At 65.2% G+C, this 112,831-nt stretch carries 112 protein-coding genes; 59 read left to right on the top strand and 53 right to left on the bottom strand.

Features of this window, described 5'->3' with window-relative positions:
- Window positions 1-264: 264 nt before the first annotated feature.
- On the top strand, window positions 265-2,163 hold the full coding sequence (locus ASE52_RS23445; protein ID WP_057229732.1) for an ATP-binding cassette domain-containing protein: 1,899 nt from the start codon (window positions 265-267) through the stop codon (window positions 2,161-2,163).
- An 84-nt stretch (window positions 2,164-2,247) separates the two neighbouring features.
- On the opposite strand, the gene ASE52_RS23450 is transcribed toward ASE52_RS23445, so the two are convergent.
- From ASE52_RS23450 to ASE52_RS23480, 7 genes are all read right to left on the bottom strand, one after another.
- Window positions 2,248-3,354: a chemotaxis response regulator protein-glutamate methylesterase gene (locus ASE52_RS23450; RefSeq protein ID WP_010465997.1), complete on the bottom strand. Its 1,107-nt coding sequence runs from the start codon at window positions 3,352-3,354 to the stop codon at window positions 2,248-2,250.
- A gap of 15 nt (window positions 3,355-3,369) precedes the next feature.
- Complete coding sequence (gene cheD / locus ASE52_RS23455) at window positions 3,370-4,119, bottom strand: chemoreceptor glutamine deamidase CheD (RefSeq protein ID WP_198928161.1); 750 nt, start codon at window positions 4,117-4,119, stop codon at window positions 3,370-3,372.
- Between the two features lie 28 nt (window positions 4,120-4,147).
- Window positions 4,148-5,053, bottom strand: a complete 906-nt coding sequence (locus tag ASE52_RS23460; protein ID WP_082606997.1) for a CheR family methyltransferase — start codon at window positions 5,051-5,053, stop codon at window positions 4,148-4,150.
- Window positions 5,054-5,154: 101 nt separating this feature from the next.
- Window positions 5,155-5,643: a chemotaxis protein CheW gene (locus tag ASE52_RS23465; RefSeq protein ID WP_010466005.1), complete on the bottom strand. Its 489-nt coding sequence runs from the start codon at window positions 5,641-5,643 to the stop codon at window positions 5,155-5,157.
- Between the two features lie 56 nt (window positions 5,644-5,699).
- Window positions 5,700-7,844 (bottom strand): chemotaxis protein CheW, encoded by a 2,145-nt coding sequence (locus ASE52_RS23470; protein ID WP_057229734.1) that lies wholly within the window; start codon window positions 7,842-7,844, stop codon window positions 5,700-5,702.
- A 39-nt stretch (window positions 7,845-7,883) separates the two neighbouring features.
- Entirely contained in the window at window positions 7,884-8,246 is a 363-nt protein-coding gene (locus ASE52_RS23475) for a response regulator (protein WP_010466008.1), read from the bottom strand.
- A 49-nt stretch (window positions 8,247-8,295) separates the two neighbouring features.
- Complete coding sequence (locus tag ASE52_RS23480) at window positions 8,296-8,742, bottom strand: hypothetical protein (protein ID WP_010466010.1); 447 nt, start codon at window positions 8,740-8,742, stop codon at window positions 8,296-8,298.
- A gap of 182 nt (window positions 8,743-8,924) precedes the next feature.
- On the opposite strand from ASE52_RS23480, the gene ASE52_RS23485 reads away from it, so the two are divergent.
- The gene (locus ASE52_RS23485) at window positions 8,925-10,037 is read left to right on the top strand and encodes an ATP-binding protein (RefSeq protein ID WP_057229736.1); all 1,113 of its coding nucleotides are present in this window, start codon (window positions 8,925-8,927) and stop codon (window positions 10,035-10,037) included.
- A complete protein-coding gene (locus tag ASE52_RS23490; protein WP_010466014.1) occupies window positions 10,034-10,663 on the top strand; it encodes a response regulator transcription factor in 630 nt (209 codons plus the stop codon). Before ASE52_RS23485 ends, ASE52_RS23490 begins: the two co-directional genes overlap by 4 nt.
- 25 nt (window positions 10,664-10,688) lie before the next feature.
- Here the strand turns inward: ASE52_RS23490 and fliR are convergent, their stop codons facing one another.
- The 13 genes from fliR to fliF all read right to left on the bottom strand — a co-directional run bounded on the left by fliR (window position 10,689) and on the right by fliF (window position 21,985).
- A complete protein-coding gene (fliR, locus tag ASE52_RS23495; protein ID WP_010466016.1) occupies window positions 10,689-11,459 on the bottom strand; it encodes a flagellar biosynthetic protein FliR in 771 nt (256 codons plus the stop codon).
- A gap of 84 nt (window positions 11,460-11,543) precedes the next feature.
- Window positions 11,544-11,813: a flagellar biosynthesis protein FliQ gene (fliQ, locus tag ASE52_RS23500; protein ID WP_010466018.1), complete on the bottom strand. Its 270-nt coding sequence runs from the start codon at window positions 11,811-11,813 to the stop codon at window positions 11,544-11,546.
- 11 nt (window positions 11,814-11,824) lie between these two features.
- On the bottom strand, window positions 11,825-12,595 hold the full coding sequence (fliP, locus tag ASE52_RS23505) for a flagellar type III secretion system pore protein FliP (RefSeq protein WP_010466020.1): 771 nt from the start codon (window positions 12,593-12,595) through the stop codon (window positions 11,825-11,827).
- Window positions 12,588-12,944, bottom strand: coding sequence for a flagellar biosynthetic protein FliO (locus ASE52_RS25390; protein WP_081474695.1), 357 nt, complete (start codon window positions 12,942-12,944; stop codon window positions 12,588-12,590). The genes fliP and ASE52_RS25390 overlap by 8 nt, the downstream gene beginning before the upstream one ends.
- Before the next feature lie 7 nt (window positions 12,945-12,951).
- Window positions 12,952-13,389, bottom strand: coding sequence for a flagellar motor switch protein FliN (gene fliN, locus ASE52_RS23510; RefSeq protein ID WP_010466023.1), 438 nt, complete (start codon window positions 13,387-13,389; stop codon window positions 12,952-12,954).
- Window positions 13,379-14,383, bottom strand: a complete 1,005-nt coding sequence (gene fliM, locus ASE52_RS23515) for a flagellar motor switch protein FliM (protein WP_010466026.1) — start codon at window positions 14,381-14,383, stop codon at window positions 13,379-13,381. Before fliM ends, fliN begins: the two co-directional genes overlap by 11 nt.
- Window positions 14,384-14,401: 18 nt before the next feature.
- Entirely contained in the window at window positions 14,402-14,983 is a 582-nt protein-coding gene (locus tag ASE52_RS23520) for a flagellar basal body-associated FliL family protein (protein WP_029414288.1), read from the bottom strand.
- A 361-nt stretch (window positions 14,984-15,344) separates the two neighbouring features.
- A complete protein-coding gene (locus ASE52_RS26380; protein ID WP_241777092.1) occupies window positions 15,345-16,694 on the bottom strand; it encodes a flagellar hook-length control protein FliK in 1,350 nt (449 codons plus the stop codon).
- A gap of 2 nt (window positions 16,695-16,696) precedes the next feature.
- A complete protein-coding gene (gene fliJ / locus ASE52_RS23530) occupies window positions 16,697-17,161 on the bottom strand; it encodes a flagellar export protein FliJ (RefSeq protein ID WP_057229739.1) in 465 nt (154 codons plus the stop codon).
- Window positions 17,162-17,180: 19 nt separating this feature from the next.
- Window positions 17,181-18,575 (bottom strand): flagellar protein export ATPase FliI, encoded by a 1,395-nt coding sequence (gene fliI / locus ASE52_RS23535; protein ID WP_057229740.1) that lies wholly within the window; start codon window positions 18,573-18,575, stop codon window positions 17,181-17,183.
- Entirely contained in the window at window positions 18,565-19,290 is a 726-nt protein-coding gene (locus ASE52_RS23540; protein WP_029414290.1) for a flagellar assembly protein FliH, read from the bottom strand. The genes fliI and ASE52_RS23540 overlap by 11 nt, the downstream gene beginning before the upstream one ends.
- Window positions 19,274-20,269, bottom strand: a complete 996-nt coding sequence (gene fliG, locus ASE52_RS23545; protein WP_010466039.1) for a flagellar motor switch protein FliG — start codon at window positions 20,267-20,269, stop codon at window positions 19,274-19,276. The genes ASE52_RS23540 and fliG overlap by 17 nt, the downstream gene beginning before the upstream one ends.
- Window positions 20,270-20,293: 24 nt before the next feature.
- Window positions 20,294-21,985, bottom strand: a complete 1,692-nt coding sequence (gene fliF, locus ASE52_RS23550; protein WP_057229743.1) for a flagellar basal-body MS-ring/collar protein FliF — start codon at window positions 21,983-21,985, stop codon at window positions 20,294-20,296.
- A gap of 172 nt (window positions 21,986-22,157) precedes the next feature.
- Between fliF and fliE the strand changes: the two genes are divergently transcribed.
- Window positions 22,158-22,469, top strand: a complete 312-nt coding sequence (fliE, locus tag ASE52_RS23555; RefSeq protein ID WP_010466044.1) for a flagellar hook-basal body complex protein FliE — start codon at window positions 22,158-22,160, stop codon at window positions 22,467-22,469.
- Between the two features lie 370 nt (window positions 22,470-22,839).
- Here the strand turns inward: fliE and ASE52_RS23560 are convergent, their stop codons facing one another.
- From ASE52_RS23560 to ASE52_RS23575, 4 genes are all read right to left on the bottom strand, one after another.
- Window positions 22,840-23,139 (bottom strand): flagellar protein FliT, encoded by a 300-nt coding sequence (locus ASE52_RS23560; RefSeq protein ID WP_010466046.1) that lies wholly within the window; start codon window positions 23,137-23,139, stop codon window positions 22,840-22,842.
- Between the two features lie 3 nt (window positions 23,140-23,142).
- Complete coding sequence (fliS, locus tag ASE52_RS23565) at window positions 23,143-23,598, bottom strand: flagellar export chaperone FliS (RefSeq protein ID WP_010466047.1); 456 nt, start codon at window positions 23,596-23,598, stop codon at window positions 23,143-23,145.
- Window positions 23,599-23,663: 65 nt separating this feature from the next.
- On the bottom strand, window positions 23,664-25,097 hold the full coding sequence (gene fliD / locus ASE52_RS23570) for a flagellar filament capping protein FliD (RefSeq protein ID WP_010466049.1): 1,434 nt from the start codon (window positions 25,095-25,097) through the stop codon (window positions 23,664-23,666).
- A gap of 198 nt (window positions 25,098-25,295) precedes the next feature.
- On the bottom strand, window positions 25,296-26,783 hold the full coding sequence (locus tag ASE52_RS23575; protein ID WP_010466051.1) for a flagellin: 1,488 nt from the start codon (window positions 26,781-26,783) through the stop codon (window positions 25,296-25,298).
- Window positions 26,784-27,104: 321 nt separating this feature from the next.
- Between ASE52_RS23575 and ASE52_RS23580 the strand changes: the two genes are divergently transcribed.
- Window positions 27,105-28,589 carry a flagellin gene (locus tag ASE52_RS23580; RefSeq protein WP_057229745.1) on the top strand — a complete coding sequence of 495 codons (1,485 nt, stop codon included), beginning with the start codon at window positions 27,105-27,107 and terminating at the stop codon, window positions 28,587-28,589.
- A 110-nt stretch (window positions 28,590-28,699) separates the two neighbouring features.
- The gene (locus tag ASE52_RS23585; RefSeq protein ID WP_057229747.1) at window positions 28,700-30,901 is read left to right on the top strand and encodes an acetylglucosamine transferase; all 2,202 of its coding nucleotides are present in this window, start codon (window positions 28,700-28,702) and stop codon (window positions 30,899-30,901) included.
- Between the two features lie 127 nt (window positions 30,902-31,028).
- On the opposite strand, the gene ASE52_RS23590 is transcribed toward ASE52_RS23585, so the two are convergent.
- From ASE52_RS23590 to rfbF, 7 genes are read right to left on the bottom strand one after another with little or no spacing between them, the layout of a single operon-like run.
- Complete coding sequence (locus ASE52_RS23590) at window positions 31,029-31,808, bottom strand: cephalosporin hydroxylase family protein (RefSeq protein WP_140426330.1); 780 nt, start codon at window positions 31,806-31,808, stop codon at window positions 31,029-31,031.
- Entirely contained in the window at window positions 31,805-32,656 is an 852-nt protein-coding gene (locus ASE52_RS23595; protein ID WP_057229749.1) for an NAD-dependent epimerase/dehydratase family protein, read from the bottom strand. The genes ASE52_RS23590 and ASE52_RS23595 overlap by 4 nt, the downstream gene beginning before the upstream one ends.
- A complete protein-coding gene (locus ASE52_RS23600; protein WP_057229751.1) occupies window positions 32,653-33,141 on the bottom strand; it encodes an acyltransferase in 489 nt (162 codons plus the stop codon). The genes ASE52_RS23595 and ASE52_RS23600 overlap by 4 nt, the downstream gene beginning before the upstream one ends.
- The gene (locus ASE52_RS23605; protein ID WP_057229753.1) at window positions 33,142-34,383 is read right to left on the bottom strand and encodes a class I SAM-dependent methyltransferase; all 1,242 of its coding nucleotides are present in this window, start codon (window positions 34,381-34,383) and stop codon (window positions 33,142-33,144) included.
- On the bottom strand, window positions 34,380-34,940 hold the full coding sequence (locus ASE52_RS23610; RefSeq protein WP_057229755.1) for a dTDP-4-dehydrorhamnose 3,5-epimerase family protein: 561 nt from the start codon (window positions 34,938-34,940) through the stop codon (window positions 34,380-34,382). Before ASE52_RS23610 ends, ASE52_RS23605 begins: the two co-directional genes overlap by 4 nt.
- Window positions 34,937-35,995, bottom strand: a complete 1,059-nt coding sequence (gene rfbG / locus ASE52_RS23615) for a CDP-glucose 4,6-dehydratase (protein WP_057229757.1) — start codon at window positions 35,993-35,995, stop codon at window positions 34,937-34,939. The genes ASE52_RS23610 and rfbG overlap by 4 nt, the downstream gene beginning before the upstream one ends.
- Before the next feature lie 6 nt (window positions 35,996-36,001).
- Window positions 36,002-36,772 carry a glucose-1-phosphate cytidylyltransferase gene (gene rfbF / locus ASE52_RS23620; RefSeq protein ID WP_057230042.1) on the bottom strand — a complete coding sequence of 257 codons (771 nt, stop codon included), beginning with the start codon at window positions 36,770-36,772 and terminating at the stop codon, window positions 36,002-36,004.
- Window positions 36,773-37,249: 477 nt separating this feature from the next.
- Between rfbF and motA the strand changes: the two genes are divergently transcribed.
- From motA to ASE52_RS23665, 9 genes are all read left to right on the top strand, one after another.
- Window positions 37,250-38,110 (top strand): flagellar motor stator protein MotA, encoded by an 861-nt coding sequence (gene motA / locus ASE52_RS23625; RefSeq protein WP_010466072.1) that lies wholly within the window; start codon window positions 37,250-37,252, stop codon window positions 38,108-38,110.
- Window positions 38,111-38,140: 30 nt separating this feature from the next.
- Window positions 38,141-39,073, top strand: a complete 933-nt coding sequence (motB, locus tag ASE52_RS23630) for a flagellar motor protein MotB (protein ID WP_010466074.1) — start codon at window positions 38,141-38,143, stop codon at window positions 39,071-39,073.
- 72 nt (window positions 39,074-39,145) lie between these two features.
- The gene (cheY, locus tag ASE52_RS23635) at window positions 39,146-39,532 is read left to right on the top strand and encodes a chemotaxis response regulator CheY (RefSeq protein WP_010466076.1); all 387 of its coding nucleotides are present in this window, start codon (window positions 39,146-39,148) and stop codon (window positions 39,530-39,532) included.
- Between the two features lie 4 nt (window positions 39,533-39,536).
- A complete protein-coding gene (locus ASE52_RS23640; RefSeq protein WP_010466078.1) occupies window positions 39,537-40,163 on the top strand; it encodes a protein phosphatase CheZ in 627 nt (208 codons plus the stop codon).
- A 243-nt stretch (window positions 40,164-40,406) separates the two neighbouring features.
- Entirely contained in the window at window positions 40,407-41,561 is a 1,155-nt protein-coding gene (locus tag ASE52_RS23645) for an EscU/YscU/HrcU family type III secretion system export apparatus switch protein (RefSeq protein WP_010466080.1), read from the top strand.
- Window positions 41,558-43,639: a flagellar biosynthesis protein FlhA gene (flhA, locus tag ASE52_RS23650; RefSeq protein WP_010466082.1), complete on the top strand. Its 2,082-nt coding sequence runs from the start codon at window positions 41,558-41,560 to the stop codon at window positions 43,637-43,639. Before ASE52_RS23645 ends, flhA begins: the two co-directional genes overlap by 4 nt.
- Window positions 43,636-45,135, top strand: coding sequence for a flagellar biosynthesis protein FlhF (gene flhF, locus ASE52_RS23655; protein WP_057229759.1), 1,500 nt, complete (start codon window positions 43,636-43,638; stop codon window positions 45,133-45,135). Before flhA ends, flhF begins: the two co-directional genes overlap by 4 nt.
- The gene (locus ASE52_RS23660; RefSeq protein ID WP_010466086.1) at window positions 45,128-45,925 is read left to right on the top strand and encodes a hypothetical protein; all 798 of its coding nucleotides are present in this window, start codon (window positions 45,128-45,130) and stop codon (window positions 45,923-45,925) included. The genes flhF and ASE52_RS23660 overlap by 8 nt, the downstream gene beginning before the upstream one ends.
- A gap of 145 nt (window positions 45,926-46,070) precedes the next feature.
- The gene (locus ASE52_RS23665; RefSeq protein ID WP_010466088.1) at window positions 46,071-46,787 is read left to right on the top strand and encodes an RNA polymerase sigma factor FliA; all 717 of its coding nucleotides are present in this window, start codon (window positions 46,071-46,073) and stop codon (window positions 46,785-46,787) included.
- A 281-nt stretch (window positions 46,788-47,068) separates the two neighbouring features.
- On the opposite strand, the gene ASE52_RS23670 is transcribed toward ASE52_RS23665, so the two are convergent.
- From ASE52_RS23670 to flgA, 3 genes are all read right to left on the bottom strand, one after another.
- The gene (locus ASE52_RS23670) at window positions 47,069-47,443 is read right to left on the bottom strand and encodes a hypothetical protein (RefSeq protein ID WP_057229761.1); all 375 of its coding nucleotides are present in this window, start codon (window positions 47,441-47,443) and stop codon (window positions 47,069-47,071) included.
- A gap of 48 nt (window positions 47,444-47,491) precedes the next feature.
- Window positions 47,492-47,812: a flagellar biosynthesis anti-sigma factor FlgM gene (gene flgM / locus ASE52_RS23675; protein WP_057229764.1), complete on the bottom strand. Its 321-nt coding sequence runs from the start codon at window positions 47,810-47,812 to the stop codon at window positions 47,492-47,494.
- A gap of 94 nt (window positions 47,813-47,906) precedes the next feature.
- Window positions 47,907-48,710, bottom strand: a complete 804-nt coding sequence (gene flgA / locus ASE52_RS23680) for a flagellar basal body P-ring formation chaperone FlgA (RefSeq protein WP_241777093.1) — start codon at window positions 48,708-48,710, stop codon at window positions 47,907-47,909.
- Window positions 48,711-48,922: 212 nt separating this feature from the next.
- Here flgA and flgB point away from each other — a divergent pair, with 212 nt between their 5' ends.
- The 12 genes from flgB to ASE52_RS23740 all read left to right on the top strand — a co-directional run bounded on the left by flgB (window position 48,923) and on the right by ASE52_RS23740 (window position 61,479).
- Complete coding sequence (gene flgB, locus ASE52_RS23685) at window positions 48,923-49,381, top strand: flagellar basal body rod protein FlgB (RefSeq protein WP_057229766.1); 459 nt, start codon at window positions 48,923-48,925, stop codon at window positions 49,379-49,381.
- 36 nt (window positions 49,382-49,417) lie between these two features.
- Window positions 49,418-49,822, top strand: coding sequence for a flagellar basal body rod protein FlgC (gene flgC, locus ASE52_RS23690; protein WP_010466097.1), 405 nt, complete (start codon window positions 49,418-49,420; stop codon window positions 49,820-49,822).
- Between the two features lie 18 nt (window positions 49,823-49,840).
- Window positions 49,841-50,497, top strand: a complete 657-nt coding sequence (locus ASE52_RS23695) for a flagellar hook capping FlgD N-terminal domain-containing protein (RefSeq protein ID WP_057229767.1) — start codon at window positions 49,841-49,843, stop codon at window positions 50,495-50,497.
- Window positions 50,498-50,539: 42 nt separating this feature from the next.
- Entirely contained in the window at window positions 50,540-51,820 is a 1,281-nt protein-coding gene (flgE, locus tag ASE52_RS23700; RefSeq protein WP_010466101.1) for a flagellar hook protein FlgE, read from the top strand.
- A 179-nt stretch (window positions 51,821-51,999) separates the two neighbouring features.
- Entirely contained in the window at window positions 52,000-52,740 is a 741-nt protein-coding gene (gene flgF, locus ASE52_RS23705; RefSeq protein WP_057229769.1) for a flagellar basal-body rod protein FlgF, read from the top strand.
- Window positions 52,741-52,777: 37 nt separating this feature from the next.
- Window positions 52,778-53,560, top strand: a complete 783-nt coding sequence (flgG, locus tag ASE52_RS23710) for a flagellar basal-body rod protein FlgG (RefSeq protein WP_057229771.1) — start codon at window positions 52,778-52,780, stop codon at window positions 53,558-53,560.
- Window positions 53,561-53,589: 29 nt separating this feature from the next.
- Window positions 53,590-54,279: a flagellar basal body L-ring protein FlgH gene (locus ASE52_RS23715; RefSeq protein WP_057229773.1), complete on the top strand. Its 690-nt coding sequence runs from the start codon at window positions 53,590-53,592 to the stop codon at window positions 54,277-54,279.
- Between the two features lie 411 nt (window positions 54,280-54,690).
- Window positions 54,691-55,833, top strand: a complete 1,143-nt coding sequence (locus tag ASE52_RS23720; RefSeq protein WP_057229775.1) for a flagellar basal body P-ring protein FlgI — start codon at window positions 54,691-54,693, stop codon at window positions 55,831-55,833.
- Between the two features lie 140 nt (window positions 55,834-55,973).
- The gene (flgJ, locus tag ASE52_RS23725; protein ID WP_010466112.1) at window positions 55,974-56,891 is read left to right on the top strand and encodes a flagellar assembly peptidoglycan hydrolase FlgJ; all 918 of its coding nucleotides are present in this window, start codon (window positions 55,974-55,976) and stop codon (window positions 56,889-56,891) included.
- Between the two features lie 20 nt (window positions 56,892-56,911).
- Window positions 56,912-58,888 (top strand): flagellar hook-associated protein FlgK, encoded by a 1,977-nt coding sequence (gene flgK, locus ASE52_RS23730; RefSeq protein ID WP_010466114.1) that lies wholly within the window; start codon window positions 56,912-56,914, stop codon window positions 58,886-58,888.
- Between the two features lie 27 nt (window positions 58,889-58,915).
- Window positions 58,916-60,169, top strand: coding sequence for a flagellar hook-associated protein FlgL (flgL, locus tag ASE52_RS23735; protein WP_010466115.1), 1,254 nt, complete (start codon window positions 58,916-58,918; stop codon window positions 60,167-60,169).
- 74 nt (window positions 60,170-60,243) lie between these two features.
- The gene (locus ASE52_RS23740; protein WP_057229777.1) at window positions 60,244-61,479 is read left to right on the top strand and encodes an HDOD domain-containing protein; all 1,236 of its coding nucleotides are present in this window, start codon (window positions 60,244-60,246) and stop codon (window positions 61,477-61,479) included.
- Window positions 61,480-61,582: 103 nt separating this feature from the next.
- Here the strand turns inward: ASE52_RS23740 and ASE52_RS23745 are convergent, their stop codons facing one another.
- Window positions 61,583-63,073: a PLP-dependent aminotransferase family protein gene (locus tag ASE52_RS23745; protein WP_010466119.1), complete on the bottom strand. Its 1,491-nt coding sequence runs from the start codon at window positions 63,071-63,073 to the stop codon at window positions 61,583-61,585.
- A gap of 147 nt (window positions 63,074-63,220) precedes the next feature.
- Here ASE52_RS23745 and ASE52_RS23750 point away from each other — a divergent pair, with 147 nt between their 5' ends.
- From ASE52_RS23750 to ASE52_RS23805, 12 genes are all read left to right on the top strand, one after another.
- Window positions 63,221-63,835 (top strand): LysE family translocator, encoded by a 615-nt coding sequence (locus tag ASE52_RS23750; protein ID WP_010466121.1) that lies wholly within the window; start codon window positions 63,221-63,223, stop codon window positions 63,833-63,835.
- Window positions 63,832-64,746, top strand: coding sequence for a DMT family transporter (locus ASE52_RS23755; RefSeq protein WP_057229779.1), 915 nt, complete (start codon window positions 63,832-63,834; stop codon window positions 64,744-64,746). Before ASE52_RS23750 ends, ASE52_RS23755 begins: the two co-directional genes overlap by 4 nt.
- Window positions 64,743-65,213 carry a RidA family protein gene (locus ASE52_RS23760; protein ID WP_010466125.1) on the top strand — a complete coding sequence of 157 codons (471 nt, stop codon included), beginning with the start codon at window positions 64,743-64,745 and terminating at the stop codon, window positions 65,211-65,213. The genes ASE52_RS23755 and ASE52_RS23760 overlap by 4 nt, the downstream gene beginning before the upstream one ends.
- A 5-nt stretch (window positions 65,214-65,218) precedes the next feature.
- On the top strand, window positions 65,219-65,548 hold the full coding sequence (locus ASE52_RS23765; protein ID WP_010466128.1) for a DHCW motif cupin fold protein: 330 nt from the start codon (window positions 65,219-65,221) through the stop codon (window positions 65,546-65,548).
- 87 nt (window positions 65,549-65,635) lie between these two features.
- A complete protein-coding gene (locus tag ASE52_RS23770; RefSeq protein WP_010466129.1) occupies window positions 65,636-66,847 on the top strand; it encodes a PLP-dependent aminotransferase family protein in 1,212 nt (403 codons plus the stop codon).
- A 3-nt stretch (window positions 66,848-66,850) separates the two neighbouring features.
- Entirely contained in the window at window positions 66,851-67,477 is a 627-nt protein-coding gene (locus ASE52_RS23775) for a glutathione S-transferase (RefSeq protein WP_010466131.1), read from the top strand.
- A gap of 8 nt (window positions 67,478-67,485) precedes the next feature.
- Window positions 67,486-68,349, top strand: coding sequence for a PhzF family phenazine biosynthesis protein (locus ASE52_RS23780; protein WP_010466133.1), 864 nt, complete (start codon window positions 67,486-67,488; stop codon window positions 68,347-68,349).
- Window positions 68,350-68,526: 177 nt separating this feature from the next.
- Complete coding sequence (locus ASE52_RS23785; protein WP_057229781.1) at window positions 68,527-69,402, top strand: PhzF family phenazine biosynthesis protein; 876 nt, start codon at window positions 68,527-68,529, stop codon at window positions 69,400-69,402.
- 11 nt (window positions 69,403-69,413) lie between these two features.
- Window positions 69,414-70,112 carry a VOC family protein gene (locus ASE52_RS23790; protein WP_057229783.1) on the top strand — a complete coding sequence of 233 codons (699 nt, stop codon included), beginning with the start codon at window positions 69,414-69,416 and terminating at the stop codon, window positions 70,110-70,112.
- 5 nt (window positions 70,113-70,117) lie between these two features.
- A complete protein-coding gene (locus tag ASE52_RS23795) occupies window positions 70,118-70,759 on the top strand; it encodes a LysE family translocator (protein ID WP_057229786.1) in 642 nt (213 codons plus the stop codon).
- Entirely contained in the window at window positions 70,756-71,739 is a 984-nt protein-coding gene (locus tag ASE52_RS23800; protein WP_057229788.1) for a threonine dehydratase, read from the top strand. The genes ASE52_RS23795 and ASE52_RS23800 overlap by 4 nt, the downstream gene beginning before the upstream one ends.
- 96 nt (window positions 71,740-71,835) lie before the next feature.
- A complete protein-coding gene (locus ASE52_RS23805) occupies window positions 71,836-72,507 on the top strand; it encodes a histidine phosphatase family protein (RefSeq protein ID WP_057229792.1) in 672 nt (223 codons plus the stop codon).
- 176 nt (window positions 72,508-72,683) lie between these two features.
- Here the strand turns inward: ASE52_RS23805 and ASE52_RS23810 are convergent, their stop codons facing one another.
- Genes ASE52_RS23810 through ASE52_RS23820 form a run of 3 tightly spaced genes read right to left on the bottom strand, consistent with a single transcriptional unit; the run spans window position 72,684 to window position 74,434 of the window.
- Window positions 72,684-73,148 (bottom strand): GNAT family N-acetyltransferase, encoded by a 465-nt coding sequence (locus tag ASE52_RS23810; protein WP_057229794.1) that lies wholly within the window; start codon window positions 73,146-73,148, stop codon window positions 72,684-72,686.
- A gap of 34 nt (window positions 73,149-73,182) precedes the next feature.
- Window positions 73,183-74,043, bottom strand: coding sequence for a creatininase family protein (locus ASE52_RS23815; RefSeq protein ID WP_057229797.1), 861 nt, complete (start codon window positions 74,041-74,043; stop codon window positions 73,183-73,185).
- Between the two features lie 31 nt (window positions 74,044-74,074).
- Window positions 74,075-74,434 carry a hypothetical protein gene (locus ASE52_RS23820; RefSeq protein WP_057229799.1) on the bottom strand — a complete coding sequence of 120 codons (360 nt, stop codon included), beginning with the start codon at window positions 74,432-74,434 and terminating at the stop codon, window positions 74,075-74,077.
- A gap of 112 nt (window positions 74,435-74,546) precedes the next feature.
- Here ASE52_RS23820 and ASE52_RS23825 point away from each other — a divergent pair, with 112 nt between their 5' ends.
- The 4 genes from ASE52_RS23825 (at window position 74,547) to ASE52_RS23840 (ending at window position 82,511) form a co-directional block, all read left to right on the top strand.
- Window positions 74,547-75,308, top strand: a complete 762-nt coding sequence (locus ASE52_RS23825; protein WP_057229802.1) for an alanyl-tRNA editing protein — start codon at window positions 74,547-74,549, stop codon at window positions 75,306-75,308.
- 178 nt (window positions 75,309-75,486) lie between these two features.
- Entirely contained in the window at window positions 75,487-79,314 is a 3,828-nt protein-coding gene (locus ASE52_RS23830) for a DUF748 domain-containing protein (RefSeq protein WP_057229804.1), read from the top strand.
- A 292-nt stretch (window positions 79,315-79,606) separates the two neighbouring features.
- Window positions 79,607-81,850, top strand: coding sequence for a thioredoxin family protein (locus ASE52_RS23835; protein ID WP_057229807.1), 2,244 nt, complete (start codon window positions 79,607-79,609; stop codon window positions 81,848-81,850).
- A gap of 55 nt (window positions 81,851-81,905) precedes the next feature.
- The gene (locus ASE52_RS23840; protein ID WP_057229808.1) at window positions 81,906-82,511 is read left to right on the top strand and encodes a thioredoxin family protein; all 606 of its coding nucleotides are present in this window, start codon (window positions 81,906-81,908) and stop codon (window positions 82,509-82,511) included.
- 126 nt (window positions 82,512-82,637) lie between these two features.
- Here the strand turns inward: ASE52_RS23840 and ASE52_RS23845 are convergent, their stop codons facing one another.
- A complete protein-coding gene (locus tag ASE52_RS23845) occupies window positions 82,638-82,985 on the bottom strand; it encodes a hypothetical protein (protein WP_010466164.1) in 348 nt (115 codons plus the stop codon).
- Window positions 82,986-83,090: 105 nt separating this feature from the next.
- Here ASE52_RS23845 and ASE52_RS23850 point away from each other — a divergent pair, with 105 nt between their 5' ends.
- Window positions 83,091-83,606: a CoA-binding protein gene (locus ASE52_RS23850; protein WP_057229811.1), complete on the top strand. Its 516-nt coding sequence runs from the start codon at window positions 83,091-83,093 to the stop codon at window positions 83,604-83,606.
- Window positions 83,607-83,666: 60 nt separating this feature from the next.
- The gene (locus ASE52_RS23855) at window positions 83,667-84,992 is read left to right on the top strand and encodes an O-acetylhomoserine aminocarboxypropyltransferase/cysteine synthase family protein (protein ID WP_057229813.1); all 1,326 of its coding nucleotides are present in this window, start codon (window positions 83,667-83,669) and stop codon (window positions 84,990-84,992) included.
- Here ASE52_RS23855 and ASE52_RS23860 read toward each other — a convergent pair.
- Entirely contained in the window at window positions 84,989-85,444 is a 456-nt protein-coding gene (locus ASE52_RS23860) for an isoprenylcysteine carboxylmethyltransferase family protein (RefSeq protein WP_057229815.1), read from the bottom strand. The two genes, ASE52_RS23855 and ASE52_RS23860, sit on opposite strands and share 4 nt — an antisense overlap.
- Before the next feature lie 90 nt (window positions 85,445-85,534).
- On the opposite strand from ASE52_RS23860, the gene ASE52_RS23865 reads away from it, so the two are divergent.
- On the top strand, window positions 85,535-86,128 hold the full coding sequence (locus ASE52_RS23865; RefSeq protein ID WP_057229818.1) for a Crp/Fnr family transcriptional regulator: 594 nt from the start codon (window positions 85,535-85,537) through the stop codon (window positions 86,126-86,128).
- 7 nt (window positions 86,129-86,135) lie between these two features.
- Here the strand turns inward: ASE52_RS23865 and ASE52_RS23870 are convergent, their stop codons facing one another.
- Complete coding sequence (locus ASE52_RS23870; RefSeq protein ID WP_057230046.1) at window positions 86,136-86,948, bottom strand: IclR family transcriptional regulator; 813 nt, start codon at window positions 86,946-86,948, stop codon at window positions 86,136-86,138.
- Between the two features lie 142 nt (window positions 86,949-87,090).
- Between ASE52_RS23870 and ASE52_RS23875 the strand changes: the two genes are divergently transcribed.
- The 4 genes from ASE52_RS23875 (at window position 87,091) to ASE52_RS23890 (ending at window position 91,105) form a co-directional block, all read left to right on the top strand.
- Window positions 87,091-88,050: an MBL fold metallo-hydrolase gene (locus ASE52_RS23875; protein WP_057229819.1), complete on the top strand. Its 960-nt coding sequence runs from the start codon at window positions 87,091-87,093 to the stop codon at window positions 88,048-88,050.
- A gap of 28 nt (window positions 88,051-88,078) precedes the next feature.
- Window positions 88,079-89,731 carry an FAD-dependent oxidoreductase gene (locus ASE52_RS23880; protein WP_057229821.1) on the top strand — a complete coding sequence of 551 codons (1,653 nt, stop codon included), beginning with the start codon at window positions 88,079-88,081 and terminating at the stop codon, window positions 89,729-89,731.
- A gap of 24 nt (window positions 89,732-89,755) precedes the next feature.
- Window positions 89,756-90,016 (top strand): DUF2783 domain-containing protein, encoded by a 261-nt coding sequence (locus ASE52_RS23885; RefSeq protein WP_010466180.1) that lies wholly within the window; start codon window positions 89,756-89,758, stop codon window positions 90,014-90,016.
- Between the two features lie 120 nt (window positions 90,017-90,136).
- Window positions 90,137-91,105 (top strand): tripartite tricarboxylate transporter substrate binding protein, encoded by a 969-nt coding sequence (locus ASE52_RS23890; protein WP_057229824.1) that lies wholly within the window; start codon window positions 90,137-90,139, stop codon window positions 91,103-91,105.
- A gap of 105 nt (window positions 91,106-91,210) precedes the next feature.
- On the opposite strand, the gene ASE52_RS23895 is transcribed toward ASE52_RS23890, so the two are convergent.
- Genes ASE52_RS23895 through ASE52_RS23900 form a run of 3 tightly spaced genes read right to left on the bottom strand, consistent with a single transcriptional unit; the run spans window position 91,211 to window position 92,942 of the window.
- Entirely contained in the window at window positions 91,211-91,765 is a 555-nt protein-coding gene (locus tag ASE52_RS23895; protein WP_057230048.1) for a DUF2062 domain-containing protein, read from the bottom strand.
- Between the two features lie 17 nt (window positions 91,766-91,782).
- Entirely contained in the window at window positions 91,783-91,944 is a 162-nt protein-coding gene (locus ASE52_RS26080; RefSeq protein ID WP_198928163.1) for a hypothetical protein, read from the bottom strand.
- A gap of 17 nt (window positions 91,945-91,961) precedes the next feature.
- Window positions 91,962-92,942 (bottom strand): TerC family protein, encoded by a 981-nt coding sequence (locus tag ASE52_RS23900; RefSeq protein WP_029414296.1) that lies wholly within the window; start codon window positions 92,940-92,942, stop codon window positions 91,962-91,964.
- Window positions 92,943-93,106: 164 nt separating this feature from the next.
- On the opposite strand from ASE52_RS23900, the gene ASE52_RS23905 reads away from it, so the two are divergent.
- Window positions 93,107-94,009, top strand: coding sequence for a LysR family transcriptional regulator (locus tag ASE52_RS23905; RefSeq protein ID WP_010466190.1), 903 nt, complete (start codon window positions 93,107-93,109; stop codon window positions 94,007-94,009).
- 193 nt (window positions 94,010-94,202) lie between these two features.
- Here the strand turns inward: ASE52_RS23905 and ASE52_RS23910 are convergent, their stop codons facing one another.
- From ASE52_RS23910 to ASE52_RS23925, 4 genes are all read right to left on the bottom strand, one after another.
- Window positions 94,203-94,931 (bottom strand): alpha/beta hydrolase, encoded by a 729-nt coding sequence (locus ASE52_RS23910; RefSeq protein ID WP_057229829.1) that lies wholly within the window; start codon window positions 94,929-94,931, stop codon window positions 94,203-94,205.
- A gap of 142 nt (window positions 94,932-95,073) precedes the next feature.
- The gene (locus ASE52_RS23915) at window positions 95,074-96,042 is read right to left on the bottom strand and encodes a helix-turn-helix domain-containing protein (RefSeq protein ID WP_057229830.1); all 969 of its coding nucleotides are present in this window, start codon (window positions 96,040-96,042) and stop codon (window positions 95,074-95,076) included.
- 100 nt (window positions 96,043-96,142) lie between these two features.
- The gene (locus ASE52_RS23920; RefSeq protein ID WP_057229833.1) at window positions 96,143-97,471 is read right to left on the bottom strand and encodes a sulfatase-like hydrolase/transferase; all 1,329 of its coding nucleotides are present in this window, start codon (window positions 97,469-97,471) and stop codon (window positions 96,143-96,145) included.
- Window positions 97,468-98,421 (bottom strand): tripartite tricarboxylate transporter substrate-binding protein, encoded by a 954-nt coding sequence (locus ASE52_RS23925; protein ID WP_057229835.1) that lies wholly within the window; start codon window positions 98,419-98,421, stop codon window positions 97,468-97,470. Before ASE52_RS23925 ends, ASE52_RS23920 begins: the two co-directional genes overlap by 4 nt.
- 115 nt (window positions 98,422-98,536) lie before the next feature.
- Here ASE52_RS23925 and ASE52_RS23930 point away from each other — a divergent pair, with 115 nt between their 5' ends.
- Window positions 98,537-99,088, top strand: coding sequence for a MarR family transcriptional regulator (locus ASE52_RS23930; protein ID WP_082607001.1), 552 nt, complete (start codon window positions 98,537-98,539; stop codon window positions 99,086-99,088).
- Window positions 99,089-99,530: 442 nt separating this feature from the next.
- Here the strand turns inward: ASE52_RS23930 and ASE52_RS23935 are convergent, their stop codons facing one another.
- Entirely contained in the window at window positions 99,531-100,124 is a 594-nt protein-coding gene (locus tag ASE52_RS23935; RefSeq protein WP_057229837.1) for a hypothetical protein, read from the bottom strand.
- A gap of 262 nt (window positions 100,125-100,386) precedes the next feature.
- On the opposite strand from ASE52_RS23935, the gene ASE52_RS23940 reads away from it, so the two are divergent.
- Window positions 100,387-101,970 carry an MFS transporter gene (locus ASE52_RS23940; RefSeq protein ID WP_057229839.1) on the top strand — a complete coding sequence of 528 codons (1,584 nt, stop codon included), beginning with the start codon at window positions 100,387-100,389 and terminating at the stop codon, window positions 101,968-101,970.
- A gap of 42 nt (window positions 101,971-102,012) precedes the next feature.
- On the opposite strand, the gene ASE52_RS23945 is transcribed toward ASE52_RS23940, so the two are convergent.
- Window positions 102,013-102,864: a helix-turn-helix transcriptional regulator gene (locus ASE52_RS23945; RefSeq protein ID WP_082607002.1), complete on the bottom strand. Its 852-nt coding sequence runs from the start codon at window positions 102,862-102,864 to the stop codon at window positions 102,013-102,015.
- Between the two features lie 82 nt (window positions 102,865-102,946).
- Between ASE52_RS23945 and ASE52_RS23950 the strand changes: the two genes are divergently transcribed.
- From ASE52_RS23950 to priA, 3 genes are all read left to right on the top strand, one after another.
- Window positions 102,947-103,942 (top strand): MBL fold metallo-hydrolase, encoded by a 996-nt coding sequence (locus ASE52_RS23950; protein ID WP_057229840.1) that lies wholly within the window; start codon window positions 102,947-102,949, stop codon window positions 103,940-103,942.
- A gap of 69 nt (window positions 103,943-104,011) precedes the next feature.
- Complete coding sequence (gene hemE, locus ASE52_RS23955; protein ID WP_010466210.1) at window positions 104,012-105,124, top strand: uroporphyrinogen decarboxylase; 1,113 nt, start codon at window positions 104,012-104,014, stop codon at window positions 105,122-105,124.
- A gap of 651 nt (window positions 105,125-105,775) precedes the next feature.
- The gene (priA, locus tag ASE52_RS23960) at window positions 105,776-107,899 is read left to right on the top strand and encodes a primosomal protein N' (protein ID WP_057229842.1); all 2,124 of its coding nucleotides are present in this window, start codon (window positions 105,776-105,778) and stop codon (window positions 107,897-107,899) included.
- 141 nt (window positions 107,900-108,040) lie between these two features.
- On the opposite strand, the gene ASE52_RS23965 is transcribed toward priA, so the two are convergent.
- Window positions 108,041-108,913, bottom strand: a complete 873-nt coding sequence (locus ASE52_RS23965; protein ID WP_057229846.1) for an alpha/beta hydrolase-fold protein — start codon at window positions 108,911-108,913, stop codon at window positions 108,041-108,043.
- A gap of 157 nt (window positions 108,914-109,070) precedes the next feature.
- Here ASE52_RS23965 and ASE52_RS23970 point away from each other — a divergent pair, with 157 nt between their 5' ends.
- The 3 genes from ASE52_RS23970 to ASE52_RS23980 all read left to right on the top strand — a co-directional run bounded on the left by ASE52_RS23970 (window position 109,071) and on the right by ASE52_RS23980 (window position 110,797).
- Window positions 109,071-109,346 (top strand): hypothetical protein, encoded by a 276-nt coding sequence (locus tag ASE52_RS23970; RefSeq protein ID WP_010466213.1) that lies wholly within the window; start codon window positions 109,071-109,073, stop codon window positions 109,344-109,346.
- Window positions 109,347-109,579: 233 nt separating this feature from the next.
- Window positions 109,580-109,969 (top strand): hypothetical protein, encoded by a 390-nt coding sequence (locus tag ASE52_RS23975; RefSeq protein ID WP_057229847.1) that lies wholly within the window; start codon window positions 109,580-109,582, stop codon window positions 109,967-109,969.
- The gene (locus ASE52_RS23980) at window positions 109,970-110,797 is read left to right on the top strand and encodes a hypothetical protein (protein WP_140426331.1); all 828 of its coding nucleotides are present in this window, start codon (window positions 109,970-109,972) and stop codon (window positions 110,795-110,797) included.
- Window positions 110,798-110,852: 55 nt separating this feature from the next.
- Here the strand turns inward: ASE52_RS23980 and ASE52_RS23985 are convergent, their stop codons facing one another.
- Window positions 110,853-112,364, bottom strand: a complete 1,512-nt coding sequence (locus tag ASE52_RS23985) for a carotenoid oxygenase family protein (protein ID WP_057229851.1) — start codon at window positions 112,362-112,364, stop codon at window positions 110,853-110,855.
- 18 nt (window positions 112,365-112,382) lie between these two features.
- Window positions 112,383-112,793, bottom strand: a complete 411-nt coding sequence (locus ASE52_RS23990; protein ID WP_057230054.1) for a DUF2141 domain-containing protein — start codon at window positions 112,791-112,793, stop codon at window positions 112,383-112,385.
- Window positions 112,794-112,831 lie beyond the last annotated feature (38 nt).

The raw sequence follows: 112,831 nt of genomic DNA on the forward strand, positions 1-112,831 counted from the left end.
GTAGCGAAGCCCTCGACTATAGCACTAGTTTTAGGGGCGGCAAGAAAGATGGGAGGAAATTTTAGGAAGCCTCACTCGCCCCGAACACGGGTCCGCACGTCAGTCCACTACGCGCAGCAAGCTGCGACCACTTGTCGCGCAGCTGCACCGCTGTCTATATAGGACAGAAGTAGTAGCGAGTCTCGCCAACAGAGCGCGACCAAAACCAGTCCAACAGAGGCAACGGAGAGCTGCGCAGCCTCTCGCCCCGATAATCCAGCCCTTATGGCACTTATCACCCTACTGGAAGCCCAACTCGCATTTGGGCACGTTGCATTGCTGGACCACGCCGGCTTTTCCTTGGAGACTGCAGAACGCGTTGGACTGATCGGTCGTAACGGTGCAGGCAAATCCTCGCTTCTCAAAATCCTCGGCGGTCTTGCGAAGCCGGACGACGGCTCGCTACAGGTCCAACAAGGCGTGCGAATTGCCTTTGTGGCCCAGGAGCCATCGCTGGACGCTACGGCCACCATCTTCAAATCTGCTTCTGAAGGACTGCAGCGGGTTATCGCAATCCGCGATCAGTATCTGTCGGGCGCGGAAGGGCTTGACCTGGATGCACTGCAATCCGAAATCGAAGCGTACGATGCCTGGAACTGGGAGCAGCGGGTAGAGGAGACCCTGCAGCGGCTGCACCTTGATCCCGACGCTGTCATCGGGACGCTGTCGGGTGGAACCAAGAAACGTGTCGCACTGGCACAGGCGCTGGTGGCTCGCCCAGATGTACTGCTGCTCGACGAACCCACCAACCATCTGGATCTCGATTCAATCGAATGGTTGGAGGACCTTCTGCTCGATTTTCCGGGCAGCGTTGTCACCATCACCCATGATCGATCATTCCTCGATCGCGTCGCCACCCGCATCGTTGAGCTGGACCGGGGTCAATTGCGATCCTACCCCGGTAACTTCGCGCAGTATCAGCTGCAAAAGGAAGACCAGCTAGCGCAGGAGGCCGTCATTTCCGCCAAAGCCGACAAGCTTCTGGCACAGGAAGAAGTCTGGATACGCCGCGGCGTCGAAGCGCGCCGCACTCGCAGCCAGAGCCGCATCAGCCGCCTGGAGCATTTGCGTGCGCGCCGCGAAGCACGCCGCGAAGTGGTCGGCAGCGTTCGCATGGATGTGGCGACCGGTGGCTCCAACGGTTATCAGGGAAAGATCGTCGCGGAGCTGACGGGAGTCGGCAAGTCGTTCGGCGACAAGACCATCGTTCGCAATTTCACCGGAACCATCTTGCGCGGGGACAAAGTAGGACTGATTGGCCCCAATGGCGCAGGGAAGACCACGCTGCTCAAAATGATCCTGGGCGAGTTGGCACCTGACGAGGGAAGCATCCGCCAAGGGGCGAACCTGCAAGTTGCCTATTTTGATCAGATGCGCCACGCCGTCAATCTGGATGCCACCCTGGAAGACTTCATCAGCCCGGGCAGCGAATGGATCGAAATAGGCAGCCAGCGCAAGCACGTCAAAAGCTATCTGAGTGATTTTCTGTTCTCTCCTGCCCGGGCGCATTCCCCGGTCCGCTCCCTATCAGGTGGCGAACGCAATCGTCTGTTGCTGGCACGGCTGTTCGCCCGCCCCGCGAATGTCCTGGTGCTGGACGAACCCACCAACGATCTCGACATCGACACGCTGGATCTCCTGGAAGAGCTACTGGAAAACTACGAAGGTACCGTGTTCCTCGTCAGCCACGACCGGACATTTCTCGACAACGTGGTCACCAGCACGATCGCATTTGAAGGCGACGGCTTGTGGCGCGAGTACGAAGGGGGCGTGCAGGACTGGCTGGTGCAATCCAAGCGCAGCAGGGCCCTCAATGCGTCCGCGCCCACCACCAAGAAAGCTGAGAGAGAAAATTTGAATGAAAATACGGCCCAGGGCTTATTCAATAAGCCTGAGCAGCTATCAAAAAAGAAGCTAAGTTACAAAGAGCAGCGCGAGCTTGATCAACTTCCCGCGCAAATAGCGGCATTGGAATCAGAACAGCAAGAACTGCAAGCGGCCTTGGCCGATGGAAGGCTGTACAGCACCGATCCTGCAAAGGCCACAGCCATGACCGCACGGGCTGGCGAGATAGAGGAAGCGTTGATGACGGCTCTGGAGCGCTGGACAGCCCTGGCCGCATAAACCAGCCGACACCGGGGCAACACCAAGGCTGCGCAATCGCCGGAAGCATCCGGTCTGCGCATGCCAGCTATGCCAGTTACCCCATCAGATTCGATGGTGCAGCCGGTCTGTAGCACCGCGCAGGCGTGCGATCAATGCCGACGCAATTTGCCCCAGCGGCAGAACTTCGTCGGCAGCGCCATGGGCAATCGCTTCACGCGGCATACCAAAAACGATGCAGGTCGCCTCATCCTGCACATAGTTGTAGCTGCCAGCGTCCTTCATTTCCCGCATCGCAGCGGCCCCATCGTTTCCCATACCGGTGAGCATGATGCCGAACGCGTTGCGTCCGACTACAGCTGCGGCCGATTTGAACAACACTTCTACCGAAGGCTTGTGGCGGTTCACGGGTGGGCCGTCATCCACCACCGCTACATAATTGGCGCCACTGCGGGCCACATGAAACTGAGTACCACCTGGGGCAATATAGGCATGGCCAGGCAAGATGCGCTCGCCATTCACCGCCTCCTTGACCGTGATCTGGCAAAGACCATTCAGCCGAGCCGCGAAGCTGGTGGTGAACCCTGGGGGCATGTGCTGAGTGATGACGATCGCTGGCGAATCCGCAGGCATCTGCACCAACACCTCCTTGATAGCCTCCGTGCCACCCGTGGACGCACCGATGCAGATCAGCTTTTCGGTGGACAAGCGGCCCAGAAGCGCTGACGCGGTGGGCGCTGCTGCCACTCCAGCCGATCCTCCCGCACCGCCGGAAGGCGTGTTTTCACGCGCAGGCGCGCGGCGAACCTGGGCCACCGCAGCCACGCGGATCTTATCCACGATCTGAGCCGCAAGATCATTGAGGCCGCTGGCCAAGCCAACACGGGGCTTGGCTACAAAATCGACGGCACCCAGCTCCAGGGCCTTCATCGTCACCTCAGCGCCCCGCTCCGTCAGCGTGGAAATCATCACCACAGGCATCGGGCGCAAGCGCATCAAACGCCCCAGAAAGTCGATGCCATCCATGCGAGGCATCTCAACATCCAATGTGATGACATCGGGATTGAGCTCGCGGATCATCTCGCGCGCCACCAAGGGATCATTGGCGGTGCCGATGCACTCCATGTCCCGCTGCCGGTTGATGATCTCGGACAGCAGACTGCGGACCAACGCCGAATCGTCCACCACGATCACCCGGATTTTCCTGCTCATTAACTCACGCCTTCCTCAAAACAGATCAACAGAACCGCCCGAGGTAGTCTTTGCCACAGTGGCTGCATTGCCGCGCACTTCCTGGGCCACCAAGGCTTCGGGGTGTGCATGCGCCAATCGCTTCACCATGGCTTTCCCTGTGATAGGGAAAAAAACCACCTTGCGCGGATAAATATCCAGGACATCCTCGGAGACGATGGGAATACGCTCCGTATGCAGGTAGTTCAAAACAAAATTGGTGTTGCGCTCTCCGACATTCATGGTCGTGAAGTTGTGCATCACCTGCGCGCCCCCAAAAATCTTGGCCTGCATGGTTTCGCGACGGGCCCCCAGCTTGAGCATCTCGTTGATCAGCAATTCCATGGCATACGAGCCATAACGCCCTGACGCATCCGCAACATCACCGTCGGGCAGCATGAAGTGGTTCATCCCACCCACGTGCGCGCGGCTGTCCCAAAGACAGGCGGCAATACACGACCCCAACACGGTCATGATGATCATGTTCTCGTCGCCGACAAAATACTCACCAGGGAGGACTTTCACAGCGTTGTGCTGGAAATGATGGTCCAGATAGAAAAAAGATGCCTCCCCAGGCTTGCGGCTGCGTGTTTTGAGCTCCTGCAGCGAAGACTCCCGTGCAGGTCCAGTCCCTGCGGAATAGATGTCCGCACTCAATGGCGCAATGCGCGGGGCACGTCGCCGTTCGGACGAGCCTGGAGAAGCTGCGGCCGGGGGAAAAGATGATCCTGAAGGAATATTGGTCATGGGGCTAGGTGCGAGGCAACATGGCAGGTCAGCGGCGCTCGTACACGGTTTTGCCACGCAGCGTAAACAGGTCTCTGGACTCGCTAAAGTTTTCGGCATGTCCCACAAACAGCATGCCCCCAGGTTTCAAGACCCGGTGAATCCGCTCTAGCACACGCCTCTGCGTAGGAGCATCAAAGTAGATCATCACGTTGCGGCAAAAAACCACATCAAAGGGTTCTTTGAACGGCCAATCGTCCCGGATGAGATTCACGCTCATGAAATCAATCGCGCGCCGCAGCTCCGGCTTGGCCCGCACCATGCCGAGATTGCCACCCTTCCCACGCAGGAAAAACTTCTGCAACCGCTCCGGGCTCAAGCCCTTGAGGCTGTCAAGACGATAGACACCTTGCGCCGCAGTCGCCAAGACACGGGAATCAATATCACTGGCAGTGAGCTTGAACGAAGCGTTGGCCCCCAGCGCCTCGAATGCCGTCATGACAATCGAATAAGGCTCTTCTCCGGTGGACGCCGCGTTGCACCAAACCTTCCAGCCGGCAGACGGCTTGCCCCGCAGGTGTGAAGCAAAAATTTCGAAGTGATGCTGCTCGCGGAAAAATGCCGTGAGGTTGGTAGTGAGCGCATTGATGAACTCCTGCCACTCCGGGCCGTCGTGCGTCTCCAACCATCCCAGATAGTCATGAAAACTGCTGTGCCCCGTATCCCGCAAGCGGCGTGAAAGCCGGCTGTACACCATGGCATGCTTTCCGTCGTGCAAGCTGATCCCCGCCCGCTGATAGATCAATGCCTGGACCCGCGCAAAATCTGCGTTGGTCCAGACAAATTCACGCCCCTGAGCCAGCGGCCCCGACGGGGCCGCCGCAGCGGCATACGCGGGGTCCACCCTGCCGATAGTGGGCCGGGTTGCAGAAGAGGCACTGGTGGTTGGGGCCATATTGATCGTCCGACGGGAAATCCTGTTCGCTCCTAGAGATCTGCAAGCCACACCCGCAAACTGGCAGGTGACGGTTCCACCACGTTAGCGACGGAGGCGTCCTACTCGTTGGCAGTCACTAGCCCCATGTCTACACCGGACATGAGCTTTTCGATGTCCAGCAGAATCAGCATTCGCTCCCCCACCGATCCAAGTCCGAGAATGCAACTGTTGTCGATGGCGCTTTCAATATCTGGTGCCGAGCGGATACTCTCCGGCGTCAATTCCATGACGTCGCTGACGGAGTCCACCACGATTCCAACCACCCGGTTACGGAGGTTTAAGATGATGACCACCGTGAAGCTGTTGTAGTCGGCCTGCGCGCAGTTGAACTTGAGGCGCATATCGACAATGGGCACGATGGTCCCACGCAGATTGACGACCCCCTTGATGAAATTGGGAGCGTTCGCAATCCGTGTAGGCGGCTCATAGCCACGGATTTCCTGCACTTTCAGGATGTCGATGCCGTACTCTTCCTGGTCGAGGCGGAACGTCAGATATTCACGGGTGCCCGTTGGCACCGCTTCTGCAGTTTTACCCATCACACTCATGGTGCATTCTCCTTTCGTGACAGCGCCATGCCCCTCTCGGACACAGCCGCTTAAATCTAGTGGCGCGCCCGTCGCACCAAGCCACCGGTGTCCAGAATGAGCGCAACCGTGCCGTCGCCCAAGATGGTGGCCCCGGATACGTTGGGGACCTTGCGGTAGTTCGACTCAAGGTTCTTGACGACTACCTGGTGCTGGCCCAGCAACTCATCGACCAACAGCGCCACACGGCTGCCATCCGCCTCCACAACCACCATGATGTTGCTGGATTTGTTTGGGTCGAAACGCGGCACCTGGAAAATTTTCTCCAGTGCGATCACAGGCATGTACTCGTCGCGCACTTTCACCAGTTGCGAGCCCTGGGCCACGGTGCTCACATCGTCTGCGTTGACCTGGAAAGACTCCACCACCGAAGACAGCGGAAGAATGTAAACCTCATCGCTCACTCCCACGGACATGCCATCCATGATGGCCAGCGTCAGCGGCAAGCGCACAGAGACCTTCATCCCGTAACCTTCAGCGGAATCGATTTCAACCGAGCCGTTGAGCGCAGCAATGTTGCGCTTGACCACATCCATACCCACACCACGCCCCGACACGTCGGTCACCTCATCCGCGGTAGAGAAACCGGGGGCAAAGATCAACTGCCAGACTTCGGCGTCGCTCATCTGCTCGGACACTTCAATGCCACGTTCTTGTGCTTTGCTGAGGATTTTTTCGCGCGAGAGTCCACGGCCATCGTCGCGCACCTCAATCACGATCGAGCCGCCCTGGTGAGAGGCCGACAACGTGATGGTTCCATGCTCGGATTTGCCTTTGGCCAATCGGTCTGCCGGCATCTCGATCCCGTGGTCGCAACTGTTGCGCACCAGGTGGGTCAGCGGGTCCGTGATCTTCTCGACCAAACCTTTGTCCAGTTCGGTGGCTTCGCCCAGCGTCACCAGTTCAACCTTCTTGCCCAGCTTGTTGGCCAAGTCCCGCAGCATGCGGGGGAAACGGCTGAAAACAATCGACATCGGAATCATGCGGATCGACATGACCGACTCCTGAAGATCGCGAGTGTTGCGATCCAGGTCGGCCAGTCCCGCCAGCAGCTGTTGATAAGCGCCCGCATCCAACCCACGGCTGTTTTGGGCCAGCATCGCCTGGGTGATCACCAGTTCACCCACCAGATTGATCAGCTGATCGACCTTTTTCACATCGACGCGAATCGTTGTGGACTCCATTTGTGCCTGCATGGCAACCTTAGGCTCACTGGCCTTTGGCGCCACCACCGCCTTGGAGGCTTGCGCGGGGGCATGTGCAGCCGCCTGAGGTGCCTCAGCATGTGGCGCACCAGGCGCGTCACTGAAGAATCCGTAGGCTTCACCCCCTGCAGCACCGGCTGCGAGTGCAGCTTCTTCATCCTCATCAGGTGATTGGGCTGGCGCTGCACCCCCAGCATCGCGAATCAGCACTTGCTCCTTGGCCACATGAAAGGCAAACAGGTCGAGAAGGTCGTCATTGGTGGAGGTGGTTTCCACCGCGAAGAGCCGCGTATTTGCCTGTTGACTTTCTATGTCACGAATAGCCCCAAGGCCAGGGATATCCCGGAACAGCTCCTTGATGGCGTCCGCCTGCTCCAATCGGCCCAACGGGCCAATCTGAATCTCCAGCATGCGCGCTTGGCCTGCCACCGCCGGCGTAATCACCTTCGGTGCGGGCGCAGCAACCTGGGGTGCTGGTGAAGGTGCCGCAGGCGACGGCGGTGGAGCCACAGCGGGGGCATCACCGGGTACCAGCCCCGCAGCAAGCTCACTGATGCGACGGACCAGTGAAGTGGTGGACACAGCATCGCCCTGTCCCCCCGCCTGATGGCGGGCCAACAGGCTGCGGGAAGCATCGGCAGATTCCAGCAGCACGTCCACCATCTGGGGGATGGGCTGCAGTTCATGGCGGCGCAACCGATCCAAAAGAGACTCCATCTGGTGGGTCAGTTCGGCAACATCCGAGAACCCAAAAGTGGCCGAACCACCCTTGATCGAATGGGCACACCGGAAGATGCCATTGAGTTCTTCGTCGTTGGCGCTACTCAAATCCAGGTCCAGAAGCATCTGCTCCATCTGGTCCAGGTTTTCGCCCGCTTCCTCGAAAAAGATCTGATAGAACTGGCTCAGGTCGAAGTCAGCGCCTGCACCCGATCCTTCTTGGTAGGTTTCCGCCATCGTGGGCTCCTGTGTACTTGGTGATCCTGGACAACCGGCTCAGCGGATCACTTTCTGGATAACTTCGATCAGGCGATTAGGATCAAAGGGTTTGACGAGCCAGCCCGTGGCCCCTGCGGTCCGCCCCGCCTGCTTCATCTGATCGCTGGACTCGGTAGTGAGAATCAGAATCGGAATGGTCTTGAATTTTGGGTTTTCACGCAGTTTTCGCGTGAGTCCAATCCCGTCCAGCCGAGGCATGTTCTGGTCTGCCAGCACGAGATCAATGTTGTGGCTCTCGGCCTTTTCCAGGGCATCCTGCCCATCCACTGCCTCCACGACGTGATAGCCGGCACCCGTGAGAGTGAACGACACCATTTTTCGCATGGACGGTGAATCATCTACGGCAAGGATCGATTGCATGTAAGGCTCCAACTGACTTGAATATATAGGTGAACCAGTGATGTGAGGGTCAGAACAGGTCCACAGAACCCGCATCCATCTCGCTCTGCGTGACGGGATTGGGCCGGTCGGGCGCCATCTCCGCAAAGGGGGCGGCTTCTTCACCATCTTCGTTGCCCATGGCCTCGGAGGCAAGGCGGAAAGCGCATCCTTGCAGCACTTTGGTCGTGTGCCAGATCAACTGGGATGCCATGTCCTGAAACTGCAACTCGGTTACAGCACTCCGCAGTGCTGCACGGGCTGCCACCAGCTCAGGGGAATCTGCAACAGCGGCATCCGTTAGCACGGCATTCGCCTCTCCGAAGCGTTCCAGCAGATTGTCGGTTGCATGGTTAAGCAGTCCTTCCAGGCGATGCAGGTCATGCATAACGACCAGCAACGAATCCTGCAGTTCTGCCGCCACCATGACGGGAACCTGGACAGCAGGTCCTCCAGACGTTGTTAGCGTAGATTGCATCGTTTCTCCATCGCGGCACGCAGCAGCAAAGCACGCAAAAACACAGGACTACGACACCAGCACAATGGCCCAAAGCCCTTGTGCACCCTCGTGTCAGCACCCATTGGACGCTGACGCGGAAACCATCCCAATCGGACAAACACCCTTGTTTGTTCCAATTTGTATCCTATGATAGCGCTCCTATGGTCACCATAGCACCAGACCAGACCCTCAGCATCCTGCATCTTGAAGATTCACTGGCGGATCATGAGTTGACCGCATTGACCCTGCGACGGTCTGGGCTCCACTGCCACCTCCGTCAGGTGGACTCACTTCCTGATTTCCAGCGACTGACTGACACCCAGCCGTTCGACATCATCTTGGCAGATTACCGGCTGCCCGGCTTCACTGCGCTGGACGCATGGGCGCATGTGGTGCAAAAGCCGCACCACCCACCCTTTGTGCTTCTTTCGGGCGCCATCGGCGAGGCGGCGGCTGTGGACGCGATCCGCCTGGGTATTGCCGACTATCTGCTCAAGGACGACCTTCAACGCCTGCCCCACGTCATCGCACGCGCTCTGGAGGTTCACGAAGCCCGGCAGGCGCGCGAACGGGCTGTTGCGCAACTCGAAGCCTCCGAGCGCAGACTGGCGGATCTGACGGAGCATCTGCAAACATCGATCGAACAGGAGCGCGCGTCCATTGCTCGCGAAATACACGACGACATTGGCGGCGCGTTGACCGCCGTGAGGTTCGATGTGGCGTGGATTGGGCGCCACAGTGCCAACCCTGAGATGCAGGAACACGCGGCGTCTGCGACGGAAATGCTGCAGCACGCCATCGGGGCCAGCCAGCGCATCATGATGAATCTGCGCCCCCCCATTCTTGAACAAGGGCTGGTCGCAGCGGTGCAGTGGCTTGCCGCCGGATTTGAACGCCGCTCCGGCATTCCAGCCCGTGTTGTAAGCAGCAGCGAAACCATCCAGGCAGCCGCAGATATCCAGCTGGTTGCCTATCGCACGGCGCAGGAAGCGTTGACTAACATCGCCAAACACGCGCACCCCAAAACGGTACACATTGATCTCTCCGACAAGGAGGACGTGCTGACTCTGGAAGTGACCGACGACGGCCAGGGCATCGACCCAGCCATGCTGGAAAAACCCAAAGCCTTCGGGCTTAAAGGCCTGCATGAACGCGCCAAGACCGTGGGAGGGTGGCTGGATATCAGCAGCCGTCCCGGTCATGGCACCTCCGTGATCCTGTCCATACCGCTAACATCGCACCCTACACCACCAGCCTCAGGAGATGCGCAGTGATTCATGTGGTCCTGTGCGACGACCATGCCGTCTTGCGGCGGGGAATACGCGACACGCTGGCCGACGCGCCCGACATCCAGGTGACGGGCGAGGCTGGAGGATATTCCGAGCTGCGCGAGGTGCTGCGCTCCGCCCCCTGCGATGTCCTGCTGCTGGACTTGAACATGCCGGGTCGCAGCGGCCTGGAAGTGCTCACCAGCTTGCGTGAAACCCACTCCACCATCAAGGTGCTGGTGGTCTCCATGTATCCAGAAGACCAGTACGCCCTGCGCTGCCTGAAGGCTGGCGCTCAGGGCTATGCCAACAAGGCCGGAGACCCCGTCGAGTTGATTGCCGCCGTGCGGACCGTCATGCAGGGGCGCAAGTACCTCACGGCAGAAGTTGCGCAGATGCTGGCGGACAGCCTGGCCCAGCCTACGCCGGAGGCGCCGCACACGGCGCTGTCCGAGCGGGAACTGCAGACACTGGTCAAGATAGCATCCGGCCGCAGGCTGTCGGACATCGCAGAGGAATTGATGCTGAGCCCGAAGACGGTGAGCGTGTACCGTTCCCGGGTCCTGGAAAAACTCAAACTGTCCAACAACGCAGAACTCACCGTCTACGCCATCCGGAACCAGCTGGTCTGACCCCGCCCCCAGGCTCTCTAACGCTCTATCTCTGAGCGGCAAACAGATCGACTGCCTGCTGCATGAGTGCCAGTACGGGTTGCTCCAAAAGGGGCAGCGTGGCCACAATACCCAGCATCCCCACGGTCAGTGTCACGGGGAAACCCACCGCGTAAATATTCATTTGTGGCGCGACACGCGAAATGATGCCGAGCGTCAAATTGACAAACAGCAGAAGCGCAATCATGGGCAGCGCGATCCACAGCGCGCTGGAAAATAGCGAAGAGCCCAGCTCATAAAGGCGCATTTGCCCCAGCGCCTGCAGAAAGTTGCCATTGACCGGAAAGCGGTCGAAACTTTTCACCACCGCCATCAGAATCAACAGATGGCCGTTGATGACCACAAAAAGCAGCGTCGCCATATGCCCAAAAAAGCGCGCAACGGCGCTGATCTGCGCATTGGAAGACGGGTCAAAGAACGACGCGAAATTCAACCCCATCTGCAAGCCAATGATTTCACCTGCCAGTTCTACAGCGGCAAACACCAGTCGGACTGAAAATCCGATCGCAAGCCCCACTGCCACCTGCTGCGCGACGGCACCAAACGCCTCTCGGCCATTGACACTGATGACAGGTTGATCGCCCAGCACGCCCTGCGCGCAAAGGGCCACCAGAAACGCCAGTCCGATCTTGACGCGCATCGGGACTGTTCGCATGGAGAACACCGGCGCGACTGAAAATACGGCCAACACACGCAAAAAGGGCCACAGGATGGGAGACAGCCAAGCCATCAGCTGGGCTTCGGTGAAGGTGATCACGCGATCCTCAGGGGTCAGCCGTAAACGGAGACTGCGAACATCCGGCGACGGGAAACACGCCCATAGCTCGCCCCTTTCATGGAACTAGCCGATCATCGAAGGAATGGATTCGATGGTCCTCCGGATAAAGTCCACCAGGGTGCTGAGCATCCAAGGACCCGCAATGGCAAAAACGACCATGGCGGCAATCAGCTTGGGCACAAAAGCAAGCGTCGCTTCATGGATCTGGGTAACGGCCTGAAAAATGCTCACGATCAACCCCACCGCCATGACCACCCCGAGCACGGGCATGGAGATCATTAGGAGCAGTGTCAGGGCATCGCGCCCTATCGTCAGCACCATTTGCGAAGTCATTGGCAACTCCTTCAGGGCACAAAGCTGGCAGCCAGCGAACCGATCAGCAAGTTCCAGCCATCCGCCAACACAAACAGCATGAGCTTGAACGGCAGCGCCACCAGCACCGGAGACAACATCATCATGCCCAGAGACATGAGAATGCTCGACACCACCATGTCGATGACCAGAAACGGAATGAAGATCATGAACCCGATCTGAAACGCCGACTTCAGCTCACTAGTGACAAACGCCGGTACCAGCACCCTCAAGGGCGCGGTCTCCGCAGTCACACTGGAATCGAGGCGCGCCAGGCGGGAAAAGAGGGCAAAGTCGGATTGCCGAGTCTGCTTGAGCATGAAGCTGCGCATAGGCGCTTCGGCCTTCTCCAGGGCCTGTTCAAAACTGATGGTGTTGTTGGTGTAAGGGACGTAGGCATCCTGGTACACACGGTCCAGCGTAGGCCCCATCACGAAAAAAGTGAGAAACAGCGACAACCCAATGATGACCTGGTTAGGAGGCGCCGATTGGGTGCCCAGCGCCTGGCGCAGCAGCGACAAAACGATCACGATCCGAGTGAAGCCCGTCATCATGAGCAGCACTGCCGGCAAGAAAGAGAGTGCGGTAAAGAACAGCAGTGTCTGGATGGGCACAGAGTAGCTGTTGCCAGACGGCCCGCTACCCACCACCAGCGGCAAGGAGCCAGCGGACGCCTGCGCGAAGGCCGGGGCATGCACCAAGAAACTCACGGCAACCACTGCCCCCAGCAACACCACACTACGGACAGGTGACACGTCAGACATTGGCAGGACTTCCGGGAGTGTTCACTGCGGAAGCTATTTCCAGCGCAAAAGAAGGTTCCGCCTTGGAAGCTGAGTTGGGAACAGCAGAAGGGCCGACGGGAAGCACATGCAAGCAGCTCACCTGCTGTGCCGTCACGCCCAGCACCAGCCAGGTCCTCGCATGTTCCGGTCCGACCTCCACCGTGACCACGCGCTGATGGGGTCCGACTGCCACCGCAGACAACACCCGGGACGCAGCACCAACACCCGCACCACTCGCCGCGTGGCGCTGCTGCAGTCGACGGACTAGCCACGGCAACAAGGCCATGGCGCCGACAAAAAGGACAACAACAACCAGCGTCTGCGTCATGCTGCCACTATCCACGACTGACCCGCCGCAAGCGCTCGGAAGGAGTCACCACATCCGTGAGACGGATACCGAACTTGTCGTTCACCACAACGACCTCGCCCTGTGCAATGAGATAGCCATTGACCAGCACGTCCATTGGCTCACCCGCGAGGGCATCGAGTTCCACGACAGAGCCCTGGGCCAGCTGAAGGATGTACTTGATCGGCACCTTGGTGCGTCCCAGCTCCACCGACAACTGGACGGGTATGTCCAGCACCATGTTGATATCGTTGACCGTACCATCGCCGCCGCCTGAAAAAGGACGGACCGGCTCACCGGACAACGGACCACCCTGCTCCACGTCGCCGGGCTTGTCGTCGGTGCGTTTTTGCTCTTCAAGTGCCTCCGCCCAACCCGCAAATGGGTCGTCCGCGCCTGCATCCTTGTTATCTTCTTCAGTTGACATCTTTTTCTCCCAGCCAGCTCATGTCGGCATTGCGCAGGCATTCTTCGATACGAATGGCGTACTTGGAATTGTGCGTTCCGTACTGGCATTCAAAAATGGGAACCCCTCCGATCGACGCGCGAATACGGGGCTCACGGTCCAGCTCGATGAAATCACCAGGTTTCATGGCCAACAACTGCTCCACGGTGGCATCCGCACGGGCCAGTTCTGCCACCAGGGTCACTTCGGCCGCCTGGATTTCACGTGTCAGCACACGGACCCAGCGGCGATCCACCTCAATGGAGTCGCCCTGTGTGGACGAGTACAGCACGTCGCGGATCGGCTCCAGCGTCGCATAGGGCATGCAAATATGAATTGCGCCTGAAAGATCCCCGATTTCCAACTGAAATGCCGTGGACACGACAATCTCGCTGGGGGTGGCAATGTTGGCAAACTGGGGCTGCATCTCAGACCGCTGGTACTCCAGCTCCAGCGGATAGATGCCCTGCCATGCCTTTTTGTATTCGGCGCAAATCACGTCCACCAGACGGTTGATGACCCGTTGCTCTGTGGGTGAAAAATCCCGCCCCTCGATCCGAGTCTGAAACTTGCCCACACCGCCGTACAGCGTGTCGATGATGCCGAACACCAGCGACGGTTCACACACGATCAGTCCGCTGCCGCGCAGCGGACGAATGGCCACAATGTTGAAATTGGTGGGCACCGCCAGCTCGCGCAGAAAAGCGCTGTAACGCTGCACGGACACGGTGCCCACTGAAATTTCAGGGCTGCGGCGGATGAAGTTGAAAAGCCCGATCCGGAAGTTGCGCGCAAACCGTTCATTGACGATTTCCATCGTCGGCATGCGTCCACGGACGATGCGCTCCTGGCTGGAAATGTCGTAATTGCGGACAGAGCCCGCCTCCGCCACTTCCTCGACCGATTTCTGGCTCTCGCCAGTAACCCCTTCGAGAAGGGCATCGACCTCTTCCTGGGAAAGAAATGAATCACTCATGACTGGTCCTCGCCCGGGTCACTGGATGATGAAGCTGGAAAAGAGCACACGGTGCACCGGGTTACGCTCCGTGCGCCGACGCGAAGGCCGCTCCTGCGCGTCGTCCTCCTTGTCGGCCGCCGCAGCCCGTGGGCGCTCTGTCGAAACCGTGTAACCCAGCGGGCGCGAGACTTCACGCAAGATGTCGGCAGCCAGTTTTTCCTTGCCTTCCCGCTGCAGCAATTCGCTGGAGGTCCGCTGAGAAATCAACATCAGGATGCCACTGCGTATAGAAGGCAGATAAAGCTTTACTTGCTCCGCCGTTTTGGCATCTTCCAGTTCCAGGGTAATGCCGATCTGGGCAAACCGGTCTCCGCCAGGGTCCGCCAGGTTCACCACCATGTTTTCCATGGGCAGAAAAGTAGGGGCTACCTTGGGGGCCTCCTTGCGGGCGGGCGCAGCACCTTCCTCCTCGTCGGCATGAGAACGGCTGGCAATGAACCAGGCCGCCGCGCCACCGCCAATCACCAGCACCGCCACCACAACGCCAATGATGATGATGAGCATCTTCTTGCTTTTGGCCGGGGCCGCTGCGGGAGTTGCGGGAGTATTGGCTGACACAGTGCGGATTCCTTGCTATGGGGACGGGTGGTACCCGCGCAGTCCCTGGGCGGGCAAAACCGGATGGCCCATTATTGGGCGAGGCTGCAACCAATAATAGCCAGAATAAAAGCCCAAAACCATGGCATTCGCTGCGCTAGGCCCTCTGCGCGCAACCGCAGGAACCATTCACGGTCTCGCGGTGGCCGCATGCCCTTCATGGCATCCAGGCAAGGATTTCGTCACAACGCCGCAAGAAGAAATGCCACGTGAGGCACAACACGTTGTCAGCACGCGGCCGCCAGCGTAGCGTCCCCATGGCGGGACCTCGCCCAGGAATGCAGCATGGCGACAGACCGACGGCCCCGTTACCCGCCTGGATTTACACAAAAACATCGACGGCGCGGTCCGCAGCCCCGCCGCGCAGCAACGAGGCTGTGCCCGCGGGCGCGGTGGCGACCACCTGCGCCTGGCGGGCTCCATCGCGTTGGCTCTGACGCTCGGAGCCCCCGGCATCTCCACGCTGTCCTGCCGAGGTGCCGACCGACATACCCGAAAGCACGAGGCCCTCACTGCGCAACAGTTCACTCAGTTGTGCCATGCTGCGGTCCAGCAGTTCACGGGTCTGCGGCTGGTCGCTGCGGAACGTGACATGGGCTTCGTTGCCAGACAACGATACCGAAACCTCCACCGGCTGACCGTCACGGTTGAGCGTGAGCTCTGCATTCTGTGTCTTCTGATTGACCCAATAAGCCACCTGCTCAGTCACCTGCTCTTCAGCGCCCGCCTGGGCGGGATCGGTGAACACGCCGACCCCATCCAGGGAACCAGCCTCCACCGGCCCGGAGCCGCCCCCACTATCGAACCACGCCCCGGCCCCGGAACGCCCTTCGCCAGAGCGCGCCCCTCCGTCTGCACCGCCACCACCCTGTGCAGATGCCACCGGAGACAACAAACCGTCCATGATGGAAGCCACCACGCCGCCGCCTGCAGGATCCCCCCCACCACCGATACTGCGATCCGCTGCGCCAGCGGCGGGCGCACCCACCACCATCCGCTCGCTGGCGGCCTGCACCGCAGCCAAGGCCGACCCCTGGTGGCCCGGCGACTGCAGCATGGCGCCGCCCACCGGTGAGCGCCCTGTAGACATCTCCAAGGCATCTGCCTTTTGGGACAACGCACTCTGCATGCGAGAAAAAACCCGGCCGTGCGCCGTCCCGCCGGCTTGAGGGAGCCCCTCCTTCAGGTCCACCGAGGTGTCGAGCATGGCCGTTTCCGCCACCATCCCTTGTGGAAGGCCGTCCGTGGCGACCAGGGAACTCGCCATAGAAGTCAAACCACCCTGGACGCCCCCCCCTTGCGCACCCGCCCCCACTGTCGATCCGTTTTGCACTCCGGTACGAAGAATGCCGCCTTCCTGAAACCCCTCAGGCGCGGCAGCATCCACCCGCGCGCTTGCGCCGGGTACCAGCAGACCTTGCCATGCCGCCATGGCCGATACGTCCATCGCGCCCTTCGCAGCGTCGGTAGAGACAACGTCGGAAGGCACCACGGAGGCCGCAAGATCCAGCGGAGCGCCATCCCCCTGGGACACATCGCCCAGCGCAGCCATCAGTGCGAGAAAGCCTCCAGCCCCCGGTGCATTCGCATCCGAGGCCTGGGCAGTGGACCGGGGACGTGCGGCGTGGGCGGGTTGGGTGCCCTGGGAAGAAGAAATTTTTGTGGGTTCCATTGTCAATACTCCCGGCCCGCAGAGCCCTGAATCTCACTGCGGTACTGCAATGCAGCCCGCTCATCGGTTTGTTTCTGATCTCTTCGCATTTCGGCCAACTCCAGGTCATGGCGCCGCTTTTCCACGACCTTGCGCAGGCTTGCCAGCCGCAGCTCTGCCTCCAACAAGGCGCGCCTGGCTGCCTCCACCCGGTTCGCATGCTCCCCCACCACAGTGCTCTGGACACTCGCAGCATGGCCCAGGCGGTCCATGAATTGGTAGTGGTGGTACATCACCTCGGGCTTCATCGTCGTGTCGGCCTTCATGCCCCAACGCGCCTGCGTCTCACGGGCATAGTCTTCGAGCTGGTCGAGCTGGGCACACGCCGCCTGCTGCGCAGCCAGCATGTCCTGCAGCACTTTGCGCGCGTCGTCCCGCTTGCGGGAAGCCACTTCCACAGCGACGGCGAGGGAGTTGAGGCTGGACATGGCTCGCTACCCACGGCGTTCAATGGTCCAGCACCGCAGCCATGCCCGCCACGCTCTGGTCCATGGAGGCTGCCTCGAACATGTCCTGCTGCAGGAAATTTGCCATCTGCGGCTGCAGGCGAATGGCCTCGTCCAGGGCGGGGTCTGACCCGCTCATGTACGCACCCACCTGCACCAGATCACGGCTTTTCTGGTAACGCGAGTACACGGCCCGAAAGCGTCGCGCCAGATCAAAATGCCCCCGCGACACCACGTTGTGCATCACCCGGGATGCAGACTGCTCGATGTCGATGGCCGGGAAGTGCCCCGTCTCGGCCAGGGCCCGCGACAGCACGATGTGCCCATCCAGAATGGCCCGCGCCGCATCCGCGATGGGGTCCTGCTGGTCATCCCCTTCCGACAACACGGTGTAGAACGCCGTGATCGAACCGACGCCATGCAGCCCGTTTCCACTGCGCTCCACCAGCTGAGGCAGCTTGGCAAAACAGGAGGGCGGATACCCCTTGGTGGCGGGCGGCTCACCGATGGCCAGCGCAATTTCGCGCTGGGCCATCGCATAGCGGGTGAGTGAATCCATGAGCAACAACACGTGCTTGCCCTTGTCCCGAAAATGCTCGGCCACGGCGGTGGCATACGCCGCACCCTGCATGCGCAAAAGGGGCGGGGCATCGGCAGGCGCGGCCACCACCACCGAGCGGGCGCGGCCGTCGTCGCCCAGAATGTCTTCCACAAACTCCTTGACCTCACGCCCCCGCTCGCCAATGAGTCCCACCACAATCACATCCGCCCGCGTGTAGCGGGCCATCATGCCCAGCAAGACGCTCTTGCCCACACCAGATCCAGCGAACAGACCCAGGCGCTGCCCGCGCCCCACGGTGAGCAGGGCATTGATGGCGCGCACGCCCGTGTCCAAAGATTCGCGCACGGGATCGCGGTCCATGGCATTGATCTGGCGCCGTCCCATGGGTTCGGACACCACATCCTGCACAGGCCCACCGTGGTCCAACGGCAAACCCTGCGCATCCACCACCCGACCCAGCAGGCCTTCACCCATTGGCAAACGCAGCACACCCGCACGCTGGATGGCCCGCGCAGGCTCACCCAGGCGCGGCACGGGAATGTAGGGCGCAGCGGGCACCACGCTGGCACCACTGGAGAGCCCGTGGATATCTCCCGCAGGCATCAAAAATGCACGGTCGGCAGAAAACCCCACCACTTCTGCCAGCACGGGGGCGTGCCCCGGCATCTGGACCATGCACTGCGAGCCCACCGGCACGCGAATGCCCACGGCTTCCAGCACCAGGCCCGTCAGCCGGGTCAGCGTGCCGCGCGTCTCCAGCGGCGCGCCTTCGGCAACACGCGCACGCGCATCGTCCATGAGGCACGTCCAGGCGGAAGGAGATTCAACGGTCATCGCCGCCCTCCTCTTCCCATGGCGACTGGAGTCCCAGTGCGGCAATGGCACGCTGCCAGCGTTTGTCGAGGCTGCCATCCACCACCGTCCCGGCTGATTCGACCAGACAGCCGCCCGGCGGCACCGCCGCATCGGCCATCCATTGCACACCCGGGGCGTCGATTGCTTCGCGCAGGGGCTGTGCCATGACCTCCATGTCGGCCGGGTGGAGACGAACCATGGCAGGTCGCCCTTCGGTCACGAGCATGCCCACAGCCTCTTTCACCACGGGCTGCAACGCATTGGGATTGACGGACAGTTCCTGGCGCACCACCTGGCGCGCAATGTCACAGGCCAGCTCCAGCAGTTGCTGTGCCATCTGCTGCTGCATGTCAATCAGGCTTGCATCGAGGGTCTGCACCACGCCTTGCAACCGCTGCGCCGTTTCGTGCCCTTGCTGGGCAATGTATTCGTCCATGCGCCGCTGCCATTCCAGCGCCGTCTGGGCTTGCCCCTGGGCAAAGCCCTCGGCATAGGCATCGTCACACGCCTGCTGAATCAGTGCCTGCTGCGCAGCCTCATCAATTTCGACCGGGATCTCCACCACAGGCTCCGGCTCCGCCGGCTCAACCAGGTCAGAGCCATCCACCGCACCAAACTTCCACTGCGTGAAATCGCCCACTTCCTCGCTGGGAATGAAGCGCGAATAAGAGCGCTGGCTAGACGAAGGCATCATCACCGCCAGATCCGATCACGATTTGACCCTCGTCGGACAGGCGACGCACGGTCTTGAGGATTTCCTTTTGCTGGGCCTCGACCTCGGACAGCCGCATCGGGCCACGCGACTCGAGGTCCTCGCGCAATGCCTCGGAGGCACGCGAAGACATGTTCGACAGGAACTTCTCGCGCAACTCCGGCACCGCCCCCTTGAGCGCGACGATGAGCGTTTCGGACGCCACTTCCTTGAGCACGGTCTGGATCGCCTTGTCGTCGAGCTTGAGCACGTCTTCGAACACGAACATCTTGTCCATGATCTTCTGGGCCAGATCGGGGTCGTAGCCCCGGATGGACTCCAGCACCACGGCGTCCATGTTGCCGCCCAGCAGGTTGATGATTTCGGCCGCAGCCTTGACACCGCCGAGCGAACTCTTGCGGATCTTGTCGCCGCCCGCCAGTACCTTGAAAAGCACCTCGTTGAGGTCCTTGAGTGCGGTCGGCTGGATGCCTTCCAGCGTGGCCACGCGCAGCAGAATTTCACTGCGCTGGCGGTCGGTGAGGTGCATCAGGATGCCCGACGCCTGGTCGCTGTCCAGATGCACCAGGATGGCCGCGACGATCTGGGGATGCTCGTTGCGCAGCAGTTCCGCCACGGACAGCGGGTCCATCCACTTGAGGCTTTCAATGCCCGAGACATCTCCACCCTGCAAGATGCGGTCGATGAGCAGGCCCGCCTTGTCGTCCCCCAGCGCTCGCTTGAGCACCGCGCGGACATAGTTGCCGGTGTCCGACACCAGCAAGCTCTGCGCCGCCGCCGCGTTGGAGAACTTGTTGATGACCTGATCGACCTTGTCGCGCGACACCGAGCGCATGCGGGCAATGGTCTCGCCAAGCTTTTGCACTTCCTTGGGCGAGAAATGCTTGAACACTTCGGCCGCCTCTTCCTCGCCGAGGGACATCAGCATGATGGCGGCGTCGTTGAGTCCTTGGTCGTCCATGGTCGTCGTCCGTGGGTTCGGTGGTCAGACGGGGTCGCCGTTCAGCCAGGTCTTCAGAATGTTGGCCACGGCAACAGGATTCTCCTTGGCCAGCACCCGCGCATCTTCCAGGCGCAGCTGCTCCGGCGTGGCGGGAAGCACTTCGTTCTTCTTGGCGGGCGCAGGCAGCGCCGGACGCTCGGGCGTTTCGGATTCCACGGCATCCAGCTGGCCACCAGCCACCGGGATGGCGCGGGGCTTGGCGGCGGCGCCACCCTTGAGCGCAGGCCGCACCAGGCCCATCAGCACCAGGGCAGCGAACAGCACCGCACCCACCGGCCAAGCGAAGGTCTTGGCCAGGTCGATCACCTCGGGCTGCTTCCACAGCGGAACATCGGTGGTTGGCGTCACCGCAACCTGGAACGGGGTGTTCATGAGATTGACGGAGTCGCCGCGATCCCGGTTGAAGCCAATGGTCTCGCGCACCAGCGCCGTCATCTGTTCCAGTTGCTCCGGCGTGAGCGCCTTCGTCACAGTCTTGCCCTTGTCTTCCGTGGACTGGTAGTTCACCACCACCGCCGCGCTGACCCGTTTGAGCGCCCCGCTGCCGCCGCGTGTCACGCGCACGGTCTTGTCCACCTCGTAATTGGTGATGGACTCGCGCTTGCTGCCCACGGCCTGGGTGCCCTGGGCCTGCTGGCCGGCGGCGGTGGGAGGCGGGTTGGCGCCGTTGATGGGCGCTGTAGAAGGTGCGGGGGGCTGGTTCGTGGTGGCGCCCGGCACCCCCGTGGGCAGCGGATTGCCCTGGGGGCCAGCGCTTTCCACGATCTGCTGGCTGCGAATGGCGCTGGCGTCAGTGGCAAGGTTGGGCCGGTGCTGCTCCGACGTGGATTCGGTCTGGGTGAAGTCCACCTCGGCCGTCACCTGCGCCTTGACGTTGTTGCGGCCCACCACGGGCTCCAGAATGTCCAGGATCCGACGGGTGTACTGTTGTTCGATCTGCTGCACATACAGCAGTTGCTGCGCATCCACGCCGTTTCCGGATGCGGTATCGGGCGATTGGGAGAGCAGCTTGCCCGTGTCGTCCAGCACGCTCACGGCAGAAGGAGACAACTCCGGCACGCTGGACGCCACGAGGTGCACGATGCCCGCCAGCTGGGCTCGGTCGAGAATGCGGCCGGGATGCAGGCTCACCAGCACCGAAGCCGACGGCTTTTGCTGCTCCCGGAAGAAGCCATTCTGGTTGGGAAGCGCCAGATGCACGCGCGCGCCCTGCACAGAAGACAGCGCCTGGATGGAGCGGGTGAGTTCGCCTTCCAGGCCACGCTGGAAGTTCAGGCGCTCCTGAAACTGCGTCATCCCGAACTTGCTGGACTCCATCAGTTCGAAGCCCGCCACCGAACCCTTGGGCAGGCCCTGGGTGGCCAGGCGCAGGCGCACGTCGTGCACGCGGTCTGCGGGGATCAGGATGGCGCCACCCCCATCTGCGTGCTTGTAGGGCACGTTCATCTGCGACAGCTGGGCGACGATGGCGCCGCCATCCTTGTCGTTCAGGTTGGCAAACAGCACCCGGTAGTCAGGCTGACGCCCCAGGACAATGGCCGCAATGGCCACCGCCACCAACAGCGCCGCGCCCACACCCAGCCGCATGCGCTGTGCCCTGTCGAGGGCAGACAGCCGCTGCAGCCAGTTCGGGCTGGCAGGGGGAGTGAGAGGAATTTCAGCAACTGCAGACATCTTGCTTTCCAGTAGGGCGGCCCGGCAAGGACCAAAGCGTGGGGTCGATTATTCGGTCACGCCTCCAAAATGTTCGCTGGATAAGCCGCGCGTTTGGCCATCAATTCAGAGCGATGGATCCCGGCGCGATGGCTAGGATACGCAGCATACCGCCATTCCCACGGATACAGCCATGGACCTTCGCATCTCAAGCTCTACCGCCCCCCTCACGGGCGCTGGCGTGGCGCGCCGTGCTGCAGCGCCGCAAAACGACGCCAACGACGTGGGTTTCTCGGGCGCCCTCAAGGGCGCGCTGCAGTCGGTCAGCGCCGCGCAGAACAAGTCATCCAATCTGCAGACCGAGGTCCAGATGGAAAACCCCTCGGTCAGCCTGGAAGAGACCATGGTGGCGATTCAGAAAGCCCAGATCGGCTTTCAGGCCACGCTGCATGTCCGCAACCGGATGGTGCAGGCCTACACCGACATCATGAACATGCAGGTTTAGGAGCAGGGGCGCTCCCCTGAGCGGCTGCGCCGCTTCCCCTCGCTCCGGGGTGATCCTTGCTTGACATCCCTCGCCTGGGGCGCGCCGGTATCGAGCGGTGGGGGCCTGCATTTACTCCTGATTTCGTAGCTGCTCGCGCTCTACAGATAAGCGCCACAGGGCTTTTCTCACAAAAAAGGCACTCCACGCTCTTGTCACAGGGGGCTGAACGGCGCATCGCTGGCCGTGGCACCGCTTTGCCAAGCGCCAGCGAAATGCACTCCCAATTTGATAGCTTTTCGCACTTGATAGACAAGCGGTAGCGCCCCATTTCGCCCATAAAAAAGCCGACCTCGCGGGGTCGGCTTTGTCTTGAGGCTCAGCGCACGCCTCAGTGCATCATTTGCGGCTGCCCTTCAAACAGGTGTTCGAATTGCGCCAGCCAGGGCTCGGCCAGGCAGCGAATCTGGGCATCGTTGCGCAGGATGCGCTGCATGATCCGGGTCTTCTCACGTTTGTGCTCGGGCAGAAGTTCGTGCTCTTGCGACTTGAAGCGCAGTTGCTCGATCAGTACCGCGCAGGCACCTTCGTAGCGCACAACGCCATCCCAGTCCTTGAGCTTGGCAGCCTCCAGCATCTTGGCGCTGCTGTCTTCAATCGCCTTGTAGTAGTCAATCAGCATGTGGGACATGGTTCAGGCCTCCACCAGCACGGGCTGGCCAGTGGCGGCAGGCGCATCGGCCGAAGCCGCGGTGCCGGTTTTCTTGATTTCGTTCCAGCCCTGCGCCACGGGCTCGATCAGGCGCATGACCTCGAGCATCATCGCGTCGTCGTTGCGGGCGTTGGCCAGGATCAGGCGGCGCATGCAGTAGTCGTAGAGCGCGCCCAGGTTTTCCGCCAGTTCGCCCCCGTCGACCTTGTCGAGCGAAGTGCTCAGGCCTTCCTCCAGAATGCGGACGGCTTTGGAGATGCCATTGACCTTGCCCAGCACGTCTCCGCGTGCCATGGAGCCACGTGCCGTGGCAATGGAATTGAGGACGCCTTCATACAGCAGACTGACCAGCTGGTGCTGATCCATCGTGTGCATGCTGGTTTCCACATTGATACGCTGGTAAGCGTTGGCTGCACGGGGGCTGTAGGCGCTGAACATGCTGACAATCCTTCCGAGGTATTACTTAAGTTATCGGCGTGCGCCAGAAAAACTGAAGCCCCTGATTAACCAGTCGACTTGTTCCAGGCGGTGACCTGCTGAGAGATGTACGCGTTCAGGCCGTTCAAGCTGCTCAGTTGCGTATCCAGTGCGTTATAGCGCTGCGTGATGCGTTTTTCAAAGGCCTCCACCTTTTCATTCACCCGCGTCTGGTCCTTGCCGTTGCGCTTGAGGCTCATCTGCAAGGTGTCGTCCTTCGATTTGAAGAAGCCGTCATTGGCGAGCAGTGTGGTGGTCAGCGCCTTGAGCTGCACCGCAATACCGTTGGCAGAGCCGCCGCCCGTGTTGCGGAACAGATTTTTGACGTCATCCGGGTTTTCGGAAAGCGCCTTGTTCAGCTTGGTACTGTCCACTGCCAGATCCCCGCCCAGCTGCTGTGTGATGCCCACATCGGCCAGGCGCTGAAACGCGCCCCCCCCGGTGGTGACCGACTGGATCGCGTTGCGCAGAGAGTTTTGCAGCGCGACCGTCGTGGAGTCGCCTTGCAGCAAGCCGGCCGAATTGGTCTTGGCGTCGTATTTCGTCGCCTCTTGCAGCAACTGGTTGATGGCGTTGTAAGCCTTGACGAACCCATCAATGTTGGACTTGACCGCCGCGTCATCTTTGCCGACCGAGATCTCGATCGGAGCAGTGGTGACCTGCTCTGCCTTGAAGGTCACGCCTGAAATCGTGGATGCAAAGGTGTTGGTACCCGAAGACACCGCAATCCCGTTGACCGTCGCCTTGGCATTGGCTGCCGCCTGCGTCACAGTGGTTCCCGCCACCAGGCGAGACAAGCCGGTGGCGTCGGTGTTGCCCGCACTTTGGGGGTCGGTATCTCCATCCTCCATGACGCTGAGGCGAAAACCCGACTCTTCCCCCGTGCTCTTGCTGCGCAGCAGCAAGCGCTCGCCCGAGGCATCCGTCAGCACGGAGGCGGTGACACCTGCATTCGCGCCGTTGATCTTGCTGGCTACGTCCGACAGCTTGTCGCTGGCACTGATGGTGATGTCCACGGGCTGGCCACTCCCTGGCGTGAAGGACGCGGGCGCCACACTCCATTTGCCCAGCTCCAGCCGCAAGGTGCCTGACCCCAGCGCGCCACCCACCGGCAAAAGTGCAGCAGAGGCCGTAGCTTGTGCCTTGGCCAGACTTTGCACCTCCACACTGAAGGTGGTAGGCAAAGTACCGCCGACCGCAGTGGCCGATACATATTTGGAGTCGGACGAGGTGGTGGTGACACCGTTCCAGCCGGTCACGCTGGTGAGCTTGCTCGCAGCATCCTGCAAGGTGGACACCAGCGACTTGATCTGCCCAAAGGCAGAAATCTTGGTATTGACCGTGGCCGCCTGCAGCTTGAGCGTGTCCAGGGGCTTTTTTTCCAGCGCGACTAACTGGGAGATGATGCTCTTGACATCAAGTCCGTTCGTGCCGACGCCTGGGGATGAAATGGTGGCCATACAAACCTCCTGAACTGGTCCAACGGAAATTATGGCGCCGAATGGCGATCAAGAACGTCCGTAAACACGCCAGGAAACCCGTCTTATTCCAGCGGTCCTGGCACCCGCCTTCCAGAAAGCCAAAGGGCGGCGACAGAAATCTGCCGCCGCCTGGGGTTCGCCAGGGCGCTGCAACGCCCTGGCTGCCATGCCCGCCGCTTAACGCAGCAGGGCCAACACGCCTTGGGGCAACTGGTTGGCCTGGGCGACCATGGCCGTGCCAGCCTGTTGCAGGATCTGCGAACGCGACAGGTTGGCTGTTTCTGCGGCGAAGTCGGCATCCAGGATGCGGCTGCGCGAAGAAGACAGGTTTTCCGACGTCACTTGCAGGTTGCTGATCGATGTTTCGAAGCGCGATTGCAGAGCACCGAGCTTGGCACGCTCACCGTTGATGAAGGCCAGGGCCGAATCCACAGTCTTGAGCGCGTTGGTCGCGTTGCTGAACGTGGTCACGTCCAGGTTGGCCACCGTTTGCAAGGCCGAGCCACCATTGTCCAACTGATTGCTGGTCGAAGTAATTGCGAAAGACTTTTCCGAGTCCAGCGTGATGTAACCACCGGTGTTCACGTTTTCCACCGTTGCTGCAGCAGAGCTCAGCGTCGTCGTACCGCCGTTGGCTGCACCAGCTGCGTCGTAGCCGGTGACCGTCACGTTGGCCGCATTGGCGTTGGTCGTATCGCCCACCACGATGTTGTTACCGGTGGCGTTGCTCAGGATGATCTGGGTGCCATCCGTGCTCAGCGAAGCATTGATACCGGTCTTGGCAGACTGGTCGTTGATGGCGGACACAGCAGCCGACAGGCGGTCCGTGCCGGTGGCGGAGGTCAGCGTGAAGGACACGGTACGAGCCGCGCCAACGTTGTCACCTTCCAGCGTCAGCGAGTAAGAGCCAACAGCCGCCATACCACCCAGGCGCACTTCGGTGCGGGCCGTGGCCGTCACGCCGGTATCGGCCTTCAGGGCATTGATCTGGTCGGCCGTAGCCTTCGCGGTAGCGCTGACAGCCACGGTCAACGTCCCCGTACCCAGAGCGCCGCTGATGGCCACGGTACCCGTGGTCACACCGTTGGTGCCTGCGGTGGCTTGCGTGGCCGATGCGCCGATGCCCGAGCCGTTGGATGCGACGTTCTGGTTGTTACCGTAGACGCTGGTGCGCAGATTGCCCGTGGCAGCCACGATGGTCTGGTTGGCATTGGCACCCACTTGGAACTGCTGCGTGCCGAAGCTGCCGTCCAGCAGCTTGGAACCGTTGAATTCCGTGGTTTGCGAGATACGGTCCAGTTCGGACACCAGCTGGCCCACTTCTTGTTGCAGGGCCTGGCGGTCGCCAGCGCTGTTGGAAGCGTTGGCCGATTGCACAGCCAGTTCACGCACACGTTGCAGGATGTCGCCAGACGCCTTCAAGGCGCCTTCAGCGGTTTGCGCCAGGGAGATACCGTCATTCGCATTGCGAACAGCCTGGTTCAGGCCACGGATCTGGCTGGTGAAGCGCTCGGAAATCGCCAAGCCAGCGGCGTCGTCCTTGGCGCTGTTGATACGCAAGCCAGACGACAGGCGCTGGATCGACGTATTGAGAGAAGTCTGACTCATGCCCAGGTTGCGTTGGGCGGTGAGCGAGGCGATGTTGGTGTTGATGGTGGAAGCCATTGCAAATCTCCAGAAAAGAACTGACTGAATATGGCGTTACCGCCAGCCGGGGCGCCAGCACCGCGCTGGCCTCCTGGGTTCCCAGCGCTGCAGGCCATCTGGTGAACGGCGGGCCGCTTACGGACCGTTGCAATTGTTTTCGGGTCGCCGCCGGAAAACTTGAGGGGCAAACGCACAAGTTGTACGACTTTTTTGCCGCTTATCTCCTAAACGCCCAAAAGCAGCGTCTCCACAATTCATCCATCGTTCCCCCATTGACAGCCGGACGGGTGCGCTTGAACCGGCAAACAGATCCGTCTTGCGACGTTAAGGAGTTTCGCCATGGCAGCAACCATCAATACCAACATCAGCTCGCTGACCGCCCAGCGCAACCTGGGCACCAGCCAGGCTTCGCTGAACACGGCCATCCAGCGGCTTTCCTCCGGCTTGCGCATCAACAGCGCCAAGGACGACGCCGCTGGCTTGGCCATCTCTGAGCGCTTCACCAGCCAGATCCGTGGCCTGAACCAGGCTGTTCGCAATGCGAACGACGGCATTTCGCTGGCACAGGTGGCGGAAGGCGCGATGGGCTCGGCCGGCAATATCTTGCAGCGGGTGCGTGAATTGGCGGTGCAATCGGCCAACGCTTCCAACAGCGCTGGCGACCGCCAGGCCCTGCAACAGGAAGTCGGCCAGTTGGTGGCAGAACTGGACCGCATTTCGCAAACCACCGAATTCAACGGCCAGAAATTGCTGGACGGCACCTTTGGTACGCAGCAGTTCCAGGTGGGCGCCAACGCCAACCAGACCATCGTGGCAGCCACAGCCAACTTGCGCACCAGTGTCTACGGCAACAACCAGAACGTCGCCTCCAACGGCTCGGGCATTGGTGCATCGGCCACGCAGGCCACCACGGGCACCAATGGGGTGACCACGGGCTCTGCCGCCATCAGCGGCTACCTGGGCACGGGCACCTTGACGGTAGCTGTGAGCGCCACGGCCAAGGCCACGGCCGACCAGATCAATGCGCTGCAGTCCACCACCGGTGTGACGGCCTCGGCCCGCACCGAAGTGCGCCTGGGCGGCATGGCCGCTGCGGGCTCCTACTCGCTGACACTAGAAGGCGACAACGTCGGCGCGTCCCGCACGGTCTCCTTCACGCTGACCTCCGCCACGGGCACGGACCGCCTGTCCCCCGCTGTATCGGCCATCAACGAGCAATCGGCCAAGACGGGGATCAACGCCTCGCTCAATTCGGACGGCACCCAGATCATCCTGACCAACGCCACCGGGAACAACATCGTGATCGGCGACACCGTGAACGCCAACGCGGCAGCGGTCACCGTCACCGGCTACGACGCCGCTGGCGCCAGCAACGGCACGGCCCGCACTCTGGCGGCGGATGCCAATGTGGAATTCGTCAACACGGGCGGCTACATCACGCTGGACTCGGAAAAGTCGTTTGCCGTGACCTCGGCCAGCAACCAGTTGGACAACGGCGGCTCGACCCTGCACACGGTGGCCAACCTGGACGTGACCACGTTCACCAATGCCACCGACGCCCTAAAGACCGTGGACTCGGCCCTGGCCTTCATCAGCGGCGAGCGCGCCAAGCTCGGTGCCATGCAGTCCCGCTTTGAGACCAGCATTGCCAGCCTGCAGATCACGTCCGAGAACCTCTCGGCATCACGCTCGCGCATTCAGGACGCAGACTTCGCGGCAGAAACGGCCAACCTGTCGCGCGCCCAGATCCTGCAGCAGGCCGGCACGGCGATGGTGGCCCAGGCCAACCAGATCCCCCAGGGCGTGCTGTCGCTGCTCAAGTAACAGCCAACGCGCCGAAGGCACAACGACAAAGGGGCCCAACGGGCCCCTTTGTCCCTTTGTACATGGCACACTGCCGCATCCCGCCCATTTGCTCGTAGATCGGTCGCAACGTGCAACCCAAACACCCCGAACAGGACGAGGCCCGCCTCCAAGCCGCGCTCACCGCCGCCGACTGGCCCCTGCTGACCCGCCTGTGCCGCCATGCGCTTCGAAAAAGCGGACGCAGCCTCGCTGCGCACCGCCTACTCGGGTTCTCACTGAACAAACAGCGCGAGTTCGGCGCGGCCCTCAAGGCCTATCAGCAGGCTGTCGTCCTGTGGCCCAACGATGCCGAACTGCTGATCAACTACGCCAACGTACTCATTGAGCAAGCCCGCAATATTGACGCGCTCCCCCTTCTGGAGAAAGTCTGCAAGCTGCGCCCCCGGCAAGCCATTGGCTGGATCAAGCTGGCCGAATGCTGCTACCTCCTGACCCTGCACGACAAGGGTTTTGACGCAAGCCAGACAGCCGCTGCACTGGCCGAAACCTTGCACGACCGCGTCGCTGCGCTCATGCAAAGCGCCATCCACCGGCGCGAGCTGGGCCAGGTGCGCGAGGCGGTCAAGGACTGCGAGACGGCCATCGCCCTGCGCTACAACGACCCTGGCAACTACACCAACAAGCTGTTGTTCATGCTGGCCGATCCCCAGGTGGACGCCGCGCAGCTGTCGGCGGCCGCACGGCAGTACGGCGCTGTGTTCGAGCCGCCGCTGCGCCCAGAGTGGCCCGATTTCCAGGAGCACCGGGGCTCGCCATGGCAACGCCTGAAGATCGGCTTCCTCTCCCCCGACTTCCGTGTGCACTCGGTGATGTACTTTGTGGAGGGTCTGCTGGCGCAACTGGACCGGCGGCAGTTTGAGGTTTTCGCCTTCTATCTGTTTCCACGGGACGATCACGTCACCGAGCGGGTCCAGCGCCACGCCGACCACTTTGTGCCCCTGGCCGGCTTCAGCCCCCAGCAACAGGCCGAGGCCATTCGCGCCCAGGGCATCGACATCCTGATCGACCTGGCGGGCCACACCGGCAACAACGGGCTGTTGACCCTGGCCCACAAGGCGGCGCCGGTGCAGGTGTCCTGGCTGGGGTTCCCGGCCACCACAGGGCTCACGGCCGTGGACTACAAGTTCACCGACGAGATCACCGACCCGCCCGGCGCCGACGCGCAGTACACCGAGCAGCTCTACCGCCTGCCCACGCTGTTCGCCTGCTACCGCCCCATGAGCCGCAACCCGCTGTGGCGCTACCAGCCACGCTACCAAGTGCGCCCGGCGCCCGCGCTCACCAACGGCTTCATCACCTTTGGCTCGTGCAACAACCTGGGCAAGCTCACCGACGAGGTACTGGCCCTGTGGGGCCAGGTACTGGCGGCCGTGCCAGGGTCGCGCCTGCTGATCGAAGGCAAGAACCTTGACCGCCCCGATTTTGCGCAGGCCTACCGAGAGCGCTGCGAGCGACTGGGCCTGCCCCCTGGGCAGGTCGACCTGGTGGCTCAGCGCACCGACAACCAGTACCTGACCTACCACCGCATCGACATCGCGCTCGACCCCTTCCCGCTGACCGGCGGCACCACCACCTTCGACGTGTTGTGGATGGGCCTGCCCATCGTGTCGATGGTGGGCGAGAGCTTCAAAAGCCGCATGGGAGTGGGCCTGCTGGCCTACCTGGGCCGCACCGAGTGGCTGGCCGAGACGCCCGAAGACTATGTGCGCATCGCCAAAGGCCTGGCCGCAGACATAGAGGCGCTGAACACGCTGCGGCTGGGACTGCGCGGCGAGGTGGAGGCCTCGGCCCTCATGCGCGAGGACATCTTCAACCACCACTTTGCGGAAGGCCTCCGTGTGATGTGGCTACAGTGGCTGGCCAAGGCCGAGCACCCGAACAACGCCGAAGCCCAGGCACAAGCGATACAGGAGTGGCTGCCCCAGCTGCCTGAGGAATGGACCCATGCACCCGTGCCCGGCGTGGGCTTGAAACCCGGCCAGCGGGTGAGCCTGCACGAGGCCCATCAGCGCCTGCAGGACCTGGTGGAAAAAGCCAAGGCCGCCACGCCTCCCGCGTCGGCGACCACCACCGAGCACCAGATCACCGACCGCCACTGGATCGCCGTGACCGAACTGGCCGAAACCGTGCTCAGCGCCGTGCCCCATGACCCCTTGGCCCTGGCCTGCCTGGCAGAGGTGGAGCATGCCCACGGCCACACCGAATTTGCCGTGACCTACCTGCAACATGCCACGCAGGCGATGGGCATGGGCTCCGCTTCAGCCGCCTGACGCCCGGGGCGCCCGGCAACAGGGGCTGCCTGCCCCGACAGTTACTATCAATTTAATAGCTATTAGCGCTTATCCATTAAGCGCCGGATCCTATTTTTATTCAAATTTCCGCCTTTGAGACTACCGATCACTCCTTGCGGCGCAGAAACCCGTGCGGCGCCACCGTGACCTGCAGGCGCTGCTCCATCTCGGCATCCACTTCGAACTCGGCGTGCCCGGCCAGCCACTGGTGCACCGCCGTCTTGGGGTTGTTGCCCACGTCCCAGGGTCGGTCGGCAAAGAACTTGGGCGGCATGTCTTCCACAAAGGTATCGAACACCACACAGTAGCTGCCGGGAGTGACCAGCGGCGCATAGGCGTTGAGTTCCCCCAGCACATGGTCGTGCGTGTGCATGGAGTCCAGGCACACCAGCACGCGCTGGTAGCCCTTCGCAAAGTCGCGCACCTGCTGCACCACGTCGGGCGCCACGGCCGAGCCCTGGATCATGGCGATGCGGCTGGCCATGGGGTGGGCTTCGATGGCGGCGCGGTTGTGCGCGCGGATGTCGATGTCCACGCCCAGCACCTTGCGGAGCGAGGCGCGCGGGTCCATCGTGGTGCCCGCCTCGATGGCGTCGCTCATGTCCAGCAGCGCCAGCAGCGAGGCGCTGAGCACCAGTGAGCCACCGTGCGCGATGCCGGTCTCGATGATCAGATCGGGCCGCACGCGCCACACCAGCTCCTGCATGGCCACCATGTCCTGCGGGTACTGGATGATGGGCCGGCCCATCCAGTCGAAGTTGTAGACGTACTGCCGCTGCATCGAAGCCTGCAGCCAGTCGCGCGACAGGGTCTGGAACGCGGTGTCGTGGGCATAGCCCGCAAGGCGGTCGCGGCGTTCCTGGGCAAATTGGTCAACGGGGTTCATGGCGGGGTTACTCCAACAGGATCGGTCACAACGGAAGCGTCGTTCAGCAAAAGGTCATCGGCCAGCACGGCGCGGGGTGCCACACCCCATTCACCCCGCAGGCGTTGCACGTTGATAGGGGGAAACGCCTGCAGCGGGGCCTGGGCATCCACCTCCACGGTGCAGCCCGTGCGCGCCTGCAACCAGGCCAGCCACTGGGCATGGAGGGTCTGTCGGCCGCTGGCCACGTTGTAGGTGGCAGCGCGGCCCGCCAGCGCAATGCGCGGCAGCCAGTCCAGCAGGTCGTCCACATGCACATAGTCCTTGGCGGACTGCGGATCGGAGCGCAGCACGATGCGGCCCGCCCGGGCCTGGCCCACCAGGTCAGCCACCAGGTTGCCGGAGGCCGCGTCCATGCCTGGCCCGACCACGTTGGACAGGCGCACCACGCGCACCCCGGGGCGCCCGCAGGCATGGCACAGCGATTCGCCGGTGAGCTTGGTGAGGTTGTACAGGTACGAAGCGTCGCCCGGCAGCACGGCCAGGGGCGCGTCTTCGTGGGTATCAGCCGCCCCCATGTAGACGCGGGTGGAAGACAGGTACAGCAGCGACTCGAACTGCGCGCGCCGCAGCACCTCGGCCAGCAGGCCCACATGGGCGTCCACGGTGTCGAACGGGCGCGTGCGGAAGTCGGCGGTGAGCCCCACGCAATACATCACATGGCCCAGCGGACGGGTGAACACCTCGGCATCGCCGCGCGCTGGCGCCCACACGGTGTGGCCATGGGCCTGCAGGTGCGCCACCAGGCGGCTGCCGATATAGCCCGTGGCGCCCAGCACGGTGAACGTCGAAGGAGGCGCACCCGTCACTGCCGCTCCCCCACAGCCACCAAGGGTTGGCCCGCATACACGGTGTACGCCAGCAGCTCACCGCGCACGATGGAGCCCGCGCCCACCACGCAGCCGCGCCGCAGCACTGCGCCGTCCAGCAGCACGCAGTTGGCGCCGATCCATACGTCGTCCTCGATCACGATGCCGCCCTTGCTGGGCAGAAAACCCTGCTCGCGGATCAAGCGGCTGCGGTCGGCATAGGCATGGTTGACCGGCGCAAAGGTGCAGTTGGCGGCAATCGCCACGTAGTTGCCGATGTGGATGCCGTTGCCGGTGTAGAGCACACAGCCCGCGTTGATGACCACATGCTTACCCACCACCAGGTCGCCGCTGCCGCCCGCAGGCTTGACCTTGACGAAGCTGTCGATCACCGAATGCGCGCCCACCACGATGCGCGTGCCGCGCACCGAGTCTTCGATGTCGGCCAGGTGCGAGACCTTGGCGGTGGGATGGATCTCGATCACCTAGAACACCTCCAGGCGCGGCACGGCCACCACCATCTGCGCGCCCCAGCTGCGCGTGTAGTCGAGTTGCTCGGCCACCTCGCTGCGCAGGTTCCAGGGCAGGATCAGGATGCGCTGCGGCTTGTGGGCGCGCAAGTGCGCCTCGCTCACCACCGGGATGTGGCTGCCGGGCAGGTACTGGTCCTGCTTGGCGGGGTTCTTGTCCACGGCGTAGGGCAGCAGGTCGGGCCGCACGCCCGCAAAGTTGAGCAGGGTGTTGCCCTTGGCGGCTGCACCGTAGGCGCCCACGGTGATGCCGGCGGCCTGGCATTGCAGCAAAAATGTGAGCAGCTCGCGCTTGATCCGCATCGCCTGGGCCTGGAAATCGCTGTAAAAACCGGCGCCCAGCATGCCGGCCGCCGCCTCGGTGGCCAGCAGTTGCTGCACGCGGGCGGCGCCTTCGGTCGTGGCCTGAGGGTGGCCGGGAGCATCGGCGCGGGCGGCAAACACGCGCAGGCTGCCGCCATGCGTGGGCAGCTCGTGCACGTCGATCACCACCAGCCCATTGGCCGCAAAGATGCGCAACACAGCCGTGAGCGACAAATAGGAATAGTGCTCGTGGTACGCCGTGTCGAACTGGCAGCCCTGCACCATGCGCAGCAGGTGCGGAAACTCGAACGTGGCCACGCCATGGGGCTTGAGCAACCGCGTGAAACCGCCCACAAAGTCGTTGATGTCTGGCACATGGGCCAGCACATTGTTGGCGGCGATCAGGTCGGCCTGGCGGTCAGCGGCCGCCAGCTCGTCGGCCAGCGCCACGCCAAAGAATCGCTCGACCACCTCGATGCCTTTGGAACGGGCTGCTGCAGCCGTGCTGGCGGTGGGCTCCACGCCGTAGCACGGGATGCCGGCCGCCTGCACGTACTGCAGCAGGTAGCCGTCGTTCGATGCGACCTCGACCACGCGGCTCGCGGCGGTGAGGTCCAGGCGCTCGCGCATTGCCTCCACGTACGCATTGGCGTGGGCCAGCCACGACGATGAGAACGAGCTGAAGTATGCGTAGTCGTCGGTGAATAGCGCCTCGCGCCCGGCGTGGTCTTCGGTCTGCACCAGCCAGCAGGTCTCGCACACCAACAGGCGCAGGGGGAACCAGGTTTCGGGCGCGCGCAGGGCGGCCTCGCTCAGGTAGGCGTTGGACGGGGGCGCGCTGCCCAGGTCCAGAAACGGCAGTTGCAGCGGGCTGCCGCAGTGTCGGCACTTCACAGGCGCACTCCTTCGAATTCTTCGGTCATCCAGGGCTGCCCAGCATCGCGGGGCGACATCTGGCCTGCTGGCACGGGCCAGGCAATGGCAAGGCGCGGGTCGAGCGGGTGCAGCCCCGCTTCGGCCGCTGGGGCATAGGCTGCTGAATGGCAATACAGCAGCTCGGCATGGTCGGTCAGCGCCTGAAAGCCGTGGGCAAAACCGGGGGGGATGAGCAGCGCACTGCCGTTGTCTGCGGACAAATGTTCGGCGTGCCACTGCAAAAAGGTGGGCGAGCCGGGGCGCAGGTCCACAGCCACATCCCAGACCTCGCCGCGCAGGCAGCTCACGAGCTTCATCTCGGCATGCGGCGGCTTTTGGTAGTGCATGCCGCGCACGGTGCCCTTCAATGCGGTGTAGCTCTGGTTGATCTGGGCAACGGGGCCCGCCCAGCCTGCGCCCGCCAGTTCATCGGCGCAGAACAGGCGCGCAAAAAAGCCGCGCTCGTCTACCAGGGGCTGGCGCTGCACGCGGAACAGCCCCGCCAGCGGCAGCGGCGCCAGGGCCAGGCGGCTCATGGGCGCGCCTCCCAGGCGTCGATGTCGGCCAGGCACAGCGCGCGGGCATCGGCGCCGCCGTGTTGCTGGCGGTACCAGTTCATGGTGCGGGCCACGGCCGTGTTCAGCGCCCAGTGCGGGGCCACGCCAAGCACCTGGCGGGCCTGCGCGGTCTCCAGCGCCAGCCAGCCAGCCTCGTGCGGCCCATCACTCTCTTTTTCATAGCTGGTTGCGCTGGATGGATAAGCGCTAGAGGCCAATTCAATGACATTTTTGACCGTGGCTGCCTCGTGCGGCAGCGGACCAAAGTTGTAGGCACCGGCCAGCGCGGGCGATTCCCACAGGCGCTGGGCCAGCCGCAGGTAGGCGGCCAGCGGCTCCAGCACATGCTGCCAGGGGCGCGTGGCCTGGGGGCGGCGGATGTGCAGGGTTGCACCCTTTTCCCAAGCGCGCACGGCATCGGGCAGCAGGCGGTCTTGCGCCCAGTCGCCGCCGCCAATCACGTTGCCCGCGCGGGCGGTAGCCACGGCCACGCCCTGCGCGGCTAAAAAAGAATCGCGGTAGCTGGCGGTGATCAGCTCGGCGGCGGCCTTGCTGGCGCTGTAGGGGTCGTGCCCGCCCAGGGCGTCGTCCTCGCGGTAGGGGTAGGCCCATTCACGGTTGCGGTAGACCTTGTCGGTGGTGACCACCACGGCCACGCGCACGCCAGCCAAGCCGCGCAGGGCATCGAGCAGATGTGCCGTGCCCATGACGTTGGTGGAAAAGGTGTCGAGCGGCGCCGCGTAGCCAGGCCGCACCAGCGCCTGCGCGGCCAGGTGCAGCACCACCTCGGGCCGAGCGGCGCGCACGCGCATGGCCAGGGCCTGGGGGCTGCGGATGTCGCAAAAATGGCGTTCGGTGCCCTGCTCCACCCCGGCGAGGGTAAAGAGATTGGGCTCGGTGCCCGGCGGCAGTGCCACGCCGGTCACCTGTGCGCCCAGGCGCTGCAGCCACAGGGCCAGCCACGCGCCTTTGAAGCCGGTGTGGCCGGTGAGCAACACGCGCTTGCCGCGCCAGAAGTCGGGGTCAGGGCGCATCGTGGGTTACCAGCACTTCCAGGGCGCGCGGCCCGATTGCCACAGGTCTTCGAGAAGGTTCTTCTCGCGCAGGGTGTCCATGGGCTGCCAAAAGCCCGTGTGTTCAAAGGCGCGCAGCTGGCCGCTGGTGGCCAGGCGGGCCATGGGCTCCAGCTCCCAGCTGGTGGCGTCGCCTTCGATGTGGCCGATCACCTCGGGCTGCAGCACAAAAAAGCCGCCGTTGATCCAGCCGCCGTCGCCACGCGGTTTTTCCTCGAACCCGGCCACGGTGTCGCCATCGCGCACCAGGGCGCCATAGCGGCCCGGAGGCTGCACGGCCGTCACCGTGGCCTGGCGGCCATGGGCGCGGTGGAAGGCAAACTGGGCCGTCATGTCGAGGTCGGCAACACCATCGCCGTAGGTAAAGCAGAAGGGCTCGCCCGCAGGCAGATATTCCTGCACCCGTCGCAAACGCCCGCCGGTCATGGTGCTTTCGCCGGTGTCCACCAAGGTCACGCGCCAGGGCTCGGCGTGGCGGTGGTGCACTTCCATGCGGTTGTTGGCCATGTCGAAGGTCACGTCCGACATGTGCAGGAAGTAGTTGGCGAAATACTCCTTGATCACATAGCCCCGGTAGCCCAGGCAGATGATGAAGTCGTTGACGCCATGGGCAGCGTACATCTTCATGATGTGCCAAAGGATGGGCCGCCCGCCGATCTCGATCATGGGCTTGGGACGCAGGTGCGACTCTTCCGAGATGCGGGTTCCCAGCCCCCCCGCGAGCAGTACGGCTTTCATGCCCGCAGCATAGTCCAGCCCCTGCGCCACCAAAAGGCCCTGTCACTGCGGAAATACGGGCCAAATGCAGCGATTGACACTGCGCACAGGTGTGAGCGGGTGCCAAGCAACCCCATAAAGCTACCAAATTTATAGCAACAAGTTATTGACCATAAAGCGCCAGCGGCATTTTATAGGGAATCCTCTGACACTGGCCATATTCAGCGCCACCATCCCAACCTTTGCGCAAAACGCGGGGGGGGGGTTGGCGAGGCCAGGTCGCACCGGCCCGGCCAAGGAAGGTCGAGGCACGGCCGAAGGAAACGCAGGTGTGGCGATGGCGCCATTTGCCAGAGAAGCCCTGTGTTGATGGCACTCTTGAGCGCATTCCAGGCTCTTCAATCCGATACATTTGCAGTAACCTTCGGTAAGCCGCGTTGCCAGCGGCCCTGCCCGCCCTCCTGTTTTGCCTCGGCTGCCGCCCAACACGTCTAAAGCATGTTCGTCATCATCGGTTACGTTGTCTGCCTAGGCTGCATCTTCGGCGTGTACATCGTGCACGGCGGGAACATCAGCGTGATCCTGAAGGCCCTGCCCTTCGAGATCGTCACCATCCTGGGCGGCGCGCTGGGCGCCTTCGTGGTGAACAACCAACCCAAGGTGATCAAGGCCACCCTGGCCGCCATCCCGATGGCGCTCAAGGGCTCCAAATACACCAAGGCCCGCTACATGGAGCTCATGGCCATGCTCTATGACATCCTGCAAAAGGCCCGCAAGGAAGGGCTGATGGCGATCGAAAAGGATGTGGAAGCGCCCCACGAGTCCGAGATCTTCAAGAAATACCCCACCGTGGGCAGCGACCACCATGTGATCGAGTTCACCACCGACTACCTGCGCATGATGGTCTCGGGCAACCTCAACTCCCACGAGATCGAAGCGCTGATGGACAGCGAGATCGACACCCACCACCAGGAGGCCCACGCCCCCGTGGCCGCGCTGGCGCGCCTGGCTGGCGCCCTGCCCGCCTTCGGTATCGTGGCTGCCGTGCTGGGCGTGGTGAACACCATGGGCTCGGTGGGCCAGCCGCCCTCGGTGCTGGGCGGCATGATCGGCTCGGCGCTGGTGGGCACGTTCCTCGGGATTTTGCTGGCCTACGGTGTGGTCGAACCCCTGGGCGGCCTGGTCGAGCAAAAGACCGAGGACGCCGCCAAGGAGCTGCTGTGCATCAAGTCCACCCTGCTGGCCAGCATGCAGGGCTACAACCCCGCCACGGCCATCGAATTTGGCCGCAAGGTGCTTTTCTCCAGCGTCCGCCCCAGCTTCTCCGAGCTGGAGGGGCATGTGAAGGGCAAGAAGTAGCGACGGCAGCGCCGCGAAGTCCACAACGCCATGGCAGAAAAAAAACTCCAGCCCATCATCGTCAAGCGCATCAAGAAGGGCGGCCATGCGGTGCATGGTGGCGCCTGGAAGATTGCGTATGCCGACTTCGTGACGGCGATGATGGCGTTCTTCCTGCTGATGTGGCTGCTGGGCTCCACGGCCAAGGGCGAGCTGCAGGGGATTGCCGCGTATTTTGCGTCGCCGCTCAAGGTGGCGATGACGGGCGGCGATGGCGCGGGCAACAGCTCCAGCGTGATTCCGGGCGGGGGCAACGATCTCTCGAAGGTGCATGGACAAGTGCGGCGTTCCGACGTGGAGGCGGCCAAGCAGCGCCGTATGAGCATCGACGCCGCCAAGGCCGAGCAGGCCAAGCAGGACCTGGACCGCATCAAGGCCCTGGAGGCCAAGATCGACGCACTCATCACCGAAAACCCGCGCCTGAACGAATACAAGTCGCAGATCCGCATCGATATCACGCCCGACGGCCTGCAGATCCAGATCATCGACGACCAGAACCGCCCCATGTTCGACAGTGGCAGCGCGTTGGTGAAACCCTACATGCGCGACATCCTGCGCGAGATCGGCGCTGCCCTCGGCGGGGTGGAAAACCGCATCAGCCTGGCAGGGCATACCGATGCCGTGCCCTACGGCAACAGCGACCGGGGCTATAGCAACTGGGAGCTGTCGGCCGACCGCGCCAATGCCTCGCGCCGCGAGCTTGTCTCGGCCGGCATGCCAGACGCTAAACTGGGACGTGTGGTGGGCCTGGCGGCCAGTGATCTGCTGGAGCCAAAAACCCCACGTGCACCCGCCAACCGGCGCATCACCATCACGGTGCTGACCCGGGAGGCCGAAGAACGACTCATGGGCAAGGGGATTCCTGAAATCACATCGACAGAACTGTTGAATGAAAAGCGGGAAAATCCCCCCCCTGTCAGGTAAAAGTTACGACTTGTCACCAAACCTGCCACCCATGACAATACTTACAGCCATTTCCGACCGAAAGGGTCCCACGTGACCACAGCCCTTCGTTTTTTGATCGTTGACGACTTCTCCACCATGCGGCGCATCGTGCGCAATCTGCTCAAGGAAAGCGGCTTTGCCGATGCCGACGAGGCCGAAGACGGCGTGGCCGCCTTGAACAAGCTGCGCAACAGCAAGTTCGACTTCGTGGTGACCGACATCAACATGCCCAACATGAACGGTTTTCAGTTGCTGGCGGAAATCAAGAAGGACGACAAGCTCAAGCACTTGCCCGTCCTCATGGTCACAGCCGAAGCCCGCAAGGAAGACATCGTGGCGGCCGCCCAGGGCGGTGCCGCGGGCTACATCGTCAAACCCTTCACCAAGGCCACGCTCGAAGAGAAAGTGACCTTGATCCTGAAAAAGATGGGGCTATGACACCATGGACGACACACCGGACAACAGCCAGCCGCCTGCCGATGTACACCACAAAATTGGCCAGCTGACCCGCCAGCTGCACGACTCGCTCAACGAACTGGGCTATGCCGACAAGCTGCGCGGCTCCATGGGCGAGCTGCCCGACGCGCAAAGCCGCCTGTCCTACATCGCCCGCCTGACCGGTGAAGCGGCCGAAAAGGTGCTCAACCGCGTCGAGCAGGCGAAGGCCCAGCACGACTACATCGCGGCGGAAACGCGCCGGGTCGTCAACTCACTGGTGGCCGACCCGGTGGCGGCCGTGGCCAAGGGCGAGATCTTCAACTTCCTCACCGACGTGGAGCGCGTGACCAAGGAAGCCGACACGCACCTCACCGAAATCATGATGGCGCAGGATTTTCACGACCTCACGGGGCAGGTGATCGCCCGCGTGGTGAACCTGGCCGCCACCATCGAAGACCAGCTGGTGCAGCTGCTGATCCAGACCGCCCCCGCCAATGCGCAGGTGGCCGCCGTGGTCGAGCCAGCCCGCACCGCGCACCTGCAGGGGCCCGTGGTGGACCCCGAGCACACCCCCGACGTGGTGACTGACCAGTCCCAGGTGGACGATCTGCTCGCCAGCCTCGGGTTCTGACAGCCCGCGGGGGGCTTCATCCCCGGTTTATTGATCAAAATGATCTCTAGCGTTTACCCATCAAGCGCTAGCAGCTATCAATTTTGACAACCTCCTCCTGCATTGGGCTGTTGCCAGCGAGTGACCGTATGCGCGTGAAGCCGCTTCACGCCGCATCGAAAAGGGGGGGCTGCCACCTCTTTATCGGGCTTTAGATTTCCGGGTCGCTCACGACAATGGCATGACACCAGCCGTCATGCCATCATGGAATCCAGCCAAGAAAAAAGCCTACCCGCGTCAGAGCGCAAGCTGCAGAAGACGCGCGAAGACGGCCAGGGAGCGCGCTCACGCGATCTTTCCCACTTGGCAATCCTCGGTGCCGGGGCAGCCTGCCTTCTCGTGCTGGCCCCCCAACTGATGGACCATATGCAGCGGGCGATGAGCCAGCAGCTGGCGTTTGATGCCGCCACCGTGATGGCACCGGGCACCATGCTCAAGCGCTTGCAGGACATGATGTTGGTGGGCCTAGTGGCCAGCACGGTGTTTGCCCTTCTCACCAGCGCCGCCGCCCTGATCAGCGCCATTGGCGCGGGCGGCTGGATTCTGAGCCTCAAGCCGATCACCCCCCAATTCAACCGGCTCAACCCGATCTCGGGCGTGGCCAACCTTTTCTCCAAGCAGCAGATGGCCAATGTGGCCAAGATGGTGCTGATGACCGCGATCCTGAGCTATGTGGCCTGGAAGTTCATGGGCAACAGCATCGACACCGTGGCCATGCTGGTGCTGCAACCCTCCCCCATGGCCATCCGCCAGTTGGCGGACTGGCTCACGTCCGGCATGAGCCTGCTGCTGCTGGTGGTGTTTCTGGCGGCGCTGGTGGACGTGCCCCTGCAGGCTTACTTCTTCAAGGCGCGCCTGAAGATGTCGCACGAAGAAATCAAGCAAGAGCACAAGGAATCCGACGGCAACCCGCACACCAAGGGCCGCATCCGCCAAAAGCAGCGCGAGATTGCCGACCGTGCCAGCGTGGGCGCCGTTCCCAAGGCCGACTTCGTGGTCATGAACCCCACCCACTACGCCGTGGCGCTCAAGTACGACGAAAAGACCATGAGCGCCCCGCAAGTGATTTCGCGCGGCACCGACCTCATCGCGCTCAAGATCCGCGATGTCGCCAAGGAGCACAACGTGCCCGTGCTGCAGTCGCCCATGCTGGCCCGGGCGCTGTATGCCCATGCCGAGCTCGACCAGGCCATTCCCACCGCGCTCTACACCGCCGTGGCCCAGGTGCTGGCCTATGTCTACCGCTTGAAGGCCGCCCTGCGTGGAGAAGGCCACATGCCTGACGGCCTGGTGGAGCCGTTTGTGCCCCCTGAACTCGATCCGCTGAACCGCACTCCCGTGCAAGGCGCTGCCGTATGAACACCTCCGTAACGTCTCTTCGGCAATGGGCTGGCAGCAATGCAGGCGCCCTGCAGGGCCTGTCGGCGCCGCTGCTGGTGGTCGCCATTCTCGCGCTCATGGTGCTGCCGATCCCGCCGTGGCTGCTCGACGCATTCTTCACGCTGAACATCGCCGTGGCCCTGATGGTGATGATGGTGGCGGCCTACATGCTGCGCCCCCTGGATTTCGCGGCCTTCCCATCGGTGCTGCTGCTGACCACCCTGATGCGCCTGTCGCTGAACGTGGCCTCTACCCGGGTGGTGCTGCTGGAAGGCCACACGGGCCCGGGCGCCGCCGGTGCGGTGATCGAGGCCTTCGGCCACTTCCTGATCGGTGGCAACTTTGCTGTCGGGCTGATCGTGTTCGCGATCCTGGTGGTGATCAACTTTGTGGTGATCACCAAGGGCGCCGAGCGCATTGCCGAAGTGTCGGCCCGCTTCACGCTGGACGCCATGCCCGGCAAGCAGATGGCGGTGGATGCCGACCTGAACGCCGGGCTGATCGACGAGAAGGAAGCCAAGCGCCGCCGCGCCGAAGTGGCGGAAGAAGCGAACTTCTTCGGGTCCATGGACGGTGCCTCCAAGTTCGTGCGCGGCGATGCGGTCGCCGGCATCCTGATCCTCTTGATCAACATCATCGGTGGCTTTGCCATCGGTGTTTTGCAGCATGACCTCTCGGCCAAGCAGGCGGCCGACAGCTACATCCTGCTGGCCATTGGTGATGCGCTGGTGGCGCAGATCCCCGGCCTGCTGATTTCGGTAGCCGCCGCCATGGTGATCTCACGCGTGGGCAAGGACCACGACATGGGCCGCCAGATCGTGCAGCAGCTCTTCATGTCGCCCCGCGTGCTGGGCGTGACCGCTGGCATCCTGCTGCTGCTGGGCCTGATCCCGGGCATGCCCCACGTGGTGTTTCTGACCATGGGTGGCCTGCTCGCCTATGGCGCCTGGGTGCTGCACGAGCGCCAAAAGGTACCGCCCGAAGTCGAGGCCCCGCCCGCCCCCGTCAGCGATGGCGAAGCCACCTGGGACGATCTGCAGCCCGTGGACCTGCTTGGCCTGGAGCTGGGCTACCGCCTGATCAGCCTGGTGGACAAGAGCCGCCAGGGCGACCTGCTCACGCGCATCAAGGGCGTGCGCCGCAAGTTTGCGCAGGAAGTCGGCTTCCTGCCTCCGGCCGTCCACGTGCGTGACAACCTCGAATTGAAGCCCAGCGGCTACCGCATCACACTGCGTGGCGTGGTGGTGGGCGAAGGCGAAGCCTTCCCCGGCATGTTCCTGGCCATCAACCCGGGCGGCATCACCACGCCGCTGATTGGCACCCCCACCACAGACCCTGCTTTTGGACTCCCAGCACACTGGATCGACGACCGGCAGAAGGAAGCCGCACAAATGGCTGGTTTTACGGTCGTTGATTCCGAAACCGTGATGGCCACCCATTTGTCACACTTGATGCAAGTGCAAGCCGCCAAGCTCCTCAGTCGCACGGAAACGCAGCAACTGGTGGAACACGTGGCCAAGCTGGCTCCCAAGCTCATCGAAGAAGTGGTCCCCAAAATGGTCTCCATCGCAACGTTCCAGAAAGTCCTCCAGCTGCTGCTGGAAGAGTCTGTGCACATCCGCGATATCCGCACCATCATTGAAACGCTGGCCGAGCACGCCGGTGGCATCTCCGACCCGGTCGAGCTGGCCCGCCGCGTGCGCATCGCGCTGTCGCCCGCCATCGTGCAACAGATCTACGGCCCCACCCGCGAACTCAACGTCATCGCCATCGAACCCGGCCTCGAACGCCTGCTGGTACAGGCGCTGGGCAACACAGCCGGCCCCGCCCTGGACCCGGGCGTGGCCGACATCCTCACGCAAAAGGCCGCCGAGGTGGCCCTCAAGCAGGAAGAGATGGGCCTGCCCGCCTGCCTGCTGGTTCCCGACCAGATCCGCAACGCGATCTCCCGCCTGGTGCGCCGCGTGGCCCCCCGGCTGCAGGTGCTTGCGCACAGTGAAATCCCCGAGACCCACACCATCCGCATTGGGCCGATCCTTAGAGGTGCATCAGCATGAACATCAAACGCTTCCACGCTCCCACATCCCGGGAGGCTCTGGCCAAAGCGCGCATGGCCTTTGGCGACGGCACACTGATCCTGTCCAACCGACCCACGGCCAACGGCGTCGAAGTCGTGGCTACGGCCGAGGACACCCTGTCGGCCCTGGATGGCGGCGGCAGTGCCGGCTCTTCCAGCAACCCGCCCTTGCTGGCCCCCACACCGGCACGCAGCGCGCCCCTGCGCACAAGCCAGGCAGCCACGGCCAACACCCTGGGCCGCAACCCGGTGGAGGAAGACACCGAGCAGCTGGCGATGAGCACGCTGTCGTTCCAGGACTACGTGCGTGAGCGCATGCTGCGCCGCCGCCACGAGGCGCTCAATGGCCCTGCCGAACCACAAACCTTGTCGGAGCGCAGCCGCGACCAGGAGCCGGAACGTGAACGCATGCCCGCGCCCGCCGTGGTGCGCCACAACCCGCTGCGCACCATCCCCATGGACATCCCGCCCGAGCCGCCACGCCGCCGGCAGGAAGCCGCCAGCGCCAACCTGATCCAGTCGAACAACCAGCAAAGCGTGATGAACGAACTCCATGCGATGAAGGAGCTGATCGAAGACCGCTTCAACACACTGGCCTGGCTGGGCCAGGCGCGCCAGAATCCGATCCAGTCCAATCTCATGCTCAAGATGATCCGCGCGGGCTATTCGCCCTCGCTGGCCCGCGCCGTGCTGGAACGCATGCCCGAAGAGCTGTCGGCCGCAGAGTCGGTGCGCTGGTTGATGGAAGTGCTGGAGCGCAATCTCAAGACCGACTTGGTCGAACCTCCGCTGTACGAGCAAGGCGGCATCTTCGCGATGGTGGGCTCCACCGGTGTGGGCAAGACCACCACCACGGCCAAGCTGGCCGCACTGTGCGCACGCATCCACGGCCCCGGCAGCGTGGGCCTGATCACGCTCGACACCTACCGCGTCGGCGCACACGAGCAGCTGCGCACCTATGGCCGCATGCTGGGCATCGTGGCCCATCTGGCGCACGACCGCGCCGCGCTGCAGGACCTGCTGGGCCTGCTCAGCGGCAAGAAGATGGTGCTGATCGACACCACGGGCGTTGCCCCGCGCGACCCGCGCAAGCGCGACATGCTCGACGTGCTGGACCTGCCCCACGTCAATCGCCTGCTGGTGCTCAATGCGGGCTGCCATGGTGACACGCTCGATGACGTGCTTACTGCCTTCAAGACCGAGGGCTCCCAGCAAGCCATCCTGTCCAAGGTGGACGAAGCCGTGAAACTCGGCCCCGCCATCGACGCACTGATCCGCCACCAGATGGTGCTGCGCGGCGTGACCAACGGCCAGCGCGTGCCGGAAGACTGGGAGCGCGCCGATGCACACAAGCTCATCAGCACCTCCATGCGCGCGCCCGCCAAATCGGCCTTTGATCCCAAGGCGACCGACCTGAACTTCTTCTTCTCGCATTCGCCTGACACCATGAACGAGCGAGGGCTGGTCGATGCTTGATATCGGCTTTCACCAGGCGGCCGGCCTGCACAGCTTCACCCCGCAGTCTGAATTGCGGGTGGTGGCGGTCGCCAGCCAGGACAACGCAGGCACCGGGCTGGAGACGCTGTGGCAGATCTGCGCGAGCCTGCAGCGCCTGGGCTACCCGGTGGTGGTGCTTGACGGCACCGCCCAGGAGACGGACGACTGCCCGGGGCTGCTGCACCTATTGCAACAGGCACCGTGGAACGAGGGCGTCAGCCTCAACATGGGGGCGATGGCATCGTCACTGGCGGTGATTCCGGCGGCGAAGGGCCTTTTGCGCATCAGCCGGGAGGCCAGCCGCAATGAAACGGCGCCGCTGCCCGGCCTGCTGCCCTATTTTCGGACGTACGGACTGATCGTGCTGCACGCGCCTGCGGCCACACTCGGACCGCTGCTGACGCACACGTCCACCATACCGCTGGTGGTGATGGGTGACGGCTCGGCAGGTGTGCTCACCAGTTACAAGAGCCTCAAGCAAATCGCACAGCACACCACCCTGCCCTGCATGGTGGCGGCCTTGCTGCATGGCAACACCGCGGCCGAACGGCGCAAGACGCAACACGCACTGCTGACCCTGCAGGACTGCGCCGAGCGCCACCTGGGTGGCCCGGTGCGCACGACCACCATCGCCACGCAGAACCCCCAGGACCTCCAGCGCCTGGCCTTGCAACTGCTGGAAAATGCGGGCACTATCAGTGAATCGCTGACGGCCCTGCCGCCTTGCAACATGACAGAAATGCCTGCGCATTTCGTCCGGAGCCATTGACCAGCGTACCAGAGCGTGTGATGTACTTGTTTAACCCCATGCCGTTGCTGGCCGCCGCATGCGGCGTTCAGGCCCTGGCACATGCGGGGCTAGGCCAAACCGGCCTGCCCGGCGGCTTTGCAGGCACTTGAAGGTGGATAACACGATGTACACCGCCAAAGGCCAGCTCGATCGTGATGCGCTGATCCGCCAGCACGTCCCGCTGGTGCGAAGGATTGCGCACCACATGATCGCCAAGCTGCCCCCCAATGTGGAGCTGGACGATTTGATCCAGGTCGGCATGATGGGCCTGGCGGATGCCCTGTCGCGCTACGAAGTCGCCCAGGGCGTGCAGTTCGAGACCTTTGCCACCCAGCGCATCCGCGGCGCCATGCTCGACGAGTTGCGCGAGGGGGACTGGATGTCACGCAGTTCTCGCAAGAGCCAGAAAGACATCGAGCACGCAGTGCGCCGGATGGAACAAAAGCTGGGCCGCAGCCCCCTGGAGTCTGAAATCGCCAGTGAGATGGGCATGAGCCTGCCCGACTACCAGAACCTGCTGGGCAAGGTCCGGGGCACACAACTCGTGTACCTGGAAGACATGACCCATGGCAACGACGACGACGATGGTTTCCTCGACCGCCACGTTGCCGATGGCGATGCCGACCCGATGGAAATGCTGCGCGACCAGCGGCTCAAGATGTCGCTGGTGAATGCCATCAAGACCCTGCCCGAGCGTGAGCAGCACATCATGGGCATGTACTACGAGCACGACATGAATCTCAAGGAGATCGCAGCCGTGCTGGGGGTTACCGAGTCACGGGTGTGCCAGCTGCACAGCCAGTCGATCGCCCGGCTGCGCGCCAAGATGCGCGCGCATTAGCTCCCCCTGAGGCCATGACTCCCCCGAGTCGCCTGCGGCGCCTCCCCCCTGAGGGGGACGCCACCCCTGGACTGGCGAAGCCAGATCCACGGTGGCACTGGTATTGGGCTGCGACCGTTTCGACGGCCATTGCGCTCGGCCGAACTCCGACGTACTGAACCCGGTTTGCTATCGATGGGATAGCTGCTCGCGCTTGACTAGCGTCGGATCAAACCGGTTTGACCATTCAAACACAGGTATCTCAAGCGCTGGCAGCTATCTTTTTTGAGTTGCGACTCGACTCAGCCCGCCGACTTGTAGATCCGTGCCACGCCGGGCTTGCCGGGCTGGGCGCCGCGGCCGTCGCCATAGGTGGCGGGGGAGCCGGCCTGGGGCAGCAGGCTGGCAACCTGGCGGTCGGCGTTGGCGGACAGGCGGGCGAGGCCCTCGCGGTGGTTGGCCAGCATGCCGTGGATAGCATCCACCCGCTTTTGCAACTGCACCGGCAAAGGCAGGCCTCTGGCCGCCGTCTGCTCCAGAATGCGCGCGAACTGAGCCGCTGCATCCCGCAGGGCCGTGCTGTTCTTTTCCAGGGATTGGGGATCTGCCGCGAGAAGGGCGGCGGAGACTTTTTCGATCAGCTGTTCAACAGCCGAGAGGGATTCTTCCAGCGACATGGCGCATTGTGCGTTCTATGGCACCCGCCTGCCAAGTGAGTTGACGAATCAGCCGCGGGAGCGGGCCAGGATTTCCTGGGCGTTGGAGAGCATCTTGTCGGCGATGGCCTCGGCATCTACCGAAAAGGTGCCTTTTTCGATGGCCGACCGCACAGCCTTGACCTTGCTGGCATCAAAATCACCGGTGGAACGGGCCGTCTGGTCCAGTGCACGGGCAGCAGTGGAGACCGTGACGGGCACACCGGCGGTTGACACAGCCGCAGCGTCTTTGACGGCTCCTTCAGCAGCGCTGGCAGGACTTTTGGCTTGTTTGGCAAGCCCCGTCTGCGCCAAGGCGCCCGGGAGTTCCGGTTTTTGACCAATCTTCATCGCTCTCTCCACCACCCCGTTGGATGTGGGGCATCAGTAGCAATGTTTTCGACCCATTTGGCCCGGACTTTAGCCATTTATCGCGGCAGCGTCATCAAAGAGCTACGACCACAGTTCCATTTTCATTGACAGTACCACTAACCATTCGACCATTGTCCATGCGGATGCGAACAATCTGCCCCGCAGCGCCTGCAGACATGGCCTGCCCCGCCGACGTCACCGCATAGCCAGGCCCCTGGGCAACCACCTTGACCTGGGCACCTGCGCGGAAGAGTTGAGGGGGCCGCACCATGGTCTGGCGCAATGCCTGGCCCGCCACCAGCTGGCGCGCGGCCACCTGTCCCACCCACATGTCCGGGTTGGCCATGACCGCCGCCGACTCTTCAGCCCAATCCACTTCGGCTTCCGTGGCGTCGTTGGCGGTGAGGACGGCCCCCGAGGCCACCGGGCCGGTCAACACCCAGGCTGGGCCAAAGGCCTTGACGGTCACAGGAAGGTACACATTCCAGGCGGTCTGGCCCTCTACGCAGCGCAGCCCCAGGCGGGTGCGCCCCCACAGGCGGGCGCCCGCTGGCAGATACGGCTCGACCCGCGCACAGGGCGCAAGCCGCAAACGGGAGTCGAGTGAGCCAACACTCACTTCCATGCGCAACGGCAACCCGGAAGCCTGATTGCGCGACATCGCGTCATTCAGCCAGCGCTGGGTCAAAGGCCCCAGGTCGGTGCTGGGGTCGGCTGCAGCCTGGGCCAATGCGGCCCCACTGCCGCCGACAACCGTTGCCAGCCCCAGCACCACCGCCAGAGCGTGGCGCACCGCAGCGCGCCGCTGCCCGGCCGCGGCCAGGGCGCCAGAGCGCACCAAACGGGAAATGAAGGGGGAAACGAAGATCGCTGGCATGGGGCCTCCTGGGCATCGCAGGTCTTCCCGCGCTGGCGGCAAAGACTATTTCACGACTGGAACTATAGGCACACGGGCCCTGCGCAAAACCCGAAACTGCGCGCCCATTTCCGCGTTCTTCGCGCTTTAGAAAAAAACGGCGGCTTTCACAATCGAACCACGCCGGAAACCCCCAAACCGGCCCCTATTGCAACCCAGGGTGTGAGGCAACCATGCTTGACAAGATGACCAACCGGCTGGACTTCCACGGCAACGCGCTGCTGCTGCGTGCCGAGCGCCAGCGTGCCATCGCCAGCAACATCGCCAACGCCGACACCCCTGGCTACGTGGCTCGCGATTTCAGCTTTGGCGATGCGATGCGCGAAGCCACAGGCTCTGGATCTGGTGTGACCCGCCTCGCCACAGGGGGCTCCGTGGGCACTGCGGGCAACTTGGGGGCCAAGGGCGCCACAGACCCCCGCCACATTCCTCTGCCCGCCGCCAGCACAGGCACCGGCGCACCCGGTGCGCTGGGCTACTCCGTGCAGGCACAGCCCAGCCTGGACAACAACACGGTGGACCTGGACCGGGAACGCGCCAATTTTGTGGACAACGCGGTGCGCTACGAAGCCACGCTGCGTTTCATCAACGGCAACGCCAAAACCATGCTCAGCGCGATCCAGGGCCAATAAGCCACCCGCATTGCAGCGCAGAAAGCGAGTCTCCCCATGTCCATGTTCTCCATCTTCAATGTGTCGGGCAGCGCCGTCAGCGCGCAGTCGCAGCGGCTCAACGTGGTGGCCAGCAACCTGGCCAACGTCGATGCGGTGGCCGGCCCCGATGGCAAGGCTTACAAGGCCCGCCAGGTGGTCTTCCAGACCGCCCCCATGGGCGCAGACAGCTCGGCCGGTGTGCGCGTGAGCTCCATCAGCGAAAGCAACACGCCCGGCCGCCGCGTGCACGACCCCAGCCACCCGTCGGCCGACGAACAGGGCTATGTGACGCACTCCAACGTCAATGCCGTGGAGGAGATGGTCAACATGATCTCCGCCTCGCGCTCGTACCAGAACAACGTCGAGGTCATGAACACGGCCAAGTCGCTGCTCCTCAAGACCCTGCAGATGGGCCAGTAATTTCCGGGAGACCCCACCATGATTCTTAGTGCCACCAACGCCCCCTCCGTGACCGACGCAACCGGCACGAAGGCCAACACCGCCGCCACCGACCCGGCGGCCGCGCAGGACCGCTTCCTGAAACTGCTGGTTGCACAGCTGAACAACCAGGACCCGATGAATCCGCTGGACAACGCCCAGATGACCTCGCAGATTGCGCAGATCAACACGGTGACGGGCATTCAGCAGCTCAACCAGACGATGGAGAGCATGTCGGCGCAGTTCAACTCGCTGCAGGTCATGCAGGGAACGGCCCTGATTGGCCGCAACGTGATGACCGAAGGCTCCACGCTGGCCGTGGCCGACAAGGCCGGCAAGGGCGGCTTTGAGCTGGGCTCGGCCGCCACCAAGGTGAAGGTCGAGGTCATGACCGCTGGCGGCCAGGTGATCGAGACCATGGACCTGGGCGCCAAGGCCGCAGGGCGCCACACCTTCGAGTGGGATGCCAGCAAGTACACCGGCTCCACCGAGGGGCTGCAGTTCCGCGTCAGTGCCGTCAATGGTTCGACCAAGATCGACAGCACGTCGCTGGCCCTGTCCAAGGTGACGGCCGCAGGTGCCGAAGACGGCCAGCTGGTGCTGACCCTGGCCAACGGCAAAACCATCAACTACAGCCAGATCAAGGCCCTGGTCTAACCCCCCGGCCGATTCAGTGACCGCCCCCATCAGGAGAACACCATGAGTTTTCAGCAAGGCCTCTCTGGCTTGAACGCCGCCAGCAAGAACCTCGACGTCATCGGGCACAACATTGCCAACTCCAACACCGTCGGGTTCAAGGCCTCGCGGGCAGAATTCGCCGAAATGGTGGCTTCGGCCATCGGCTCGGCGGGTGGCACCAATGCCGGCATCGGCGTCGAAGTGGGCGCTGTCTCCCAGCAGTTCACCCAGGGAAATCTCACGATCACCGGCAACAGCCTGGATGTCGCCATCAACGGCAACGGCTTCTTCACGCTCACGCTGCCCGATGGCACGCCCGCCTACACCCGCTCCGGCAACTTCAAGCTGGACAAGGAGGGCAACATGATCACCAACGACAACGCGAACGTGATGGGGTACCCCGTGGACCCGGTCACCGGGCTGCGTTCGGGCACGGACCCCATCCCGATGGTGTTCCCCACCTCCGAGCCCATCCCCGCCAAGCAGACCACGACGGTCACTGCCGCCTTCAACCTGCCCGCCACGGCCACCGACGCGGCCGGCGACCCTGCCGCGACACCCCCGATCCCGGCCACGCCACGCGCCACCTATGGCACGTCCATCAACGTGTTCGACAGCCAGGGCGTGGCCAAGCCGGTGAGCCTGTACTTCCAGAAGACCGCCACCGACAACACCTGGGACGTGTACGACGCACTCGACGACCCGACGGCGGTGCCCCCAGTGGTGGCTGCACCCATCGGGCAGATCACGTTTGACAACAATGGCGCCATCACCGGCCCGGTGGCCACGCCACCCGCCACGGGCTTCGCGCTCACGCTGAACGTGAACCCGACCCCGCCCAACCCCAACAACCTGCCCGCCTTTGATGTGGCGGTGAGCCTGGACGATGTTTCCCAGAGCGGCAACAAGTTCTCGGTCTCGAACCTGAGCCAGGACGGCTACACCACGGGCGAGCTCACCGGCATCAACATCGAGAACAACGGGATGATCATGACCCGTTACTCCAACGGCGTGACCCGCGCGGAAGGCCAGCTTGCGCTGTCGAGCTTCCGCAACACGCAGGGCCTGGCAGCGGTGGGCAGCAACAATTGGGTGGCCACCTTTGAATCCGGCCAACCCGTAGCAGGCACGGCTACGGACGGCAACTTTGGATCACTCCGCTCGGGCGCGCTGGAAGACTCCAACGTGGACCTGACCGCCGAGCTGGTGAACATGATGACCGCGCAGCGCGCCTACCAGGCCAACGCCCAGACGATCAAGACGCAAGACCAGGTGATGTCCACCCTGGTGAACTTGAGATGAAACACCCCCTGAGTCGCTTCGCGCCTTCCCCCTCTCTCTGCGCGCTGCGCGCTCCGGGAGGGGGACGCAGCCAGCGCGGCGGGGCGGCCCTTGCGCGGCTGCCCGCGCCTGGGCCGCGCCGGTTGCACACGCTGCGCACGGCACGCAGCACTGCAGGGTACTGAAAGGAACATCGCACCATGGACCGCATCATTTACACCGCGATGACGGGCGCCAACGCGGCCGCCCACCGGCAGGCCGTGTTGTCCAACAACCTCGCCAACGCCTCCACCCAGGGGTTTCGCGCGGAGATGTCCACCTTCCGCTCCGTGCCCATCCAGGGCGATGGCTCCAAGACCCGCGTTTTTGCGCTGGAGGCCACCTCGGGCCACGTGAGCACGCCCGGCCCCGTGCAGCGCACCGGCCGCAACCTCGACGCCATGGCCGTGGGCAATGCCTGGTTTGCCGTACAGGGCCTGGATGGCACCGAGGCCTACACCCGCGCAGGCACCTTCGAGGTGTCGGCCACGGGCCAGCTGCTCACCCCCACCGGGCTGCCGGTGCTGTCCGATGGCGGCGCGCCCATTGATGTTCCCCCGGGCGCCGAGGTCACACTGGGCTCGGACGGCACGGTCACCGCCAAGGCGGCAGGCCAGCCCGCGCAGGCCATTGGCCGCCTCAAGCTGGCCACCCCCACACTGGAAGACCCGCTCAAGCGTGGCGACGACGGCCTGTTTCGCGCTGCGTCGGGGGACCCGATCCCGGGCGACGCCAACGCCCGCATGCTGGCCGGGGCGGTGGAAGGCTCGAACGTGAACCCGGTCGAAAGCATGGTCGGGATGATTGCCGCATCGCGCCAGTTCGAGCAGCAGATGCGCCTGCTGCAGTCCGCCGAAACCAACGACAAGACCGCCAGCCAGCTGCTGAGCATGAACGGCTGAGGTCGCGCCCCACGCCGCCACGCCAAAAGGAAGCACCATGATCAACTCCCTCTGGATCGCCAAGACCGGCATGTCTGCCCAGCAGACCCAGCTCGACGTCATCTCGCACAACCTGGCCAACGTCTCCACCACCGGCTACAAGCGCAACAACGCGGTGTTCGAAGACCTGATCTACCAGAACCTGCGCCAGGTGGGCGCCAACACCACCGAGCAGAACCAGTTGCCCACGGGTTTGCATCTGGGCCTGGGGGTGCGCACCGTGGCCACCAGCCGCAACTTCGTGCAGGGCAGCCTGCAGGAATCCAAGAACAACCTGGACGTGGCCATCAACGGCAACGGCTTCTTTGAAGTGACCATGCCCGACGGCACGCTGGGCTACACCCGCGACGGCTCCTTCCAGGTCGATGCGCAAGGCCGCATGGTCACCTCCAGCGGCCTGCCGGTGGCCAATGGCATCACCGTGCCCGCCAACGCCACGAGCGTGACGATCAGCGCCGACGGCGTGGTCTCGGCCACCGTGCAGGGCAACACCCAGCCGCAGCCGCTCGGTAATCTGGCGATGTCGGCCTTCATCAACCCGGCGGGCCTGGAGCCCATCGGCCAGAACCTTTTCAAGGAATCGGCCGCCTCGGGACAGCCCCAGCAGGGCACGCCCGGCACCAACGGGCTGGGCATCCTGAAGCAGGGCTTTCTGGAAGCCTCGAACGTGAACGTGGTGGAAGAGCTGGTCACCATGATCCAGGCCCAGCGCGCCTACGAAATGAATTCCAAGGCCATCCAGACCTCGGACCAGATGCTGGCCAAGCTCAGCCAGCTGTGATGACAAAGATGACGACAGGAGCATTTGCCATGCTGCAGTTCACCCGCTTTTTTGCCCTTCCGCTCGCAGCCGGCGCGCTGCTGCTCACCGGTTGCGCCACCATGTCGCCGCCGCCGCCCGTGGACATCCTGCCCACCACGCCCCCGCCCATTGCCGCTGCGCCGCGCACGCCGCCGCCTGTCACAGGCGGGCTGTTTCACAACGCCAGCTACCGCCCGGCGTTTGAAGACCGCCGCGCCCGCCTGGTGGGCGACAACGTGACGGTGATGATTGTGGAGAACGTGACCGCGAGCCAGAAGTCCTCCTCCACGGTGGACCGCACGTCCGAAGCCTCGGCCGGCATCACCAACCTGCCCTTCGTCAAGCGCTCGCTCGCCGACCGCACCACCTTGGCTGCGGGTTCCGAGAACACCTTCTCCGGCAAGGGCGGCACCGAAAGCGCCAACACCTTCACCGGTTCCATCACCACCACGGTCGTCGATGTGCTGCCCAACGGCCACCTGGTCGTGACGGGCGAAAAGCAGATCGGCGTGAACCAGAACGTGGACGTGCTGCGCTTCTCCGGCACCATCGATCCGCGCGCGCTGCAGCCCGGCAGCATCGTGAACTCCACCCAAGTGGCCAACGTGCGGGTCGAATCCCGCGGCCGCGGTGCACAAGGCGAAGCCCAGGCCATGGGCTGGATGGGCCGGTTCTTCAACACCATCACGCCGTTCTAGATTCCCCCCTGAGTCGCTGCGCGCCTTCCCCCCTGAGGGGGGACGCCACCCCCGGCCCGGCAAAGCCGGATCCGCGGTGGCGCTGGCCTTTGGCCGCGCCAGTTTCTACGGGTGTGGTTTTTGGATGCGCCGGGGGCACAGAGCCTGGGGTTTTGAGGCTTCGGGATGTCTGACCGTTGTGAAAATTCCTCGCCCCATTTTGCTACATAATTTAAAGCTACCAGCGCTTATCCATCAAGCGCTAGAGCCTATTTTTATTCATATTTTCCCCTGTAGCGCGGCTCCGGCGCCTGCCTGGCTTTCCGCGCACCACCGGCCGTTCCCCGCCCGCCCGGGAACCCACGCAATAGGCCGGTGAACCCGCTTCTTTTTGGGTTTTAGTTCCTGGCGGGGCCGCCCACAATCGGTGTCATGAAAGCCTTGTCCCCATCCCTCCTTCCGCGCTCTGCGCGCCTGCTGTGGCTGTTGCTGGCCCTTGCGGCCGCTGCTGCGGCGCTGCCCGCGCATGCGCTGCGCATCAAGGAAGTGGCGGCGGTGCAGGGCGTGCGCAGCAACCAGCTGACCGGCTACGGGTTGATCGTGGGCCTTGACGGCACGGGCGACCAGACCACGCAGATGCCCTACACCACGCAGGCGATGTCGAACTACCTGCAGCAGATGGGCATCAGCCTGCCCCCCGGCGCGGCCAACCAGCTGCAGCTCAAGAACGTGGCGGCAGTGATCGTCACGGCGCAGCTGCCTCCGTTTGCGCAGCCGGGCCAGATGATTGACATCAACGTCTCCTCCATGGGCAACGCCAAGTCGCTCAAGGGCGGCACGCTGATCGTCACGCCGCTGCGCGGCGCAGACGGCGAGATCTATGCGCTGGCCCAGGGCAATGTGGTGGTGGGCGGCGCCGGCGCTTCGGCCGGCGGCAGCAAGGTGCAGATCAACCACCTGAGCGCCGGCCGCGTTCCCCAAGGCGCGCAGGTCGAGCGCGCTGTGCCCACGCCGCTCAACGAAGGCGCCACCATCAACCTCGGGCTCAACGCCTCGGACTTCCAGACCGCGCGCCGCGTGGCCCAGGCCATCAACACCAAGCTGGGCAGCGGCCTGGCCACAGCGCTCGATGGCCGCACGGTGCAGGTGCGTGCCCCCATGGACCCCGGCGCCCGCGTAAGCTTCATTGCCGACCTGGAAGAGCTGGCGCTGGAGTCGTCCACGCCCGCGGCCAAGGTGGTCATCAACGCACGCACCGGCTCGGTGGTGCTCAATCAGGCAGTCACGCTCGGCCCGTGCGCAATTGCACATGGCAACCTGTCGATCACCATCAGCTCCACGCCCGTGATCAGCCAGCCCGCCCCGCTCTCGCAAGGGCAGACCGTGGTGGCGCAGCAAAGCGACATCCGCATCAACCAGGAGCCGGGCAACATCATCCAGATGCCGCCCTCGCCCCAGCTGGCGGACGTGGTGAAGGCGCTCAACACACTGGGCGCCACACCCCAAGACCTGCTGGCCATCCTGCAGGCCATCAAGGCCGCTGGCGCGCTCAACGCCGAGCTGGAAGTGATCTAAATGCTCCCCCTGAGTCGCTTCGCGCCTTCCCCCAAAGGGGGACACACCCGGTGGCCTGGCAAAGCCAGTTCCACGGGTGCACAGGCCTGGGCAGCGCCGAATTCACTGTCTGTGGGTAGCCCAGCGCAGGAGGCTTGACCATGGCCCTCACACTCCCTTCGTCCAGCACCACCAGCACGTCCAATGCGCTGGCGGTGGACATCCGCTCGCTCAACACGCTCAAGTACGACGCGGGCACGGCCAACAACGCCCAGACCACCCGCGAGGTGGCCAAGCAGTTCGAGTCGCTGTTCATGCGCGAGCTGATCAAGAGCATGCGCGACGCCACGATGAAATCCGGCCTCATGGAAGGCGAGCAGGCCAACCTGGGGCAGGACATGCTGGACCAGCAGCTGTCTGTCAGCATGTCCGGCCAGCAGGGCGGGCTTTCTGAAGCGATTGCGCGCCAGCTCTCGCGCCAGATGGGCGGTGCCGATGCGAACTTCTCCGTGCCTTCCACGCTGAGCCTGCCGCAGGCACTGCCGCGTGCAGCGGCACCGGCCACCGGCACCCCGGCTGAGGCGACGGCACCCGCACCCAAGGGGCGCGATGGATTTGTGCAGCACCTCTCCGGCACCGCCGAGCGCGTGGCCCAGGAGAGTGGCATTCCGGCGAGCTTCATGCTGGGCCAGGCCGGCCACGAAACTGGCTGGGGCAAGAGCGAGATCAAACACAAGGACGGCTCCAACTCGTTCAACCTGTTCGGCATCAAGGCCGGCAAGGGCTGGACGGGCAAGGTGGCCGAGATCACGACCACCGAATACATCAACGGCAAGGCCCAGAAGGTGACCGCCAAGTTCCGCGCCTACGACTCGTACGAGGACTCGTTCCGCGACTACGCCCGCCTCATCACTGAAAGCCCCCGCTACGAAAAGGCGCAGGCCACCGCCAAGAACGGTTCTGCCGTGGCCTATGCGGCCGAGCTGCAAAAGGCCGGATACGCCACCGACCCCGAGTACGCCCGAAAGCTCAGCGGCGCCATCAACAGCGCTTTGCGCGTACAGCGCGCCCAGGCGTGATGAGAAAGCCGAGGTAAGCCATGAGTCTTCTCAACGTCGGCGCCCGCGCCCTGCTGGCCAACCAGGTGGCCCTGCAGACGGCGGGCCACAACATCGCCAACGTCAATACGCCCGGCTATTCGCGCCAGACCGTGGTGCTGCAGACCGTGCAGGGCCAGTTCACGGGGGGTGGCTATATCGGCCAGGGTGTGGATGTGCAGACCATCCTGCGCAACCAGAGCGAGCTGCTCACGCGCCAGTCGGCCACGGCGGGCTCCGTGCAGTCGTCCGACATCGTGCGGGCCGAGCGCCTGCGCCAGCTGCAGGAGGTCTTCAGCGGCGGCACGGCCGGCCTGGGTGCCGCCATCAACGACATGATGAATGCGTTCTCGGACGTGGTGAGCGCCCCCACCGACATCACCGCACGCACCGTGGTGCTCACGCGCATGGACGAAACCGCGTCGCGCATGCGCTCGGCCGCCGACCGCATCAACGAGATCCAGTACACCGTCACCGAGCAGCTGCAAAGCAGCATCACCGCCGTCAACAGCCTGGCCGGACAGATGGCCAGTGTGAACGAGCAGATCGCGCGCGCCAAGGGCAATGGACAGACCCCGAATGACCTGTTGGACCAGCGCGACCAGATCATCCGCGACATCAACCAGTACGTGCAGACCACGCAAATCCCGGCCGACGACGGCACGGTGGGCCTGTTCGTGGCGGGCAGCCAGCCGCTGGTGCTGGGCACCACGGCGACCAGCCTCTCGGTAGACGATGCCACCGCCTTCCCCGGCAGCGGCCAGATCAAGCTGTTCTTCAACCGGCCCGGTGCACCGGCCGTGGAAATGGACGAGAACGTGCTCGGCGGGGGCTCGATGTCGGGCCTGCTGCGCTTCAACAACACCGATCTGGCCGAGGGACGCAACCTGCTGGGCCGCATGGCCATGGCCATCGGCATGACGATGAACGACCAGCACAACCTGGGCCTCACGCTCGACGGTGCGCTGGGCAAGGATCTGTTCGCGTTGCCCGCCAGCATGCCAGGCCACACCAACGGCGCGGGCGTGGGCACGGTGTCCTTCACCGGCCCCACGCAGTTCGCGGCGTCAGACTATGAAATCCGCTTCACCACCGGCACGGCCGGGCAGGTGGTGCGGCTGTCGGACGGCACCTCCACCCCGTTCACCGACGCGGCCAACCTGGCCACGCTGCAGATCGACGGCCTCAACTTCAACCTGACCACGCCCGGCAACCCGGGCGAGCGCATGCTGTTCAAGCCGTTCAGCACGGCGGCGGCCAACATCCAGTCGCTGGTGTATTCGCCACGCGATCTGGCAGCGGCCAACCCCATCAATGCGGCCATGGGCACCTCCAACGGCGGCACGATGCAGTTGGCCGGCCTCAAGGCCACCGGCCTGCCCAACCCGCCGGGGCTGGTACTTCCGCCCAATGCCAACCCCGCTGCACTGCCCCCCATCCTGGGCGGCATCCAGCTGCAGTTCACGGCCGGCCCGCCCACCACCTACGATGTGCTGGACCGCGGCACCGCACCGCCCACCACGATTGCCGCCGCACAGCCCTACACGCCCGGTACGCCCATTTCCATCAACGGGTGGGAGATCAAGCTGCAGGGCAGCCCCAACACGGGCGATACCGTGGTCATCGGCAATGCCTCGGACCCGCAGTACGGCGACATCTTCACGCGCAACTCCGGCAACGCCAACGCCCTCATGGGCCTGCGGGACGTGAAGATGTTCGATGAATCCACGCTCTCCGACGGCTATGCGGGCGCCATTTCCCAGGTGGGGACCCGCACCCAGAGCGCGCTGTTCGCGGCCGAGCTGTCCACCACCATCGCGTCCAATCTGGAGCGGGATCGCACTGCGATTTCCGGGGTCAATCTGGACGAAGAGGCAGCAAGGCTGATCCAATACCAGCAGGCGTACCAGGCATCGTCCAAAATGATCCAGATCGCGCAAAACATCTTTGACTCGCTGCTGCAAGGCCTCGGCCGCTGACGGCGGGACAGGAGTTAGGAGTTCGACATGAGCAATAGCATCTACCGCCTTGGCACGGCCAACATGTATGACAACGCCCTGCGCAACCTGGGCACGCGCCAGACCAACCTGTCGAACCTGCAGGAGAACCTGACCTCGGGCAAACGCGTGGTGCGGGCCAGCGACGACCCCGTGTCGGCCGCACAGGCAGAACGCGCCATCAACCGGCTGGCGCGCGTCCAGACTGAGCAGCGCGCACTGGAAACCCAGCGCAACGCGATTGCCCAGGCCGAGTCTGCCCTGGGCGATGCGGTGGACCTGGTGCAGAACTTCCGCGAGCTGGTGGTGAACGCCGGCAGTGCGGCCCTGACGCCCAACGACCGCACCACCATCGCCAACCAATTGCAGGGTCTGCGCGAGCAGCTTCTGGAGGTGGCCAACCGCAAGGACACCAACGGCGTTCCGCTGCTCAGCTCCCTGGGCAGCGCGCTCGCACCGTTCCTCGGCCCCTTGAGCAGCAGCCCCGACTACACCTTCGAGGGGCTGCCCGGCCAGACAGCCAGCAGTGGCGTATCCATTCCCGGCGCGCTGGACGGCGAAGCCACCTTCATGTTCGATCCGCAGCGCGACGGGGTCTACACCGCAGGCGTCAGCGCCATCCCCTCCAGCCGCTTCCTCAACACCACGGCAGTCACCCCCGTGAACCCGAGCCTGGTGACCGGCGACAACTACACCATCACCTTCAGCGCGGTGGGCCCGGGCGCCACACCGGGCACGACCACCGCCACCTACACGCTCACCAACACCACCACCGGCGCCGTGTCGCCGGCCGTGGTGGTGCCCGACTATCCGTCGGACAAGCCGGTGACCATCTCCATCACCAGCATTCCGGGCCTGAGCTTCGACATCAAGGGCAACCCCGCCACCGGGGACGCCATCACCCTGCAGCCCAGCCCGAGCATGTTCAGCACCATGGACAACGCGATCCGCGACATCCGCAATGCCCCCGACAGCAATGCGGCGGCACAGGCGGTGGGGCAGGCCCTGGGCAACATGGACATCGGCCTGGAACGCATGCACAACATGCGCGGCTACGCGGGCGAGCTGCTCAACCGCGCGGACCGCATCACGGGCGACCAGGAAAAGCGGTCCATCCAGCTCGAAGGCGACCGCTCGCGGGCCGAGGATCTCGATATGATCCAGGGAATTTCAGACTTCCAGAACCAGCAGGTGGGCTATGAGGCAGCGCTCAAGTCCTATGCGCAGGTTCAGAAGCTGTCCCTGTTCAATTTCATTAGCTAGGACTTGCTCACGCGGTGATGGGGTGAGCCCCCCACGCCCCGGGAACAGGCCCCCGTCACATTGCCTGAGAGCACATGGTCCAATCTGTCCTTGGCAGCCTGATTCTGGGTTACCGCCCCTTGTGGAACCGCGCCCGCAAACTCGCGGCCATCCAGCTTTATGTGCACAGCGAGGCCTCGGCCCTGGTCGATACCGCCCACCTGCTGCGCACGCTGCAGGAGCTGTGGTCCGCCAGTTCCCCTCCGATCCTGCTGTCCCCCCAAAGCCACCAGCTGCTGTCCAACATGCTGGAGCATGCGCCGCGGGGTGCGCCGTGGATCGAGGTACGCGGCGACTGGTTGTCCGACTCGACCATTTACAAACACGTCAAGGCCGCCCACCAGCGGGGCCTGAAGCTCGTGTGGCGCGGCGAGCTGGGCCGGCTGCCCGAGCCCGACATTGCCCAGTGCTTTGACAACAGCCTGCTCACCCTGCGCCCCGAAGACGCCGTGGCAGCCCTGAAGGCGGCCCCTGCCACCCGCCCCGGCGGCGCTCCCCCGCAGCCAATACGCGCCACCAGCCCCGTGCTGGCCGGGCAGATGTACGAAGGCATCGCCAGCCGTGCGCTCATGGAGCATTGCCTGGACCAGCACAACGCACTGGCACTGGCGGGATGGCCGGCGGAAGACGTGCTCTACAGCCTGCGCCACCATCCCCAGCAGCCTTCGCACGCGGTGATCTTCAAGCTCATGAAGGCCATCGACGCAGAGCAGTCGCTGGAAACCTTTGAAGACATCATGGGCCAGGACCCAATCCTTGCTTACCGCTTCATGGTGTACACCAACTCTGCGGCCCTGGGCCTGCGCACGGGCATCGACTCGCTGCGCCGGGGCCTGGTGATGATGGGCTACGGCTCCATCAAGCGCTGGCTGTCCGACCAACTGCCCCATGCCAGCACCGACCCCAACATGCAGCCGGTGCGCGAGGCCATGGTGATGCGTGCCGAGCTCACCGCCCACCTGCTCGATGCGGGCGTCGAGAACGACCTGCGCCGCGAGATCTACCTGTGTGGTCTGGTTTCCCAGCTGGACGACCTGCTGGGCGAGCCGCTGGGCACCATCCTGCGCCGCCTGCCCCTGTCCGAGCGCATCTACGACGCCACGGTGCTGCGCACCGGCCCCTACACCGGCGGCCTGCAGATGGCCTGCGCGCTGGAGACGGACGACGCCAGCGCCATCCGCCAGCTTTGCGAAACCTACGAGCTGGACCTGGAAGAGGTCAATCGCGCCTTGCTGCGTGTGCTGGCCGATCTGGAAGTAGAGAGAAAGTAACCCCCCTGAGCCGCTCCGCGTCTGCTGGTTTGCGTTGTGCCAATTTCACTGGCTGCGCGACAGGCCTCCGTAAGCCCATTCGCAATAGCCCGATAGCCTGGGGTCACCGGCCCTGCTCTGCCCGCACACGCTCGAAAGTCTTCCAGAACTCCGCCTCTTGCGTGGTGGCAAAGTTGATGCGCATGAGGGTGCTGGGTTTGCGCTCTGCATGGAACAGCGCGCCGGGCGCCAGCAGGTAGCCTTCGTCCAGCATGCGCTGCGACAGCGCGTCGGTGTCCACCCCCGTCTCCACCCAGCCAAACAGGCCCACAGGCTCGGCCGCAAAGGTGCATCCGGCCCCCAGCGCCAGCTTCACACTGCGCGCACGCGCAGCATCGAGCCGCGTGCGGATGCGCTCGGCGTGGCGGCGCAGTTGGCCCTGTTCGATGCACAGGGCCAGGGCCTTTTCCAGCAGCGCGGGCGTGGTCAGCGTGGCCAGCAGCTTGGTGTCCAGCAATTGCTCCACCAGCGCAGGCGGTGCCGCCATGAAACCGATGCGCCAGTTGGGCGCAAGGATCTTGGCAAAGCCACTCACGTAGATGGTGCGCTGCAGGCCATCCAGCGCCGTGAGGCGCGTGGCGTGCTCGGGGGCAATGTGGCTGTAGGTGTCGTCCTCCACCACATGGAAGTTGTACTGGTTGGCCAGCTGCAAGATGCGGTGTGCGCTGCCCGGCGACAGGCAATAGCCCGTGGGGTTGTGGAACACGCTCACGCTCACGTAGAGCTTTGGCTGGTGCACCTCGCAGTATTTCGCCATGACCTCCAGGTCGGGCCCGTCGGCGCGGCGCGGCACGGGCAAGATGTGCATGCCAAGCGCCGCCAGCCGCGCAAACTCCACCGCCCAGCCGGGCTCCTCCACCATCACCGGGTCGCCCGGGCGCAGCAGCGTGCGGCTCACGATGTCGAGTGCGTGTGTGGCGCCCACGGTGGTGATGATGTTTTCGGGGGCCGCATGCACGTTCAGCGTGGCCAGCTTCTTGGACAGCACCCGGCGCAGCCCCGTGTCGCCCAGTGGCTCGCCGTACTGCAGTGAAAAATCATTCAGCGCGCGCGTGCTGGTCACCTTGCGCACCGCGGCGGGCATGAACGTGGACTCCAGCCAGGCGGGCGGAAACACCCCCATGCCGGGCTGCGGCTTGTCGCTGATCTTGTGGAACATGCCGCGGATCAGCGCTGTGGCATTGACCGGCGGCGCCCCCCGCGCAGCGCCGCGCCCGGCGCCACGGGCCGCAAACCAGTGCGCGGTGCTCCAGTTGCCCATGGCACGCTCGACCTCCTGGGCTCCCGTCTCGTCGTCCTCCGGCACCCGCTCCACCTGTCCTGTGGCCATCTCGCGCACAAAGAAGCCCCGATTCTTGCGCGCCTCCACCAGGCCCTGCGCCAGCAATTGGTCATACGCTGCCACCACAGTGGAAGGACTCACGCCATGCTGCTGCGCGCACTGCCGCACCGAAGGCAGGCGCGCGCCAGGTGCCAACAGCCGGTTGCGGATGCGCTCGCCAAAACGCGCCGACAGCTGCTCGGTCAGCGACTGGGTGGTGGTTTTCATCAGCATGGCCGTGTCCTTGTGTACTGTTATCGCAGCCAATACAGATCACGAACTGCGCTGCTTAACTGTATTGATTGTGTACTGGCATCGAAGATTACATTGAAGCCCAGGCGCTGACAAGCCACCCGCCAAAAAGCCCGGAAACACCTGCCCATGACCGCCCCCGAACTGACTGCCCTGCTGCTGTTCTGCACCGCGATGAGTTTTTCGCCGGGGCCCAACACCACCTTGTCCACTGCACTGGCCGCGAACCTGGGTCTCAAGCGCGCGCTGCGCTTTTGCTTCGCGGTGCCCACGGGCTGGACACTGCTCATGCTGGGCAGCGGCCTGGGCCTGGGCGCCCTGATCACCGGCGTGCCCGCGCTGCGCTGGGCCGTGACGCTGCTGGGCGTGGCCTACATGCTCTGGCTGGCCTGGAAGCTCAGCCGCGCAGGCCAGATGACCGAGGTCGACACCACGCGCCTGAACGTGACCTTCTGGCAAGGCGTGGGCCTGCAGTTCGTGAACATCAAGGCCTGGATGCTGGCGCTCACGCTCAGCGCAGGCTGGGTGGTCAACGCCGCAGGCCAGCCCTCGACCAATCCGGGCGAGCGTCTCGCCATCATCTGTGGGGTGATGATGGTGTTTGCCTTCACCAGCAACTTTGCCTACGCGCTCATCGGCTCGCTGCTGCGCCAGTGGCTGGCGCAGGGCCAGCGCCTGCTCTGGTTCAACCGCGCACTGGCCCTGGTGCTCGTCGCCACCGCCCTCTGGATGCTTTCCCTATGAACAACGCACAAGAACGCGAAGCGCTGATCTGGGGGCTGGTGGGCGTCACCTTGTTTGCGGCCACCCTGCCGATGACCCGCCTTGCCGTGGGGCCCACCGACGCGCCGCAGCTGTCGCCCTGGTTTGTCACGTTCGGCCGCGCTGCCGTGGCAGGGCTGCTGTCCATCGCCTACCTGTGGCTGCAGCATGTGCGCGGGCGCCTCAACCTTCCACGGAAAGCCGAATGGCCGCTGCTGGCCATCACGGCCTTTGGCGTGATCGTGGGGTTTCCGCTGTTTCTGGCCCTCGCGCTGCGCCATGTGCCCAGCACCCATGGGGCCGTGGTCACCGCCTTGCTGCCACTGTCCACCGCCCTGTTGGGCGCACTGTGGTTCCGGCAACGGCCCTCCGCCGGTTTCTGGGCCTGCGCCGTGCTGGGCAGCGGCCTGGTACTGGGGTTCATGGTGTGGCGTGCGGGTGGCGTCTACCTGGGCGCAGCCAACATCTACCTGCTCATTGCCATGACCACGGGCGCGTTCGGCTACATCGGCGGCGCCCGCCTCACGCCGAGGCTGGGGGCCGAGCAGGTCATCTGCTGGGTCCTGGTGTGTTCCCTGCCACTGACCATTCCCATCGCCTGGTGGTTTGCACCCGCCGTGCCCTCGGCCATCGGCGGCATGAGCTGGCTGGGCTTTGTCTATGTGGCGCTGTTCTCGATGTGGATCGGCTTCTTTGCCTGGTACCGGGCGCTGGCACTGGGTGCCGTGCGCGTAAGCCAGATCCAGCTGATCCAGCCCTTCCTGAGCCTGCTTTTTGCCGTGCCGCTGCTCGGAGAGCGCCTGGATACCGTCACGGTGGTGTTTGCACTGGCCGTGATCGCCACCGTATTTGTGGGCAAGAAGATGCCCGTTCACCAAGGAGCCCCCGCATGACCCCCATCGCCCCGGAACAACGCCTGCAGCAACTGGGCCTGGTATTGCCCGCCGTGACCGCACCCCGTGGCAACTTTGACGCCTATGTGCTCGACGGCGACACGCTGTACCTGTCGGGCAAGGGCTCTCCCACCCGCGAAGACATGGCCAACGTGCCCAAGGTGGGGCGCGAAATCAGCGCCGCGCAAGCCAGGGACCATGCCCGCGAGGTGGGACTGCACCTGATCGCGACGATGAAGGCTGCACTGGGCGACCTGTCGCGCGTGCGCCGCGTCGTGAAGGTCCTGGGCATGGTCAACGCCACCCCCGACTTCATGCAGCACACCGAGGTCATCAACGGCTGCTCCGACCTGCTGGTCGAGGTGTTCGGCGATGCGGGGCGGCATGCGCGCTCGGCCGTGGGCGTGGGCTCGCTGCCGCGCGGTTTCGCGGTGGAGATCGAAGCGGTGGTTTCCTTGAAGGACTGACATTCATGCAAATACACCACATCCCGTTTGCCACCACCGACTGGTCTGGCATTCCGCGCGAAGAAAAAAGCGCAGAGGCCGGCCAGGCCTTCTGGCGCACGCAACAGTTCGGCGACGTGCGCGTGCGCATGGTGGAGTACACACCGGGCTACGTGTCGGACCACTGGTGCGTCAAGGGCCACGTGCTGCTGTGCCTGGGCGGAGAATTGCACACCGAGCTGGCCGACGGCCGCCGGTTCACGCTGACGCCGGGCATGAGCTACCAGGTGGCCGACAATGCAGAACCCCATCGGTCCACATCCCCACAGGGTGCCACCTTGTTCATCGTGGACTGACAGAGCGCCCGGCACGGCCCGCGCATTCCGATTTTTTAGACTTTGCAACAGGGTGGTCATTTGCGAACCGCCCACAGGAGAACGAGAGTGAAACTGAACGACCTCCCACAGACCAGCACCTGGACCCTGGCACGCCGCGCCGAGCGCATGAACCCTTCGGTCATCCGCGAAATCCTGAAGGTCACGGAAAAGCCCGGCATCATCAGCCTGGCGGGTGGCCTGCCCTCACCCAAGACCTTCCCGGTGTCGGCCTTCGCCGAAGCTTCCGCCGCCGTGCTGGCCAATGATGGCCCAGCTGCACTGCAATACGCCGCCAGCGAAGGCTATGCCCCGCTGCGCCAGGCCATCGCCGACTTCCTGCCTTGGAGCGTGGACCCCGAGCAGATTCTCATCACCACCGGCTCGCAGCAAGCCCTGGACCTGATCGCCAAGGTGCTGATCGACACGGACAGCCGCGTGCTGGTGGAAACACCCACCTACCTGGGCGCGCTGCAGGCCTTCACGCCCATGGAGCCTGCCGTGGTGTCCGTGGCCAGCGATGATGAAGGCGTTCTGATTGACGACCTGAAGGCCAAGGTGGGCACGGGTGCCAACAAGGCGCGCTTCCTGTACGTGCTGCCCAACTTCCAGAACCCCACGGGCCGCACCATGAGCGAAGCCCGCCGAGCCGCCCTGGTGCAGGCTGCCGCCGAACTGAACCTGCCGCTGGTAGAGGACAACCCCTACGGCGACCTGTGGTTCGACAACCCACCACCCGCCCCGCTCACCGCCCGCAACCCCGATGGCTGCATCTACATGGGCTCGTTCTCCAAGGTGCTGGCCCCCGGGCTGCGCCTGGGCTTCGTCGTGGCGCCCAAGGCGGTGTACCCCAAGCTGCTGCAGGCCAAGCAGGCGGCCGACCTGCACACCCCCGGCTACAACCAGCGCCTGGTGGCCGAGGTGATGAAGGGCAACTTCCTGGACCGCCATGTGCCCACCATCCGCGCGCTGTACAAGCAGCAGTGCGAGGCCATGCTGGCGGCACTCGACAAGGAAATGCAGGGCCTCTCCGTGCAATGGAACCGCCCCGACGGCGGCATGTTCCTGTGGGTGCGCCTGCCCGAAGGCATGAGTGCCGTCGAACTGCTGCCCAAGGCCGTGGAGCGCAACGTGGCCTTCGTGCCCGGCGCGGCCTTCTATGCCGACAACGCCGACCCGCGCACGCTGCGCCTGTCGTTCGTGACCTCCAGCGTGGAGCAGATCGCGACCGGCATCGCGGCACTGGCCGCTTCGATACGCGATGAGCAGAACAAAGGCTGATCCATGCTGAGGCTCTGGGGGCGCCTGTCGTCCATCAATGTGCGCAAGGTGGTGTGGACAGCGCAGGAGCTGGGCATCACGCTGCAGCGCACCGACGCGGGCGGCCAGTACGGCATCGTGCGCGAGGCACACTACCTCGGCCTCAACCCCAACGGCCTGGTGCCGCTGATTGAGGATGAGGATACGGACACCGTGCTGTGGGAATCCAACCCCATCGTGCGCTACCTGTGTGCCCGGCATTCCATGGGTGCGCTGTACCCCGACGCATTGCGCGAGCGCTTTGTGGCCGAGCAGTGGATGGACTGGCAGCAGACCACCCTGAACCCGGCCGGGCGCGATGCCTTTGTTCAGTGGATACGCACGCCCCCAGCCCAGCGCAACGATGCGCTGATTGCCGCGTCGGTGGCGGCCACCGAGCCCCTGCTGGCAATGCTGGACGCCCACCTGGCGCGCCAGCCCTTCATGGCGGGGGAGCAGTTCACCATGGCCGACATTCCCGTGGGCTGCGAGATCCACCGCTGGTGGGGCCTGCCGCAGGACCGCATCGCACGGCCGCACCTGGAGCGGTGGTACAACGCGGTCAGCACCCGCCCCGGCGCTCGGGGCGTATTGGACCAGCCTCTCTCCTGAACCTCACCATGCACCAGCGCCCCTTCAAGCAGATCGACGTCTTCAGCGACCGCCCCGGCTACGGCAACCCCGTGGCCGTGGTGCTGGATGCCGAGGGTTTGAACGACAGCGACATGCGCCGTTTTGCGGCCTGGACCAACCTGTCGGAAACCACCTTTCTGCTGCCCCCCACCGAGGCAGGGCACGCTGCGGGCGCCGACTACCGCCTGCGCATCTTCAGCCCCAACGGCGAGCTGCCTTTTGCCGGCCACCCCACGCTGGGCACCTGCCACGCGTGGCTGCAGGCGGGCAACACACCGCGCCAGAGCGGCATGGTGATCCAGGAGTGCGCGCTGGGTTTGGTGCGTATCGCGCAGACCGATGACACGCTGGCCTTTGCCGCCCCGCCCCTCAAGCGCAGCGCGCCCAGCCCCGCCCTGGTGCCGCTGATTGCGAGCGCGCTGGGCCTGCGCCCCCAGCAGATCCTGGGTGCGCAACTGCTGGACAATGGCCCCGTGTGGCTGGGCCTGCTGCTCGACAGCGCGGACACCGTGCTCGGCTTGCGCCCGGACCACGCGCGCCTGAAAGACCTGGGCCAGGACGTGGGCGTGATCCATGTCGGCCCCACTGCCAGCGACACCACCCAGCCCGGCGTGGTGGTGCGTGCCTTTGCCGCCCCCATGGGCAACCCCGAAGACCCGGTCACCGGCACCCTCAACGCCAGCCTGGCCGAATGGCTGATTGCCGACGGCCTGGCCCCGCACAGCTACTTGGTGGCCCAGGGCGAATGCCTGGGCCGCGCGGGCCGCGTGCACATCCGGCAGGACAACGACCACCAGCTCTGGGTGGGCGGGCGCGCCGTCACCTGCATTGAAGGCTCGGTGCTGCTATGAGCTGGTCCAAAACCCCGCGCCCCAGCGGCTGACCTCCACACCGGCGGACTCCTTCCCCCAGGTGCCCACCGAACACAAGCCAAAGAACCCCAGGCCCCCGGTCAGCCCCCGGCGTGCCCAGCTCGACCGATCCACCGCCCGTTTCACCGCTTTTTTGCTTCAAGGACCCTGACCACCATGCAACAACGCCCCTTCAAACAAGTCGATGTTTTCACCGCCCAGGCCTACCGGGGCAACCCACTGGCTGTGGTGCTGGACGGCACGGGCCTGTCCACCGAAACCATGCAGGAGTTCACGAACTGGACCAACCTGTCAGAAGCCACCTTCTTGCTCCCACCCACCTCGCAAGGCCGCGCCGCCGGTGCCGACTACCGTGTGCGTATCTTCTGCCCTGGGCGCGAGCTGCCCTTTGCCGGCCACCCCACGCTGGGCAGCTGCCACGCCTGGCTGCAGGCCGGGGGCCAGCCCCAGGTGGCCGGCAAGGTGGTGCAGGAATGCGGCGTGGGCCTGGTCGCGCTGCGCCAGGACGGCGACCGCCTGGCTTTTGCCGCGCCTGCGTTGATCAAAAGCGGCCCGCTGGCGGAAGAGGACGTGGCCTTGATTGCCCGGGGTCTGGGGGTGGACCGCAGCGACATCCTGCACCACGCCTGGTGCGACAACGGCCCCAACTGGCGCGGTGTGATGCTGCGCAGCGGCGAACAGGTGCTGGCGCTCAAGCCCGACGCCAGCATCCTGGGCCAGCTGGATGTGGGCGTGGTCGGACCGCGCGGAAAGGTCGGTGTCGTCGGCAGCACCGACGCCGAAGGCATCGCCTTTGAAGTGCGCGCCTTTTTCCCCGGCAACAACGGCCTGGCCGAAGACCCCGTCACCGGCAGCCTGAACGCCGCGCTGGCCCAGTGGCTCATCGGCGCGGGCCTGGCCCCCACAAAATACGTGGCCAGCCAGGGCACCTGCCTGGGCCGCGCCGGGCGCGTCTATGTGGAGCAGGACGGCGACACGATCTGGGTGGGCGGCAGTTCGGTCACCTGCGTGTCGGGCGAGGTGCTGCTGTGACAGCGAGCCCCTTGGCCCCGTGCGTAGACCATCTGGTCGTGTTGGCCGCCGACCTGGCCAGCGGCGTAGCCTGGTGCGAACGCACGCTGGGCATCACCCCCACAGCGGGCGGTGAACACCCTCTGATGGGCACGCACAACCGCATCTTCAATGTCTCCGGCCCCACCCACCCGCGCGTCTACCTGGAGATCATTGCTATCAACAAGGGAGCTGTTCCCGCAATACCAGAAAGCGCCAGCCGCTGGTTTGATATGGATGATGCTGTCTTGCGACAACAGGTGGCACAACACGGCCCACAGCTCATCCACTGGGTGGCCAGCGTGCCCGACGTGGCCGAGCGGTGTGCCGCGCTGGCGGCGCGGGGCATCGAGCGCGGCGCCGTCATCACCGCCAGCCGCCCCACGCCGAATGGCCTGCTGCAATGGCAGATCACCGTGCGCGACGACGGCCTGCGCCTCATGGACGGCTGCCTGCCCACCCTCATCCAGTGGGGCGACGTGCACCCGTGCAGCAGCCTGCCCGCCAGTGGTGTGCAACTGCAGCAGCTCGCGCTGCAGCATCCGCAGGCCGCCACGCTGCAGACCGCGTGCGAAGCCGTGGGGGTAGCAAACTCCGTCGCCATCACACCCGGCAACACGCCCCGGCTCACCGCGCAGCTCAGCACGCCACGGGGCCCGGTCACCCTCTCGTCGTTCACCCCCCAGGAGTAACCGCCATGCTTTTCTCTGTACAGGAACTGCTGCTCTTCGCACTCGCCGCCCTCGTGCTGGTGCTCACGCCCGGCCCCAACATGGTGTACTGCGTCTCGCGCAGCCTCACCCAGGGGCCGCGTGCCGGGCTCATCTCGCTGACCGGGGTGGTGCTGGGTTTTGTCGTGCACCTGCTGGCGGCTGCCCTGGGCCTGACGGCGCTGCTGGCCGCCGTGCCGTTGGCCTTCGACGCCATCCGCTACGCCGGTGCCGCGTATCTGCTGTGGATGGCATGGCAGGCCGTCAAACCCGGCGGCAACGCGCCGTTCGAAGCCCGCAACCTGCCGCACGACAGCCCGCGCACGCTGTTCCTCATGGGCTTCATGACCAACCTCTTGAACCCCAAGGTGGCGATGTTCTACCTGTCGTTCTTCCCCCAGTTCCTCCACCCCGAGCGCGGCCAGTTGCTGCTGCAGAGCCTGACGCTGGGTGCCGTGCAGATCACCACCAGCGCAGCCGTCAACACGCTGCTCATCCTGTGCGCCGCCCGCGTGGCGCTGTTCCTGAACCGCAACGCCGCATGGATGCGCGCCCAGCGCTATTTCATGGGCACCGTCCTGGGTCTGCTGGCCCTGCGCCTCCTCACCGAAAAGAAAGCCGCCGCATGAACACCCGCCTCGACCCCACCGCCCTGCTGCCCACCCTGGCCGACATCGAAGCCGCTGCCGAGGTGGTGTACCGCGACTTCGCCGCCACGCCCCAGTACCGCTGGGGCCTGCTCAGCCAGCGCCTGGGCACCGACTGCTGGCTCAAGCACGAAAACCACACGCCCGTGGGCGCCTTCAAGATTCGCGGTGGCTTGACTTACTTCGACCAGCTCGCCCAGCGCGGCGCACTGCCCTCTGAGGTCATCAGCGCCACACGCGGCAACCACGGCCAGAGCATGGGCTGGGCCGCGCGCCGCCACGGCGTAGCCTGCACCATCGTCGTACCGCGTGGCAACTCGGTCGAGAAGAACGCCGCCATGCGCGCGCTGGGCGTCACCCTCATCGAACACGGCGACGACTTTCAGGAAGCGCGTGAACACGCCATCCAACTCGCTGCCCAGCGCGGCGCCCACATGGTGCCCAGCTTTCACCCCGACCTGCTGCGTGGCGTGAGCACCTACTGGTGGGAGTTTTTGCGCGCCGTACCGCAGCTCGATGTGGTGTATGTGCCCATCGGCCAGGGCTCGGGCGCGTGCTCGGCCATCGCCGCTAAGCTGGCGCTGCAGCACTCCTTGCGCGTGGTGGGCGTGGTCAGCAGCCACGCCACCACCTATGCCGATTCGCTGGCGGCAGGCCGCGTGGTCGAGGCGCCCGTCACCACCCAACTCGCCGACGGCATGGCCTGCCGCGTGGCAGACCCCGAAGCCCTGGCCGTGATGGCCCCGCACATCGACCACATCGTGCAGGTGAGCGATGCCGAAGTGGCCGCCGCCATGCGCGCCTTGTTCACCGACACGCACAACGTGGCCGAGGGCGCAGGCGCTGCCGCGCTGGCGGCGGCGCTGCAGGAGCGCGACCAGCTCAAGGGCTTGCACGTGGGCCTGGCGTTGACGGGTGGCAACGTCGATGCGCCCATGTTCAGCAGCGTTCTGGCGGGCTGATCCCGTTGCACACACAAGCTACCACGCTATTCATTCAGTAGCATTGGTCGCTTGCGTGACAAGCGCCAGGGCCCTGTTTTGGCCACAATCCGCCGCATGGGAACCCTCTACCTCGTGCGCCATGGCCAGGCCTCGTTTGGCGCAGATGACTATGACGTGCTCAGCGCCCGGGGCCGCGAACAGGCCGTGCGCCTGGGCGAATACTGGCGAGCGCGGGGGATGGCGTTCGACGCCGTCGTCACCGGCACGCTGCGCCGCCACACGCAAACGCTGGAAGGCATCGCCGAAGGCCTGCAGACCACGCACGAAGTGCTGCAATTGCCAGGCCTCAACGAATACGACAGCCACGCACTCATCGCGGCCATTCACCCCCAGCCCCTGGGCCCGGCCGACACGCCAGAGCGCTACCGCGCGCACTTTCGCATCCTGTGCGACGCGCTGGCGCAGTGGATGGCGGGCGTCATCAGCCCCCAGGGCATGCCCAGCTGGAACGAATTTTCAGCCGGTGTGCGCAGCGCGCTGGACCATGTGCGCCACCACCACGCGGGCCACAACGTGTTGCTGGTGAGCAGCGGCGGCCCCATCTCCACGGCCGTGGGCGAGGTGCTGGGCACCGCACCCGAGGTGACGATTGCGCTGAACATGCGCATCCGCAACAGCGCGGTGACGGAGTTCTCGATTGCGCCCAAGCGGCTGATGCTGCAGACGTTCAACACCCTGCCGCATTTGAATGAGCTGGAGCATGCGGGATGGGTGACACATGCTTGACGCCTGAGGCCGGAATTTTGGGTATTTTTTGGCTTCTAGCGCTTATTGGCAAAGCGCAAAAAGCTATTTAATTTATAGCAAACTGACATGCCTTCCCCCAACTGGGCCAGGCAGCAGCACCGCGACCCCAGGCCGCTCTCACACCGGAACCTGTGTGGGGAGGCGTTACCGCCCCTCTACAAATCCAGCGCCAGAAACCGGGTTCCCGGCACCGGGTTGAAGCTCACGGGCTCTGCCGTGACAAAGCCCAAGGATTCATAGAGCCTTTGGGCCGCGACAAACTCGGGAAGCACGTCCAGGCACATGCGCCGGTAGCCGGCCTGGCGAGCAACGCGCAGCATCTCTTCGACCAGTTGTCGCCCCAAGTCCATTCCCCGGGCTGCTGGCCGCACATACACACGCTTCAACTCGCAGGTGCCGCCCTCCACGCGGCGCAGGGCCGCACAGCCCACCACACGGCCCTCGACGACGGCCAGCAGAACACCGCCATCGGGCTCCGCGTACTTGCCGGGCAGCTCCGCGAACTCCTGCTCATAGTCCTGAAAATCGAGATTGGCGGTCGGACTCAGGACGTACTCGCGAAAGATCGCGGTGACTGCGGGGAGATCGTCGGGGAAGATGGCGCGCCGGATCGTGGTCATGCGGGGACGGACGGGAGGAGTTGCGCAAATGCGCTCATTCGGTCTCGGGGCGCACAGTCTGCAACGGCAGGTGCACCAGCTCCTGCAGCAGCGCCACCAATTGCCCTGCCGCAGCGTCCACCACCGCCCGCCCTTTGTCGGCCGTGGCTCCAGCCGCATTGCCCACTGCACCGGCCGGGTGGTAGTCCTGCATCTGCCAGCCCAGCTTGGCGCTTTTGCCGTTGCCCAGAATGGCGTAGCGCTCCGACCGGTCCTGCGACGTGGAGCGGAAATCCCGCGCATGCTCCATGTGCACCGTGCCGGGTGCCAAGTGCAGCATCATCGAGGTCTCGATCTCGCCCGCGTGGATGCCAAAGCGGTGCTCCTGGGCGCTGAACTGGCCCGCCACCGCCTCGGGCAGCGGCAGGCTGAACCAGCTGGCGCTGTAGACGATCAGGTCGCAGCGCGTGCGCAGCTCGCGCGCGACGATGTCCATCACGCTGACCTGGCCGCCGTGGCCGTTGAACAGCAGCAGCTTTTTGACGCCCGCGCGGGCCACACACTCGCCAATCTCCGTCCACAGCGCGATCACGGTGGCGGGCGAGAGCGTGAGCGTGCCCGGAAAGCGGATGTGCTCCGGGCTCAGGCCCACGTTCTGCGGGGGCAAAAAGAGCACGGGCAGGTCGGCGGTCATTTGCGGCAGCGCGGCATCGATCACACCCTGCAGCAAGGTGGCATCCACCGACAGCGGAAGGTGCGGGCCATGCTGTTCGACGGCCGCCACCGGCAACACGGCGACCACCTGATCGGCCTGGCCGCTGTGCTGCAGCGCGGCAAAGTCGCGGGTGGACAGGTCTGCCCAGAAGCGCGAGGGCAAGGAGAGTGGTGCAGATTGGGGCGCGGCGGCAGCGGTCATGCCGCGATGTTAGGGCCTGTTCCGGGCCGCGTCACTTCAGCGCCATCTTGCCCAGCCAGACCAGCAGGTGTGCCACGCCCATCACCAGCAGAGCGGTGGATGCCAACCCACTGGCCCAGCTGCCCAGGCCACGGCGGCGCTGCCAGGCGCGTACCACCAGAGCCACCACCCAGCCCACCGCTGCCAGCCCGGCCCACAGCATCCACAACAGGCCCACGCCCAGGCAGCCAAAGCTCTCGCAGTACAGCGAGAAGGTGTAGTAGGACAGGCCCCCCAATGCCACGCAAAGCCCCAGCAACAGCACGTCCAGCGTGCGCGAGGCCCACACCGCCCTGCGCGAAAGCGGGGCCGAAGAAGACGACTGTGGCGATGAGGGCAAGGGCGTGTTCATGAAAAACCGAAGGTGAAGCGGCGCGGGATGATGCGTGGCAGAAACCCCTGCAGCCCAGCATAGCGCCCGCCTCACCGCCGCGCGCCGCCGCCCATCCCGCTACCATCACCGCATGACCCAAGACCTCTTCCGCCAAGACGCCTACCTGCGCGAATGCAGCGCCCACATCACCGCCGTCACCGATACCGGCATCGTGCTGGACCAGACCGTGTTCTACCCCCTGGGCGGCGGCCAGGCCGGTGACAGCGGCGTGCTGGTGCTGGCCGACGGCACCGAGATCGCCATCGCCGACACCCGCAAGGGCAAGGACGCCGAAGGCAACCCCACCAGCGACATCGTGCACATCCCCGCCCCCGGGCAGGAAGACCGCGTGGCGCAGCTGGCCCAACAGGCACCAGGCACCGCCGTCACGGCCCGCATCGACTGGGAGCGCCGCCACCGCATGATGCGGCTGCACACCACCAGCCACCTGCTGTGCCATGTGGTGCCGCAGCTGGTCAACGGCTGCTCCATCACGCCCGACTACGCTCGGCTGGACTTTGCGATGACCGACCCGCTGGACAAGGAGCAGCTGACCGCCGCCATCGCCACCCTGGTGGCCGCTGCGCACCCGCTCACCGTGGCATCGATCAGCGACGAAGAACTGGACGCCAACCCCGCGCTGGTCAAAAGCATGAGCGTGCAGCCCCCGCGCGGCACCGGGCGCATCCGCACCATCCGCATCGGTGGCGAAGACAACGCGCCGCTGATCGACCTGCAGCCCTGTGGCGGCACGCATGTGGCCAACACGTCGGAGATCGGCGCCATCGTAGTGACCAAAATCGAGAAAAAGAGCGCAACGACTCGACGGGTGGTACTGGGCTTTGCTCAGTGAGCGCAGCGACGAGCACGCCCCTCAAATGTCAACAATCTTGAGCCGCCGCAGCCCCCGGTTGCAATGGCTTACCCCGCCAGACCCACAACGGGGACAATAGCGGCCCGCGCGCGCGGTCTTTTTTGGACTTCTTGCACCAGGCGTCCTGGGGCTGCGGCGCTCACTTTTGCCTGCTGCCATGCCGATCTCTCTGCGCTCCGTCTCGTTTGCCTCCCTGCGCCAGCACCGCTGGTTCCGCCCCGCCGTCCGCGCGCTGGTGGGTTTGATCGTGTTGTGGCTGGTCACCTGGCTGGCTATCCCGCCCCTGGTCAAGGGGCCGCTGGAGCGCATCGCCTCCGAGCAATTGGGCCGCACAGTCACCGTGGGGGGCATCGACTTTGAGCCCTGGAGCCTGGAATTCGCACTGCGCGACGTGGCCGTGGCGGGCGCCAAAGGTGCGCCCCCGCAGCTGACGATTGGCCGGATCTACGCCGATGGCGAGCTGCAATCGCTGCTGCGCCTGGCGCCCGTGGTGGACGCCTTCACCATCGAAAACCCCGTGCTGCGCCTCACCCACCTGGGTGACGGCCACTACGACGTGGACGACATCATCGCCAAGGTCACGGCGCCCACGGGCGAGCCCGACACCGGCCCCGCGCGCCTGGCGCTGTACAACCTGGCGCTGACAAGCGGCAGCATCGACTTCATCGACCAAGCCGTGGACAAGACCCACCAAGTGCGCGCGCTGGCCTTCACGGTGCCCTTCATCAGCACCCTGCCCTCGCAGCGCGAGGTGAAGGTGGAACCCCACCTGGCGTTCACGCTCGATGGCAGCCGGTTCGACTCGTCTGCCCAGGGCACCCCGTTTGCGCAGACCGGCAAGGCCGATGCACAGCTGCGCCTGGACGGGCTGAATCTGGCACCGTACCTGGCCTACCTGCCGGCCGACCTGCCCGTCAGGGTGCAGGGCGCCACGCTGGACGCGGATGTGAAGGTGGCCTTCGAACAGCACCCCCGCATGGCCGTGAAGCTGACCGGCACCGTGCAAGCCAGCGGGGTGCGCATGACCGACCGCCAGGGCGCCGACCTGCTGAGCTACGAGCGCCTGAAAATCGACATGGCCGATGTGCGCCCGCTGGACCAGGTAGTGCGCCTGCAGCACATCGAGCTGACGGCGCCCGTGGTGACTGCCACGCGCGATGCAGCCGGGCAGATCAACCTCGCCCAACTGGCTCCGCCCGCACCGCCCCCCTCGCCGGTCAAGGGCAAGACCACCACACCTGCGGCGCCTGCATCTTCTGCTGAACCGGCATCTTCGCCACTGGCCAGCGCCAGCGCAGCATCGGCCTCTGCCTCCCCCGCTTCCTCGAGCAAAGCCAAGGCCAAGGCCGCTCCCGCCTGGGTGGTGGAAGTCGCCACCGCCGCCGTGCGCGGCGGCACCCTGCGCTGGGCCGACCAGACCACGCGCCCCGCAGCGGCCTTGCAGGCCACCGAGGTCACGCTGGATGCGGCCGACGTCGCCGTGCCCTTTGCCAAAGAGAATGCCAAGCCCTTCACCTTCAAAGGCGGGCTCAACCTGCAGGGCAGCACGCTCAGCTTTACCGGCGAAGCCACCGACCAGAAGGCGCAGGTCAACGCGACCCTCAACGCCCTGGCGCTGCAGCTGGCCGCCCCCTACCTGGCCCAGACGTTGGAGCCCGTGGTGACCGGCCAGCTCACCGGCGACGTGGGTGTGGTGTGGCAAGCACCTACGCCACAGGCCGCGCAGGCCGGTGCCACGGGTGTCACGGTCAAGGCAGGCCCCTTGGCACTGGAGCAGCTGGCCGTCAAGCAGGGCAAGACCACCTTGGCCAGCCTGGGCAAGCTCGACATCGCGGGGGCCGAAGTGCCCCTGGACGCGCGCACCGCCACGCTGGAGCGCCTGGCGCTCAGCCAGCCGCAACTGGCGGTGGAACGGGGCGCGGACGGGCGCTGGATGTTCGAGCGCTGGCTGAAAGCGGCACCCGCCATGCAAGGCAGCACACCCCCTTCTGCCACCCATACGGCCTCTGCCCCCAACGCCCCAGCGTGGAAGCTGCGCGTGGCCGATTTCTCGCTGCAAGGCGGCACCGTCTCGCTGGCCGACAACGCGCAACAGCGCCCCGTGGCGCTGGAAGTGACCTCCCTGGGCATCACCGCCCGCAACCTGGCCACCGACGGCAGCAAGCCCGAGGCTTTTCAGCTCACGGCCCGCGCAGCCGCGCCAGGCAAGGGCGGTGGCAACAAGACAGCGCCGGGCAAGCTCGACTACCAGGGCACGCTGGCGCTGCAGCCGCTGGCCACCCAGGGCAAGCTCGACGCCACCCGCCTGCCCCTGCACACACTGGACGGCTATCTGGCCAGCCAGTTCGCGGTGGAGCTGCTGCGCGCCGATGTGGGCTATCGCGGTCAGGTAACCCTTGCGCAGACGGACAAAGGCATCAGCCTGCGCCTGGCGGGCGATGCGGTGGTCGAAGAACTCAAGGCCAACAGCACCGCCGCATCGACCCCCAAGACCGAAGCCCAGGTGGGCGAGGAACTGCTGGCCTGGAAGAGCCTGAACCTGCGGGGCCTCTCCGTGGCCACCGCCCCCGGCACCGCACCGCGCGTGGAGGTCAAGGAGACCAGCCTGGTCGATTTTTTCGCCCGCATCACGATCAACGAAGCGGGCCGCATCAACCTGAGCGACATCGCCAAGACCCCGGCCGAGGCCCAGGCCGCCAATGCAGCCAGCGCCAATGCCCCTACAGCCGCCCAGACCGCCGCAGCGTCTGCACCCGCCGCAGCAGCGTCTACCGCCCCGGCCGCCGTGGCCCAGGCTGACCCGCTGGCCCCTGTGGTGGTGTTTGGCCCGGTGAGTCTGGTCAATGGCAAGGTGCTGTTTTCGGACTTTTTCATCAAGCCCAACTACTCGGCCGACCTCTCCGAGCTGACCGGCAAGCTCAGCGCGTTCTCGTCCGAAGCCCCCGGCGGTGAGCCCCTGCTGGCCGACCTGGAGCTGCGCGGCCGCGCCGAGGGCTCGGCGTCGCTCGAAGTCACCGGCAAGCTCAACCCGCTGGCCAAGCCCCTGGCGCTCGACATCGTGGGCAAGGTGCGCGACCTGGAGCTGCCACCGCTGACGCCGTACGCGGTCAAGTACGCGGGCCATGGCATCGAACGCGGCAAGCTCAGCGTGGACGTGAACTACAAGGTGCTGCCCAATGGCCAGCTCACCGCCAGCAACCGGCTGGTGCTCAACCAGCTGACCTTTGGCGAACCCGTGGAAGGCGCACCCAACAGCCTGCCCGTGAAACTGGCCGTGGCCCTGCTGGCCGACCGCAACGGGGTGATCGACCTGGACCTGCCCATCAGCGGTTCGCTCAACGACCCGCAGTTCCGCGTCGGCCCCGTGATCTTCAAGATCATCGTGAACCTGATCGGCAAGGCGCTGACCTCGCCCTTCAGCCTGCTGGCCAGTGCCTTTGGCGGTGGCGACGAAATGAGCAACGTGCCCTTTGCCCCCGGCAGCGCCACGCTCACGCCCGAGGCGCAGCAGAACCTGGGCAAGGTGGTCAAGGCCCTGACCGACCGTCCCACCCTCAAGATCACCGTGACGGGCATGGCCAGCCTCAAGGAGGAACGCGAAGGCCTGCAGCGCGAACGCGTGCAGCAGCTGGTGCTGGCCGAAAAGCGCCGCGCCAACCCGGCGGACACCGCCCCCGTGTCGGCGGCTGAATACCCCGCCCTGCTCAAGGAGGTGTACCGCCGCGCCGACATGCCCAAGCCGCGCAACCTGGTCGGCCTGGCCAAGGAACTCACCGTGCCCGAGATGGAAGCCCTGCTGCTGGCCAACCAGCCGGCCACCGAGGCCATGGCGGCTGATCTGGCCACGCAGCGCGGCCAGGCCATCCGTTCGTATCTGGTGTCGCAGAAGCTGCCCGTGGAGCGGCTGTTCGTGGCCGCCCCCAAGGCGGGCAACCCGCCTGAAAAGTGGACACCGCGTGCGGAATTGACCCTGACTACTCAGTAGCCCCCTGAGCCGCTGCGCGGCTTCCCCCAGAGGGGGACGCACCCGGTGGACCGGCAAAGCCGGATCCACGGGTGCACTCGCCCAGGGCGCGCCAGTTTCAAAAGGCGAGGGGCTCCAAGCATGGGGCGGCGCGCGATGGCCCTTGGGCCGCTGCGCTGCGCCCCACACGGGTGTCCCGCGTGGGGCGACAGTTTCCGGGGGCGGTGCGTCCCCGCGCACAATGTCGGCTTCACTGGAATGGACGGGCGAGCACCGGAACCAACGGCGCTGCGCCCGCTCCCACACTGCAACCATGCCCCACCGCCTGCTCCACCGCCTTGCAGTTACTCTGCTTTTGATAGCTGCCAGCGCTTTATGGACAAGCGCTAGCGCCCAATTTGGCTCCAAATCCGGTGCCCCAGGCAGCAGCGTGGTCACCACGCCCTATGTGCGTGCCGAGCTGCTGGCCCATGCGCCCCAGGGCGTGGCGCCCGGCCAGCCGCTGTGGCTGGGGCTGCAAATCACCCACCAGCCCGAGTGGCATACCTATTGGAAAAACCCCGGCGACTCCGGCCTGCCCACCGACCTGGCCTGGACACTGCCCGCAGGCCTGGACGCGGGCGAGATCGCCTGGCCCCTGCCCAGGAAGATCCCCATCGGCACGCTGGCCAACTATGGCTATGAAGGCACGGTGCTGCTGCCCATCCCCGTCACGGTGGCCAGCACCTTCGCGGCGGGCCCGCTGGTGCAGGACGCGACCATCAAGCTGCGCGCCTCGTGGCTGGTGTGCCGCAAGGAGTGCATTCCCGAAGAGGGCGAGTTCACACTGCAGCTGCCCATCCGCAGCACCACCGCGCTGAACGGTGCCGCGTTCGACGCCGCCGCCAAAGCACAGCCCCGGCCGGTGCTGGCGGGCACCACCGGCATCGTGCCGGACAGCCAGGCGCAGATTGCCGATGGCAATACGCTGCAGGTCAGCGTGCACGGCCTGCCCGTGGCGCTGCGGGGCAAGACGCTGGACCTGTTCCCCGAAACCGCTGAGGTCATCGACAACGCCGCCAGTTGGAAGCAGGCCTGGAATGGCAGCGTATGGACGGCGCAGATTCCCCTTTCGGCCCAGCGCAGCGCCAGCCCCAACTTGATGCCCGTTGTGGTGGCGGAGCAGGCAGCGCCAGGCCACGGCACCGGCCCCGACACCCGCACCGGCTACCGTGCCGAGCTGAAGGTGCTGGGCACCTGGCCTCCCGCAGCCTCGGTGGCCAGCGTATCGCCTGCCTTGGAGGCCGCGCTCAAAGCCAATGCAGCGCAAGCGGGGGGAGCGGCAACATCGGCTGCGGGCTCGGGCGCATCGTCGCTCACGCTGACGGCCGCGTTGCTGGGAGCCTTGCTGGGTGGCCTCATCCTCAACCTCATGCCCTGTGTGTTCCCTGTGCTGGCGATCAAGGTGGTGGGCTTCACCCAGCATGCGCAGGACCGCAGAGCGCACCGGCTGAGTGGCATGGCTTACACCGCTGGCGTGGTGCTGTCGTTCATTGCGCTGGGCGCGCTCATGCTGGGCCTGCGCGCGGCGGGCGAGGCCGTTGGGTGGGGCTTTCAGCTGCAGTCGCCGGCTGTGGTGGCATCACTGGCGGCGCTGTTCACGCTGATCGCGCTCAACCTGGCAGGCGTGTTCGAGTTCGGGCACTTCCTGCCCTCCTCGGTGGCCAGCCTGCAGGCGCGCCACCCGGTGGCCGACAGTTTCCTCACCGGAGTACTGGCTGTTGCCGTGGCATCGCCCTGCACCGCACCGTTCATGGGCGCGTCGCTCGGCCTCACTGCCACGCTGCCCGCGCCACAGGCGCTGGCCGTGTTCGCGGCGCTGGGCCTGGGCCTGGCGCTGCCGTTTCTGGCCGCCAGTTTTATCCCCGCCGTGGCCCGCGCACTGCCGCGCCCCGGCGCGTGGATGGACACCTTCCGCAAGCTCATGGCCTTCCCCATGCTGGCCACCGTGGTCTGGCTGGTGTGGGTGCTGGGCCAGCAAAGCGGCATCGACGGCGCCGGTGCGCTGCTGATCCTGCTGGTGGGCCTGTCGCTGGTGGTGTGGGCGCTGTCGCTGGCGGGCCGCGCCCGGGTGTGGATGGCCACCGTGTCCGTCGCGGCCATGGCCTTGCTGGTCTGGTCCTTTGCGCCGCATATCACCAACGTGCCCACCACACCAATCAGCCCCCAGGCATCCGCCAACGGCTGGCAGCCCTGGGCACCGGGCGCGGCCGAGCAGATCGTGGCCACGGGCCGCCCCGTGTTTGTGGACTTCACCGCCGCCTGGTGCGTGACCTGCCAGTACAACAAGAAGACCACGCTGGCCAACACCGACGTGATCGCCGACCTGCAGACCAAAAACGTGGCCCTGCTGCGCGCCGACTGGACGCGCCGCGACCCCGCCATCACGGCTGCGCTGGCGGCGCTGGGCCGCAGCGGCGTACCGGTGTATGTGTTCTACCGGGCCGGCAAGCCGCCCGTGGTGCTGACCGAGGTGCTCAGCGTGGACGAGGTGCGCGCCACCATTGCCCAGTTGTAGAGGTTTTCACCCCGTTTCTTTTCCATCGACAGCCAACCCTTCAGGAGAGTCCGCCATGAAGATGCTTCGCCGTACGTTGATTGCCACCGCTGCGCTGGTCGCGCTGGGTGCCCAGGCCGCCGCCACCGTGGGCCAGCCCGCCCCCGACTTCACGCTCAAGGACGCCACCGGCAAGACGGTGCGCCTGTCGGATTTCAAGGGCAAACATGTGGTGCTGGAATGGACCAACCCCGGCTGCCCCTTTGTGCGCAAGCACTACGACAGCGGCAACATGCCCGCCACACAGAAGGACGCCACTGGCCAGAACGTGGTGTGGCTGGCGGTCAATTCCACCGAGAAAGCCAGCAGCGACTACCTGGAGCCCGCCAAACTCACGGTCTGGCTCACCGAACGCAAGGCCGTGCCCACCGCCGTGCTGATGGACGAGGAAGGCACCGTGGGCAAAAGCTATGGTGCGCGCACCACGCCGCACCTGTACATCGTCAACCCGCAGGGCGTGCTGGTCTATGCGGGCGGCATCGACAGCATCCCCTCCGCCCGGCCGGCCGACATCGAGAAAGCCACCAACTACGTGAAGGTGGGGCTGTCGGAGGCGCTGGCGGGCAAGCCGATCTCGGCGGCGACGACACAGCCGTATGGCTGCAGCATCAAGTACAAGTAGGAAGCCCCCTGAGGCGCTGCGCGCCTTCCCCCGGCGGGGGACGCCACCTGTGGCCTGGCAGAGCCAGTTCCACGGTGGCACTGGTGTGGGGAGCACGCCAGTTTTTACGAGTGTGGCGGGCTTGGCTCAGCGCGCCACGCAGTTCACGCGCAGCACACGGGGCGCCTGGAAGAACATCGTGTTGCCCTGGCCACGGATGTAAGTGCCACCGTCGCCGTACCCAAAGCCCGTGACCACACGCTCAGGCTGCAGCGGCACGGTGCGGCCGTTCATCTCCAGCAGCGCAGGGCCATCGGGCTGGGCGGGCCAGTGCACCACCAGCATGGGGCCACGGTCACAGGCGTAGGTCGTGACACGCTGGACCTTGGGCACATCGGGGGCGCGCGGCGGTGTGCAGGCGCTCAGGGCAATGGTGGACAGGGCAACGGCGGCCACAAGGCCAGTGGCGCGGCGGGCGCGTGGGGGGTTCTGCACGGGATCTCCTCGGAATCTGGGGCGGGGCCACAGTGTTGATGGCAGTGTTGGTGGACAACGCGGGGCTCTGGCGCCGCAGCAGTTCGCCCCCATACACTGCCATGTATGAAACGCACGCCCGACACCATCAGCACCCTGCGCGATATTCTGACGCACTGCCGCACCCTTGCGGTGGTGGGACTGTCGCCCCAATGGCACAGGCCCAGCTATTTCGCGGCCAAATACATGCAGGCGCACGGCTACCGCATCGTGCCGGTGAATCCGCTCGTCGCACGCGAGGGCGGGCAGATTCTGGGCGAGACGGCCTACGCCAGCGTGGCCGATGCCGCCCAGGCGCTGGCGGCCCGGGGCGAACGGATCGACATGGTGGACTGCTTTCGCAAGAGCGAGGACATTCCGCCGCTGGCCGAGGAGGCGATTGCCATCGGCGCGCGCTGCCTGTGGCTGCAGCTGGGCGTGTTCAATGAGGCCGCCCGCCTGCAGGCGGAGGCCGCCGGGCTCCAGGTGATCGAAAACCGCTGCGTGAAGATCGAACACGCGCGGCTGTTTGGCGGCCTGGGCTGGATGGGCGTGAACACCCGCGTCATCAGCGCCAAACGCCTGCGGCAGCTGTCTTACTAGCAAATTCATAGCTGCTAGCGCTTATCCATCAAGCGCTGGCGGCCAATTTTATTCAAAATCATGTCCTCCAACCATCCCTCTGGCGCCGACCGCGACTTCGGTTTTGGCACCCGCGCCATCCACGCAGGCGCCCAGCCCGACCCCGTGACTGGCGCTCGTGCCACGCCCATCCACCAGACGACCAGCTTTGTGTTCGACAACGCCGAACACGCGAGCAGCCTCTTCAACCTGCAGACCTTTGGCAACGTCTACAGCCGCATCAGCAACCCCACGGTGGCAGTGTTCGAGGAGCGCATCGCAAGCCTCGAAAACGGCCGCGCCGCCCTGGCCTGCGCCAGCGGCATGGCCGCGCAGATGGCGGCGCTGCTGGCCATCCTGAAGACCGGGGACCACATCGTGGCGGCCAGCACGCTGTATGGCGGCACGGTGGGGCAGCTGGGCGTGGGCTTCTCTCGCCTGGGTATTGAGACCACATTCGTGGACCCGGCCGCCCCCGAGAACTTTGCACGCGCCATGCGTCCCAACACCCGCGCCGTGTATGGCGAAACCATCGGCAACCCGCTGGTCAACGTGCTTGACATCGCCGCCGTGGCCGAGGTGGCGCATGCGCACGGCGTGCCACTCATCATCGACAACACGGTGGCCAGCCCCTACCTGTGCAACCCGCTGGCGCTGGGCGCCAACATCGTGGTGCACAGCGCCACCAAATACATCGGCGGCCACGGCACGACCATGGGCGGCGTGGTGGTGGAGGGTGGCAAGTTCCCGTGGGACAACGGCAAGTTCCCCGAGATGGTGGAGCCCAGCCGCGCCTACCACGGCGTTAAGTTCTACGAGACCTTTGGCGACTTTGGCTACACCATGAAGGCGCGCATGGAGGTCAACCGCACCTTTGGCGGCGTGCTGTCGCCCATGAACGCGTGGCAGCTGCTGCAAGGCGCCGAAACGCTGCACCTGCGCATGCGCGAGCACTGCCGCAACGCGCTGGCCGTGGCGAAGTTTCTGCAAAGCCATCCGCAGGTGGCGTGGGTCAACTACCCCGGTCTGGCGGATTCGCCGTATTTCGATCTGGCGCAAAAGCAGTTCCGTGCCGTGGATGGCACGCCCGGGGCCTCGGGGATCCTGACTTTTGGCGTCAAAGGCGGTGCGTCGGCCGGAGAGAAATTCATCGACGCCTGCGAGTTCCTGAGCCACCTGGCCAACATCGGCGACGCCAAGACGCTGGTGATCCACCCCGCATCGACCACCCACCGCCAGCTGAGCGAAGAAGAGCTGGCCCGCGCAGGCGTGGGCGCGGACATGGTGCGGCTGTCGGTGGGGATTGAGGATCTGGATGACATCCTGTGGGACATCGACCAGGCGCTGGCGCGCTCTCAAGGAGCCTAGATCCAGCGCCGCACATCCCGGCAGTAGTCCGCGTACTGGCGTCCAAAACGGGCCGCCAGCTTGCGTTCTTCGAGCGGGATGTACCAGCACTGCGCGAGCACAAAAAACTGCAACACCAGCACCCACGGCGACAAAGTGCCCAGCGCCAGCGCCACCCCCGCCAGGGCCAGCAGCATGCCCAGGTACATGGGGTTGCGCGTGTACGCAAACAGGCCCGCTGTGGTGAGCGTGCCGGGCTCGCCGAAGGTGTTGATATTGGTGCCGATGCGCTTGAACAGGCGAGCATGCCACTGGGCCATGGCCAGGCCCGCCAGCACCAGCACACCCCCCGCCCACCAGGCCAGCACGCGTGCATCGGCGGGCAGCGCGGCCAGGGGCCAAGTGCGCTGCAAAATCACCATCACACCCACCGACGCAAACCAGACCACAGGGGGCAGCAGCAAACGTTGCATTCCGACCTCTCCTTACACAATCAAGACATGGGCCGCAGTCTGCCGATGGCGCGCTGTGCTGGCGATAACCTGGGTTAACGGAGTCCTCTTTTGCCGACCTTTTCTCATTCCACCCACACGGTGCTGGAGCAACTGGCACAGGCCCCGCTGCCCGAGTGGGAGGCTCTGGACCTCGCCACCACGGTGCGGCAGCTGCAGCCCGGCGAGGTGCTGTTCCACGCGGGCGAGGCGCAGCCCCGGGTGTTTGTGGTGAACCGGGGGCTCATCAAGATGGTGTACGAGACAGCCGGGGGCGACGCCTGGGTCAAGGGGTTTGCGCCCGCCGGCCTGTGTTTTGCCAGTCTCACGGCCCTGCAGCCGGGCGGCGTGACCAGCTATGCCGCCCTGGCCGAGGGCGGCCCCTGCACGGTGGAGCAGATCGACCATGCAGCGCTGGAGGCGCTGGCCGCACGCCACAGCCTGTGGCAACGTGCGCTGAGCAACGCCTACCGCCTGTACGGCCAGCGCAAGGAACAGCGCGAGATGGAGTTGCTCACCCTGTCGCCCGAAGAGCGCTACCTGCGTTTCTTGCAGCAGCACCCGCAGATCGCCGCGCAGGTGCGCCAGCGCGACATTGCCAGCTATGTGCGCGTGACGCCGGTGGCGCTCAGCCGCATCAAGGCGCGCATATTGCGCGGCGGCTGACGGCGGCTCAGGGTTTGGTGCCCTGCGCGGCGCCCAGGCGCTGCGACAGGCTGCGCGCGGTGTCGCGCAGATGGCCTGCGGCAGCACTGCCCGGCCCCGTCTGCAGCGTGGCGCTGGGCCCTATCACCGCCAGGCACAACACCAGCTGCCCAAACCCGTCAAACACCGGCGTTGCCAGCGCGCTGATGCCGGGCAGCAGCTGGTCAGTCACCTCGCTGATCTGGTGCTGGCGCACAGCCTCCAACTCGGCCGCAAATGCGGGCTCATCCAGCGCGCCCGCAAACCCTTCGGCCGCCAGCGCAGCCGCTGCCCGCTCGCGCGGGCCGAAAGCCGCGAACACCTTGCCCGTGGCCGTGTGCCGCACCGAGGCCGTGGTGCCGTGGCGCATGGCCACATACACGGCGGTGGGGCCTTCTTCCACACGGATGATGGTCGGGCCGTTGTCCCCCCAGACCGAGGCCGACACGGTGTAGCCGATGCGCTGGGCCAGCGCGGGCAGCTCGGCAATGGCCAGGCGCACCGGGTCCACCTGCTGCAGGCTGATCAGGCCGAGCTGCATGGCCAAGGGGCCCAGGCCGTAATGGCCGCTCACGGCGTCCTGCTCGATCAGGCCCAGCTTGCCGAAGCTCACCAGGTAGGGGTGGGCCTTGGCGGCCGTCATGTTCGCCGCGCGGGCCAGGTCCTTGAGCGCCATGCGCCGGCCGGTGCGTGCCAGCACCTTCAGCAGCTGGCCGCCCACCTCCACGCTCTGGATGCCGCGCGGGCTGCGGGGCGTGTCTTCATCGTCGGCGGGGGGCAGGTCGGGGGTCGTCGTGGGCATGGGGCGATTGTCCACGCAGCGCAGCATCCATACGCACTTCGGGTTTACACCTAAACAAATGCGTTAGACATGAACGAATTTCTTGCCTAGCATCAACACATTCCGTTTAGATAAACGAATTCACCATTAACAAATCACCACCATGAGCACCGTCAAAACCTTTGCCTCCGCCGCCGACCTCGAAGTGAAGAAAGTGAGCTTCGACAAGCTCTCCGACCACGCCTATGCCTACACCGCCGAGGGCGACCCCAACACCGGCATCATCATTGGCGACGACGCGGTGATGGTCATCGACACCCAGGCCACGCCCGTGATGGCGCAGGACGTGATCCGCCGCATCCGCGAGGTGACGGACAAGCCCATCAAGTACGTGCTGCTCTCCCACTACCACGCCGTGCGCGTGCTGGGGGCCAGCGCTTACGGTGCCGAGCACATCATTGCCAGCGAGGACACGCGCGACCTGATCGTGGAGCGTGGCCAGTTCGACAAGGACAGCGAGATCGGCCGCTTTCCGCGCCTGTTCCAGAATGTGGAGAGCGTGCCGGACGGCCTGACCTGGCCGACCATGACCTTCAACAGGAAGATGACCCTGTGGCTGGGCAAGCTGGAGGTGCAGATCCTGCAACTGGGCCGGGGCCACACCAAGGGCGACACGGTGGCCTGGCTGCCGCAGGAAAAGATCCTGTTCAGCGGCGACCTGGTGGAGTTCGACGCCACGCCGTATGCGGGCGATGCGTACTTCCAGGACTGGCCGCAGACCCTGGACAACATCGCGGCGCTGAAGCCCGAGAAGCTGGTGCCCGGCCGGGGCGCCGCGCTGCAGACGCCCGATCAGGTGCAGGCGGGCCTGGCGGGCACGCGCGCCTTCATCAGCGACCTGTACGAGAGCGTGAAGGCCAGTGCTGCGAAGGGTGAAGACTTGCGCAAGGTCTACGAAGCCACCTTCGCCAAGCTGCAGCCCAAGTACGGCCACTGGGTCATCTTCAACCACTGCATGCCGTTTGACGTGACCCGTGCGTACGACGAGGCCACGCAATACCCCGACCCACGCATCTGGACCGCCGAGCGTGACATTCAAATGTGGAAGGCTTTGGAAGGCTGAGCCGCCGAGGTTGGAAGAGACAAAAGATATGAACCCCAGAGACATTCCCACCGAAGCCTTCCACGCCAGCGGCCCTGAAGTGCAGGCCATCGACTTCGGCTACGTGCGCTCGCCCGATCAGGACCGCACCACGCCCGCACAGCACCCCATCGTGATCATCGGCGCGGGCCCCGTGGGCCTGTCGCTCGCGATTGACCTGGCGCAGCGCGGCCAGCGCGTGGTGGTACTGGACAACGACCACAAGCTCTCCATCGGCTCGCGCGCCATCTGCTTCGCGAAGCGCACGCTCGAAATCTGGGACCGCCTGGGCGTGGGGCAGCGCATGGTGGACAAGGGCGTGTCGTGGAACCTGGGCAAGGTGTTCCTCAAGGACGAGCAGTTGTACGAGTTCAACCTGCTGCCCGAGCAGGGCCACGAACGCCCGGCCTTCATCAACCTGCAGCAGTACTACGCCGAGGCCTACCTGGTGGAGCGGGCACTGCAGCTGCCCGGCATCGACATCCGCTGGCACAACAAGGTGACCACCGTGGCCAGCCGCGAGGACGGCGCATTGCTCGGCATCGAGACGCCCGAAGGCAGCTACCAAATAGACGCCCAGTGGCTGGTGGCCTGCGATGGCGCGCGCTCGCCCACGCGGCAGATGCTGGGGCTGGAGAGCAAAGGCCGCATCTTCCAGGACCGTTTCCTGATCGCCGATGTGAAGCTGGCGGGCGATGCGGACTTCCCGACCGAGCGCTGGTTCTGGTTCGACCCGCCCTTTCACCCCAACCAGAGCGTGCTGCTGCACCGCCAGCCCGACAACGTGTGGCGCATCGACTTCCAGCTCGGTTGGGACGCGGACCCGGAAGAAGAAAAGAAGCCCGAGAACATCCTTCCGCGCGTGAAGGCACTGCTGGGCGCGGATGCGCAGTTCGAACTGGATTGGGCGAGTGTCTACACCTTTGCCTGCCTGCGCATGGACCAGTTCGTGCACGGCCGCGTGGTCTTTGCCGGCGACAGCGCGCACGGTGTCTCGCCCTTTGGCGCACGCGGCGCCAACAGCGGCGTGCAGGACGCCGAGAACCTGGCCTGGAAGCTCGATTGGGTGCTCAAGGGCCGTGCAGGCACCGCCCTGCTGGCGACGTATGGACCCGAGCGCGAATACGCGGCCGATGAGAACCTGTGCAACTCTACGCGCGCTACCGACTTCATCACGCCCAAGAGCGAGGTGAGCCGCCTGTTCCGCGACGCCGCGCTGCACCTGGCGCGCGACCATGCCTTTGCGCGCCGCATCGTCAACAGCGGGCGCCTGTCGGTGCCGGCCACGCTGCACACATCGCCGCTGAACACGCCGGATACCGATACCTTTGTGGGCACCCAGGTGCCTGGCGCGGTGCTGCTCGATGCGCCTCTGACGAAACAAGGCCAGCCGACTTGGTTGCTGCGCGAGCTGGGGCCAGAGTTCACGCTGCTGGTGTTTGGCCCTGCTCCCACCTGGGCTGGCGCACTGCCCCATGTGCGGGTGCTGCAGATCGGCCTGGACTTGATCGATGCCCAGGCGCTGGCGGCGCAGCGGCTGGACGCGCTGCCAGGCACGGCGTACCTGGTGCGGCCCGATCAGCATGTGTGTGCCCGCTGGCACGCCCCCACCGAAGCGGCCGTGCGCGCCGCTCTGGCCCGTGCCACGGCAACGGTCTTGTGAGCGGCCTCGGACAAGGAAACCAACATGCTGAACACCCAACCCCATCTGCAGGCTTGCGACGACTTTTACGAAGCACTGATCGCCGCACACCAAGGCCTGTCGACCCCCGAGAGCCACGCCATGAATGCACGCCTGGTGTTGCTGCTGGCCAACCACATCGGCGACCAGGCCACACTGCTGCAGGCCTTGCAGCTGGCACGGGGCAACCCACCCCACGGTGCCCTGCCCGCTGCGGCAGAGCGCAAAGCCATCACGCCCGTGGTGCCCACCCACGCAAACGCCTGAGACGCCCCACCGCCAGGGCTATCCTGCCTTCCTGAATGCACACCCGCCCCCAAGCGCCGCAAAAAGACGGTGCGTGGCCTTTTCTCGCCCATCACACACAACCACCGGAGACACCCCACCATGCTGCGTAAACACTTCTTCGCCACCCTTGCCGGGCTGGCACTGGCAACCGCCCTCCCCCTGGCCCATGCGCAAGGCGCCAAGCCGCTCGAATGGGTGGTGGGCTACGCTGCAGGCGGGGGTTCCGACATCGTGGCACGCACCATCGCCGAGTCGATGTCGGCCACGCTGGGGCGCCCCATCGTCATCAACAACAAACCCGGTGCAGGCACCAACATTGCCGCCGAGTACAGCGCACGCAACAAGGACTATGGCAACCTGATCTTCTCGGCCGATTTCGCCACGCTGGCGGCCAATCCGTCCCTGTTCAGCAAGCTGAGCTACAACGCCGAGAAGGACTTCCAGCCGGTGGGCCTGCTCGTGCGTTTCCCGATGTTCCTCGTGGTGTCCAACAACGTGCCCGCCAAGAACCTCAAGGAATTCATGGCCTGGGCCAAAGGCCAGGCCGATGGTGTGAACTGGGCGTCGGCCGGGCCGGGCAGCCCGCACCACCTGGTGGGCGAGCTGTTCCGCGAGCAGAGCGGCCTCAAGCTCACGCATGTGCCGTACCGTGGTGCGGCCCCGGCCATTCAGGATGTGATCGGCGGCCAAGTGCCGGCGATGTGGATCGACAGCGCCACCGTGTACCCGTTTCTCAACGGTGGCAAGGTCAAGGCCATCGGTGTGGCCAGCCCACAGCGTGTGGGCACCATGCCCGATGTACCCACCATTTCAGAACAAGGGCTGCAGGGTTTTGAAGGTTTTGCGTGGCAGGGCATCGTGGCCCCGACAGGCACACCTGCCGATGCCGTGGCCACCTTCAGCAATGCCTTGCAGACCGCTTTGGGCGACACACGCACCAAGGCGCGCCTCCAGGCATTGGGTGTGGAGCCCATGCCCGGCACCGCAGTGCAAATGGGCAGTTTTGCGCGCACCGAGCGCGAGAAGTGGGGCCGGGTGATTACCAAGGTGGGCGTAAAGCTGGATTGACCCCCTGAGCGGCTGCGCCGCTTCACCCTGAAGGGGAACTCCACCCGTGGCCTGGCAAAGCCAGTTCCACGGTGGCACTGGTGTGGGCAGCGCCCGTTTTGTGCGTCAAGCGGCTGCTCTGCGGCAGCGTGCCAGTCGGCGCTTGCGCTGCAGTGCGGGGGCCAACCACAGCAACTGCACCGTGGCATAGCCCAGCGCCGCCAGCAACGCACCGAGCGTGGGCAGGCCTACAAGCAGCGGTGTTCCCAGGGCCTGGATCCAGGCAGCCATCGCCTGCACCGAGAAATCGCCACCCGGCGCCACGCTGCTCCAGGCCGGCAGCGTCTGCTCGCCCGGCATCACCAACGCGCCCAGGTAAAAGGCCAGCGCATACAGCGGCACGGTGGTGAGGGGGTTGGTATAAAACGTGGCCACGCCCCCCGCCACGATGTTGCCGCGCAGCCAGGCGCACACCATCAAGGTGCCCGGTATCTGCAGCGGGCCGGGGATGAGCCCGCAGAACATGCCCGCAGCCACACCGAGCGCCAGGGGTTGGCGTTGGAAGCGGAACAGCTCGCGCCGCTCCAGCCAAGGCCGCAAGCTGGCGAGCCAGCCGCGGTCCAGGTGCACACGGGCCTGGGGTTCCAGGCCACGCAGCCAACGGCGCAGGGTGCACAGCATTTGCATCACCACCCTGATCAGCCCCACGCGAGGGCCGTGGCCGTTCCGGCGCCCCACAGGGCCGTCAGGCCCGCCAGCAGGCGCACATCCCGCCGCTCATTGCCAGCGCGGTGCGCCGTCACCGTAGCCAACGCCAAGCCGCACCACACGCACAACATGATTCCATCGAGAAGTTCCATGGTTTTCTATGCTCCGTTCAGTCCTTGGGCGGCAGTGCCAGAGGTTTGTGGGCGCCCGGGGCCGTGTTGCGCAGCGACAGGAAGATGGAGCCTGCGATCAGGCCGGCTGTCACCAGGAGGGCGTAGCCGATCGGGATCTTGACCAGGTCGATGAGCAGCATCTTGCCACCGATGAAGATCAGCACCAGCGCCAGGCCGTAGGCCAGCAGGTGGAAGCGGTCCGCCAGGTCGGCCAGCAGGAAGTACAGCGCACGCAGGCCCAGGATGGCGAAGATGTTGGCCGTGAGCACGATGAACGGGTCGTTGGTGATCGCGAAGATCGCAGGGATGCTGTCGACCGCGAAGATGATGTCGGTGGTCCCGATGAGCACCAGCACCACGAACAGCGGGGTGTAGTGCTTCACGCCGTTGACCAGCGTGGAGAGCTTCTCGCCGTCGAACTGGTCGGTGATGCGGATGCGCTTTTTCAGGAACTTGAGCACCGGGTTGGTGGCGATGTCGGGCTCCTGCCCGGCAGCGAACCACATCTTGGCACCCGTGACCACGAGGAACGCGCCGAACACGTACAGCAGCCAGTGGAAGGTGGCCAGCAGCCAGGCGCCCGCCAGGATCAGCAGCGTGCGCAACACGATCGCGCCAATGATGCCGATGATGAGCGCGCGCTTCTGGTACTGCGGCGGCACGGCAAAGTAGCTGAACAGCATCAGAAACACGAAGATGTTGTCGATGGACAAACTCTTTTCGACCAGGTAGCCGGTGATGAACTGCATCGACACCGTGTTGGCCACCTCGCGCCCCTGGCTGCTGTCGAGGTACCACCAGAGGATGGCGACGAACACGAACGCCAGCGAGAACCACAAGAGGCTCCAGCGCAGCGCTTCCTTCATCGTGACCTTGTGTGCGCCCTGGCGCTCCATCACCAACAGGTCGACGCCGATCGCGACGACCACAAAGACGGCAAAACCCGCCCACATCCACCAGGTTCCTATGGTTTCCATGATTTATAGCTCCGAGGGGAAAAATGTTTCACCGGGCAAGACCTGCCGATGACTGGACGGACTGTAGGGGCGGAATCGATTCTTAAAAACCTGTCATATCGGTACCATTGGTTCGGTTTTTACGAACCCATGCCACCGCACCGTTGTGCCGATTGCGAGAAATCATGAGCCAGAGCTTCAACTACCGCCATCTTTTTTACTTCTGGGTCGTGGCCAAGGAAGGCGGTATTGCCCGCGCTGCCGAGCGGCTTGACATGGCCGTGCAGACCATCAGCGCCCAGGTGCGCGAGCTGGAAAAAGCCCTGGGCGTGAGCCTGCTGCGCACCGAGGGCCGCAACCTGGTGCTCACCGACGCCGGCGTGGCCGCGTTGCACGAGGCGGACCACATCTTTGCGCTGGGCGAGCTACTGCCCGTGCGCGTGCGCGAGGCCGCCACCGGCCAGACGCTGCGGCTGAACCTGGGCATCTCCGACGGCATCGCCAAGCTGGCCGTGCACCGGCTGCTGACCCCCGTGCTGGACGAGCCCCACCTGCGCCTGCTGTGCCACGAGGGCGAGTTCCAGCCGCTGCTGGGCGAGCTGGCGCTGCACAAGCTCGATGCGGTGCTGGCCGACCGCGCCGCACCGCCCAACCGCGCGCTGCGCACCACCAGCCAGCTGCTGGGCACGAGCGCCATCGCCTGGTACGCCCCGCCCTTGTGGGCCGATGCGGCCGCCACGGACTTCCCGCACAGCCTGGCCGTGGTGCCCGTGCTGCTGCCCACCGACCACGCCGCCATGCGCGCGCGCATCGACCACTGGCTGGAGCGCGAACGCATCCGCCCGCGCATCGCGGGCGAGTTTGAAGACAGCGCGCTGCTGAGCACCTTTGCCGCCACCGGCATGGGCGTGATGCCCGCGCCGGTGTCGCTGGGCGAGCACCTGGCACAGACCCACGGGCTGGTGCAGGTGGGCACCACGCCGGACGTGCAGGAGCAGTTCCACCTGATCTACAGCGCCCGCAAGGTGATGCACCCGCTGCTCACGCGGCTGCTGGAGGTGGGGAAGAGCGGCATGCTATTAAATTAATAGCTATTAGCGCTTTTCTATCAAGCGGCGGGGACCAAAAAGACTAAAAACCATTCCCCCTGCGGCAGCGCCAATCCCCCCCTCCACGAAACAGGCACGCCCCACGCCAGAGGCGCCCAGCAAGGGCCGCCCCGCAGCGATGGCGTCGTCCCCCTCCAGGGGGACGCGGCGCAGCCGCTGAGGGGGTATCCAGCTAATCCCGCCCAGCCCGCTCGATGCTCGCCGCCGCCATCTCCGGGTCCGAAAAGCAGATCTCGTGGCTGCCCGCGCACTCCACCAGCCGGAACAGGCCCAGCCGCTCCGACAGGCGCGGGTGCCAAGGCAAGCTGTGGGGCAGCGCCGCATCCTGCTGGGCGTTGAGGTAGCTCTTGCCAATCTCCAGCGCCGCCAGCGGCACGGGCAACTGCGCCGGCTCGGTGAAGGTGCGGTACGGGTGCGGATTCAACTGCGCGTAGCTGCTGCGCGCCAAAGCCTCGTCGGCGTCGTTGATGAAGGCCTCGCGCCAGATGGGGTACGGCAGCATCACGGCATTGCCGCTGGCCGCCGCCACCTGGTCGAACAGCGCGCGGTAGTGCGGCGGCACCAAGTCGTTCAGGCATTCGCCGTGCATCGGCACAAACGCGTTCCAGTACACCAGCCGGCGGATGCGCCCGGGCAGCCGCGCGGGCATGTGGCTGATGACCATGCCGCCATAGCTGTGGCCGACCAGGCGCACATCGGTGAGGCCGTGGCCCTCGATAAAACCCGCAAGCGAGTCCACCGCATCCGCCAGGCCCGTGGCTGCGCGGTCATCGCCCGGCCGGTTGCCGGCCAGGGTGGGGCAGTGCACGGTGTGGCCGCGTGCGCGCAGGTGGCCGGCCGTGGCCTCCATCTCGGCGCCGGTGTGCCAGGCGCCATGGACCAGAACATAGGTATCCGCCATGTGTGTCTCCTTCGGTTTTGTTGCGGGATGGACAGGGTGATCTGCCCTGCCGCCACCTTACGAAGAGAGCGCTGTCCAAAATGGCCTGCGCGTGCCAGCCCGATGTGCCGGATGCGCCAAATGGGCCGCATCGCGACCAGGCTCAGCCGCCGCGCTGCCATTGCGCGGGCGATGCCCCCATGGCGCGTTGAAACGCCCGCGCGAAGTGCGACGCGTCGGCAAAACCACAGCGCCGCCCAATCTCGGCCACCGCCACATGGGCCAGCTGGGGCCGGCGCAGCAGCTCGCCCGCGCGCTCCAGGCGCATCTTCCGCAGCGTGCCCGCAAAGGTGTGGCCCTGCGCCGCAAACGCGCGGTGCAGGGTGCGTACCGAGACACCCGCCTCCTTTGCAAGAGCCTCGGCGGAAACGCCTGGCTGGTCGATGCGGGCGCGCAGCAGTGCGCACAGGCGGACATGCAGGCTTCGCACGGCGGAGGGAGTGGGCGGCTGGGACGGCTCCAGCGCTGCGCCCAGCAAGGCTCCGAGGTGGTTCGACAACAGCGAAGGCGACAGTGCCTGCGCCGAGGTGGGGTCGCGCGCCAGCTGCACGGCCAGTGCGCCCAGGCTCTGGCCCCAGCCCTGGTCCCGCCAGGCCACGCGGGGCCCGCGCGCCTCGGCCTGGGCCAGCCATTGCCCCACCCAGACGCGCGGCAACTGCAACGAGACACAGTTCACGCCGTCCGGAAAATGCAATTCATACGGCCGGGCTGAATCCACCAGCACCACATCGCCGGGGCGCAGGTAGGCCACTTGGCCGTCTTGCCGCACATGCCAGGCGGACTCTGCCTGGCCGATCAGGTAAAACGGCAGTTGCTGGCTGCGCGCAATGCCGGACGGCGTGCGATACACGTCCTGTGTGGAAGCGCGGACCTGGTTGACCGACAGGGTCTCCACCGGAAGACTGACCAACGCCCCGTCGAACATGGGCGCCTCGCGCGAGCTGCAGTCCATCTCCAGGAACGCCTCGCAGATCGCCCCCACCCAGTAGTCCAGGCGCGCTGCGGGCGCGACCACATCGGTCGTCCACTGGCGCAGTGGAGGCGGGGTGGCGGATGCAGGAACTGCGGGCATGGCGCCAATCTAGCGGCAAGCCCTGCCCGCAGGCAACAGGGCAAGCCCACCCTTCCAGCCGAATGCGTGCGGCGGCCCCAAAGAGATCGTCGACGGGTTCTCAGCGCTGCGGCATGTCCTTGACCGAATAGCCCAGGCTCACCGTCGCATCGTCCGGGATCGGGGGCATTGAGGCGTTCCACGCTTCCCACGCCGCGCGCATGGCCTGCAGCCGCGCGGGCTCCACCGGCGCGCGGTTGGCGCGCTCGCGCTCGTCCTGCGCTAGGTTGAACAGGTAGTCGTTGCCGTCCACCCGCAGGTACTTCCAGTCGCCCTGGCGCATGGCGCGCTGGCCGCGGTGGTTCATGCGCCAGAACAGCGCGGGCTCGTGCAGCACCGACGGGTCGCGCAGCAGCGGCATCAGCGAGCAGCCGTCGAGCGGGTAGTCGGGCGCAGCGGCCACGCCCGCTGCATCGAGCATCGTGGCGGACCAGTCCATGGTCATGCAGGTCTGCGGGCTCATTCTGCCCGGCGCGATCACGGCGGGCCAGTGGGCGATCCAGGGCACGCGGATGCCGCCTTCGGTCAAATCCATCTTGCCGCCGACCAGGGGCCAGCTGTCCGAGAAGCGCTCGCCGCCGTTGTCGCTGGTGAAGACAACCAGCGTGTCGCGCTCCAGGCCCTGCGCCTGCAGCAGCGCCATGATGCGGCCGATGCCCTCGTCCATGTGGTGGATCATGCGGCGGTAGGTCTCGATGCTGCCGCCGTGCAGATGGAACAGGTTGCCCTTGACCTCCGCTGCCAGCGCCTCGTCGTCGCGGGTCTCCCACGGCCAGTGGGGGGCCGTGTAGTGCAGGCTCAAGAAGAACGGCGTGCCGGCCTGTGCGCCGGGCACCATGCGTGCAACGTAGTCGAGCGCGTGGTCGGTGATGAGGTCGGTGAGGTAGCCGTCCTGCTGCTTTTCTTCTTCGCCCAGGTACAGGTCGTGCTGGCCACCCGAGCTGCAGTGGGTGAAGTAGTCCACCCCACCTGACATGGGCCCGAAGAACTCTTCGTAGCCCGAGCGCAGCGGCCCGAACGCGGGCGGGTAGCCCAGGTGCCACTTGCCCATCAGCGCAGTGCGGTAGCCCGATGCGCGCAGCAGCGATGGCAGCGTGGGGTGCTCGGGCGGCAGGCCCAGGGTGGTGCTGCCCCGGCTCTTGCTGTTGATGGGCTCTTCGGCTGCGCCGCGCAGGCGGTACTGGTAGCGCGCGGTCATCAGCGCAAAGCGCGTGGGCGAGCAGACGGGCGAGTTGGAGTACCCCTGCGTGAGCTTGAGGCCCTTGGCAGCCAGGCCGTCGAGCACGGGCGAAACCGCGCCAAAGCCCGCGTCGCGCCCGCCGTAGCAGCCAAGGTCTGCATAGCCGAGGTCGTCGGCGACGATGAAGAGGATGTTGGGGCGGGTGGTCATGGCTTGAAGCCCGAGCGTTGGACCACCGGGGCCCACTGCGCGCGGTACGCCTTGAGCATCGCTTCGGTCTGCGCCATGGTCGCCACCACGGGCTCCATCTTGGCCGCCTCGAACTTGCGCTGGGTGTCCGGGTCCTTCATCACCTCCACGATCAAGCCGGCCAGGCGTTCGGCCTGGGCCTTGGGCATGCTCATCGGGGCAAAGAAGGTGTTCCAGCCCGTGGCGGCCAGGTCCATGCCGCTTTCCTTGAAGGTGGGGATCTTGGGGTCCAGCGGGCTGCGCTTGGCGCTCGACACGGCCAGGATGCGGATCTTGCCGGCCTCGTGCTGGGGCAGCAGGGTGTCGAAGGTGTCGAACGCCACGGGCACCTGGCCGCCCAGCAGATCGTTGAGCAGCGGTGCCGAGCCGCGGTAGCCCACCACCTCGGCGCGCACCTTGGCGGCGTCGCCCACCATCAGGCCGAAGAAGTGCGGCAGGCTGCCCGTGGCCGGCACGCCGAAGTTGGCCTTGTCGGGGTTGGCGCGCAGCCAGGCCATCAGGTGCGGCAGCTCCTTGACCGGCACGGCGCTGGCCACGGCCACGCCGAACTCATAGCTGTTGACATGGCTCACGGGGCGGAAATCGCGCTCGGGGTCGTAGCCCGCGTCGGGGAACACCAGGGGCGCCACCAGCATGACGGCCGGGTTGGCCAGCAGCAGCGTGGGCTGGTTGGCGGGCGCGGCCTTCACTGCCTGGGCCGAGAGGCGGCCGCCCGCGCCGGTCTTGTTCTCCACGATGACGGGCGTGCCGAGCTTGGTGCCCAGCTTGTCGGCCACGATGCGGGCCACGCGGTCGGTCGCGCCGCCGGGGGCGTAGCCGACCACGATGCGCAGGGGAGCTTCCTGCGCCTGTGCAAGCGATGCGGACAAGGCCAGCACGGTGGCCAGCAAGGAGGAAAGAGGTTTCCACATGGTCAGGGTCTCCTGGGGCGATGGCAGGGCTCTGCGCGGCTGCGCAGGTTGATGGGCGCACTGTATTGCCCACACAATCAATTGATCTAATCAATTCTTGCCCGGAAATACCCTGATGCCTGCGCCTGCCCCGGCACCCTGCGAACCCGCCGAAATGGGCTACCGACTGACCCACCCCGCAGCCGCCAATGACCTGCTGATGTACCGCCTGAACCGCCTGCTGGCGGTGGCAGGCAGCCTGGTAGTGCGGCTGTGCGAAGGGGGTTATGGCATCACGCGGCGCGAGTGGGGGTTGCTCATGATGCTGGCGCAGCACCCCGGCATGCCCCCGGCCGAGTTGGCGCAGCGCCTGGGACTGGACCGGGCGCGCACGTCACGCGCCATCACGTCACTCTTGGCCAAGAAGCTGCTCACCCGCGATGCGATGCCGGGCGACCGGCGCCAGGCCGTGCTCTCACTCACCCAGGCAGGGCAAGCGCTGCACGATGCCCTGTTCCCACAAGTGAAGGCGCTCAACCAGGATCTGCTGGCGGGACTGGACGAGGGGTCTGTGCAAGCGCTGGACCACGCACTGGCAGATATGCAAAAGCGGGCGGAAGCGCTGGTAGCCAGCCGCACCGATGTGCCGCGCACCTACCGGTTGCGGGGTGGGCGGCAGCACCCTTGAATGGCCCGGGATGCGATGGACGCGGAAGGCTGCGGCGGTGACCCATCTTGTTTACCCGGCACCGTACCGTGCAACCGCACACTTTTATTGCTGCGCATTGGAATGAATAACCATGATCTGATTCAAACCAGATCGCGGCATTCCATTCGGGTCAATCGCAGAACCATTTTGCGCCAGCTGATTCCGGCATGGCGCAATGCCCGCGCCGGTATCACTGGGCGAGCACCTTGCCAAGATGCTGGGGCTGGTGCAGGTGGGCACCACACCCGACATGCAGGAGTAGTTCCACCTGATCTACAGCGCCCGCAAGCTGATGCACCCTCTGCTCACGCGGCTGCTGCAGGCGGGAGCAAGCGGGACGCTACTGAATCAGTAGCGCACTGCGCAGATGCAGAAAGTGCCAGCCGCCCAAACGTTCTTGGGCGGGCGCCTGCTTGCCTGCTTACTTGCCAGTGCTGGACTGCTGCTGCAGCATGAACTGGTCAAGCTCGGCCCGCACAGCGCCGGTGGGGTCGAGCAACTCGCCGGTTTGCGCCGACTTGATGCCTGCGGCGGTGATGGCGGCGGTGCGGTCTGTGATGGAGATCTGCACCTGGTACAGATTCCCGTCGTTGGTACGCTCGTTGGTGAACACGCACAGGGCCTCGCCCGGGTCGGCAAAATAGATCACACCGGCATCGGCGGTTCGGTTGGGCGTGCGCAGGAATTCGGTGTACAGGATGAGGGGCACGGGGTCCTGCGCCACGCCGTTGACGTACCAGGGTTTTTGCCAATCGTCGTTTTGCAGCACCAGGTCGTATTTGAGCGAGCGGAGTTGGAGGTTGGTGTCGCGACCGTTGCCCACCGACTCAGCGAGTACATACAGAATCTTTCTACCTCGGTAGAACGGGCCGGCCGTCCCAACGACGGTACAGGCCACGCCTTGGAGGTCAGACGCGGAGTGCACGGTACCCGAACTGATGTTTTGCAAGTCCGCATGGGCCAGCCCCGCTGCCAGCAGGATGCCCATCGACATCACGCATTTTTTCATGTTCATTTCCCTCTCCTCTCACCAATAAAGTTGCTATGTGGCCGCCGTGGACAGCAAACATACTGTTACAGCGTGTACCCATCGTAACAGTAGGCTGGCACCCGTCTATCCCTCATTTTGGGGATGACAGCCGCCACAGGGAGGCTGTAGAAGCCTCCTTTCAGCACAACGCCCCGGGCGCACGCACAATGGTGCGGCGCCAGTGACAGCGACCTGCGCAGTTGGCCGGTCCTTCTCAATCTTCATCCGCTTGCCTACACCCCCCTACATGTCCGCGCCCCCGCCTACTTCCTTGTGGAGCCCCTTGCGCCAACCAGCATTCCGGGGCCTGTGGGTCTGCGGTGGCGTGTTCTTCATCGGCAGCGGCATGCAGACCATGGCAGCGGCCTGGCTGATGGTGGAGCTCACGGGCTCGTCGTTCCTGGCGGCGCTGGTGCAGACGGCGGTGTTCATGCCGATGTTCCTGCTGGCACTGCCGGCGGGTGTGCTGGCCGACACGACGGACCGGCGGCGCCTGATCTCGGGGGCGCTGCTGGCGCAGGTGGGGGCCTGCGCACTGTTGACACTGCTGGTCCTGGGGGGCTGGGGCGGCCCGGCATCAGTGCTGTTCCTGGTGTTCATCTGCGGCTGCTGCACGGCGGTGCTCACGCCGGCGTGGAACTCTTCGGTCATCGACCCGGTGCCGCGCGACGAGTGGCCGCAGGCCATCACTGCGGTCAGCATTGCGTACAACGCAGCGCGCGCCATCGGGCCCACGCTGGCCGGGCTGGTGTTTGCCCAATTGGGCGCGGGCTGGGTGTTCGCCGTCACGGTAACCACCACCTTGGTGATGTGGGAGTCCATCCGCCGCTGGCCCCCCAAGGCCCACCCGCCGTCCAAGCTGCCCGCCGAGCGCCTGTGGGGCGGCACGTTGAGCGGACTGCGGTTTGCATGGCACTCGCGCATCATCCTGGCGCAACTGGTGCGGGTGATGGCGTTCAGCGCTGCGGGCTCGGCCCTGTGGGCGCTGCTGCCCGTCATTGCCCAGCGGCTGGGCACCGGCGCGCCGGGCTTTGGCCTGCTGATGGGGTGCCTCGGCACCGGCGCGGTGGCAGTGGGCCTGGTGCTGGGGCGGCTGCGCGCGCGTTTTGGCATGGAAGCCATCGTGGGCGTGGGCGGCGTGGTGTTTGCAGCGGCCATGCTGGTGGCGGCACTGACCAAGATCGCATGGGTGGTTTACATCGCCATGCTGTTTGCGGGCGCGGCCTGGATGTCGGCGATGTCCACCTTCAACACCGCCACGCAAGCCAGCGCACCGCAGTGGGTGCGCTCCCGCGCGGTGGCCATGCACATGGTGGCAGCGTTGGGCGCATTTGCGATGGGATCGGCCTTCTGGGGTGCGGCGTCCGACATCGTGGGCCTGGCACCCACGCTGTATGTGGCCGCTGCGCTCATGGGCGCAGGCTTGCTGCTGGCGCGGCCGATGCCGCTGCGCATGGGGGCTCTGCACGAGGTGACGCAGGCCACGCCCTGGGATGAACTCTTCATCGAGGCCGAGCCCCTGCCCGAGGCCGGGCCCGTGGCCGTGGAGGTGGGCTACCGCATTGCGCCCGGCACCGACACCGAGTTTCTTGACACCATCAGCCGCATGAAGGCCCCGCGCCGGCGCGATGGCGCGACCTTCTGGCGGGTGTACAAGGACCTGGGCGAGCCTTCACGCTATGTGGAGCGCTTCATCGTCGAGTCCTGGGCCGACTATTTGCACCAGCGCGCCCGCGCCACCATGGCCGACCAGGCGCTGGAGACCGAGGTGCGGGCGTTCCTCGCGCCCGGCGAGGTGGTGCGCATGTCGCACTACATCGCAGAGCGGTAGTTCGTTCGTACCCGACCAGCCACCCTGCGGAGCAAGCCCTGCTCAACCTCCGCGCCGAAAGTACCGCGCCGGCGTTTCCCCAAACGCCTGCTTGAACACGGTGATGAAGCCCGACACATCCAGGTAACCGACTTCGAGCGCCACCTCGGTCACGCTGCGGCCCTGGCTGAGCCATTGCATGCCCTTGAGGAGGCGCAGCTGCTGGCGCCACTGGGCAAAGGTCAGCCCCGTCTCCTTGGCAAACAGGCGCGCGGCGGTGCGGGCAGTCATGCCGCAGGCGGCGGCCAGTTCATCGAGCGTGCGTGCATCGGCGGGCTGCGCCTGCAGCGCGGTGGTGAGGCGCACCAGCCGTGGGTCTGCCGGGGTGGGCAGGTAGGACGGCACGGTTTCCAGGTTCGGCAGGCGGTCCAGGATGACGGCGATCAAGCGCTCTTCTCGCCCGCCGAGCGGGTAGTCGATGCCAAAACTCGCTGCCTCGGCCAGCAGGGCGTCGAGCAACGGATCGACCGTGACGACGCCTGGCTCCGACGGGGTGTCGGCCGCGCCGGGTTTCACGTACAGCGTGCGCAGCCACACCGGGCGATCCGCGGCCACCTTGTGCACCATGCCGGGCGGCAGCCACACCGCACGGTGCGGCGGCACGATCCAGGTGCCGCGCTGCGTGTGGGTGGTCAGCATGCCTTCGCAGGCATAGACAAACTGGGCACTCTGGTGGGCGTGCCAGTGGCCGTCAAAGGGCGGGTAGCGGTCAGAAACCACACAGACCCCGCGTTCGGCGGCGTCCGCATCGACCGGGTTGTCGAGCACCGGTGGGGCCAGCGCCGCAGTGCGCGGCCTGCGGCGGCCCAGCGCAGGCGTCTGGGCAGCGTTCGTTGCGTTTGTCTGTTTGGGCATATTTTTTGTCGTGGTGCGCCGAGACGGCCACGCCTCGCAAATTTACCTTAGAGGCTCATTTCCACTTCACAGAGCCCACACCATGACTGCCCCCTATTCCACCCGTTTTTTCAGCCCCTTCCGCTCCCAGCGCCGTCCTCGCGCTCTGAGCACGCTGGCTGCCATCGCCCTCACATTCGCCAGCATCACGTCCTGGGCGGGCGCCGTGCAAGTGTTCACCTCCGATGCCGCCGGTTTCAACACCCACTCCGTCTGGTACGACGACGGCCAGGAGGTGACGGTGGTCGATGCCCAGTTCACCCCCGCCCATGCCGAGGCCCTGCTCGCGTCCATCCGCGGCCAGACCAAGTCCCCGGTGACCCGTGTGGTCGTGACGCACCCCAACCCCGACAAATTCAACGGCCTCTCGGTGTTCCACGCACAGGGCATCGAGAGCATTGCCTCCGCCAAGACCGCCGCCGCCGTGCCGGACACGGACGCGTACAAACGCCACTTCTGGGTGAAGATCGCCAAGGCGTTCACGGACGCAACGTACCCGCGCGCAGAGGCCATCAAGACCACGTATTCCGGCCAGCACCGCATCACGCTCAAGTCGGGCGAAACCATCACGCTGTTCGAGCTGCCCCAGCCAGGCATCTCCAGCAACCAGACCGTGGTGCGCTTTGACCAGACCGGCGACCTTGCCGTGGGCGACCTGGTGCACACGCACACCCACGCCTGGCTCGAAGGCGGCATCGTGAACGGTAAGCCCCTGCCCACACTGGAGGGCTGGAAGGCCGGCCTGGCCGAGCTGCCCCGCCTGGGCACCGGCAAGGTCTACGGCGGGCGGGGCGTGTTCGTGCCCGTGGCACAGGCGGTGGCCGAGCAGACGGCCTATCTCGACAAGGCCGACGCGGTGGTGACGGGCTACCTCCAGCGCCTGGGCAGCCGCGCCAGCGAGCTGAGCGATCCCGCGCGCCAGGGCGCGCACCATCAGGCCATCCAGGCGGAAATGGCCAAGGCCTTCCCCGGCCATGCGATGCCCGACCTGGTGGGCTACAGCGTCTACGGGCTGGTGCAGCAGAAACTCGCGCCGTGACGTGATGGCAAGCACCCGGGGCAGGCCGGGCCTGCGGGGCGCACTGCGCACCCTGCGACAATTCAGGCCATGAGCTTTGCCCCCCTCTCCAACGACACCTTCCTGCGCGCCTGCCGCCGCCAGGCCACCGACTACACGCCCTTGTGGCTGATGCGCCAAGCGGGCCGCTACCTGCCGGAATACAAGGCCACGCGCGCCCAGGCCGGCAGCTTCATGGGCCTGGCCACCAATGTGGACTACGCCACCGAAGTGACCTTGCAGCCGCTGGAGCGTTTCCCGCTCGACGCGGCCATCCTGTTCAGCGACATCCTCACCGTGCCCGACGCCATGGGCCTGGGCCTGACGTTTGCCGAGGGCGAGGGCCCGCGTTTTGCCAAGCAGGTGCGGGACGAAGCCGCGGTTGAACAGCTGGCCGTGCCCGACATGGACAAGCTGCGCTATGTGTTCGACGCCGTCACCAGCATCCGCAAGGCCCTGAATGGCCGGGTGCCACTGATCGGCTTCTCGGGCAGCCCCTGGACGCTGGCCTGCTACATGGTCGAAGGCAAGGGATCGGACGACTACCGCCTGGTCAAGAGCCTGATGTATGCGCGCCCCGACCTGATGCACCGCATTCTGGCCATCAACGCCGACAGCGTGGCCGCCTACCTCAATGCCCAGATCGACGCGGGCGCCCAGGCCGTGATGATTTTCGACAGCTGGGGCGGCGTGCTGGCCGACGGCGCTTTCCAGGAGTTCAGCCTGGCCTACACCAAGCGGGTGCTCGCGCAATTGAAGCGCACCGGCGTGGACGGCACCGACGTGCCGCGCATCGTCTTCACCAAGGGCGGCGGCATCTGGCTGGAAGACATGAAGGACATCGACTGCGAGGTGCTCGGCCTGGACTGGACCGCCAACCTGGGCAAGGCCCGCGCCATCGTGGGCGGCCAGGCCGGCGGCCCCGGCAAGGCGCTGCAGGGCAACATCGACCCGAACGTGCTGTTCGCTCCGCCCGCGCAGATCGCCACCCAGGTGCGCCACGTGCTGGACAGCTTTGGCCGGCCACATACCGACCGCAGTACCACCGGCCCCACGCACATCTTCAACCTGGGCCACGGCATCAGCCAGTTCACTCCGCCCGAGCATGTGGCGGCGCTGGTGGAAGCGGTGCACGGCTACTCGCGCGCGCAGCGCCAGGGTTGAGCGCCCGGCGTTAGCACGGCGTACTTATGCACAAAAATGGAGCGTGCGCGGGGCTGTCGCCCAGCGGCGCCCTGGTTTGTAAAAAAACAATTCCAATCTCATAAGCCATTGATTCATAAGGAATTTAATCCCGTGCTTTTTTGACAGGCAATCCACCGAAAGCACGGTTTTTCAAGGGCTTGCGCTGCAAACCCAAGGGATATCAACAAAGTTATCCACAGAAATTCTGGATTTCTTACAAATTCCCAGTCAAATCAAGCACTTGCAGCCTGTTTCGCACCAAACCCTCAACACGCAGGCAAGCCGCTAGCACAAATTTGGGGCCTCCCACCCCCTTGACGGGCCACCGATGTCCGACTTATGCACACAAAACGTGATGCGGCGCAACATAAAGCCAGACCGGAGCCATAGCACAGAATTTGCAGCAAAATTTCTTCAGATGATTGATTCATAAGGATTTTTTGGGCGTGCCGCATTTCCGGGCAATCTGTTCGCAGCCAGTATTCATGCGGGTTGGCAGGGTGTCCGGGCAGGATGTCAACAAAGTTATCCACAGAAAGTCGGGATTACTCCCCCGATCTTGTCAAATCAAGCACTTAGCCTCCAAACCTCCGCGCGACCTCCACAAGCCGCTGTAACCCGCCCTTCGCCGTGCCCGCCCCCTCCACCCTCGTTCAGGTTGCCCTGCACACCCCGTCGCACAGCGGCGTGGGCGACCTGCTGAGCTACGCCAGTGAGCGCCCGCTCGCGCCCGGTACGCTGGTGCGCGTACCTCTGGGCACGCGCGAGGTGCTGGGTGTGGTGTGGGATGCCGACGAAGCCACGGGCGAACTGCCCGATGGCGCCACGCTGCGCGCGGTTGCCGGCGTGCTCGACGGCGTGGCCCCGCTGGATCTGCCCTGGCGCCGCCTGGTGGCGTTTGCGGCGCGCTACTACCAGCGCGCCCTGGGCGAAATCGCCATGGCCGCCCTGCCTCCGCAGCTGCGCGACCTGCGGCCCGAGCAACTGGCGCGCCGCCTTCGCCGCCCCGGCAAGGCGGCTGGGGAGACCGCAGATGCTATTCAAAACATAGCACTCACCGCAGAACAGGAAAGCGCCAGGTCCCGAATTTCTGCAGAAAAAGGTCCCTTTCTGCTGTTTGGCAGCACCGGCAGCGGCAAGACCGAGGTCTACCTGCGCTGCGTGCAGGAGATGCTGGAGGCCGATCCCACGGCCCAGGCGCTGGTGATGGTGCCCGAGATCAACCTCACGCCCCAGCTCGAGGAACGCTTCGTGGGCCGCTTCGCCCCGCGTTTTGGCGCGGGCGCCGTGGTGTCGCTGCACAGCGGCATGACCAACCCGCAGCGCCTCAAAAGCTGGCTGGCCGCCCACAGCGGCAACGCGCGCATCGTGCTGGGCACGCGCATGGCGGTGTTTGCCAGCCTGCCGGGGCTCAAGCTGATCGTGGTCGATGAGGAGCACGACCCCAGCTACAAGCAGCAGGAGGGTGCCCGCTACTCAGCGCGCGACCTGGCCATCTGGCGCGGGCGCGAGCAAGGCGCCAAGGTGCTGCTAGGCTCTGCCACACCGTCGCTCGAGAGCTGGCACGCCAGCCGGCCGCCTACACCCGAAGACCCCGAGGGCGGGCGCTACGTGCGCCTGCACATGCCCAGCCGGATTGGCGCGGGCGCCCTGGCCCGGGTGCGGCGGGTGGACATGAACCAGCAGCCCCGGCGCGCAGTGTTCAGCGCGCCGCTGCTGCAGGCCATCACCGAACGTGTGGCGCGCGGCGAGCAAAGCATGATTTTGCTCAACCGCCGGGGCTATGCCCCCGTGCTGCACTGCGTGGACTGCGGCTGGAAAAGCGACTGCCCCCATTGCAGCGCGCACCAGGTCTTCCACAAGACCGACCGCACCCTGCGCTGCCACCACTGCGGCTACACGCTGCGGGTACCGCGCCACTGCCCCACCTGCGGCAGCCCCGACATCCACCCCATGGGCCGGGGCACCGAGCAGCTGGAGGAACAACTCTCGGCCCTGCTGTCCGAAGTGCTGCGGCCCGACCGCACGCCCGCGCGCATCGCCCGCATCGACGCCGACACCACCAAGGCCAAGGGCGCGCTGGAGGCCCAGCTGGCGCAGGTGCACGCCGGCGAGGTGGATGTGCTGGTGGGCACGCAGATGATCGCCAAGGGCCACGACTTTCGCCGCATCACGCTGGTGGCGGCCGTGCAGCCCGACGGCGCCCTGTTCAGCAGCGACTTTCGCGCGTCGGAGCGGCTGTTTGCGCTGCTCATGCAGGCCGCCGGCCGCGCCGGGCGCGACGCCGCCTACATGGCCGCGCAGGGCACACCGTGCGAGATGTGGGTGCAGAGTTTTCACCCCAAACACGCCGTGTTCGAGGCGCTGCGCACGCACGACTACGAGGCCTTTGCCGCCCAGCAGCTCAAGGAGCGCGAAGAGGCCGCCATGCCACCCTTCTCCTACCAGGCCCTGGTGCGCGCCGACGCCCGCACGCAGGACGTGGCACAAGGGTTTCTGACCGCCGCCACGGCCGCCGCACAAGCCGCCGGGCTGCCGGGGCTGGACGTGGTGACGCTGTTCCCGCCCGTGCCCCTGACCATCCAGCGCGTGGCCAATGTCGAACGCGCCCAGATGCTCATGGAAAGCAGCAGCCGCACCGCACTGCAGCGCTTTCTGGCCGCATGGCAGCCCATGCTGCAAACCACGCGCAGCCAGCCCGAGCACAAGGGCTTGATCCGGTGGCTGGTGGACGTGGACCCCCTGGCGATCTAGGCTGAAAATCCAAGCGTTTTACGGTCCTGGCGCTTGATGGATATGCGCAAACAGCTATTTAATTAATAGCAAAATCATTCGCACCCCAGCGCATCCTGACCTCCGGCAGATTCCGGGCCAGGGTGCGCGACAGCCAGGTGGTCACCCCTGGCGGCACTGCCGGTCCACGTACTGCAGGGCGTCGGGCAACGCGTCGCGGAACACCAGCCATTCGTGGTCGCCGTCGATGACGCGCAGCTCCACCAGCTTGGGCTGGATCTGGTACAGCCGCCAGTACAGGGTGGCCGACATGGGGGCGATGCCCAGGTAGTCGTGGTCGCCCGACACAATCCACATCGGGACACGCGGCGTGCCCGCCTTGTAGGCATCGAGCGCGGCCGCGTAGTTCAGCGACTTCCAGGTGTCGGGGTCAAACTGCCCGTCGCGCACGAACTGCGGGGTGCGCCGTGCCGCCGAGGTGTCCGGCGGCAGCGGGTCATAGATGGCAGGGCTGATCACCGCCGCAGCGCAGAACTGTGTGGGGTTGCGCAGCGACAGGTTCAACGCGCCATAGCCCCCCATGGACAGGCCACCGATGGCCCGGCCGCTGCGCTCCTTGTGCACGCGGTAGCGCGACTCGACGTAGGGCAGCAGGTCTTTCATGATGGCCGTGCCCGCCTTCTCTGCCGCACCATCGGCCCACCACGACGCCGGGCCCGCCGTGGGCATGACCACCACCGACGGGCGGATCAGCCCTCGCTTGATGAGCCCGTCCAGGGTCTCGACCGCACCTCCCTTGGTGCGCCACTCGTTCTCATCGCCACCCGCGCCATGCAGCAGGTAGACCACGGGATAGTTCACCGTGCCGCCGGGCTGGTAACCGTCGGGCACATACACCGTGAACTTCACGTCGCGGCCCAAAGCCGTCGAAGGCGCCTGGTCGGCAAACACCTGGCCGCCGTGCGCGGTGGCGGCGGCGGACAGAACAACGGCCGCTGCCAGCCAGCTCCGAAAACAAGGCTTCGCAAAACGCATGGATGTCTCCTCATGAATGGATGGATACGCCCATGCTGCAGTGGCACAGGCGATAGCATTGTGTGCGCGGCCAGGCCGCCGCGAGCGTTTCGCCAGCGACAGGCCTGGGGGAAGGTCCTCCCGGGCACTGCGCCGCCCCCCACACAGGAGCACGCCCATGACCTCCGAGGAATTTGCCCAGACCCTGGCCCGTGAAGGCTTCGAGCACCCCGTCACCGTCACACGCGATGCGGGCGGCATGCTGGACGACCACACCCATCCGTTCGAGGCCAAGGCGCTGATCCTGTCCGGCGAGATCCGCATCGTGACGGCACGGGCGGAACGCGTGTATGGCATGGGCGAGGTCTTTCACCTGCAGGCCCAGGAACCGCATTCAGAGTTCTATGGGCCCGCCGGGGTGAGCTATCTGGTGGGCCGAAAGCCCCCGCCCTGAGTGCCGCAGGCGCGCAAGGTCGCATGCTCCATATCGCACCTGGCCCGTGCTTCGCGCGTTCGGCGTCTCCGCGTACCGCGCCACGCTACCGCAGGTAGTGGCGGGCAGCCTTGTCCACAAAAAGAGCCCACGCTCCCGGACAACTCCGTAAAGCTACCTACCGTTGTCCCGTTGCAGCACACACGGCCCCTTGATGTCCGGGACGTGACCGTCCCCTCCCACGCCAGATTTCCATGTACAAAGAACTGAACGACCTGCACAAACTGCAGCCCCTGTGGGCCACCATCACCATCACCGTGGCAACACTGGCGACCAACTGGATCTGGGGATCGTGGTTCTCCCAGGCCAAAGGCATGGCGGCCTTCCTGCTGATGTTCGGCTGCCTCATCGGCTGGCCTCTGATGTTGGTACTGTTCAACGTGATCCTGGGTTTTGGCACCAAGCTGGGCGAAGGCCAGGCCCTGTTGCGCATGGCCATCCTGTTGGGCGTGGTCGGGGTGGGCTTCGCCGTGTATGGCATCCCCAGCCCGTGGAACCTGCTCGGCTGTGCCATCGTCGCCCTCGTCGTGGGGTTCCAGGCCGGGCGCGCAGCGCAGGACGACGCCGACCTGGAGGACTTGTAAATGGCCGTCAAGGAAGCTCCACCCCCCGGATTGCTCGACAGTTTTTCCGCTCCGCTGTGGGAAAGATTGAACCTGTCAGGGCTGCGGCCGCAGTGGATCGTGAAGGGCCAGCACCGGGGCTACGACTGGATGGTCATCGAGCTTGAACACCGGGCCACGGGCCTGACCGCCGAAAGCGGGACCGATACCACCACCGTCTTCGTGATGCGGCTGCCGCGCAAATCCAAGGACTGGTATTTGCCGCCCCACAGCATCACGTCCGTGCAACAGGCGTGTGTGGACGATCAACGCGTTTATGTCGCAGCGCTGGGCCGACAACCCCGCGTGCGCGAGTGGCGCCACTGGCTGGACACGGCCGCCGACGTGGCCGACGAGGTGGTGCGGTCGGAAGGCTCGCACACGAAGCAGGCGCATGAACATCCCGGTGACCGCAGCACGGCAGGTTCCGAGGCAGGACCGAGCTGGAACCCCCACGACGGCAAATGGGTGGTTTTCTGGCTCTTTGTGATGGTGCCCATTGCCGGCGTCGTTTTTTTGTCCCTCCTGTTCGACTACAGCGACTGGCCACGCACCGGTGCCGTCATCAAATGCAACATGGCGACCCACATAGGCTCCGCGTTGTACGGCTGGAAGATGTGGGCGCACCTGGGCATGCTGGCAACCCCCCTGGCATGGATGTGCAAGATGATCCACACCATGGTCACGCGCATCCACAGGCCGGGCTTCGGGCTGCAGATCCATCTGGAGGGCGCCATTTTGTTGGGCGGCGCGTTTGTGCTGGCGCATGCCCTGGGCGCACTGGAAGCATCCGCCCGCGCAGTGTGCTGAAACGCACTGCGCGCGCCCGGTCCTTGGCGACCCGCCGCCGAGGACCGGGGCGGCCTCAGGCCCGAACAAACTGGCCGTGCAGGCCCAGCGGCAGGCCATAGGGCAGCGTGACGCTGGCCAGTGGCCCTGCATTCACCGCCTGCGCGTCGAACACCGACAGCGTGGTGCGCTCGCTGGGCCAGTGGTAGGCGGTGCCCAGCACCCAGCCCCGGCCCTCGGCGGCGGTAGGGCTGGCGGGTATGTAGACATGCTCCTCTGCGATCCAGCCCGCGCCGTACCGATGGCGCTGCGGTGTCTTGTCGCCCTGCAGCGTGAGCACCGTGTCAAAGCCCTGCACTTGGGCATCCATGCCCGGGCTGCGCGCCATCAGGGTGGTGAAGCGCGTGGGCAGGCCGTTGCGTGCCGGGTGGATGCGCGGGAACTCCACGTGGGCAAGCCCCGGGGTTTCCAGCCGTGCCTGGCCCGTGGACGGGGTGAGCGTGATGTGTGCCCACCGGGTGGCGGCCGCAGCCGGGGTGCTGCGCGCGCCATCCACATTCAGGTGGTGCAGCGCGTTCAGGATGTCGGGCTGCGCCACAAACCGTACCTGCACCGTGCCGCCCTCTTCCCAGGCATTGGCCAGGTGGAACAGGCCTGTGGCGGGCAACTCGAAGCGCTGGACCTTGAAGTCCGCCTTGTCCACCAGCAGCACCACCAGCGGCGCCTTGTCGTTCCATTGGTAGTGGGACAGCGGGCTCCCCGCGCCGGGGTGACCGTTGAATTGCAGCGGCATCAGCAGGAACACGAGGTGCCGTTCTGTGATGGCGAAGTCATGCACCATGTCGGCCTGCTCCGTGGTCAGGACATGCTGGCGGCGCAGCTGGCCTGTCGGTGCAATGTCGTACACCAGCAGTTTCCCGGAGCCCGGCATGTAGCCGAAATTCCATACCGAGCCATCCGGCGCCACGCGCGGGTGCGCCGAAAATGGCGCGCCCTGGGTCTGCGGCGACCAGGCCTTGAACCCCTGGGCCTGCAGCGTGACCGGGTCCACCGCCAGCGCGGAGCCGGCTTCCCACAGCGCAAAAAGCTCCTTGCGCGCGGGCAGGGCCAGCAGGTTGATGTTGGCGGGGTTGACGGCGTCGGGCCCGCTGAGCGGCGGCGAACCGGGCAGCGTGGTGGCAAAGCCCGAGTACAGCAGCCGGCCAGCGGCCTCTTCCGCCGTGAGCTTGGGGGTGGCCAGCAGGGCGCCCCGGTGGGATATGCGGGGCGGTGTTTGCGTTGAAGCCTGACCTCCCTCAAAACGAAACGCCTGCAGCATGCCGTCGCCATCGAACCAGTGGTTCATGGCCACGCCGCCGAGTTCGCGCCGTGCGGGGCCGATGCGGTACAGCGTGCCCTGCAATGCAGCAGGCCAGCGCCCCCCCACGGGCAGCGGGCCGCTGGCCAGCGGCGCCTTCAAGGGCCCGTTGTAGGGGGTGTAGCTGCTGCGCCAGGCGTGGGGCGCATCGGCGCCGTGGCCCAGGGCGGGCAGCAGGCTGGCGCCCAGGGCCGCCAGAACGGCGCGGCGCGGTGGATGGGGGTGGGTCATCGCGGGCTCCTTGTCGGCTTACTTGAGTTCGATGGCCTGGGGGTCCGCATCCGCGCCCACGCGGAAGGCTGCGTCGGCAAACGTGGGCGGGCCCACCGGGCTGCGTGCATTGCGGCTGAAGCCATACAACTCGGTCGGCAGGCCGAACAGGTTGGTGTCCAGCTTCATGTTGCCGTTCTCGTCCAGAAACGCCGAGACGGCGTAGTCGCCTGCGGGCACCCCTGCAAACTGCACCACGGCCTTGCCATCGCCCAGCGGGGCGGCAGCGGTCTGCAGCGGCTTGCCGCGCGGAAAGCCCTCGCTTTGGTCAAAAAGGGCTGCCAGCACGGTGCCTTGTTGTTGCGCAGGCACGGTGACTTCAATGCGCAGGTCGGCGGCGTGGGCAGCCAGGGCGGTCAACGCGGCCAGGAAAAGAATCCGTTTTTTCATGAAAGGGCTTTCTGTGGGGGTACAAGCCGGGACCACGC

Source organism: Acidovorax sp. Root275 (assembly GCF_001428965.1).
Taxonomy (GTDB): domain Bacteria; phylum Pseudomonadota; class Gammaproteobacteria; order Burkholderiales; family Burkholderiaceae_C; genus Acidovorax; species Acidovorax radicis.

Coding starts and splice junctions, on each gene's coding strand:
- ASE52_RS23720 (WP_057229775.1), top strand. CDS start 54,691: ATGAAAGCCTTGTCCCCATCCCTCCTTCCGCGCTCTGCGCGCCTGCTG.
- ASE52_RS23965 (WP_057229846.1), bottom strand. CDS start 108,913: ATGCGTTTTGCGAAGCCTTGTTTTCGGAGCTGGCTGGCAGCGGCCGTT.
- ASE52_RS23895 (WP_057230048.1), bottom strand. CDS start 91,765: ATGCTGTGCACCCTGCGCCGTTGGCTGCGTGGCCTGGAACCCCAGGCC.
- rfbG (WP_057229757.1), bottom strand. CDS start 35,995: ATGCGCCCTGACCCCGACTTCTGGCGCGGCAAGCGCGTGTTGCTCACC.
- ASE52_RS23825 (WP_057229802.1), top strand. CDS start 74,547: ATGACCCAAGACCTCTTCCGCCAAGACGCCTACCTGCGCGAATGCAGC.
- ASE52_RS23475 (WP_010466008.1), bottom strand. CDS start 8,246: ATGCAATCGATCCTTGCCGTAGATGATTCACCGTCCATGCGAAAAATG.
- ASE52_RS23970 (WP_010466213.1), top strand. CDS start 109,071: ATGACCTCCGAGGAATTTGCCCAGACCCTGGCCCGTGAAGGCTTCGAG.
- ASE52_RS23485 (WP_057229736.1), top strand. CDS start 8,925: ATGGTCACCATAGCACCAGACCAGACCCTCAGCATCCTGCATCTTGAA.
- ASE52_RS23610 (WP_057229755.1), bottom strand. CDS start 34,940: ATGAGCCGCCTGGCCCTGGCGCCGCTGCCGCTGGCGGGGCTGTTCCGC.
- flgE (WP_010466101.1), top strand. CDS start 50,540: ATGAGTTTTCAGCAAGGCCTCTCTGGCTTGAACGCCGCCAGCAAGAAC.
- ASE52_RS23740 (WP_057229777.1), top strand. CDS start 60,244: ATGGTCCAATCTGTCCTTGGCAGCCTGATTCTGGGTTACCGCCCCTTG.
- ASE52_RS23445 (WP_057229732.1), top strand. CDS start 265: ATGGCACTTATCACCCTACTGGAAGCCCAACTCGCATTTGGGCACGTT.
- ASE52_RS23750 (WP_010466121.1), top strand. CDS start 63,221: ATGACCGCCCCCGAACTGACTGCCCTGCTGCTGTTCTGCACCGCGATG.
- fliF (WP_057229743.1), bottom strand. CDS start 21,985: ATGTCTGCAGTTGCTGAAATTCCTCTCACTCCCCCTGCCAGCCCGAAC.
- ASE52_RS23875 (WP_057229819.1), top strand. CDS start 87,091: ATGAGCACCGTCAAAACCTTTGCCTCCGCCGCCGACCTCGAAGTGAAG.
- ASE52_RS23540 (WP_029414290.1), bottom strand. CDS start 19,290: ATGATGCCTTCGTCTAGCCAGCGCTCTTATTCGCGCTTCATTCCCAGC.
- fliG (WP_010466039.1), bottom strand. CDS start 20,269: ATGGACGACCAAGGACTCAACGACGCCGCCATCATGCTGATGTCCCTC.
- ASE52_RS23975 (WP_057229847.1), top strand. CDS start 109,580: ATGTACAAAGAACTGAACGACCTGCACAAACTGCAGCCCCTGTGGGCC.
- ASE52_RS23670 (WP_057229761.1), bottom strand. CDS start 47,443: ATGTCGCTGGAAGAATCCCTCTCGGCTGTTGAACAGCTGATCGAAAAA.
- flgL (WP_010466115.1), top strand. CDS start 58,916: ATGAGCAATAGCATCTACCGCCTTGGCACGGCCAACATGTATGACAAC.
- flgK (WP_010466114.1), top strand. CDS start 56,912: ATGAGTCTTCTCAACGTCGGCGCCCGCGCCCTGCTGGCCAACCAGGTG.
- ASE52_RS25390 (WP_081474695.1), bottom strand. CDS start 12,944: ATGACGCAGACGCTGGTTGTTGTTGTCCTTTTTGTCGGCGCCATGGCC.
- ASE52_RS23905 (WP_010466190.1), top strand. CDS start 93,107: ATGAGCCAGAGCTTCAACTACCGCCATCTTTTTTACTTCTGGGTCGTG.
- ASE52_RS23465 (WP_010466005.1), bottom strand. CDS start 5,643: ATGAGTGTGATGGGTAAAACTGCAGAAGCGGTGCCAACGGGCACCCGT.
- flgG (WP_057229771.1), top strand. CDS start 52,778: ATGATCAACTCCCTCTGGATCGCCAAGACCGGCATGTCTGCCCAGCAG.
- flhA (WP_010466082.1), top strand. CDS start 41,558: ATGAACACCTCCGTAACGTCTCTTCGGCAATGGGCTGGCAGCAATGCA.
- ASE52_RS23890 (WP_057229824.1), top strand. CDS start 90,137: ATGCTGCGTAAACACTTCTTCGCCACCCTTGCCGGGCTGGCACTGGCA.
- fliJ (WP_057229739.1), bottom strand. CDS start 17,161: ATGTCCAGCCTCAACTCCCTCGCCGTCGCTGTGGAAGTGGCTTCCCGC.
- ASE52_RS23815 (WP_057229797.1), bottom strand. CDS start 74,043: ATGACCGCTGCCGCCGCGCCCCAATCTGCACCACTCTCCTTGCCCTCG.
- flgB (WP_057229766.1), top strand. CDS start 48,923: ATGCTTGACAAGATGACCAACCGGCTGGACTTCCACGGCAACGCGCTG.
- ASE52_RS23910 (WP_057229829.1), bottom strand. CDS start 94,931: ATGGCGGATACCTATGTTCTGGTCCATGGCGCCTGGCACACCGGCGCC.
- flgA (WP_241777093.1), bottom strand. CDS start 48,710: ATGCCAGCGATCTTCGTTTCCCCCTTCATTTCCCGTTTGGTGCGCTCT.
- ASE52_RS23450 (WP_010465997.1), bottom strand. CDS start 3,354: ATGAGCAGGAAAATCCGGGTGATCGTGGTGGACGATTCGGCGTTGGTC.
- ASE52_RS23980 (WP_140426331.1), top strand. CDS start 109,970: ATGGCCGTCAAGGAAGCTCCACCCCCCGGATTGCTCGACAGTTTTTCC.
- ASE52_RS23760 (WP_010466125.1), top strand. CDS start 64,743: ATGACCCCCATCGCCCCGGAACAACGCCTGCAGCAACTGGGCCTGGTA.
- ASE52_RS23835 (WP_057229807.1), top strand. CDS start 79,607: ATGCCCCACCGCCTGCTCCACCGCCTTGCAGTTACTCTGCTTTTGATA.
- ASE52_RS23850 (WP_057229811.1), top strand. CDS start 83,091: ATGAAACGCACGCCCGACACCATCAGCACCCTGCGCGATATTCTGACG.
- flhF (WP_057229759.1), top strand. CDS start 43,636: ATGAACATCAAACGCTTCCACGCTCCCACATCCCGGGAGGCTCTGGCC.
- ASE52_RS23900 (WP_029414296.1), bottom strand. CDS start 92,942: ATGGAAACCATAGGAACCTGGTGGATGTGGGCGGGTTTTGCCGTCTTT.
- ASE52_RS23480 (WP_010466010.1), bottom strand. CDS start 8,742: ATGCAATCTACGCTAACAACGTCTGGAGGACCTGCTGTCCAGGTTCCC.
- ASE52_RS23665 (WP_010466088.1), top strand. CDS start 46,071: ATGTACACCGCCAAAGGCCAGCTCGATCGTGATGCGCTGATCCGCCAG.
- ASE52_RS23810 (WP_057229794.1), bottom strand. CDS start 73,148: ATGACCACGATCCGGCGCGCCATCTTCCCCGACGATCTCCCCGCAGTC.
- ASE52_RS23990 (WP_057230054.1), bottom strand. CDS start 112,793: ATGAAAAAACGGATTCTTTTCCTGGCCGCGTTGACCGCCCTGGCTGCC.
- fliE (WP_010466044.1), top strand. CDS start 22,158: ATGGACCTTCGCATCTCAAGCTCTACCGCCCCCCTCACGGGCGCTGGC.
- ASE52_RS23830 (WP_057229804.1), top strand. CDS start 75,487: ATGCCGATCTCTCTGCGCTCCGTCTCGTTTGCCTCCCTGCGCCAGCAC.
- ASE52_RS23780 (WP_010466133.1), top strand. CDS start 67,486: ATGCACCAGCGCCCCTTCAAGCAGATCGACGTCTTCAGCGACCGCCCC.
- ASE52_RS23645 (WP_010466080.1), top strand. CDS start 40,407: ATGGAATCCAGCCAAGAAAAAAGCCTACCCGCGTCAGAGCGCAAGCTG.
- fliD (WP_010466049.1), bottom strand. CDS start 25,097: ATGGCCACCATTTCATCCCCAGGCGTCGGCACGAACGGACTTGATGTC.
- flgM (WP_057229764.1), bottom strand. CDS start 47,812: ATGAAGATTGGTCAAAAACCGGAACTCCCGGGCGCCTTGGCGCAGACG.
- motB (WP_010466074.1), top strand. CDS start 38,141: ATGGCAGAAAAAAAACTCCAGCCCATCATCGTCAAGCGCATCAAGAAG.
- ASE52_RS23765 (WP_010466128.1), top strand. CDS start 65,219: ATGCAAATACACCACATCCCGTTTGCCACCACCGACTGGTCTGGCATT.
- ASE52_RS26080 (WP_198928163.1), bottom strand. CDS start 91,944: ATGGAACTTCTCGATGGAATCATGTTGTGCGTGTGGTGCGGCTTGGCG.
- ASE52_RS23945 (WP_082607002.1), bottom strand. CDS start 102,864: ATGCCCAAACAGACAAACGCAACGAACGCTGCCCAGACGCCTGCGCTG.
- ASE52_RS23920 (WP_057229833.1), bottom strand. CDS start 97,471: ATGACCACCCGCCCCAACATCCTCTTCATCGTCGCCGACGACCTCGGC.
- ASE52_RS23880 (WP_057229821.1), top strand. CDS start 88,079: ATGAACCCCAGAGACATTCCCACCGAAGCCTTCCACGCCAGCGGCCCT.
- cheD (WP_198928161.1), bottom strand. CDS start 4,119: ATGACCAATATTCCTTCAGGATCATCTTTTCCCCCGGCCGCAGCTTCT.
- ASE52_RS23925 (WP_057229835.1), bottom strand. CDS start 98,421: ATGTGGAAACCTCTTTCCTCCTTGCTGGCCACCGTGCTGGCCTTGTCC.
- ASE52_RS23660 (WP_010466086.1), top strand. CDS start 45,128: ATGCTTGATATCGGCTTTCACCAGGCGGCCGGCCTGCACAGCTTCACC.
- ASE52_RS23580 (WP_057229745.1), top strand. CDS start 27,105: ATGGCAGCAACCATCAATACCAACATCAGCTCGCTGACCGCCCAGCGC.
- ASE52_RS23590 (WP_140426330.1), bottom strand. CDS start 31,808: ATGAACCCCGTTGACCAATTTGCCCAGGAACGCCGCGACCGCCTTGCG.
- fliP (WP_010466020.1), bottom strand. CDS start 12,595: ATGTCTGACGTGTCACCTGTCCGTAGTGTGGTGTTGCTGGGGGCAGTG.
- ASE52_RS23930 (WP_082607001.1), top strand. CDS start 98,537: ATGCCTGCGCCTGCCCCGGCACCCTGCGAACCCGCCGAAATGGGCTAC.
- fliI (WP_057229740.1), bottom strand. CDS start 18,575: ATGACCGTTGAATCTCCTTCCGCCTGGACGTGCCTCATGGACGATGCG.
- ASE52_RS23795 (WP_057229786.1), top strand. CDS start 70,118: ATGCTTTTCTCTGTACAGGAACTGCTGCTCTTCGCACTCGCCGCCCTC.
- ASE52_RS23800 (WP_057229788.1), top strand. CDS start 70,756: ATGAACACCCGCCTCGACCCCACCGCCCTGCTGCCCACCCTGGCCGAC.
- ASE52_RS23470 (WP_057229734.1), bottom strand. CDS start 7,844: ATGGCGGAAACCTACCAAGAAGGATCGGGTGCAGGCGCTGACTTCGAC.
- ASE52_RS23785 (WP_057229781.1), top strand. CDS start 68,527: ATGCAACAACGCCCCTTCAAACAAGTCGATGTTTTCACCGCCCAGGCC.
- ASE52_RS23985 (WP_057229851.1), bottom strand. CDS start 112,364: ATGACCCACCCCCATCCACCGCGCCGCGCCGTTCTGGCGGCCCTGGGC.
- ASE52_RS23950 (WP_057229840.1), top strand. CDS start 102,947: ATGACTGCCCCCTATTCCACCCGTTTTTTCAGCCCCTTCCGCTCCCAG.
- ASE52_RS23805 (WP_057229792.1), top strand. CDS start 71,836: ATGGGAACCCTCTACCTCGTGCGCCATGGCCAGGCCTCGTTTGGCGCA.
- ASE52_RS23885 (WP_010466180.1), top strand. CDS start 89,756: ATGCTGAACACCCAACCCCATCTGCAGGCTTGCGACGACTTTTACGAA.
- ASE52_RS23855 (WP_057229813.1), top strand. CDS start 83,667: ATGTCCTCCAACCATCCCTCTGGCGCCGACCGCGACTTCGGTTTTGGC.
- ASE52_RS23715 (WP_057229773.1), top strand. CDS start 53,590: ATGCTGCAGTTCACCCGCTTTTTTGCCCTTCCGCTCGCAGCCGGCGCG.
- fliS (WP_010466047.1), bottom strand. CDS start 23,598: ATGTTCAGCGCCTACAGCCCCCGTGCAGCCAACGCTTACCAGCGTATC.
- motA (WP_010466072.1), top strand. CDS start 37,250: ATGTTCGTCATCATCGGTTACGTTGTCTGCCTAGGCTGCATCTTCGGC.
- fliM (WP_010466026.1), bottom strand. CDS start 14,383: ATGAGTGATTCATTTCTTTCCCAGGAAGAGGTCGATGCCCTTCTCGAA.
- flgC (WP_010466097.1), top strand. CDS start 49,418: ATGTCCATGTTCTCCATCTTCAATGTGTCGGGCAGCGCCGTCAGCGCG.
- ASE52_RS23860 (WP_057229815.1), bottom strand. CDS start 85,444: ATGCAACGTTTGCTGCTGCCCCCTGTGGTCTGGTTTGCGTCGGTGGGT.
- ASE52_RS23775 (WP_010466131.1), top strand. CDS start 66,851: ATGCTGAGGCTCTGGGGGCGCCTGTCGTCCATCAATGTGCGCAAGGTG.
- ASE52_RS23840 (WP_057229808.1), top strand. CDS start 81,906: ATGAAGATGCTTCGCCGTACGTTGATTGCCACCGCTGCGCTGGTCGCG.
- hemE (WP_010466210.1), top strand. CDS start 104,012: ATGAGCTTTGCCCCCCTCTCCAACGACACCTTCCTGCGCGCCTGCCGC.
- ASE52_RS23820 (WP_057229799.1), bottom strand. CDS start 74,434: ATGAACACGCCCTTGCCCTCATCGCCACAGTCGTCTTCTTCGGCCCCG.
- ASE52_RS23460 (WP_082606997.1), bottom strand. CDS start 5,053: ATGGCCCCAACCACCAGTGCCTCTTCTGCAACCCGGCCCACTATCGGC.
- flgJ (WP_010466112.1), top strand. CDS start 55,974: ATGGCCCTCACACTCCCTTCGTCCAGCACCACCAGCACGTCCAATGCG.
- fliN (WP_010466023.1), bottom strand. CDS start 13,389: ATGTCAACTGAAGAAGATAACAAGGATGCAGGCGCGGACGACCCATTT.
- ASE52_RS23755 (WP_057229779.1), top strand. CDS start 63,832: ATGAACAACGCACAAGAACGCGAAGCGCTGATCTGGGGGCTGGTGGGC.
- ASE52_RS23915 (WP_057229830.1), bottom strand. CDS start 96,042: ATGCCCGCAGTTCCTGCATCCGCCACCCCGCCTCCACTGCGCCAGTGG.
- fliQ (WP_010466018.1), bottom strand. CDS start 11,813: ATGACTTCGCAAATGGTGCTGACGATAGGGCGCGATGCCCTGACACTG.
- ASE52_RS23940 (WP_057229839.1), top strand. CDS start 100,387: ATGTCCGCGCCCCCGCCTACTTCCTTGTGGAGCCCCTTGCGCCAACCA.
- ASE52_RS26380 (WP_241777092.1), bottom strand. CDS start 16,694: ATGGAACCCACAAAAATTTCTTCTTCCCAGGGCACCCAACCCGCCCAC.
- ASE52_RS23695 (WP_057229767.1), top strand. CDS start 49,841: ATGATTCTTAGTGCCACCAACGCCCCCTCCGTGACCGACGCAACCGGC.
- ASE52_RS23870 (WP_057230046.1), bottom strand. CDS start 86,948: ATGCCCACGACGACCCCCGACCTGCCCCCCGCCGACGATGAAGACACG.
- flgF (WP_057229769.1), top strand. CDS start 52,000: ATGGACCGCATCATTTACACCGCGATGACGGGCGCCAACGCGGCCGCC.
- ASE52_RS23745 (WP_010466119.1), bottom strand. CDS start 63,073: ATGCTGATGAAAACCACCACCCAGTCGCTGACCGAGCAGCTGTCGGCG.
- ASE52_RS23935 (WP_057229837.1), bottom strand. CDS start 100,124: ATGAACATGAAAAAATGCGTGATGTCGATGGGCATCCTGCTGGCAGCG.
- ASE52_RS23640 (WP_010466078.1), top strand. CDS start 39,537: ATGGACGACACACCGGACAACAGCCAGCCGCCTGCCGATGTACACCAC.
- ASE52_RS23560 (WP_010466046.1), bottom strand. CDS start 23,139: ATGTCCCACATGCTGATTGACTACTACAAGGCGATTGAAGACAGCAGC.
- rfbF (WP_057230042.1), bottom strand. CDS start 36,772: ATGAAAGCCGTACTGCTCGCGGGGGGGCTGGGAACCCGCATCTCGGAA.
- ASE52_RS23575 (WP_010466051.1), bottom strand. CDS start 26,783: ATGGCTTCCACCATCAACACCAACATCGCCTCGCTCACCGCCCAACGC.